Consider the following 115,343-nt stretch of genomic DNA (forward strand, 5'->3'; position numbering starts at 1 on the left):
GAACCCAGCAGTTGGAAAAGCTGGGTCAAGCAATAAGTCTGAGAGTGAGTCAAATGCTTGCTGTCATAAGGACAAGTTGTGATGAGGACCGAAATCAAGTAGGGAAGTTTGTGATGTCACGCTGCCGAGAAAAGCTTCTAGTTAGTGTTTACCTGCCCGTACCGCAAACCGACACAGGTAGTCGAGGAGAGCATCCTAAGGTGAGCGAGTGAACTCTCGTTAAGGAACTCGGCAAAATGACCCCGTAACTTCGGGAGAAGGGGTGCTCAGCGCAAGCTGAGCCGCAGTGAATAGGCCCAGGCGACTGTTTATCAAAAACACAGGTTTCTGCAAAATCGTAAGATGACGTATAGGGGCTGACGCCTGCCCGGTGCTGGAAGGTTAAAAGGAGTGCTTAGCTTCGGCGAAGGTACGAATTGAAGCCCCAGTAAACGGCGGCCGTAACTATAACGGTCCTAAGGTAGCGAAATTCCTTGTCGGGTAAGTTCCGACCCGCACGAAAGGCGTAACGATCTGGGCGCTGTCTCAACGAGAGACTCGGTGAAATTTAAAGACCCGTGAAGATGCGGGTTACCCGCGACAGGACGGAAAGACCCCATGGAGCTTTACTGTAGCTTGATATTGAGTGTTTGTGCAGCTTGTACAGCATAGGTAGGAGCCGTAGAAATCGGGACGCTAGTTTCGATGGAGGCAAACGTGGGATACTACCCTCGTTGTATGAACACTCTAACTCACACCACTAAGCGTGGTGGAAGACAGTGTCTGGCAGGCAGTTTGACTGGGGCGGTCGCCTCCTAAAAGGTAACGGAGGCGCCCAAAGGTTCCCTCAGAATGGTTGGAAATCATTCGCAGAGTGTAAAGGCACAAGGGAGCTTGACTGTGAGACTTACCAGTCGAGCAGGTACGAAAGTAGGGCTTAGTGATCCGGTGGTTCCGCATGGAAGGGCCATCGCTCAACGGACAAAAGCTACCCTGGGGATAACAGGCTTATCTCCCCCAAGAGTCCACATCGACGGGGAGGTTTGGCACCTCGATGTCGGCTCATCGCATCCTGGGGCTGTAGTCGGTCCCAAGGGTTGGGCTGTTCGCCCATTAAAGCGGTACGCGAGCTGGGTTCAGAACGTCGTGAGACAGTTCGGTCCCTATCCGTCGCGGGCGTAGGAAATTTGAGAGGAGCTGCCCTTAGTACGAGAGGACCGGGGTGGACGTACCACTGGTGTATCAGTTGTTCCGCCAGGAGCATCGCTGAGTAGCTATGTACGGATGAGATAAACGCTGAAAGCATCTAAGTGTGAAACTCGCCTCGAGATGAGATTTCCCATTCAGTAATGAAGTAAGACCCCTCAAAGATGATGAGGTAGATAGGCTAGAAGTGGACGTGCGGTGACGCATGGAGCGGACTAGTACTAATGGTTCGAGGACTTAACCAAGTAGCAAGTGGTGTAAGGCAAAAAAGCAATTATGATTCAGTTTTGAGGGAACTAAGTTCACTCAATTAGAAACGTGTCGTGATGATGGCACTGAGGTCACACCTGTTCCCATACCGAACACAGCAGTTAAGCTCAGTTACGCCGAAAGTAGTTGGAGGATCGCCTCCTGCGAGGATAGGACATTGCGATGCATCATTCCGAATTAGCTCAGTTGGTAGAGCACACGACTGTTAATCGTGCTGTCGTCGGTTCGAGCCCGACATTCGGAGTAATTGCCGACTTAGCTCAGTTGGTAGAGCAACGGTATCGTAAACCGTAGGTCGAGGGTTCGAATCCCCCAGTCGGCATGCGTTCACTCTTACAACCCTTGGTATTAAGGTGTTTGTAAGAGTATTTTTTGTTTTGTAGCACTTTTGTGGCACAACTAAAAAAGCAAATATCTAGCCAATAAAAAATTATATATGCTATAGTCTCCAATTAATGGCGGGCAGAAAATTATATTATTTTCTCTGTCCATCAATGGGGGACTTTTTATATACCAAAAAAAATAATATAATCAAATAATAATAAATGATAATGATTTAAAATATTGTGAACCACTTGCATAGCGCTGCCATTAACGATAAAAATTTGTTATTTTTTTATGAAAGATGTAGGATAGTTTATTGTAAAATGCTTTTTGCATAAAATATTTATTTATAATCTATAAAATAATTAGGAAGGATGTTAACTTATGGATACGCAAACCGTTAGTAAACAGGCAAAATGCGCAATCGCTGCTGCTGCCTTACTTTCTTTTTTAGGAATCTTAGTAGAAACGTCATTAAATGTTACTTTTCCGATGCTAACACAAGAATTTTCAGTTTCACTTGGAACGATGCAGTTGGTAACTTCAGGTTACTTATTGATGGTAACAATCATCATGAGTACAACGGGCTTTTTAAACAAACGATTTCATGCACGTACTTTATTTACAACAGCAATTATTTTTAATATTATCGGTACGGCAATGTGCGCTTTAGCAGGAACGTTTACAATGTTGTTTTTAGGCAGACTTTTGCAGGCAGTTTCTACAGGAATTTCAACACCCTTGATGTATCGTTTAGTACTTGCTTTAGTACCGCAAAGTCAGCGAGGGCTTTATATGGGAACGGCAGGAATGATTATTTCTTTAGCACCTGCTTTAGGTCCAGCTTATGGGGGAACATTAGCAGCCTTTTGGTCTTGGCGAGGTATTTTTGTGATTGCTTTAGTCATGCTGATATTTGCTGCTATTTTAGGAGAAAAATATATTCGGCTTGAAGCTGAAAAGACAGATCAAAAATTTGATTGGTTGGGTGTTATCTTATTAACAATCACTTTTGCTAGTTTAAGTACGGCATTTTCTAATGCTGGTAATAAGGGCTTTCATACACCGAGTTTTATCTGGTTATTAGTGTTGTTTATTGTTGCCGCCGTTTTACTAACGCTTCATTTACGACAATCAACACGAAAAATTTTGAATTTTGAGCTATTAAAAAATCCGTTGATTAGCTTACGCTGGCTTAACTTTTTTATTTTACAGTTTATCAATATTGGCATATCATTTGTTATACCAATTTTTGCTGAGGATACGTTACACGTCAGTGCGTTTGTTGCGGGGTTAATTGTGTTACCAGGGGCATTATTTGGTGCAGCTATTTCACCGTTTGCAGGAAAAATGTTTGATAGACAAGGTGCAACTAAACCACTCTTGATTTCAAGTATTTCTTTGCTTTTTGGAACAGGCTTATTTTTCTTAACAACATCATATGCAACAGCAATTTCGATAACATTGATCTATGTGTTGTTACGTGGTGGGTTTAATATGGGCTTTAGTAATTCAATGTCTGATGCAAGTTTGCAAGTGACCAATGCGCAAAATGCTGATTTGAATTCCTTATTTAATACGTTCCAACAATATGCCGGTTCATTTGGGACGAGCGTTTTGTCCGCAATCATTGCGACACAGCAAATGAAAAATGGGCACCTTGCGCAATTAACAATACAAGGAAGTCGTTTGGATTATGGTATTTTATTTGTTTTGGTCCTTGTTAGTTTGGGAACAGTAATTATTGCTTGGTACTATCAGCAAAAAAAAGTTGATAAGATTGGCCAACTATAAAAAATTGTGAGACTGATAATGCAACACATGCTGTGTGATACATTATCAGTTTTTTTATAGCCATAAAATGTTTGGTAGCGATTGATGCCAATAAACAGAGAAAGTAAGTAAATGCTTAATTTAGAGTAATTTAAAAGATGAAGCTTGAGAATTTATTGTATACTAACATATAAGAATGATAGTTAAACAAGAAAAATGAAAAATTGGGGAGATTTTTACATGGCTCAAAAATACTTTGGCGTAATGATAGTCAACGTAACGGGGGTTGAGTTGCTAATCGTTAATTTGAAAACGCATAAATCTCTTGAAAAAGTAAATAAAGAAATTAATTTAGGTGATGATGTGTATCACTATCATCCGGTGCGCTTTGAATCAGTTAATAAAATTGTTGAGGCATTAACTGGATTCATTCAAATTTTACGTGATTATGGTGTTGAAAATTATCAATTATGGGGTAGCCAAGCCTTATCACAAGCGCTAAATGCTGATTTTATGGCTGATCAGTTCTTTCTACATACGGGTATCGAAATAGGTTGGCTTTCAATGAGTGATGAAGCGTATTATCGAAACCAAAATGTTTCATTGGCGTTAGCAAATAATCAGGCAGATAGTCAAGGTATTGTTTATTTGGTGGGAATTACTTCCGGGAATACATCAATTACACGATTTGATGATGGTCATTTTGTGACATCGACGAATTTTGCTTTAGGCCCAATTAAGATCGCAGAAGACTTACAAAGTTTACGGCAATCTGCACCAAGTTCTTTTAGTGTACTTAATGATTATATTGATAGTAAACTCAAAGACTTTGATATTGGTAGTCTGGCAAATTTAATATCAAAAAATCATGAGACAAAAATTATTTTATTAGGCACTTCACCGATTAAAAAAATGGTTAGTCAGTATGAGCATCATCATTTAATTGATGCTTTACCAGTGACGATATTTAATGAAATGATTGATGACATTGTCGATGCATCAGATCAATATTTGATTGATCAATTAAATGTTAACGAAGACGTGATACCACTTATTTTGCCTGAATTATTATTGATTAAGCGCATAACGCAATTGACTGGTGCAAAAGAATTACGGTTCTCTGATGCGGGTGTTGTTGATGGTATTGTCAATGACGAAGAAGTTGCGCTAGGCTTTTCAAAACACGATTTTACACATCAAACAATTACGATGGCAATTAATGTGGCAAATCATTATCATGTGGAACCGATTCATCGTGATTTAGTGACAAAGTTTGCACTGCATCTATTTAATCAATTAAAGCCTTTACATCGTTTTGGAAAAAGAGAACGACTATTATTAGAAGTGGCAGCTATTTTGCATGATGTTGGTAATTATATTGGCGTTCATTCGCATTATGTTCATTCAGAATATATTATCCGGCATTCAGACATTATTGGCCTATCACAAACGGAATTGGAAATTATTGCTGCAATTGCCAGATATCACAGTGCAACGACACCCAGTGAAGATTTAAGTCATTTTAGTCGTATATCTGCAGAAAATAGACGATTAATTTCTAAATTGGCTGCAATTCTTCGATTAGCTGATGCGCTAGATGATGATCGGCAACAAAAAATTAAAAAGATTTCAGTATCGATTAAGAATCAAAGTGTGATCATTTCTGCGTATAGTCACGATAATTTAGCTTATGAGAATTGGATATTTCAATCAAAGAGTCAATTTTTCCAAGAAACCTACGGCCGAAAAGCAATTATAAAGCAAAGGAGGGTCAGTCATGACAAAAATTGATTTTGAAAATTCAAATTTTTATACCAATCGGGAATTAAGTTGGTTAGACTTTAATGATCGCGTGCTAGAAGAAGCACGTAATAAAAATAACCCACTATTAGAGCGATTAAAATTTCTCGGTATTACGCAAAGTAATATGGATGAATTTGTTATGGTTCGTGTGGCTTCACTGACTAAGTTGATTGAAGTAAAATGGGATGGTCGGGATGCATCTGGTTTATCAGCTGAGGAACAACTCAAGGCAGTTAACAATAAAGCTCATGAACAATTAGTAAAGCAATATGTGACATTGAATCGAATTTTATTGCCAGCAATTAAACAAGCAGGAATTAATTTACAACAAGTTAATGATTTAAATGATGAGCAGTTTCAGTTTATTAAGGGGTATTTTCATGATGAGTTGTATCCGGTGCTCACACCAATGGCAGATGACACATCCCATCCTTTTCCATTTATTAGTAATGATACAATTAACTTATCATTACGTTTAAGTAAAAAAGGCAGTGATAAATCATTGTATGCTACGTTACAAATACCTAGCATTTTTCCAAGAGTGGTTAAGTTGCCAGCAGCTGATAATGATTTTATTTTATTAGAGGATATTGTGAAACGTTTTGTTGAACAGTTATTTATCAACTATGAAATTCATGAGATGACGACTTTCCGTGTGATTCGTGATATGGATCTAGATGTTGCTGAAGAAGATACTTCAGATCTGTTGAAGGAAGTACAACAACAATTAAAGTTACGAGCTCATGGGAAAGTGATCCGTTTGGAAGTTGATTCAGATATTAGTAAAAAGCTACGGAAACGTTTAGTTCGCGAACTAAAAACAGATGAAGATTCTGTCTATGAGGTTAATGGCCCTGTGGATCTGAACTTTCTTGGTAAACTGGCAAGTGCAGTTACCGGTCGTGATGAATTAAGATATCCGCCATTTAAAGCTTATCAAGATGAGGCACTCGATCATAATCATAATATTTTTGAAGCAATCCAAAAAGCAGATCGGTTAATGCAACATCCATATGATAAATTTGATTCTGTGGTTGAATTTATTCGTCAAGCCTCGATTGATCAGGATGTGTTGGCGATTAAAATGACACTCTATCGTGTTTCAGGTAATTCACCGATTATTAAATATTTGGGACGGGCTGCTCAGAATGGAAAACAAGTCACTGTGTTAGTTGAGGTAAAGGCACGATTTGATGAGGAAAATAATGTGCATTGGGCGCGGCAACTTGAACGGATGGGATGTCACGTCATTTATGGTCTAGTTGGCTTGAAAACGCATTCTAAGTTATCATTAGTGGTACGTCGCGAGGAAAGTGGCATTCAGCGATACGTGCACTTAGGGACAGGAAACTATAATGATATAACTGCTCATTTTTATACTGATATTGGGTTGTTAACAGCTAATAATAATATTGGTATTGATGTAACAAATATCTTTAACATGTTATCAGGTTATTCAAAACCACCCTATTTTCATAAATTGCATATTTCACCAAAAGGTATTCGTGAATTTATTATTGATAAACTAGATCAAGCGATTCGTTATGCAAAAATTGGGCGACCAGTTCAGATAAAAATGAAGATGAATTCTCTATCTGATCAAGAAATGATTGCCAAAATGTATGAAGCCTCACATGCGGGCGTCACGATTAATCTTATTATTCGCGGTATTTGTTGTTTGAAGCCAGGTATTAAAAATGTGAGTGAAAATATTAGTGTTCATTCCATTGTGGGGCGTTTCCTAGAGCATAGCCGTATTTATATTTTCGAATTTGATGGTGAGAAACAAGTATACTTATCATCTGCTGATTTAATGACTAGAAACTTAAATCGACGTGTTGAACAACTATTTCCAGTCGAACAACCAGTATTAGCAGAGCGCGTTCTAGCAATTTATCAAACAATGTGGGATGATAATGTGAAAACCCGTGTGTTAGATGTAGACGGTCATTATAAACGTGTTGATCGTCGTGGGAAAGCATCACTTGATGCACAGGATTATTTTGCATCACAAGCAACGAAACGAGCTGAACAACAACAAGCAGCGATGAATAAAAAAAATCCAAACCAATTTCAACCCATGATGAGTCCTGAAAAATAATAAAATCTATTCTATGATGAATATAAGAACGCGGAAAGGAAAATGTATGGAAAACTTTGTCGTAATCGATTTAGGATCTAACTCAGTGCGCATGACAATTACCCGTATTAATGCTGATGGCACTCACGAAACAGTCACTCATATGAAAGAATTTGTACGACTTTCTGAAAATATGGGCCAAGAGAAAGTTTTACAACCAGAAGCAATTGAAAGAACACTGACAGCATTGAAATCATACAAAGAAGTCTATAAAAAACTAGATAATGTGCAAATTAAGGCAGTGGCAACAGCAGCTGTTCGACAAGCATCAAATCAGAAGGCTTTTTTGAAAAAGGTGAAGTCAGAGATTGGTATTAATTTAGAGGTTATTTCGGGAACGCAAGAAGCCTATTATGATTATATTGGTGTCAGTGAGACGCTTCCTGTGACGAATGCTATTTTGATTGATACTGGTGGTGCCAGTATTGAAATTGTGCTTGTCCAGAACGGCAAAGTCGCGCACTTGATCAGTATTCCAATAGGGTCAGTAACAATTTCATCAGATTTCGATTTAAATGATAGTATTTCAGCGACTGAACTTTTTAAGGCAACCATTGCAATTAATGAAATTTTCCAAAATATTTGGTGGCTAAAGAATGGGCTGAATTTGCCAATTATTGGGCTAGGTGGCAGTAATCGAACGCTAGCAAAAATTAATCGTCGTCGGGATCATTTATTCAACATGGAAGATGTACATGGCTATCAAATTAAGGATACACAAGTTAATAAAACTTTTGAGGATATTATTAGTTTGGATTGTGCTGCACGTAAAGAAGTACCCGGTATTAGTAAGGACCGTGCCGATATTATTGTTGGTGGTTTAGTACCGGTTATTTTCTTGATGAATTATCTTGATTCTGAAAAAATTACCTTCTCAACCAGTGGACTACGCGTGGGTATTTTATATGAACGCTTACATGATTTATTAAGAGATACGGTGGAAAATCATCCCGTAGATAATCGTGAAATGAGGTAATGATAGGATAATTAAAAATTTTTGTACATATCATTTTCATAAGTGTACAGCGTTTAAATTAGAGAAGGAGTAGGAAGGAATGACCAATTTATTTAAGAAAATTGGACAGGTTGTTCATGATCATGCCAAATTATTTTTAGCATTAATCACAATTGTGACAATCGGTTTGGCTTTTGGGTTAACAAAAATACAATTAAATACCGGTAATGGGATGTTTGTTTCAAGCAGCTCAAAATTATCGAAAGATACCAAAGTTTATCAGAAAAATTTTGGTAGTGACACGTTTATTGTTGATATTTCAGCTAAAAATAAGCAACAGGTGGTGGATGCTAAAACATTCAAAAAGGTTGCTAGTTTTATGGATGATGCAAAAGATATCAAATATATGCAATCAGCAACCAGTGTTGTTAATCTTTTGAATGCGCAATTACATGCCAATACAACAACGAGCACCATGAGTCGTTCAAGTAATACAAGTCAGTTGCAACAAGATATGATGGCTGAATTATCAACCAAGCAACAACAGGTGTTACAAACTGATTTAATGGCTATGCTTAATGATGGGCAGCAACAAAAAGTATCACAGTATACACAATCGATTCTGACTGATGCACAAAAATTGCAAATGGCTCAGGCAATGCAACAGACTGATCAACAGACGAATCAATCACAAATGTTGGCCAAGCTGTTAAATAAAACGCAGCAACAACAAGTCCAAAAATATACCATGTCGTTGTTAACGCAGCAACAACAGACACAATTGTCGCAAAAAGTTATGAGCATGTTGCCCAAAGTGCAGAATATGCATGATGCGTTGATTAAAGATTTGATTTATTCAAATAATGGGAAAATGCCAGCCCAATTGCAACAATTATTGCCACGTAACGGACAGCATTTGTTAATTTCGCTGACGACATCTGCAAAAGCTGATATGAATACCAATCAAACACAAGCTAATGCAATTAACAAGCTATTAAAAGATAATGGCTTGCAAAGTGGACGTTACAAGGCAGCCATCGCAGGTGCGCCTGCGATTGCGGGTACTGTTGGTAGTCAAATGACAAAAAGTATGATGATTATGCTGGTAGCGGCTGTTGTCATTATGATTATTATTTTGTTGCTTGTTTTCCCAGTACGTCGTCGCTTAATGCCATTATTTGTCGTTTTGATTGGTATGATTTGGACCTTTGGTTTCATGGGCTTGGCAGGTATTGATTTAACAATGGCTACTATGGCAACGCTCCCTATCTTAATTGGTTTAGGAACAGACTTCGGTGTCCAATTTGTTAATCGATATGAAGAAGAATTCCGTAAAAATGGTTATAACGCTGAAAAAGCTGTTGTGACAACGTTTGGTCATTCTGGTTCAGCGGTTGCCATTGCAACGACTGTGATGATTCTAAGCTTTTTGACGATGTTGATTTCAAAAGCACCAATGTTGAAAGGCTTTGGTCTAACCTTAGCAATCGGAGTTCTTGTTTGTTATCTTGTTGAATCGTTAACGATTTTCTCATTCTTATCGATTCGCGATGCCCATTTTGATAGCACAACCGTTAAGAATCAAACTTTGGAAAAGTCTTGGTTAAATAAACACTTGGGCCTATTATCAAGTTGGATTATGAAACATGCAACGATTGTCTTAGTCGTTGGGATTGCTTTAGGTGGCATTGGCTTTTACTTTGAGCATCAAGTCAAATTAGAAACTGATATGATGAAGATGATCCCTCAGGACTTGCCAGCGCTTAAGCAAAATAAGAAATTAGAGAAGTTGGTCGGTTCAACCACAAATCTAACTTATTTAGTTAGCGCTGATGATGTTCGTTCAAAGGCCGTTTTGCAAGAAATGACAGACTTTGCAAACAAAGAGGCGACAAAACATAAGGGGGATGTGTTAGACACCACAACGTTGGTTGACAGTTTAGGTAAGCAACAATTACAAAGTTCGCAAAAGACATTGACCCAAAGTATTAATCAAATGCCAACGATTATGAAGAGTACATTGATTAGTGAAAATCATCGTTATGCAACGATTAGTTTTAAGATCAATCCTAATTTGAATACGCAGAAAGCGTTACGATTGATGAATAGTATTACCAAAGATGCGCAACATTTGCCAAATAGTATTAAAGTTGCACCGGCGGGTTCGTCAGCCATGCTTTATGAGGGTATTCATAATATTTCAGCTAGTCGAACAACGATCATGGTCGCTGGGTTAGTGATTATCTTCCTTGTCTTATTAGTAGTTTATCGTCATTTCCATTATGCTATTTACCCATTGTTACCGATTGCGATTGTGCTAGGTCTATCACCACTAACATTGAAGTTATTGGGCATTAGTTATAATCCTGTGACGATTGCGTTAAGTTCGTTGGTACTTGGTATTGGAACTGAGTTTACAATTCTCGTATTAGAGCGTTATATTGAAGAACGGCAGCGAGGAAAAGATAATGAGGCAGCAATTAATACAGCATTAGGTTCGGTTGGACAAGCAATCACAGCTTCTGGTTTGACTGTTGTGGCGGGCTTTTCGACATTGCTGTTTGTTAACTTCCCTGTCCTAAAAGATTTTGGTTTGATCACCGTATTGGATACGGCGTATGCTTTGATTAGCACACTAACGATTTTACCAGCCATAATCTATTTATTCCGTCAACGGAAACATGAATAGTTATTTAAGAGTTTGAAAGTGTCCAGCACTTAATGGTCACTTTTAAGCTCTTTTTATATACAAAAGTATTGACAGAATGGGTATTTCGAGATAATGTAATTTACCGTAAGTTATGTACTTACAACGTCATTTTGTGTCGTGATGATGGCGCTGAGGTCACACCTGTTCCCATACCGAACACAGTAGTTAAGCTCAGTTGCGCCAAAAGTAGTTGGAGGATCGCCTCCTGCGAGAATAGGACGTTGCGATGCATATTATTCCGAATTAGCTCAGTTGGTAGAGCACACGACTGTTAATCGTGCTGTCGTCGGTTCGAGCCCGACATTCGGAGTTTAACGGTCATTCCATTGTGAATGGCTTTTTTGTACTGTAAAAGTGGGAGGGATAACATGGCATTAACGATGGCAGAACAAATTAAGCAATTAACTGTAGCGTTAAATCAAGCGCAACAAGAAGCGGAAAAATGGCAAACAGGTGCTGAAATTTATGAAGCGCAAGTGACTGAATTGCAGGAAACGATGCAATTAATGGCACAAGAAATAAAAAAAGTACGTCATGAGAATGAATTACTACGTCAAAATCAAGGTCAAGTACAAACCATGGTACCAATTAAGCAACAACAGTCTGTATCTGATCAAGAATTAGTACATTATCGTATTATTGAAGATGCCTTGATTAGTAAAATTCAACAATTAGAACAACAATTACGAAAATGACATATGATATTGATCTAAACAAAACAATGAAAGATCAATTCTGGTTTGGGACAAAAGTCGTTAGGACCAGCCCAAAAGGGCGTCAATCTATCAATTTGGTAGACTGACGCCCTTTAAACGTTTTTTCACACTCTTTTATTATGTATTATTCAATCATGCTAACTGATGTTTTTTTGTTGCAGACTTTTTTTGTTAGCTTTCTTGAAAAGCGTCTTTAATAATATCACGCACGATCATTTGATCTTGTGTCATATAGTGTTGCTTTCTAAATGCCATGTAGACATGAAATTTAGGTTGTGGTTGATCAATTAAACTAATTTTTTTCAGACCGTCTTCGTTTTTTTCCATGGCTAGTGATGTTAAAAAGGCTAAACCAACGCCTTCACGAACTAATTTTTTCATAGCGGTAATGTTATTAGTTTGGTAAACCACATGAGGCTGAATACCTGATTGGTTAGAGAAAATACGAAAAGCGTTTGGATGAACAAATTGTTCATTTAAAGAAATGAATGACTCATTGGCAAAATCTGCGAAAGTAGCAAATTTTCGTGGGTCGGTTGTTTTGGTAATAATAACAAACGGGAAATTAGCTAATTCAAAAACTTCTAAGTCAGTCAAATCAAAATTTTCAGTCGCACCGAATAATGCAATGTCAATATTTCCTTGCCGTAAAAGTGTTAATAATTTGGAACTACCAATTTTTTCCGTCTCAATTAAATGTAAAACATTCGCATTTAGTAGTTTTTTTGCGACCTTTGAAAATAAATTAGTCGGTTTACTGCCAACGAAAGTGCAATCCTTGCATGAACAAGTGGCACAAACTTATGCACAATATAACAGTAAAGTTAGTGATATTGAGAAACGATTGTTTTTGAGTCAAATTTTCAATGAAAATCGTACTTTGTTTTATGCCGTCTTGGGTGCACATTTGACTGAAATGATGCCAATTGTTTATTCACCTACTGTTGGTGAGACAATTGAACGTTATTCAGACTTGTTTGTTAATCCACAAGAGGTTGCTTTTTGGATATTCATCATCCAGAAAATATCGGTGCTAGTTTGAAAAATGCCGCTAATGGTCGTGATATCGATATGATAGTTATCACGGATGGCGAAGGTATTTTAGGTATTGGTGATTGGGGGTGTGCAAGGGGCTGACATTGTGGTCGGTAAATTGATGGTTTATACGGCTGCGGCTGGCATTGACCCACGCCGTGTTTTGCCAGTTGTGTTAGATGCTGGGACAAATCGTGAAACGCTTTTGGAAAATGATGGTTATCTTGGTAATCGTCACGAACGCATTCGTGGCAACTAATATTTTGATTTTATTGATCAATTAGTTGATGAAGCGGATCAAATTTTCCCCAACTTTTACTTACACTTTGAAGATTTTGGTCGTTCAACGGCAACTAAGTTGTTAACGCGTTACCAAAATCGTTTAGCAACGTTTAACGATGATATTCAAGGGACTAGTATTGTTGTGACAGCAGCAATATTAAGTGCATTAAAGATTTCTGGTGAAAAGTTAACTGATCAAACGTATATAACATATGGTGCTGGTTCAGCTGGGGTTGGTATTGCTAACCGTGTTTTGCAAGAATTTATTAATGCTGGTTTGACGGCAGAAGAAGCTCGTCAACACTTTTATCTTGTTGATCGTCAAGGCCTATTGTTTGATGATGATGAAAATCTGACACCTGAACAACGACCATTTGCACGTTCACGTGCGGAGTTTGATAATGATGGTGCTTTAACAACTTTGGAAGCAGTTGTTAAAGTAGTCCAACCAACGATTTTGGTTGGTACGTCTGGTCAAGCGGGTCACTTTACTGAAGCAATTGTTCGTGAAATGGCAGCACATGCGGCACATCCAATTATTTTGCCATTATCAAATCCAACCAAGTTTCACGAGGCAGTGCCAGAAGATGTTATCAACTGGTCTGATGGTCGAGCACTAGTTGTCACAGGAATGCTATTTGAACCTGTTAGTTATGAAGATGTTATTTACCATATTGGTCAAGCAAATAACGCGATTGTTTACCCTGGTATTGGATTAGGGGTGATTGCAAGTAAAGCTAGTCGACTAACTGAAAACATGTTGTCAGCTTCAGCTACAGCGTTGGGTGAGTTAGTTGATACTAGTCAGGCTGGTAGTGCCATTTTGCCATCATTTGAGAAGCTATCTGAAATTTCAACGGCGGTTGCACAAGCAGTTGCACAAGCTGCCATTGACGACGGTGTTGCCCAATAACAAGGCGATGCCAAAACATTAGTTGAACAATATCAATGGCACCCAGTTTATGGGGAGGACTAAAGCATGAATGCGATAGCAACCTCGCTAAATAGTATCATTAAAATTATTTTTGTTGTTTTGATTGGTATTTATTTACGTAAGAAAGATCATTTTCACGATGTTTTTAAAAAAGATTTGGAATTTTTAATTGTTAATATTGCTTTGCCAATTTCAGTATTTGTTGGGATTCAAGAAAACTTAACACGTAAATTACTAGGTACTTTTGGTATGAGTGTTTTGTTTGTTGCCTTGGCCTTCTTTGTACTTTACATTCTGAGTTTTATTGCAAATAAAGTATTCAGAATTCGTGTCGGTCGTCGTGGTATTATGATAAATACGTTTACTAACAACAATGTTATTTTTATCGGGTTACCATTAACCTTAGCTATCTTCGGTGAAAAAGCAATGCCTTATTATTTGGTATATTATTTGGTTAATACGGTTTCTACCTGGGCCATTGGTATTTTCTTTATTCAAAATGATACGAAGGAAAAAGCAGCAGAATCTTCGTTCAATTGGAAGAAGCTATTGCCAGCACCCGTGTTGGGTTTCTTAGTTGGTATTATTTGGTTGTTGATTGGCTTACCATTACCAGAATTAGCAGATTCAAGTTTGAATATGATTGGTGGTTTGGTGACACCATTAGCTTTGTTATACTTAGGTATTATTATTGCCGATGCAGGGCTTAGTTCATTAAAAATTGAGCGTGATACAATTATTGCTTTGTTGGCTCGTTTTGTCATTGGACCTGCTGTGATATTTATAATGTTAAAATTAGTACAACAAACGCCCTTCGCTTTGGCTAATTTAGGCGTCAAAGTTATTTTCTTAATGTCAGGTATGCCTGCCTTAACAGCGATGGCATTATTAGTTGGTCAAGCCAAAGGTGATACAAAATATGCAAGTAATGTGATTACTATCTCAACGTTACTGATAATTATTTTAGTACCAATTTATTTGGCGATTGCTAACATGATTTAAGTCATAAAAATGAGCATGCAGTCAAAATAACGCTGTTTAAACAATTAAAAAACAGGAAGTTATCCACATAAAATGGGTAACCTCCTGTTTTTTAAGTTGCGGACGTCAATAAAAGTCCTAACATTATATCATTATCTTGTTGGTTGTAAATTGCGCAAAGTAACACTAGGGTCTAGCATACCAGCATCGCTAGACAAGCTATATCGTAGGTAACGATCAACATCTAGTTTCAGTTCATTGTCCAATTGTTCTGTTGTATAATCTTTAATATAGACAGGACCTAAGTTACTATCAATTGTTTCGTTGAAATCATTAGATAGATCGTTTACTTGGCAAAGTACTAAGTTAAAAGCAACATCAAATGTGCAAGTTGCGGCATTTGAAAAAGGGCCAACACCATCGTCTAAGTCTAGTGCAATGCGGGTGTCTGCTGTTAATAAGGGTGAAATCCGTTGTTTAGCGGTATCTGAAAATGTTAAATACATGATATTGTCCTCCCTGTTTTTGTCATTGTAACATAGGTAGTTAATTATTAAAAGTAAGTAAGGAGAATAAAGCATGTTTCATTTTATTTGGGTATTAATTATTGGTGCAGTAATCGGTGCAATTGCAGGCGCAGTCACAAAGCGTGGTGGCTCAATGGGTTGGATTGCGAATATTGTTGCTGGGTTAGTTGGCTCTTGGTTAGGTGAGAAGGTGTTTGGCGAATGGGGGCCACATCTTGCAGGGATGGCTATTATCCCATCAATTATTGGTGCTGTGATTATTGTGATTATTGTCTCTTGGTTGTTGAATCGATCAGATCGCTAGTTAAAGGGGAAAGTTTTGGTAAAACAAGGACATTATGCGGGCACAAGTACTAATAAAAAACGACGTCAATTTAAACAACGCGCACAACAACAGACAGATGCTAACATGGCGATGGCTGATGTTGGTGATTTCTTGCAGGGACGGTTTGTCTTAACTCAACAATCATCATCTAACTTGGTTAATGAAACGATGCAACGTTTTTTGTCAGAGTGGTGTCAGCAATTAGGCAACGCAACTGAAAATAATTTGGATGTCACGCAACTAACAACGCAGACGATCACAAAAATTGCGACGAAGGTACCTTGGCAGTTTTATGCATTAATTGTTGGTCAGTGGCCAAAATTTTACCATTTTTTGAATAAAGAGGTACCAGCAGTGCCAACGAAGGAACGCTTGTTGTTAACACATCAAGTGGTTGATATTGCAAAGCTTGTTGCACAACAATTGGCTATTAATTGGTATTTGATGCGTTTTGACAATGCCGGTCAATTAGCAACTGTGACGAATGAGAATATTCAGCAGTTGGCAAAATCATTTTTCACTAAAAATCAAATTAATTGGCAAAATGTGATGACCGTTTATTCAACGACACCGTTCAAAGTGCACACAACGGATACAGCAACAGGTAACTGGTTACGATCTCTCAATGAATTAACACCAAAACAATTATAAAAGATTTAAAGGGTTAGGACATCAGTTGTTATAAACAGATGAAAAGGCGTCAATCTATCAATTGGTAGATTGACGCCTTTAAACGTCTTTTGTCACACTATATTTTAAATAAAATTATTCACGACTATCTTCAATCGTTGCACGGATATTATCAACAACAGCTTGCGTTTCATCACCTAATTGCACACCCACCAAGGTAAATAGGCTATCCATAATGGTTAGTTGCGCAATTAATGATGACATTGATTCACTACGAATATTAACTTCCTCTGCAGCACTTGCCAAAGTCAATGAAGCCAATTTTGCTAATTCTGATTTTGGATGGCCGGTGATGGCGATAATCTTAACATTATTCATGCGTAAACGACGTGCAATATTTAGCGTGCCATGATTGCGACCTGAGTGAGAAATAACAATGGCCACATCATTTTCATTCATATGGACGGCTTGCATTAACTGCACATCATAATCAGGATGTTGCTCGATATGTAGGGGTGTTCTTAAAAATTTATGATAGCCATTCAAAGCAACGATAGAAGAGCCACCAATACCAAATAACCCAACATGTTGGGCTTGGATCAACCAGTCAGTTGCGATAGCCCAATCATTGGATTTCACGAGATTTAACGTTGCTTCCAGTGCATTTTCAGCACCACTAAATACTTTGCGGACAATGTTGTCTTGTGTATCTGTTTGATCAATCTCACCAAAAAAACTATTTTCCGTTGTCGGAGCACTTGCTAGACTCAATGAAAATTCACGAAATGAGCTAAAGCCAACACGCTTAACAAAACGCGAAATGGTGGCCGTTGATAGACCAACGGCGTTTGCTAATTCTTGAATAGTTAATGAACGGATTTCATTGGAATTTTTTAATATAAACGTTGCGATTTTATTATCTGAACCAGTCAACTGGTCACGCATCGACCGAATTCGAGCAAAACCTGATTGTGCCATAATATCTCCTTAACAAATTTTAGGGTGTTCCCAAAATGAAACAACCTAAAATAGCTTATGAAAACATTTTACAACAAAAAACTTGCAATGTGAAAAACTTTTGCATTATAATAATGGAGTAGAAAAAAAACACAAGAAATAAAGGGGTACACACATGAAGTTCGCAATGATCGGCCTTGGTAAGATGGGCTTGAACTTGGTAAAGAATGCCGTTGATAACGGTCATGAAGTGGTTGCTTATGATTTGAGTGCAGATTCAGTTAAAGAAGCTGATTCATATTCAGATGCTGTTACTGGTGTTACTGATTTAGATGATATGCTAGCAGCTTTGCCATCACCAAAGGTTGTTTGGGTAATGGTACCAGCTGGTAAGCCAACTAACTCAACGATTGATACGTTGATTGAAAAGATGTCTGCAGGAGATATCATCATTGATGGTGGTAACTCAAACTACAAGGACAATTTGGAGCAAAATAAGCGCACAACTGCTGCCGGTATTAAGTTCTTTGATGCTGGTACTTCAGGTGGTATGTCAGGTGCTCGTAACGGTGGAAACTTCATGATCGGTGGTGATGATGCCGAGGCCTGGAAGACAATCGAGCCATTATTTGAAGGTATTGCTGAAAAAGATGGTTACCTATATACCGGTGAATTAGGTTCAGGTCACTACTTGAAGATGGTTCACAATGGTATCGAATATGGTATGATGCAATCTATCGCTGAAGGTTTTGAAGTTTTGGAAGCTTCTCAATACGATTACGATTACGAGGCTGTTGCTAAGTTATGGAACCATGGTTCAGTTATTCGTTCATGGTTGATGGAATTGGCTGAAGAGCAATTCTCAAAGGATCCTAAGCTTGATAAGATTTCAGGTGTGATGCACTCATCTGGTGAAGGTAAGTGGACAATTGAAGAAGCATTGGACTTGCAAGTACCAGCACCAGTTATCGCTTTGTCATTGATGATGCGTTACCGTTCATTACAAGAAGATACATTTACTGGTAAGGTTGTATCAGCTTTGCGTAATGGTTTTGGTGGTCATGCAATGGATGCTGCTAAGTAATTTTTACTTAGTACGATCAACAAATATTTTAATTGTGAAAGTACACCCAGCGGGAAACTGTTGGGTGTTTTTGTTTGTCTAGCGTATAATAGGTAATATTAACCTAGAGGAGTCATTATGAAATATACACTAAATATTGATGTTTCGATGCTGGCAATTCAGACGACATTGATTGATGAAAATAACACCTGTCAACAAGCCAAGTGGCAAGTACCAGTAGAAACGAATTATGCAACGATCACACCAAAAAAAGTATTTCACCAAGTACTTGAAGTGCTAAAGCAAATTGGGGCAACAGTGCATGCAAATACAAATGATGACATACAAACGATTAATTTTTCTGAAATTGTGGTTGATGGGTTAATACCATTAGATAAAGATTTTGTATCACTAACCCCGGTTATTTATGGTACGGATACAAAAAAATATGTTGATGCATTGACAATGAATGGCGTGACGGGTCAGTTACAACGTAAAATGGGTTTGCCACTTATGGATACGACACCATTAATTTTAATTTTATGGCTAAAAAATGAACGACCTGATATTTATGAACAAGCCATGCACTACATGAGTTTACAAAGTTATTTGATGTATCGTTTATTCAATATTAATGTGACTTCACGGGCATATGCAGCACGCACAGGATTGTATAATTTCGTTGCTGATGAATGGGATGCACAAGCTTTAGCATTGGCGGGATTAAAAACGGACCATTTGCCAGAAGTAACCAAGTTGACGACACATTCATTACGATTATCAGATGAAATAATAAAGCAAACAGGAATTAGCGGTGATACAATATTTCACTTGAAATAAAATATGCTATAATAATATTGTTGTCGGGGATGCAGTTGGTCAAGGAGTGATGTCCTAGGATCGCCTTTGTGGAGGGTGCAATTCCCTGCTGTCCGATAATGGTTTTATTGAGGTTGTGAAGGAACCTCAATAAGGCGGAAGGAGTTCTAAGACGGGATTCTTAGAACAAAAGGGGATTGTTAATGGGGTGGTGCCCGTTAACATGATATGGTGAAAACGTATAAGCAGTACGTGGTGGTCTGCTTATACAAAGAGAGATCTGCACTCATTTAGTGAGAGAGGTCTCTTTTCTTTTGTTCTAAAATAAACCAGTCATGATAAATTGTGCTATAATCGTTTTATCATGTTAGACATTAGTAGATGAATTGGTGGACAATGAGAGAATTAGTGGTTGCTGTGAACTAATCAAACCAATTATTGAATTACAGTCAGAAAACGACATGGTCGTTTATCTTGCGATATAAGATAGTTGAGTGGTCACAATCAGTGACAATTTAGGTGGTACCGCGTTTAATGCGCCCTAATCAAGAAAAATTTTCTTGGTTAGGGCGCTTTTTAATTTTGTAACAAATACATAAATAATTTGGAGGTAGAATAAATGGTAGTAGATATAATCAATGAATTGACTTGGCGTGGTGCGATTAACCAAGTGACAGACGAAGCAGGTTTACGTGAATTAGTTAGTAAAGAATCGATTGGGTTATACGCTGGTATTGATCCAACGGGTGATTCAATGCATATTGGTCATTTAATTCCTTTTATGATTTTGAAACGCTTCCAACTAGTTGGTCATAAGCCAGTTATTGTTGTAGGTGGCGGTACTGGGTCAATTGGTGATCCGTCTGGAAAGAAGTCAGAGCGAAAATTATTATCACAAGCAGATGTGGCAGCGAATGTTGAAAAGATTCGTGCCCAAATGGTGAAACTATTTGGTGAAAATGGCTTTACAATCGTAAACAATTATGACTGGCTTGGTAAGATGTCACTGTTAGAAATGTTACGTGATTATGGTAAACTATTCTCAATTAACACCATGTTAGCAAAGGATGTTGTGGCTTCACGATTAGAAGCTGGTATTTCATTTACTGAATTTACTTACCAAATTTTGCAAGCGATTGATTTCTATGAATTATACAAGCGTGAGCATGTCCGTCTACAAATTGGTGGTTCTGATCAATGGGGTAATATTACTAATGGCGTTGATTTAATTCATAAATTAATTGCAAGTGATGCACCAGCCTTTGGATTAACGGTACCACTGCTATTGAAATCAGATGGTACAAAGTTTGGTAAGACCGAAGGTGGTGCTGTTTGGCTAGATCCTGAAAAGACGACCCCATTTGAATTCTACCAATTCTGGCTAAATACAGCAGATGCTGACGTTGAAAAGATGTTGAAGTTCTTTACGTTCTTAACACAAGAAGAAATTAATGATTTAGTCGCTGAATTGTCAGAAAATGCAGCAGCTCGTCACGCACAGCGGCGTTTGGCCCAAGAAGTGACAACATTTGTGCATGGTGAAGAAGCGATGCATACTGCCGAAGTCATGACGGATGTGTTATTTGGTAATGCGGACGTTGCGACATTATCAACTGATGAAGTCGCTGTACTTGCTGGTAATGTACCAACTTTTGAAATCCAAAATGCTGAGATTGGGCTATTAGATTTGATTGTGGCAGCCGGTCTAGAAAAGTCAAAAACAGCAGCTCGGCGTTCTGTTAAGGATGGAGCTGTGCGCATCAATGGTGTCCAACTGAAGGATGAAGATGCTGTTATCAATCCTGCTGACAAGTATGATGGTAAGTATGTTATTATCAAGCGCGGTAAGAAGAAGTGGGCTGTTGCGGTTGTCAAATAGAACGAATGAGTCGGATTACAATCTTTTGTGATATTTTTAAGGGACCTGCAATGCAACCAATATTAACTTGGTATATTGCAGATCCCTTTTATTATTATCTTGATATTTAAACGATTTGAATTAACATGGTCATCCAAGAAGGCAAGAGTACGTTAATAAAACCAATGACAGATAGGTGACGTATGATAGTACGCCAATTTTGTTGGTGATGTGTCTGGGTAACAACTTTAACGAGTCTTTGCCCAAGTGTTTTCGAAGTTAAAGCCGGCACTATTCCCCAAATGATGATGTTTGCTACAAAATTGATTAGCATCAAGTGATTAGGGAAAACTGCTAAACAAACCAGACAGATGATGAGATTTAATGCGACATCTAGGACAAAAGCAATCACACGGCGAATCAAGGTGAAACTATCTTGTTGACTAATTGTGACACGATTCATACGTTCTTGAGAAGGGAATACCTTTCCAAGAATGGGTGCGCATGCCCAACCGATAATGCCACCAAGTGTATTGAGGATCAAATCGTCTACATCAAATAAACGGTAAGGACGAGCATAAATGTGATAAAGGCCTGTTAATTGCGTCAATTCGAAGAAACTCGTCAATAAGAAAGTAAATAATAATGTTTTTTTGAATGACTGTTTGTAATAGACACGCAGGTAAAGACCAAAAGGAATTGTTAATAAGATATTCAGCAAGACTTGTGTCACAGTAGAATCAAGTAAACCGGCCAGTAAACTGCCACCATTCATCATGGGATTACTTTTGATAAATGATTTAAATATGTTCAAGGGATCAAGATTCATTGTCGGATAATTAATGGCAATGAGATGTTGTATGCGTTGAGCTGTTGGCAAAGGTAAATTGACTACAAAAAATGCGCTGGTTAAGTAGAAGACAAAACTAACGGTCATTAATGTATGCCAAGCAGTGACAACACCGTAACGATGGTATTGTATTAACATAAATGGTAAATAGAGTACTAGGCAAATGATTGGGAATACGATGATGGCATCTAAGATCGGTTCTTCAAAAATACTCATGACAGGAGACCTCCTTGTTTAATTTTTGGTAATTGCTAGTGATTAGTGATTCATTGTAACGATGATTCTTAAAAAATAAATTAAGATGCTCTTGACAAACATCTCATAATATTCTAATAATTGATTACCGAATTGCAAGAGGGGGATTTATTTATAATGAGTAAAACAAAAGTATCCGATCTAGATTGGGATAATCTAGGATTTGTTTATCATGATTTACCTTATCGTTATCGTGCAGAGTATCATGATGGTGCTTGGCAACCAGGTCAGTTAGTGACTGACAGTGATTTAGGTATCAGTGAGGCTGCTGTTGGTCTACATTATGGTCAACAAGTGTTTGAAGGATTGAAGGCTTATCGACGTCAAGATGGTGGGGTTAATATTTTCCGTCCAGATCGTAATGCTGCGCGTATGGCTAATTCAGCAGAACGTTTATTAATGGCTGGTTATCCGGAAGATTTATTTGTACAAGCAATTAAGGATGTTGTGAAAGCAAATCAAGAATTTGTGCCACCTTATGAATCAGGTGGGACATTGTATATTCGACCACTACTAGTTGCATCGACACCGGATATTGGGGTTCATCCAGGTGATGATTATATCTTTAATATTTTTGTGACACCAGTTGGTGCATACTATCCTGGTGGCTTAACACCAACAGCCTATGTGACGAGTGACTTTGACCGTGCTGCTCATGGTGGTACTGGTCAAGCTAAGGTTGGTGGTAATTATGCCGCTTCAATGTTACCAGGTGAGCAAGCTCACAAGGCAGGCTTTTCAGATGTGGTTTACCTAGACCCACGGTTGCATGAGAATATTGAAGAATTAGGATCAGCTAATTTCTTTGGTATTACTAAAGATGGTCGTTTTTTGACGCCAAAATCACCATCCATTTTGCCATCAGTGACAAAATATTCATTGTTACAATTAGCGGAAGAAATGGGTTTGCAGCCTGAGGAAACAACAATTAGTATCAATGATTTGGATCAATTTGCCGAAGCTGGTGCCATGGGGACAGCCGCAGTTATTTCACCGGTTGGTTCAATTACACATCATGGTAAAAAGCATGTTTTTTATTCAGAAACAGCAGTTGGACCAAAGACGCAAGCATTATATGATCGTCTGGTTGCTATTCAATATGGTGACGAAAAGGGCCCTGAAGGTTGGGTTGTTGACGTCCCATTGGACTAATCGCAAGAAACTTTTAAACAGTAGTCTATTGATTTATTGATAGGCTGCTGTTTTTATTAGATTATGAATATAAAATTAAAATTAAATTAAAGAAAAGTGTTGACATTCAAATTTTTAGGTGCATAATAAAAGACATCAAATAAAAACGGAGACAAACATGATGACAAAGACAATGATGAACAACATGAACAATGCGTTATTACGCGGCTTAATTTTAGACTTGATTATTATCAACTAAAATGGTCGTGCAATTTGTGTCGGCCTAAGAAAAAAGGCCGACTAGTTTATCACTGAATTGTTATTCGTGAACCGCTAGTTAGGGATTTTCTAACTAGCGGTTTTTTGTATCTTCAGTCCCAAAAGAAAAAGGAGTAGGTGTTATGACCCAAGAACAAGAGCAGGAAAAGAAGTTGACAGCGAAGGATTATGTATTCCTTGTATCACAAGGTGTTTCAAATACGGTGTTGGTATTTTTAGGCATTGGATTGTTGGTTAATACGGTAGGAACTGCAGTACATTGGGATGCATTGGTTCAAGTTGGTAACATTGCACAAAAGTTGCTGGCCCCTGCTTTGGGAATGGCGATTGCTGTGATGATGCGTACATCAACATTGGTAATTGGTGCAACAATGATTGCTTCAACGGTTGGTGCAAATAGTGTTTACTTTACATCTGGTGTTGCTGCTCATACGATGACAGCAACAGGGTGGGAAGCTGCTCAAGCTGCTGGATCACAGATTATGACGTCTGGTCAACCTGTGTCAGCCGTCTTGGCTGGTCTTGTTGCAGCGTTGCTTGGTAAGTGGATGACGGGTAAAACCCCGTTGGACATGGTTTTGGTACCGTTTGCGGTAACCATGGTTGGTTCAATTGCTGGTCTTGGTTTGGCATCTGTTACAACACCAGCTCTAAACTGGGTGAGTGGTGCACTAGGACACACAATGCAAGTTAATCCAGTTCTTGGTTCATTGGTTGTCTCATTCGCATGGTTCGTTTTCTTGATGACGCCCGCTTCATCAGCTGCCTTGGCAATTGCCGTCCAGCTTGATCCGATGTCTTCAGGAGCCGCTTTGATTGGAACAACTGTTGCATTCGTTTCATTCACTGCGATGTCATTTAATCAAAACACAATTGGTGGAAATATCGCACAAGGTTTGGTGACACCAAAAGTGCAATTTGCTAACTTGTTAAAGCGTCCAATTCTAGCAGTTGGACCAGCAGTTATTGCCATGGTAACAGCTGTTGTCGCTGTTGTTGGTTTCGGATTCAAAGTGCCTTACACGCTTGCTGGTCTGGGACTAAATTCATTGATTGCACCACTTTGGTTGCTTGCTCATAACGTACAAGGCTTGGTTTTGCTAGGTATCTTTGGTGTTGCAATTCCAGCTGTTCTGGCATGGTTCTACTACCGTTTCCTACGTGTCATCGGTCAAACACGTGTACAGGATCTACGTTTGCGTGAAGTTTAATTTATCATTAACTTGTCAAATAAACATGAATCGTTCATACTCAAAGCAAAGAGAGCTATCTTGACGCAACCATTGATAGTTGTTAAACTTACTATAAATAAGTGAAAGAGGGCATGAACATGGAATTTTATCAACCAGAATTAAATGATGATGAAACAATTCGTCAAGAAATTGCAAAACCTGGTAAGCAAATCATGTTTTTACAAGCTGATTGGTGTGGCGATTGCAAGGCAATTAAGCCATTTGTAAAAGAAATTAAGAATGACGCTGTTTCTGCTGGTGCAAACTGGTTTGATGCAGATCGTGATGCCAATCTCGCCATTGCACAAGAACAAGGTTTGATGGGTATTCCAGCATTTGTCTTGTTTAAGGATGGTCAACAAGTTGATCATATTGGTAATGGTGAACGTTTAAATTTAAAGCAAGTCAAAGAATGGTTAGCAGCTTCTTTGTAAAATGATAGATTTCTCATAAAAAGATTGACAAAGATTACGGTCCTTTGTATGATATGATCAATTGAATGTTGAGAGATTCTATGATGAGAATAGTAAGGTTATGGTACTAATTCAGAAAGCACTACGTTGATGAAAATGTGTTTGGTACGTAACTTGAAGATGAGCTCTGAGAATGATACGAGTGCAAGCTGGTGTCACGGCAGGAACCGTTAGCTTCCCTGGTTTTTAATTGAACTGTAGAGATTTATTTGATGACAAATAAATGAATTTGGGTGGTAACACGAGACATCGTCCCTGATAAGAACAATCCGTTCTTATTGGGGACTTTTTTATATACTGGAGGATTTTAAAATGACAACTGAAACACAAACAATCCCTTTATTATCACAATTATTAACATCGTGGATTACAGGTGAAGCATCAGAAAAGTTTCCAATGTCTAATTTAGCAAATGCGGCAGCAATCTTGTATGAAAACTTAGCGACTGTTAATTGGGCGGGTTTTTATTTATATGATGAAACGAGTGATGAATTAATTTTAGGCCCCTTTATGGGTAAAGCAGCTGTTGTACGCATTAAACCAGGTGCTGGTGTGGTTGGGCAGGCCTATGCAAAACAGGAAACGATAGTCGTTGATGATGTGCATCAACATGTTGGCCATATTGCCTGTGATTCAGCATCAAATGCCGAAATTGTTGTCCCTTTAACACGTGAAGATGGCAAACGAATTGGTGTGATTGATATTGATTCTGTGACATTTAGTCGGTTTACTGATCAAGATAAGACGGATTTGGAACATTTTGCGCAGACATTATTACCATACATTTCATAAAAAATTTGCGATAATGGTAGCAGATAATATTTTATGAAGGGATGGTATGAAATCAGTGAGTGAAACAAAACAATATGATGTTGCAATCATTGGCGCGGGTCCAGCAGGACTAGCAGCAGCCCACCAGTTACATGATGCGGGTAAACGAGTTGCCATCATTGAAAAATATCTTTGGGGTGGAACATGCCCAAATTATGGTTGTGATCCAAAGAAAATTTTATTAGGTGCGGTTGAAACAGAAGAATATGCCAATTTTTTAACGGGTTCTGGTATTGATGGGCAATTGACCATTAATTGGCCAGATTTAATGCGCCATAAAAATCAATATACAGAGGGAATTTCATCAGGAACTGAGAAATCTTTAACCGCCAGTGGTATCGATCATTTTGCAGGTCAAGCCCAATTTATTGATGAGCAGACGGCTATTATTAAACAACTTGATCAAAAAGATATAACGTTAACAGCAACGGACTGGATTATTGCAGTTGGCCAACGTCCGGCTGAGTTATCATTTCCAGGTGCAGAGTTGACCATTGATTCAGAAGCGTTTTTGAGTTTGCCAGAATTACCAGATAGCTTGGTTATTATTGGCGGTGGGTTTGTTGCGGTTGAGTTTGCAGCGATTGCGGCAGCCGTTGGGACAAAAGTGAGTTTAGTGATTCGTGGCGATCGTTTATTGCGTTCATTTGATGAAACGATGGTTGATTCCTTGATGGATCAACTAGATGATCGTGGCATTCAAATGTATTTTGATACAGAAGTGACTGACATTAAATCAGTTGATAGTGATCTGGAAGTCACGTTAAGCTTTGGTAATACGATTGTTGCCGGTGCAGTTGTTCGTGCAGCTGGTCGTGTTGGTAATCATGATACATTGACCTTAGATCATGCAAATGTCCAGTATTCAGATAACGGCGTGTTGGTGGATCAACATCTTCGGACAAGTAATCCACATATTTATGCGATAGGAGACGTTGCAAATTCACCGGTGCCTAAAATAACTCCCGTCGCATCGTTTGAAGCACGCCATGCCGTTAATGAAATGTTAGGTCAAACACAACCAATTACTTATCCAGCAATACCAGTTGTTGTTTATGGCACGCCAAAATTAGCGCAAGTCGGTGTGACAACTGAAACAGCTGAGCAACAAGGATATACTGTTAATGATATTGATATGACGAGATGGTATACCGCATATCGTCAAAGTGATCCGGCTTCTCGTATCAGAGTGGCACTTAATGAAACAGGTCAAATAGTTGGTGCAACTGTGATGAATAGTCATGCTGATGAGCTAATTAATTATTTAACCACAGCTATTAATCAAGGTTTAACACAAGCTGATGTTGAACAACAATTATTTGCTTACCCGTCAGTTGCTTCTGATTTACCTTATTTTTTCTAGCATAAAATGCAGTGTTTAATATAGTCCCCTATTGATGGTCAAAGGCATTATTACCAATCAATAGGGGACTTGTTTTTTACTACTTTCGCAAGATTAAGAAAGCGCTTCCAAAACCGACCCAATTAAGTTATAATTTATCTGGTAAGAGATAAATTATTTGTAACTGTAGAACTTTAGTAGAAGAAAGGACTTGTATTATGGGACGTTTGGATAATAAAGTTGCTATTATCACTGGTGCAGCTAGTGGTATGGGATTAGCTGGTGCACAAATTTTTGCTCGTGAAGGTGCTAGCGTTGTTTTAACTGATGTAGCAGAAGAAAAATTAAATAAAGCAGCAGAAGATATTAGACAAAATGGCGGCGAAGCTACTGCGTTAACTTTGGATGTTTCAAGTCCAGAAGAATGGCAAAGAGTTGTTAAGAAAACCGTTGAACTATACGGAAAAATTGATATTTTAATTAATAATGCGGGAATCCACATTGCGAAAGGGATTCTTGATACAGATTTAGATACATGGAATAAAGTGATGGCGATTGATGGAACTTCTGTATTTTTAGGAATGCAAGCCGTTATTCCATATATGCAAAAGATAGGTAAAGGTTCAATTGTTAATACGTCTTCAATTGGGGCTTTAGTTGGTGGGAGTGCGACTGGATTTAGTGCGGCTTATAGTGCTGCCAAGGGAGCTGTGCGTTCATTGACTAAGTACGCTGCGCAAGAGTTTGGTAAGGATCACATTCGTGTTAATTCAGTTCACCCAGGTTCGACATTCACAGGCATGGCGGAAGCAGCCGGTCTTAAGAGTAAAGAAGAAATGGGGCAAGCTTATGAGGGTAAAGCAGCATTACCACCGTATGTTGCAGATGCTTCAGACATTGGTTATGCATATCTATACCTTGCTTCAGATGAATCAAGCTTTGTGACAGGGGAAGAATTGGTTGTTGATGGTGGATGGACAACTAATTCATAATACTTCAATTAGATTTTAGATAAGTAAAACGAGGCTAGAACATTCACGTTCTAGCCTCGTTTTTCGATTATGAAATTGATCCTTTTTGCTTAGCATTAACCCGATTCAACATCATCGTTGAGATCAAGGCAAAGGCAGTGAAAATGGCACCACCGATACCAACATTGTTTAGACCAAAGTTTGAAACAACGATACCACCAACTGCAGAGCCTAATGAAATACCTAAATTTGAAAAAATAGAATTGATTGATGAAGCCAAAACGAGTGCGTGAGGATAATCACGTTCAGCAACACCCATAATATGGAGTTGCAGTGGTGAATTGACAAGGTACATCAAAATACCAACTAACATAATATCAAAGGTACCCGACCAAACATTGCCAAGCAACAGTGGCATAATAATGAGTACGACAAATTCAATGAGATATAATATTGGCATGAGTCGCAGGCCTTTGTTGTCAGCAATACGACCACTCGCTTGATTACTGATTAATGACATCACGCCAAAAATCGTTAATAGAATGGTGATAAAACCAGGATCAAACGACAATGTTTTTGAAAAAATCGGGCGTAAGTATGTATAAAAAACATAGACACCTGCCAAACTACAAGTTTGAATAAAGACACTCAAATAAATTCTGGGATCTTTAAAAATAACAAATTGTTGTAGAATATGACCTTGCTTTTCCTGCATCAAATGATGGGGTAATGTTTTGATAATTAATAGGACAGTAATGATGCTTAGTAAGGTGATTGCAATAAAAGTGAAACGCCAACCAAATGTTGTACTGATCCAGGTACCAAGGGGCACACCAAAAACCGAAGCAACACTAAAGCCAGAAAAAATCCAACTTACTAGCCAGGCACGTTTTGCCATAGGAGCAATTACTGTTGCAAAGGTCATTGATAGCGATACCAGTGCGCCCGAAACAATCGCAACGATGATACGTGAAATAACAAGAACCGCATAATTGGGTGCAAAAATAGTCAAAGCATTACCGAGTGTAAAGACAAGTGCCAAAACAAGCATGGCATGATACAGATTATTCCGCAATGTCGATGTAATGATTGGGGTACATACAGCATAAACTAATGCAAAGATGGTTACCAAATAGCCCGTTGTGGCAACACTCACTGAAAATTCTTTTGCTAAATCATCAAGAATACCGATAATAATAAACTCGCTAAACCCTAATACAAAAGATATTAAAATTAATACAAAACTCTGAATTCTAAATTCTTTCATACGCTACCTCCTAAATAGTGCATATCATCATGACACCAGCCCATTTTTTCTACCACTCCCGCTAAAATATAAAACTTTACCCCCATTTGTCAACAATTTTTACTAATAAAATGTTATTTATTGTATATTTGATTGATGTGATGACATCAACAAAAAGACTTTTAGTCGACTAATTATGATAAGTTTTTGTTGAAATACGAACATGATAGTTTTCAAATGACAAAATGTCTGCTATATTAAATTACATAATACTTAAAACGTAATCACTGTCGGTATAATTGTTGGAGAATGGCCAACGAGTTCCTACCTGCTTCCCAAGAAGCGGACTACCGATAGTGTTTTGATATCTTTGTGCACCCATTCTGCATGCTTTTGCGTGTGTGGGTGCTTTTTTCATGTCGAATATCGATTTGGGATAGTGGTTACGTGTGTGTCTAAATTGGAGGAGAGTTAAATTATGGAGACGAACACACGGACAACAACCGTCCGTTTCGGCAAGTTGCGTAATCTTATTTTAGGATTGCAACACGTTTTGGCAATGTATTCTGGTGGTATTTTAGTACCGTTATTGATTGGGGCAGCTTTACATTTTAATGCCCAACAAATGGCATACTTGATTTCAGCTGATATTTTTATGACAGCGATTGGAACCTTATTTCAAATTAAAGGGACACGCTATACAGGTATTGCTATGCCAGTTGTGATTGGTTCAGCGGTGCAAACTGTATCACCATTGATTAATATTGGGAGTACGTTAGGCATTGGTGCCATGTATGGTGCAACGATTTCAGCAGGTATCTTTGTTTTCCTAATTAGTGGATTATTTGCGCGGTTACGTGAATACTTTCCACCAGTTGTGACAGGATCATTGATTACAGTCATTGGATTCACGCTGATTCCGGTAGGATTTCAAAATTGGGGTGGTGGCGATACGGCTGCCAAGAGTTTTGGTAGTTTAACTAATTTATCAATTGGGCTAGTGACAATCATTATTATTCTATTATTTAACTTATTTGCAAAAGGCTTTATGAAGTCAATTGCGATTTTACTAGGTATTATTTTAGGAACCATTTTTGCGGGTCTCTTAGGGCAAGTTTCGCTACAACCAGTTGCTGAGGCTTCTTGGTTTCATATGCCAACACCATTTTTCTTGGCAACCCCAACTTTTCATTGGTCAGCGATGATTACCATGATGATTGTTGCGCTGACATCAATGATGGAATCAACTGGCGTTTATTTTGCGTTAGCTGATTTAACAGGACGTAAATTAACCAATGAAGATATGGCAAAAGGTTACCGTGCTGAAGGACTTGCTGTCATCTTATCAGGACTATTTAACACTTTCCCTTATTCAACATTTTCACAAAATGTTGGTGTCGTTCGTCTGTCGGGTGTGAAAACAAGAAAGCCAATTTACTACGCTGTTTTGATTTTGTTACTAATTGGTTTGTTACCAAAGTTTGGTGCACTTGCAACAATTATTCCATCATCTGTTTTGGGTGGTGCAATGATTATTTTATTTGGTACAATCGGAGTACAAGGGATCACTATTTTGAAACAGGTCGACTTTGATGCAGAACGTAATCTAATGATTGCAGGTATTTCAATTGGTTCTGCCATCGGTGTGACTGTGTATCCACAAATTTTTCAACATTTACCAGAGCTTGTGAAACTGGTGATTGAAAATTCAGTTGTTGTCACATCAATACTTGCAGTATTGTTGAATGTGTTACTTCCAGGACGTGAGAAAGAGGTTAATTAGGGGACATGAAAGTTTTAGAAGATCGTATTAAACAAGATGGACGTGTTTTAGGGGAAGATGTTTTAAAGGTTGATAACTTTTTGAATCATCAAGTCGATCCTGAACTTATGCAAGCCATGGGGGAAGAATTTGCACGTCTATTTGCGGATGAAAAAATTGACAAAGTATTAACAGTTGAATCTTCAGGAATTGCACCAGCAATTTTTGCTGCCTTGGCCTTACATGTACCGATGGTGTTTGCTCGTAAGAAGAAGTCAATCACATTATCAGCTGAATCATATGTGGCGGACGTGTACTCATTTACGAAGCAAGAAACAAATCATGTTATGATTGACAAGCGCTTCTTACATGCAGGTGAACGTGTTTTGTTAATTGATGATTTCTTAGCAAATGGACAAGCAGTAACCGGTTTAATGGAGATTGCCAAAGCAGCACAAGCTGAAGTTGTAGGTGTTGGCATCGTTATTGAAAAGACATTTCAAAAAGGTCGTTCTTTATTGGATGAACAAGATATTCATGTTGAATCGTTAGCTCGAATTGCTGCGTTTGAAGATGGACAAGTTGTTTTTGCTGATTAATAAAAAATGAGAGCTAAGCTGAGATACTTTAAAATTTAAAGTATTTCAGCTTTTTTTAGATATTTCTATATTATTTTTTAAGTGAGGCAAGGTAAAATAGAACATAATAAATAAATGGGGGCATGGCAAATGAAAATTGGTTTTATTGGTACGGGTGTTATGGGAACAGGCATCATTAACAATTTATTGCAAGCAAATTATGAGGTGTTTGTTTATAATCGCACCAAGGCACATGCACAATCAGTCATTGCGCATGGTGCTGTGTGGCAAGATTCGCCACGTAAAATTGCGGAAGTAGCAGACGTTGTTATGACAATGGTTGGTTATCCTAAAGATGTGGCAAGTCAATATTATGGTGAGAATGGTATTTTTGCAGGTGCCCACGCTGGACAAATTATGGTTGATATGACAACATCAACACCAACGTTGGCAACTGAATTAGCTGAAGCTGGTCAGAAAATAGGGGTTACTGTTTTGGATGCACCAGTTTCTGGTGGTGATACCGGTGCCAAAAATGGGACATTAACGGTGATGGTTGGTGGTGATGAAACCGCCTTTAATCAGTTACAACCGATTTTTCAAGTGATTGCAAAAGCGACCACTTTATTCGGTGCAGCCGGTAAAGGGCAGCATGCAAAAATGGCTAATCAAATTATGGTGGCTGGTACCATGTTGGGCATGGCTGAAACAATGGCATATGCGAAAGCAGCGCAGTTAAATGTTTCTGAAGTTTTGCATACTCTTGGCGGTGGGGCAGCGCAGAACTGGTCATTAGATAATTATGGACCACGTATTTTGGCAGGTGATTACGAGCCTGGTTTCTACGTTAAACACTTCATTAAAGACTTACGAATTGCCCTAGATGAAGCCAAAAAATTAGGCCTTACGCTGCCAATGACAACACTAGCTGAACAACTATATACAAAATTAGCTGATGATAATGGCTTGTCAGATGCTGGGACACAAGCAATTGTGCGCTTATGGTCACAGTTTGCCTAATACAAATAATGAAATAAACTGTAGTGACATTTCGTCTCAGATGCAGTGATGAAAGGCGGAACGAATGAACTTCTTTATTAATGCGACAATGCCAAAACAAAAATCTGGTATTGAACATGCAGAATTAAAGCGTTTAGACTTATTCAATAAAAATAATGAACCGGCACGGGTTGTTTTGCGTGATTGGGATCCAAATGCGCACATCAATGCTAATAATGCCGGAATTCCTGATGAACAACTCATCAATATGTTTGATTATTTTCAAGAAGCGATGCAAGTCACACCAAAGCAAGTGCAAGTACAAGATATTGAATTTGGTGTGTTAAATGCACAAATAACTGATGAATCAGAAAAAAAACGCTATTTGGTGACAACTAATGACCAATTGGTTGCACGGGTGAATTATAATTCTGACGCAGCGCAGCAAGTTCAGTCAGTTGAATGGCTTGATGGCTTTAATAATCTATATTGTGTTGATTATTATGATTCACGTGGCTTTGTGTCATTAAAGCAATGGTATACCCCTGATAATAAAATTGGTACAGAGACTTGGCAAACACCATCTGGTCGAACTGTTATCGAGGCATTTCATAAGCAGACAATGTCTGGTGAGCGTCAAAAAACGGGATGGCGTTTGATTGATCAACAAAATCAGGTGTACCAATTCGATACATTGACAGAATTCACAAAATATTTTTTGGATTGTTTAAATGATGATTTTTGGTCAGTGGATCAACCTAATGTGTTTATTGCCGATCGGACTCATTTAGGCGATTGGGGACTACGCCAGTTGAATAAACCAGCCTATACTGTTTTTCATTTGCATAATGCACATACTGCGGATGCACAGGATCCGGCAGCACCATTGCTCAATAATAATTATGAGTATGCATTAAACGCGATTGATGATTATGATGCAGTTGTGTCAGCAACACACAAACAAACGGCTGATGTCCGTGCCCGTTTCCAACCCAAAACCAAGTTATTTACGATTCCAGTTGGTGTGGTGCCAGATCGTTTATCACAAGCACCACGCATACCACTAGCGAATCGTGAATTTGGAAAGATGGTTGTCTTCTCACGAATTGCCTGGGAAAAACATTTAGATGATTTGGTCCGTGCAATTGGTATTGTTCATCAAGAATTTCCACAGGTGACCTTAGATATTTATGGTTATCCAGATCCAAGTGATAATTATAAAGCGCGACGTGAAGTAGAACAGGTCATTGCGGATTATCAGTTAGAAGATGTTGTGACATTAAAGGGGTATACAACAGACATTGATGCTGTGCAGAATAATGCAATGATGTATGGTTTAACATCGAGAATGGAAGGGTTTAATCTCGCCATTATGGAAGCTATTTCACATGGATTGATTGCTTTTTCATACGATGTTAATTATGGTCCTAATGAAATTGTGGAAGATGGCGTCAATGGTGCGGTGGTCGCATATGGTGATTATCAAGCAATGGCTGAAGCAATTTTACGTGTTTTGCGCGATCCGGATTTAGCGGAAGAGTATATTATTGGGGCTTACCAATCAGCTGAAAGATATTCCGAAGATTCGGTTTGGTCAGCTTGGCAGGCTCTGTTAACTGATGCAAAGCAAAGTTGGCCAATGAAGTTATCGGGTATGCCAGGTTATCGTGGAGGACAACAATAATGTATTATTTTGTGAGTGAAAATATTTTCGCCTATAATTCAGGAACTGAACATGCCCAAGCGAAACGTGTCCAATTTTTTAACCGGCAAAAACAAGCTGGCCAGTTAGATCAAGCAGTTTATGTTACCCGTGATTATAATCGTTTTTTAAATCGTGATGCAACAGCGATGGGATTAAAAGCGTCTGAAGTGCTTAATATGTATGATTTCTTTCAAGGAACGACGAATGTTTTACGCCAAGAACAACACTTACGCTTATTACCACAAATCCCTTTAGATCAATATCATATTGTTAGTCATGGACCAAATTATTCAACGTTAGAGGATGCTGGGCGTGTGGTTGCACGTATTAATGTCATGCCAGCAACAGTAGGATTGGTTAATGATATCATGTATTATGATCGGGCTGATAATCTAACCGTTCGTGAAAACTTTGACTGGCGCGGTTTCAAGTCATCAGTTGATTACTTCCATCCAGATGGTCAATTGGCTGTACGTAAGTTTTTGAACTTAGCAGGTGAAACCGTTCTTGAAATGACTCAAATGAATATTAATGGTCAACTTTTGCCTAGTATGTATAAGTTACGCAACTATCTTGGTCATGATTATCGGTTTAATACCGAAGAACAATTATTTTTGTTCTTTTTAAATGAAATCACACGTCAACAACCAGCTGCAACGTTAATTTCTGATCGACGTAGTTTAGATCATGTTGTTGCAGGGGTACAAGGGGCAACCAGTAAATTTGCTTATCTACATGATGTGCACACAAGCGATACAAAACATCCAGTACGAGGGAAGCTATATCCAGCTTATACCAACGTATTGGAGCGTTATGGGCAAGCATTTACGGCCATTCTTGTACCAACGGCAACACAACAACGTGATTTACAAACACGTTATCCACAATTAACGATCCGAGTTGCACCTGATTTGACCATAAGTGAAGATGCGCTTCAGCAGCCACAAATACCATTAGGAAAACGACAACAGCATCAACTTATTTATGTTGGTCGGTTATCACCTGAAAAGCGACCTGATCAGGCTATGCGTGTACTGGCACGAGTCGTGAATGATGTACCAGATGCAACATTAGTTTATTATGGCTATGCTGCATCACAAGAAATCATGCAGGAGTTACAGGATTTAGCAGCAAAGTTGAATGTTGTTGATCATGTGACTTTTGGTGGCTATGTGACTGGTCAAGCCTTACAAGATGCTTATCAACAAGCACAGATTATTTTGCAACCGTCAGTTGGTGAAGGATTGGGGATGAATCTTGTTGAAGCAATGAGTCACGGTGTGCCAAGTATTAGTTATGATGTGCCATATGGGGCTCATGCATTAATTACTGACGGTGTGAATGGTTACATCGTGCCAGATGGTTCAAATGTGGCAATGGCAAAACAAGCTAGCCAACTACTACGTGATAATGAATTATGGACTAAGATGTCACAGTCAGCGTATGAATCAGCGAAGAATTTTTCTGATGGTAAAGCCGTTGCTATTTGGGAACAAGCACTGAGTGAATTATAAAACAAAAAGGGGTTGAGACATAAGTTGTTATGACCAGCTGCAAAAGGCGCCAATCTATCAATTTGGTAGATTGGCGCTTTTAAACGTGTTCCAAACGATTGAAACCTTTTGGAACATTCTTTTTTTTAGAAGGTAGTGGCGGGAATCGAACCCGTGATGACGGTTTTGCAGACCGTTGCCTTACCACTTGGCTACACTACCAAGATTAATGAATAGTTTATGAAATGTACACGTACACGTGTACGTTACCACCACGATTACATATTATAGGGGAAATATCGCAAAGTTGCAATTACCTAATTCATTTATTATGACTTAATCAAAATAGCATGATGATAAATTCGCGATTCTTAATGTAAGTTTTTATATTGGTAAGGATAAAAATAAAAATCAGAGGACTCTTTATAATAAATGTAATGTTGACATAGTGTTTTTATGAAAAAATATACTAATTCATATATTAATTTAAATATGCCTGTGTTTAGGGTTGCAATGGTTGCAAAATATCGGTATAATAATTTTTGTTGTTGAGTTTGTAACAATAAAAAATGGACGTTTAGCTCAGCTGGGAGAGCACCTGCCTTACAAGCAGGGGGTCACAGGTTCGAACCCTGTAACGTCCATTGGTCGCATGGTCTAGTTGGTTATGACGTTCGCCTGTCACGCGAAAGATCACGGGTTCGAGTCCCGTTGTGACCGTTTATAATGGCGCGGTAGCTCAGTTGGTAGAGCATACGATTGAAGCTCGTAGTGTCGACGGTTCGATTCCGCCCCGCGCCATTTGATGATACAAAGTATTATCAATAGGACCATCTCAAATAGGGGTATAGTTTAATGGTAGAACAACGGTCTCCAAAACCGCCGGTGGGGGTTCGACTCCCTCTACCCCTGTTTATCTGATGATGGCGGTAGTGGTGAAGTGGTTAACACACCGGTTTGTGGTTCCGGCACGCGTGGGTTCGATCCCCATCTACCGCCCTTGAAGTCTTAATGACTTCGTTTTTATAACATAATAATTAAATATGCCGTTGTGGCGGAATTGGCAGACGCGCTGGACTCAAAATCCAGTTCCCGCAAGGGAGTATGGGTTCGACCCCCATCGACGGCATTCGATGACATCGTTTTGTTGTATATATTTAATTATTATATGCCGTTGTGGCGGAATTGGCAGACGCGCTGGACTCAAAATCCAGTTCTCGCAAGAGAGTATGGGTTCGACCCCCATCGACGGCATGCGTAGAGTTCTATAAATCCAAAAATACAGGATTTATAGAACTTTTTTTTAGGATTTATTGGGTAACATTTATTGCGTTTTGGTTAAGAATATTCTTTGAAATCCCTTACTTTTATTTATATAGTACATAATGGTTTTAATTTTTAATGCTTTGTTAGATACTATAAAAGGAAGGTATTAGAGAGTAAGATAGGAGAGCGATCAATGGCAGAGAAACTAACAGCACAAGAACCTGAAGAGCAAAGTCTTGCTGAAATTAATGGTTCAGTTGCTGTACCGAGCACAGGCAGCTTTTTCCGGAAATTAATGGCATGGAGTGGACCGGGGGCACTGGTTGCTGTAGGATACATGGATCCGGGTAATTGGATTACATCTATTGTCGGTGGTGCACGTTACCACTACTTGTTATTGTCAGTTGTTCTAATTTCGAGTTTAATTGCGATGTTGTTACAATACATGGCCGCTAAACTGGGAATTGTCGCACAAAAAGATTTGGCTCAAATGACTCGTGACAGTACGAGTAAAACAATTGGTTGGTTATTATGGATCATGACTGAGTTGGCCATTATGGCAACTGATATGGCTGAAGTTATTGGGGCAGCTATCGCCCTGCATCTACTATTTGGATTACCATTATTATGGGGAGTTTTGATTACAGCTGCTGATGTTTTGTTACTATTATTGTTAATGAAATTAGGATTTCGTAAGATCGAGGCGATTGTTGCGACTTTAATTTTGGTTATTTTGGGCATCTTCTTATACATGGCTATTTTAGCAAAACCGGATATGGGAGCAGCGGCGGTTAATCTAATACCGCATAAAGAAATTATCCATCATAGTCAATTGATGTTAGCGTTGGGAATTGTTGGTGCAACGGTTATGCCCCATAACCTTTATTTACATTCATCAATTTCGCAGACGCGTAAAGTTAAGCGTGATAAAAAAAGCATCAAAGAAGCTTTGAAGTTTACAGCTTGGGATTCTAACATTCAATTAACAGGTGCTTTTATTGTTAATGCTTTGTTGTTGATTGTTGGTGCTGCCTTGTTCTTTGGCCATGGTTCTGATTTAGAAGCGTTTGGTGATTTGTTCAATGCGCTTAATAACCGTCAAATTGTTGGGGCAATTGCAAGTCCATTCTTAAGTATGTTGTTTGCGATCGCCTTATTAGCATCTGGACAAAATTCAACGATCACAGGGACGTTAACAGCACAAATTATCATGGAAGGTTATACGACCTTACGCATGCCGATGTGGCTACAACGTTTGGTAACCCGTGGTTTGGCGCTAGTACCAATTATCATATTTACTATTATTTTTGGTGCAACAGAAGGTGCTTTGGATGAACTACTAGTTTACTCACAAGTCTTTCTATCGGTTGCCTTACCATTCTCGATGTTTCCATTAATATATTTTACTTCATCAGAGAAGTATATGGGAGAATTTAAAAACAATGCCTGGGCAAAGTGGACAGGTTATATTGTGGCTATTTTGTTAACGATATTGAATATTAAATTAATTATTGATACTTTAGCGCCATTATTTTAATGGTTGAGGATAATCGTGAAATCATGCTGATTTCACGATTTTTTATTTGGTTATTTATCATAAGTAGTTGACAAAATAAACGTAAAATAGGTACACTAATGTCAATCAAATTCGTGGAGGGGTATTATGAATCAAACGACGTTTCGCTTAATGGGATGTTTTTGTCGAACACAGCGCTTTTTGCGATGTTCGGCCTGTTAAGAGTGGCATTTTTGAGGCATTATACCCTTAAAAATTGTTCAATGGTAACAGGATTAACATTGAACGAAGAGCGCAAATTCTCTGATGATGATCAGAATTTGTGCTTTTTTTATTAGAAAAAATGAAACTTTAGAAAAGAGTAATAATACGGGAGATTAAGTAATGGAATTTGATACAAAATTAATTCATGGTGGGATTAGCGAAGACGAATTTACGGGAGCAACATCGATACCGATATATATGGCATCGACCTTTCATCAAAAGAAAATTGGTCAAAATAAATATGAATATTCACGGTCAGGGAATCCGACACGTGAAGCAGTTGAGAAACTAATTGCAGATCTTGAAGGTGGCGTGGCGGGTTTTGCATTTGCTTCGGGGTCAGCAGCAATTGATACTGTTTTTTCATTATTTTCACATGGTGATCATTTCATCATTGGGGACGATGTCTATGGGGGAACATTTCGTTTAATCGATACAGTGCTAAAACGTTTTGGGATGACTTTTACAATTGTCGATACACGTGATTTAGTGGCAGTTGAACAAGCAATTACGCCACAAACCAAAGCCATTTATTTGGAAACGCCAACAAATCCACTATTGCGAGTAACAGATATTGCAGCGATTGCGAATATTGCACAACGTCATCATATTATTAGTATTATTGATAACACATTTGCATCGCCCTATATACAACGACCGCTTGAGCTTGGTATTGATATTGTTTTGCATAGTGCAACGAAGTATTTAGGTGGGCATAGTGACGTGGTTGCTGGTTTGGTGGCGACGAAAGATCCTATATTAGGAGAGCAAATTGGTTACCTGCAAAATGCGATGGGAAATATTTTGGCACCACAAGAAAGTTGGCTATTACAACGTGGTATGAAGACATTATCACTTCGTATGCGGGCTCATTTAAATAATGCACAAGTGATATTTGAATATTTAAAGCAACAACCTTTGGTCAGCAAAATATACTATCCTGGTAATCCTGAAAATCCTGATTACGAGATAGCTAAAAAGCAAATGCATGGTTTTGGTGCGATGATTTCATTTGAGTTACAATCAGGTTTAGATCCACAAATCTTTGTTGAACAATTACGGGTCATTACTTTAGCTGAAAGTCTTGGCGCTTTAGAAAGCTTGATTGAAATACCAGCAATAATGACACATGGTGCAATTCCACGCGAGACACGATTAAAAAATGGTATCCAAGATGAATTAATTCGTTTGTCAATTGGTGTTGAAGATAAGCGTGATTTATTAACTGATTTAGCCCGTGGTTTTCAATATTTAAAAAAGTAGTCTTTGTTTAAGGTTCGTTAAAAGTAGCTGATAAATAATAACGATGTTATAAATAATATATTGTAAGTTTATAAATTGTATGTTTTTATAAGGATGACTTAGGAGGATTTTGAATGTCGATCAAGAATGTTACAGTTGCTGGCGGTGGTGTATTAGGTAGCCAAATTGCTTTTCAAACAGCATTTACAGGATTTAATGTCACACTATATGATATTAACGATGATGCTTTAGCACATGCTAAGACATTATTAGCTAGTTATGTACCTGAATATGAAGATTTTTATGATGATGGTGATAAAGCGTCATCAGTTATTGATAATATGTCATTTTCTACCAGTTTAGCAGAAGCTGTTGCTGATGCTGATTTAGTGATTGAAGCAATTCCTGAAAGTGTAAAAATTAAGTCAAGTTATTATAAAGAGTTATCTGAAGTTGCACCAGCTAAGACCATTTTTGCAACAAATTCATCAACATTTGTGCCATCACAGTTTGCAGAATATGTTGATCGACCAGAAAAGTTCTTAGCGATTCATTTTGCTAACCAGATTTGGAAGAATAATAATGCTGAAATTATGGGACATGCCGGTACGGATGACAAGTACATTGACGAACTGGTTGCATTTGCACGAGACATTCGTATGGTTCCATTCCGTTTGAACAAAGAGCAACATGGTTACATTTTGAATTCATTATTAGTACCATTGCTTGATGCTGCCGAAGGACTTTGGATTAAAGGTGTTGCTGATCCAGAAACTATTGATAAGTCATGGATGATTGCAACTGGTGCACCACAAGGACCATTTGCTATTTTGGATGTTGTTGGTTTGAACACACCATATAATCTATCACTTGCTAAAGCAGATTCAGATGAGGAAGCTGCTGCGATTGCTAAAAAGTTGAAGACAATGATTGATGAAGGAAAAACTGGGGCAGCTGCTGGTGAAGGCTTTTACAAGTATCCTAACCCCGCATTCAAGGATGCTGATTTCTTGAAGTAAACATTAATAAATTTGAACTGAGGATCGATTAGCCGATTCTCAGTTTTTTGCATAGTGTTTGATTGGTTTTGTATCATAAATCAGTGTAAAATATACCTTGAAAAGGGAGGTATTCATAAGATGTCACAAATCAACTTAGGCGGTTCTGGCTTAATGGTCCCAACAATTGCGTTGGGAGCAATGCGAATGGGGGACAAGTCAGCAGCCGAAGCACAAGAAGTCGTTGAGACGGTCTTATCAAAGGGTGTCAATTTCTTTGATACGGCTGATATTTATGGGAATGGCCAATCAACAACCAGTTTAGCCAAGGCGCTAAAAGCAGCCGGTGCTAAGCGTGAAGATATCATTTTACAAACGAAAGGTGGTATTCTATCAGATCGTGGCCCAGTTGCGGCTGATGGTTTGACTGGCTCACGTTATGAGTTTTCAAAAAATCATATTATTGCGTCAGTTGATGCTGAGTTATCTCGATTAGGGACAGATTATTTAGATGTGTTCTTGTTACATCGACCAGATGCTTTGATGCAACCCGACGAAATTGCTGCGGCGTTTGATGAATTAGCAGCTAGTGGTAAAGTAAAGCAATTTGGTGTTTCAAATATGAACACATGGCAGGTCGAATTATTACAATCTGCTGTACATCAAAAGTTAGTTGCTAACCAATTACAATTTGGGGTAATGCATACAGGGATGGTTGACGCTGGTATTCATGTGAACATGGCAGATAGTCGCTCAGTTGATCATGATGGTGGAATCTTACCATATTCACAATTAAAGCATATGACGATTCAAGCTTGGTCACCATTCCAATATGGTATGTTTGAAGGGCACTTTATCGATAATGATAAGTTCCCTGAGTTGAATGCGAAGTTGCAAGAAATTGCTGACAAGCACAATTCAACAAAGAATGGTATCGCTGTCGCATTTATTCTTACACATCCAGCGAATATGCAAGTTATTTTAGGATCAATGACGCCAAGTCGTCTGATAGAAATGATTGATGGTCGTGACGTGAAGTTGTCACATCAAGAATGGTATGACATCTACTTAGCAGCAGGTAACGATTTACCATAAAATTCGGATCAAACCGATATGGTGTATAGTAGAAAACTGAATAATTATAAACTAGTCGAATGCTTTTTTAAGAAGCATTCGACTAGTTTTATTTATAGGTCGTTAGTAAGCCGAGAAGAATTTCTTCTTTTTAATTGGTGTTTCATCAAAGCGTATTAATGGCTCCCCGTTAATGAGTGCCTTTGCATTGTCATCAAATATGCGGCTATGACGTTGACCATATTTTGTCTTTAACTTTGTAAATGCATTACTCATTTCGTAAGTTCGACCAGGTAAATGATGGGCATCAGATGCAATGATCTGAGCTAAACCATTATCTAAGATATCCTCTGAAAATTTTTGAATAGCTTTACCAAAGGTACCAACGTACGAACTAGCTGTAACTTGTGAGTAAGCCCCATTATTAATCATGTCGTACAGTAATTCAGGATGGGTCATTAACTCGGTATTACGTTCCGGATGGACGATGACTGGTGTGAGACCACGTTCCTGTAACTTAAATAACATTTCTTTAGTAAACATAGGAACATCATTTGCAGGAAACTCAATGAGAATGTATTGTCCCTGTTCATCTGTCGTTAAAATATCATGGTTATCAAGTAATGATAATAAGTTTCCATTAATGCGTACTTCTTGTGAAGGAAATATAGTAAGGGGGATGTTATTTTTGTTTAATTCAGTCTGGAACCAGGTTGTGAGATTGATAACATCTTCAGCATGGTTAATATAGTGTCCATTCATATGATGAGGTGTCATGAGAGCATGCGTAATGCCATCAGCTACAGCATCACGAGCTAGTTGTAATGAAATATCTAAATTTTCAGATCCGTCATCAATACCAGGTAATAGATGACAATGTATGTCAATCATAGAGCTCCCCTTTTTTTATTATTCTAAAATTATTATACCGTACATTGCATTCTGCCTATAAAAAATAAATGAATAGCTACTTAACGTAAAAGAATTCTGTCAAATAGTTTAAACTTCTTTTAAATGAAATTGGTTTATTTATTCTTAAAAATATCATAAACTGTAACCAGTAGATACAAAAATGATAATAATGGATAGGTGGACATTTTAATGGATAACATAATTGACATCAAACGATTATGGTTGATTTTGCGAGAAAATATAATATTAATGATAGTTTTGGGAATTGTATTAGCTGGTATAGCTTTTGGTGTTTCAAAGTTTGTCATCCAACCGCAATACAGTTCGTCGGTTGCTTTATTGGTTAATCGTAAAGCGGATGAGAATACATCTGCACAATTACAAAATCAACAGGCGGATATTCAAATGATTAATACGTATAAGGATATTATCACCCGCCCTGTCATTTTAAATACGGTTGTTAAAAATTTGACTACAACACAAAAACAATTAATAAGAAAATCCAAACCAGCAACTTATAAAACACTGGCAGATGGTACACGAATTATTGATAAGCAAGAAGAACCTGCTGAATACAAGGTAGTTGATGCGAAATATAATAAATCTGAAATTAGTGTAGAAGGACTATCTAAGAATATTTCAATCACTAATCAGCAAAATTCGCAGATATTTACAGTCAATGTCACTTCAAAAAATAGTCAATTAGCACGTGATGCGGCCAATGAAATTGCGAAAGTGTTCCAACAAAAAGTGTCTTCAATCATGAGTGTTTCTAACGTGTCAATTGTTTCAAAAGCAACAAATAATAAAACACCCGTTTCGCCTAATATCAAATTATTTACGCTAGTTGGGTTAATAGCTGGAATTTTTGTTGGCTTTATGTGGGGAATGATTAAGGAATTAAGCGATCGAACAGTTAAGAATGTTAGTTATCTTACAGATGAATTACAGCTAACTAATTTGGGTCAAATTAATTTTATTGGAAAGATTAAAAGTATCGATAAAGTAGTCAGTACTGTTTCACAATCGGATGAATATTTTAGCCGTTCACGCAGTAAGCGTCGAATTTAATTAAGGAGTTACTATGGGATTATTTAGGAAAAAAGACGCTAATAAAGATACAGAAACGCAAGATAATGGTGCTCGCTTGGTAACGGTAGTTGAACCAAAGAGTGTTATTTCTGAACAATTTCGGACGTTAAGAACGAATATTGAATTTGCTGGTGCTGCTTTAGATAATTTACAAGTCATTATGTTTACATCAGCAGAAATATCTGATGGTAAAACAACTATTTCTACGAATACAGCTGTTACCTGGGCACAGTCTGGTAAAAATGTCTTGTATGTGGATGCTGATATGCGTCGATCAACAGCGCAAGCAACATTCAGGGTGAATAATACACATGGATTAAGTACAATTTTGGGTTCTGCAGAACAGCCTAAGGATATTGTTCAGCCAACTTTTGTACAAAATTTGGAAGTTTTAACGGCAGGTCCGATACCACCAAATCCAGCTGAGTTATTAAATTCAAAGCGAATGATAGCCTTGATTGATTGGATGCGCAATAATTATGACATTGTTGTTTTAGATGTACCACCAATTATGACAGTATCGGATGCACAAGTATTGTTACCATTAATTGATGGCGTAGTAGTGGTAACAATGGTTGGTAAAACAATGAAGAATTCTCTAAAAAGAACGGTTGAAATACTGCGTTTGGGTGAAACTAAAATCTTAGGTGTTGTGGAGCGAGTTAAGGGCTCTGGCAAAGATGCAGGATATGGATACGGGTACGATAGTACTAAGTAATTTAGAGGAAAGTACATATGTATAAGGGCATAAAAATAATCTTAGATAAATTGATGGGCATCTGTCTAATTGTTATTCTTTTGATACCTATGTCGGTTATTGCAATAGTAATTAAATTAACCTCTAATGGGCCAATATTATTTAAACAGGAGAGATACGGCAAACATTCACGTAAATTTATAATATACAAGTTTAGAACTATGTATATAGAAACTCCGGAAATGTCAAATCGAGATTTTAAAGATATTGATAATTTCATTACACCTTTCGGTAAAGTGTTAAGAAAATATTCATTAGACGAATTACCACAGTTATTTAATATTATTATCGGTAATATGAGTTTTATTGGACCGCGTCCTTTATCGGACAGTGATATTGATGTGATTCATTTGAGAGAAAAAAATGGTGCAGATAAGGTTAAACCAGGTATCACAGGGTTAGCACAAGTAAATGGACGAAATAATATTTTAAATAAAGAAAAAGCTTATTTCGACCAGATATATGTTGAAAATTTATCATTATTCAATGATATAAAGATTATCTTTCAAACTATTTTAAATGTAACTTTGGCGAAGAATATTAATCGAGAAAAGTTTTAGAATTTATTTAATACTTAGGAGAATCAATTATGAAAGGTATTATTTTAGCGGGTGGATCAGGATCAAGACTTTATCCGATTACTAAAGCAACGAGTAAGCAATTGGTTCCAATATATGATAAACCTATGATTTATTATCCAATGTCAGTTTTAATGTTGGCAGGTATCAAAGATATTTTATTAATTTCTACCCCTACATATATTCAACAATTTAAAGATTTACTTGGTAACGGTCAAGAACTTGGATTGAATATTCAGTATGCAATCCAAGAGGAACCACGTGGTTTAGCAGATGCTTTCATTGTTGGTGCTGATTTCATTGGTACTGATACTGTTGCTTTGGTGCTGGGTGATAACATTTTTTATGGTGCAGGCTTGTCACAACAATTACAAGAAGCTGCCGCTAAAAAAACAGGGGCAACAATATTTGGTTATCAAGTAAAAGATCCAGAACGTTTTGGTGTTGTGGAATTTGATGACGATGGGAGGGCATTATCCATTGTTGAAAAACCAGCGCATCCAAAATCAAATTATGCAGTAACGGGGCTTTATTTTTATGATAACGATGTTGTAGAAATAGCTGCAAATGTAAAACCTTCAGCTCGTGGTGAAATAGAAATTTCGGATATCAATCAAGCTTATCTGAATCGTGGTGACTTAGACGTACAAGTGATGGGACGTGGGTATGCTTGGCTTGATACGGGGACACATGATTCATTACTGGAAGCTTCTTCATTTATCGCCACTATTCAAAAACAGCAAAATTTGAAGGTAGCCTCATTAGAGGAAGTTGCTTATCGCATGGGATATATTGATGTTAAACAATTAGAAACTTTAGCACAACCATTAAAGAAAAATGATTATGGACAGTATTTGTTAAGAATTGTTGAGGAAGAGGGTTAGAATAAGTATGGATGAAAAATTTTTTGAAAAAGAATTAGCTGCTCGTTCAATCACTGTAATTCCAGGGATGATAGAATTTGATATTCCTGTTCACGGTGATAATCGTGGTTGGTTTAAAGAAAATTTCCAAAAAGAAAAAATGTTGCCTTTAGGTTTTCCAAAAGAGTTCTTCAAAGAGAACAAACTACAAAACAATGTGTCATTATCACGTAAGGGAGTGTTACGTGGTTTACATGCAGAGCCTTGGGATAAGTACATTTCAGTAGCTGATAACGGCCAAGTCCTTGGTGCATGGGTGGATTTACGTGAAGGCGATTCGTTTGGGCATGTTTATCAAACGGTTATTGATGCTAGCAAAGGGATTTATGTGCCTCGTGGTGTGGCCAATGGTTTTCAGGTATTAAGTGAAACAGTTTCGTATACTTATTTAGTTAATGATTATTGGGCCTTAGAGCTAAAGCCAAAGTACGCTTTTGTGAATTATGTTGATTCGACATTGGGAATCAAATGGGATGATCTTAATCATGCAGAAGTGAGTGAAGCTGATAAACAGCATCCATTATTAAAAGATGTTGAACCATTAAAGCGAGATCAATTGAAATAGGAGCTCAATTCATGACGGAATATAAAAATATATTGGTAACCGGTGGTGCTGGGTTTATTGGCGCAAATTTTGTGCGTTATCTTGTTGACGAACATCCTGAAGTTACTGTCACGGTCCTTGATAAGTTGACCTATGCGGGTAATAAAGAAAATTTAGCTGGGTTACCTGAAGACCGTGTGAAACTAGTGGTTGGTGATATTGTAGATGCACCATTAGTTGATAAATTAGTTTCAGAAACTGATGCAGTGATTCACTATGCAGCTGAAAGTCATAATGATAATTCATTAAAAGATCCTTCACCGTTTATTCAAACTAACATTATGGGAACTTACACACTAATTGAAGCAGCTCGTAAATATAATAAGCGTTTCCATCATGTTTCTACAGATGAAGTTTATGGCGATTTACCATTACGTGAGGATTTACCTGGTCATGGTGAAGGAAAGGGTGAAAAATTCACACCTGAATCTCAATATCGACCATCAAGTCCCTACTCATCATCGAAAGCTAGTTCGGATTTGTTAGTGCGTGCTTGGGTACGTTCATTTGGACTTAAGGCAACTATATCTAATACATCTAATAATTATGGACCTTACCAACATATTGAAAAGTTCATTCCTCGTCAGGTGACGAATATTATTTCTGGTATCAAACCAAAATTATACGGTTCTGGTAAAAATGTTCGTGATTGGATTCATACATATGATCATGCAACTGCTGTATGGGCCATTCTAACGAAGGGCAAGATTGGTGAAACTTACTTGGTTGGCGCAGATGGTGAAAAAGATAATATCACAGTGTTACGCACAATTTTAAAAGATATGGGTAAAGATGAAAATGATTTTGACTTTGTGCAAGATCGTTCAGGGCATGATTTACGTTATGCGATCGATGCCACAAAGATTCGTGAAGAATTAGGTTGGCAACCTAAATATACTGACTTTACAACCGGTTTGAAGGATACCATTAAATGGTATGAAGATCATCAATCATGGTGGGAAGCTGAAAAGGCAGCTGTGGAGGCTAAGTATGCACAGAATAATCAATAAACAGTTAGTAAAATATTAGTTGGGGTATATGATGAAGTATTTTGTTGCAGGTGCTAAAGGACAATTGGGCCAAGAAATTGTTAAATTATTAGAAAAACTAGGACAAGAGTACGTTGCATTCGATTCAAAACAGTTAGACATTACAAATCGGAAACAAGTATTTCGAGTATTAGAGAATGAAATGCCTAATGTTGTATTAGATGCAGCAGCTTATACGTCTGTGGATGCAGCAGAGAATGAAGGGAAACAATTAAATTGGCGTGTTAATGTTGATGGTACAAAAAATTTAGCGGATGCCAGCTGTAGAATTAATGCTAAGCTAATCTATATATCAACGGATTATGTTTTTTCTGGGGAGGAGGATAAAGAGTATACAGAAATTGATCCAGTAAACCCTAAGAATGAATATGGGAAAGCAAAGTTAGCTGGAGAAAAAGTTGTCCAAGCTAGTGGCGTAGAATATTATATTATCCGTACTTCGTGGGTGTTTGGTGAGTTTGGAAGAAATTTTGTTTATACAATGCAAGAGTTGGCTTCTAAGCTAGATAAAATTTCAGTCGTTAATGATCAGTATGGTCGTCCAACTTGGACCAGGACACTTGCGGAATTTATGATTTATTTAATTTCAAACGATATTGACTATGGAATATATAATTTAAGTAATGATGAGACAACCACCTGGTATGAATTTGCTACAAAAATATTAGAAGAAAAGTCTGTCAGTATAGAGCCAGTGACAACTGATAGGTTTCCAACTATAGCTCAAAGACCCAAAAATTCAGTATTAAGTTTAGTTAAAACGAAAGGCACGGGATTTAAACCGATAACTTGGAAAGAAGCGCTAAGTAGATTAATGAATAATATGTAACGTTTTAAACAACCTACATATGGATTGAATTCTTAAAAATTTGAAAATTTATTAATCAACAAACACAGGTAGGCTACTTAACCATCTGTGTTTGTCTTTTAGAAGGAGAAAAAATTGGAAGAATTTACAGTTTTAATGTCATTATACTCAAAAGATAATGCTGAAAACTTTTTAAGAGCTGTAGAGAGCAATTTTAATCAAACAATTCAACCGAAGGAAGTGGTATTAGTTGTTGATGGTCCGATAGATAACCAATTAGAGAATGCAATTTTTAAGGTGCAACATAAATATAAAAATAAAGTACGAGTTATCAGATTGAAGGAGAATAAAGGATTAGGGAATGCTTTACGTGTAGGGATGAAATATGTACAAACAAATTTGGTAGCTAGGGCTGATTCTGATGATATTTCTGATTCAAATAGATTCAAAAAGCAATTAATAGAATTTAATAGAGATCAAGAATTATTGATAGTTGGCGGACTAATTAAAGAATTTATTGGAAGCGTAGATAATATAGTAGCTATTAGAAAATTGCCAAATTCCGATTCAGAAATTCGAAAATTTGCTAAATATAGAAGTCCATTCAATCATCCAACGGTAATGTATAAAAAAGCTGCAGTTGAACAGGCAGGAAATTATCAAGATTTTAATTTCTTTGAAGACTATCATTTATGGATACGGATGTTGCAGTTAACTGGGAAAGTTAAAAATATTGATGATGCAGTTGTTTTTATGAGAACAGAAACTGGAATGTATAACAGACGTGGTGGCATTAGATATGCTATTCAAAACTGGAAGTTAAGGTGTTATTTTTGGAATTTAGGTGTCTTAACTTTTCCTCAAATGTTAATGATAGATATACTAGTTTTTATTGTTGCTACTATTCCAACATTTCTACGTGCTTATTTATATAAACTGTTTCTTAGAAAGGGTAAAGAGTAGTGATAGTAACAATATTAAAAAGAATAATAAAAAGTAAGTTTGTTCAATCTTTAAAAATAGCAAAAATAGTTTACTTTCCTTTGTATCGTTCTACAGTAAAAAAATTTAATTTTGAAGTAGCTTCTCCTCTAAGAACAGTCGAAATCATAAAAAAAAATAATTTATCCGTGGGCAGATTTGGAGATGGCGAGATGAGAATTATGTTTCAACATAGGAGTATTGGATTTCAGAAATATGATTCTGATTTAGCTCAAGAATTATTTGAAGCAGCAACGTCATCGAAAGAATATGTAGTAGCATTGCCGCATGGCTTTTTAAGTACAAAGAACGACAATCTTAGAACAGCAGTTTTTTGGTGGAAATATACATTTGAAAATAGACACAATATAAACAAACTGATTGAAAGTAGTTTAACTAGTTTTTTCTTAGATGCAAGTTTTAGTAGGACAGTGACGGAATTAAAAGATGAAGAAAACATTGAGAATGTCATTCATTCTGTAAAGAGTCTATGGGAAAATCGATCAGTTTTGATGGTAGAGGGGGATCAAACGAAATTTGGTGTAGGAAATGACCTCTTTGATAATGCCAAAAAAATCCGTAGAGTAGTTGGACCAGCAGTTAACGCCTATTCAGCTATTGCTGATTTAGAATCAGTAATTATAGAGCTTAATGGAAAAATATCTAATCCACTTGTACTTGTTGCTTTAGGACCAACGGCAACTGTCTTAGTACATAGACTTGCTTTAAAAGGTATACAGGCAATTGATATTGGACATTTTGATTTACAATATGAATATTATTTGCGCGGAGCTTTTCATAGAGTAAATGTCACAAATAAATATGATAATGAACTTGGTACCACAGGAAATGCGAAGTACAAAATAAATCATAATTATGAAGAAGAAATTTACAAACGATTTTTATAAGGGGATGTTTGGATGTTTGGAAATTTAATTTATAAAATAAAGAGAAATACTAGGGTAAAAGATTGGTTAAAAATTTTAATTGCTTTAATGTATTTTCCAAAATTAATTGTGGCATATATTGTTTCAAAATTTTATCTTCATAATAAAAAAAATTTTTGGTTAATAAGCGAGATGGGCGTTGATGCTAAAGATAATGGACGGGATTTTTTTGAATTTCTTCGTTGTCAACATCCAGAGGTCGAAACTGCATATATTTTAAAAAAAGATAGTATGGAATTTACGTCTTTGGATAAGATTGGCCATATCATTGAACCAAATACTTTTGAACACTTTATAACAATTTTTAAATCGCAGTATTTAATAAGTACGCATGATCATTATGTTTTACCAATGAAGTGGGTTAACTGGCGTGAATTTAAGTTATTGTATGGATGGATGGTACCTAACCTTAAATTTGTTTTTTTACAGCATGGTGTAATGCAGTGGGATGCTAAAAAAAATTCTAATTACAAAAGAACAAAATTTGATTATTTTATTACAAGTACTAAAAGTGAGTATCGAGAAATTTCTAAGTATGGATATCCCAAAGGAAACATTATTGAGACTGGGTTACCCAGATTCGATAAGCTTTCTAAAACATCAAGTAATGGCTTTACAAAACGTGTGATTTTGTTTTCTCCTACATGGCGTCAATATTTAGCTAATGTTTCAAAAGAAGAATTTTTAGAATCAAATTATTTTGTAACAATTAATAATGTTCTTAATGATAGACATTTAGTAAATATTTTGGAAAATAACAACGTTGATTTGTATTTTATGCCACCACATCATGAAATACAAAAATTCTTAGATGAATTTTCTGTGGGTTCAAATCATATTAAATTAATTTCTATAGATGAAATATCGTTGAAGAAAGTATTAATGGAGAGTTCATTAATGATTACTGATTATTCAAGTATATCAATGGACTTTGCTTATATGGAGCGGCCTGTTATATATTTTCAATTTGATCAAAAAGAATTTAGTAAAGGACATTATACATATAGCCTAGATTATTTTACACATCAACGTGATGGATTTGGGCCAGTGGTTACAAATGAGGAAGATTTAATAGATGGTCTTATTAAAATTATAAAGAATAATTATAATATGGATTCTTATTATATAAGCAGAGTTAATAAATTTTTTGATTTAAGAGATAATAAGAACTCACAAAGACTTTTTGAAATTTTAAAAGGTGAAAAAAATGATTGAATTTGTCGCATTAATTGTTACATATGGCACGATTCAAAGAAAAGATAATTTGATTAGTACAATTCAGAGTGCACTTACTCAAGGGGCGAATAAGGCTTTTGTTCTAAGTAACGGTGTACAATATGATATTGATTCAGTACTTACGAATAAATTTAATAATAAAATTAAAATTATTAAATATGAGGACAATTTAGGATCTGCCGCAGGATTTACAGGTGGACTTAGAGAAATATTTAATTCGAAAGAAATAAGTGATGATACATTTATTTTAATTCTTGATGATGATGTGAATGTTGAATCCAATTTTTTTAAAAAATTAACAAGTTTGGAAGAAAATCAATGTAACACACATATATGGTCTATGCTAAGATTAGGTCGTGATCGCACTTTTGATGATAGCATGGATAAAAATCTTAATTATTATTTCAATTCTATTGCAGGATTTTCATTGAAAAATAAATTTTTTTCAATGAAAAAAGAGAGAGAAAATCCAGCAATTGCTAAAATGGTTTTTGCACCATGGGCAGGAATTGTTTTGCAAAAGAAATTATTAAAAGATATCGAGTTACCAGTGAGTGATTATTTCATATATGAAGATGATGCGCAATTTTGTTTAAATTTACGGCAAAAGAATATTGAAATCTTGAAGAGTAATAACTTGTTACTGTCAGAGATTTCGAACTCATGGTTTGAAGATAAAAATAAAAATTCAGGATATAAAATTTTTTATGAAAGTAAAGATAATGATGGATTAGGTCGTTTTTTATATATGATTCGTAATAATGTATATTTAATTAGAAATAATAATTTAGTGACAAATAAATGTTTTTACATTTTAAATATATTAATATTTGTTTCTTTTGGATTTATAATATATGGTAAATTTAATTATAAATCTTTTGGACGATTAAAATTAATTATGGGTGCAATCCATGATGGCTGGCGAGGTAAATTGGGGAAAAATGTGAAATGGAAGCTATAGTACTGATGGAGAAAAAGTTATGCTATTTATTTTAACGTTAATGCTATCATTGATAGCTAGTTCATTTTTAAAAAATACTAGAATAATTGGGGCAGTAGGTTTTTCCGTTTTAGCTTGGATTGCAGGTTCTGCAGATGGTAGAACTACAACTGACTATCAGGTATACCAAACACATTATTATGCGTTAGGGAATGAAGTTTCTCCGTTTGAAAAAGGCTACACAGCTATGTCTGCATATTTTAATCATTTAGGATTTAGTTATTCAGATTTTCGGTTAGTATTTGCTTTTTGTGCTTTTGCAATATTGTTTTTTGGCGTTTTGATTTTCACTAAAAATATTGCTATGTTTACTTGGATATATGGAAGTACAGTTTTTTTTAATGATGCTACACAAATCAGAAATTTGATGATGATCTCATTAATTATTTTAGGATGTGGGTTATTCACAAAAAATAATTTAATTGTTAAACTTTTGGGACTTGCCACTATAACGCTTGCAACACAATTTCATGACTTGGGATTCTTATTTATAATGATAATTCCAATCTATTTTGTCCCCGAAAAATATATAAAAAAAGTTTTGAGACTCATGGTTGGAATTTCGTTACTTTTTACGATAATTATAAAGATTTTTGGAAATTCTGGGGTGACTAGTCTAATTATGAGAGGATTAGGTGCATTTTCATCGAGAACAGGCTCAGTTACTAATGTTCAAAGTCATTTTTCCAGAGGCACAAGTTTATCAATTATCTTTCTAATAGGAGTAACGGTATTGTTAGTGTTATATTTATCTACTTCATTCATCACTTATATTCAAGAAAATATGAATATAAATGGTAAAAAATTGAAAATGCTATATAGTGGTGTTCTTGTTTCAACATTTACACTACCATTAATTTTGATGTCGCCAGATTATTCTAGAATTTCAAGAAATGCTTTCTTATTTTTTATAATAATAGTTGTAATATACTACTCAGGTATAGCAAAGAGAAAAATGCTTGTTAAGAGTAGAACCATTTTACTAGTTGTTTTTCTTGTATTATTTACTTATATTCATACAACGATTTGGGGTCCTGAATATCAAAACACGATCCCATATATTGCAAAAATTAAAGATTCTAATGAAATCAGTGGAGATTGAAAAATGAAAATTTATGAAATTGATGCTGTAATAGTGACATATAATCCAGAGAAAAAAATGTTGCTTGAAAATATTAGTGCGGTTCAGAATCAAGTCCACAGAGTTATTATTGTAGACAATGGATCTGATAACTTTAAAATGTGGGGAAATGTGGTTAGCGAACTACATGTTGTAATTAAGCATTTGGATAAGAATATGGGAATCGCGTATGCTCAAAATCTCGGAATAAATTATGCTAAACGTGGAAACGCCAGTTGGGTACTAACTTTAGACCAAGATACGGTATTACCGAAAAATTATGTAGAAGAGTTATTAAAAACTGGATTATCTGATGATATTGGTATTTTATCTGGAAGATTTATCGACAGATCTTTTAAGGGAGAAGAAATTTTTATTGAAAATGTCGAAAAAGTTAAAGATATTATTTCTTCTGGTAATTTGGTCAATATTCAAGCGTGGCAAAATGTTGGTGGCTTTGATAGTCAATTATTTATTGATTATGTTGACTTTGACTTTAATTACAAATTACAAAGAGCAGGGTACAATATTTATAGGGTTAACAATGTTACATACAATCATGAAATTGGAGAAGGTGTTAGTGAATCAAAATATAAAACATTTGTTGGTTTAAAAAATAAATATGTTTTTGATCATTCGTATATCAGACTATACTATATTAATCGAAACAGGATTATAGTACGTTCTAGGTATCCTGAATTTGGTAGTCCTTATAAAATGGTTATAAGAGAACTGATAAACCTGAGGGAAATATTTTTATTTAAGCCATCAAGATTAAAAAAATTTATTTATTCAATTAAAGGGATAAACGAAGGAATCTGTTACCTATTAACTGGGAGATTTAATCATGGGATCAAATAAAAAATCTCGAGTTTCTTCAAGTAAAAAAAATGTTTTTTTAGGAGTGAGCTTTCAATTATTAACACTAATAATGACCTTTGTAGGAAGGTACTTTTTTATACATAAATTAGGGGCGACTTACTTAGGGCTAGATGGCCTTTTTAAAAATATTTTAAATATGCTTTCATTCACGGAATTAGGAATCGGCGTTGCCATAACTTCATCTTTATATAAGCCACTAGCAGAAAATAATTACATACTTGTTAAATCGTTACTAAATCTTTTAAAAAAGATTTATCGAATAATAGTCATTATTATTATTCTTGCAGGAAGTATATTAACAATCTTGTTACCATTATTTATTAAAGGAAATATGCCTGATGGTGCAAGATTTGCATTTATTGTATATTTTATGAATTCAGCAGCTAGCTATTTTTTGGTTGCAAATCGCTCACTGTTGATTGCTGACCAAAATGGATATATAAATGCATGTAATCAATTTATTTTTAGTATGTGTGCTCAAGTATTACAGATTTTCTCATTGTTCATTTTTAATAACTATATAATATATTTATTTATATTATTAGTATCAACAATTTTATCTAATGTTTCTTTAGGTAGAAAAGTTAAAGTAAAATATCCAATGTTGAATAATATTGAAATAAAGGCAGTACCAAGAATCATAAAAAAGCAGTTACTTCAAAATGTCGTTGGTATGGTATCTTCTAAATTAGGTGGAATAGTATTAAATAGTACAGATAATTTGGTGTTGTCCTATTTTGTTGGACTAAGTGTTGTAGGTATTTATTCTAATTACCTAATAGTTGTAAATGGTATAACTACACTTTTGAATACAGGTATTTCCGCTTTGACAGCATCTATTGGTAACTTGGGAACAGAAAATGACCCTTTGAAAGAAGAAAGAACTTTCTATCAATTATTTTTAGGAAATGCATTGTTACTAGAAATAATCAGCTTTGGAATGATTATTTTATTTCCAGACTTTATTGCAATTTGGGTGGGAAATAAGTTTAAACTAAATGTCATTACAACTGCAGGTATCGTTTTGCTATTTTTTTTGAATCAAATAAGACAAATATCTATTTCTTTTCAAATTGCGCATTCCTTATTTTGGGAACAGCGTTATAAATCAGTGTTTGAAGCACTCTCTAATTTAGTTATTTCTATTATGCTAGTTAACCATTTTCATCTTGGTGTTTTAGGAGTTGTTTTAGGAACAATATGTAGTAACGTGTTGATAAATTCTTGGTGGGAACCATTAATTGTCTTTAAACTAGGGTTGAAAACTAGGTTGAAACATTATTTTATATTATTTGGAATTTCATCTATAGTTGAGTGTGTTTTATTATTAACCGGAATATATGTTAATATGGAAATTACATCTATTTATGCAAAATTTTTAATATTAATAATATGCACATTAGTTTTGATATTTGGAACATATATTGTAAGTAATAACTTTAAAATTTTGATAAAAAAAATATTATCATAAAAAAGGTTGAACGTCACATACTAAAAGCAAACACTAAATGGTTGAGTGAATTGAACACCAAAAATTTTAGAAAAGTTTTCTCGACCAGTTTATTTTATAAGATTCATAAAAATTAAAAAGACGTAACAGACTACTTATTTAGGCTGTTTTCATTGCTATTAATCATATCATGAGTATTGAATTTATTTTTTTGTACATCAATAATGAAGTTACGTAATGCAGTCCAATAGGTTCGCAACCCAAATATACTGACTTTACAACCGGTTTGAAGGATACCATTAAATGGTATGAAGATCATCAATCATGGTGGAAATCTGAAAAGGCAGCTGTTGAGGCTGAGTATGCACAGAATAATCAATAATATTGAAGGTGCATAAACTACTTTTGGAGGAATTATGAAGTACTTAATTACAGGTGCTAATGGGCAACTTGGTCAAGAATTGCAAAAATTGTTGTTGGAACGTCAATTGGATTTTGTAGCCTTTAATTCACACCAATTGGATATTCTCAACCGAGAGTATGTGATGTCAGTATTTGAACACGAGAAACCAGATATTGTGCTACATGCAGCTGCTTATACAAAAGTTGTTTTAGCCGAAGATGAAGGGCGTTTTCAAAATTGGCAAGTAAATGTTGAGGGTAAAAAAATATTGCTGATGCAGTAAAAAAATATAATGTGAAATTGGTTGCTATATCAACAGACTACGTTTTTGATGGCATGAATTTGGGAGAATACAAAGAGAATGATCCAGTTAATCCTAAAAATGCTTATGGACGTGCAAAGTTAGCTGGTGAATTAGCTGTTAGTGAAAGTGGAGCTGATGCCTACATTGTTAGAACGAGTTGGGTATTTGGTGAATTTGGCAATAATTTTGTGTATACAATGCAACGACTTGCTCAAAATCATTCTAAATTAACAGTGGTTAACGATCAAATGGGACGCCCTACTTGGACAAGAACCTTAGCAGAATTTATGTTGTATCTGATTAAAACAAGATCTGAATATGGTATTTATCATTTATCTAATGATGATACAGCTACTTGGTATGAATTTGCGCAGGAAATTTTAAAAACAACATCAGTAAAAGTTATGCCAGTAACCAGTACGGAGTTTCCACAAAAAGCCTATAGAACTAAACATGCTGTAATGAGTTTGGAAAAGGCTAAATCAACAGGTTTTGAAATTCCTACTTGGCAGGATGCTTTGAAAAAATTTTTATCATCGATGGTTTGATGTATATGGTGAGTGTATGTCCTATTTTTCAAAACAAAATGGACATTACAATGCATTATAAAGTTAACATCGGGAAAATTTTATCTTATTTGTTAGTCAACTGAATTTATGATAAAACCACTTAAGGACATCAATAAATACCTTGTTTTCTTTTTTAGATAACAACATTTTATGGGTGTCTTTTTATTTTTGTCTTAATTCCAATATGTTGGAAGTTAGTAGTATTAGACGATTGATTTCTTCATAAATATAGTAGTCTTTTGTTATACTATTTATTAGTAATAAATTTTCAAATGAATTCGAGTGCTGCAACTTAATTGGAATAGACAGAAAGTTCATCAAAAATGAAATTAGCAAAAAGATTTTTTCAAACCATTTTGACAGTTATTATTTTATGTAGTGTTGGTTACATTTGTTATCAGCAAAATTGGTTTGATATTCATAATAAAACAATTCAAACAATTCGAACGCATAAAGTGACAGTTGATCGTCATCAGAAAATTCGATTGCAAGAGCGGAATAAAATTAGACAACGATTAATGCGTGAAACGCAACCTGGTTTGAAAAAACAGGGCTTTGTCAGCATACCAACTGTGGGTATTCTTGAACCGATTTTCAATGATGCCTATTCAGAAAAGGGACTCCAAGCAGGTGCAGATTATGCAAATCGTAATAATGTTGATCCGACGGGGAAGCAAGTGCCTGTAATGGGACAAGGTAACTATGGCTTAGCGAGCCACAATTTTGATGATGGATTAACTGGCTTTAGTGGGTTACAGCAGAATTATAAAAATGATGCGCCATACTTGGTAGATGGGCAACGACAAACAAACAATTGGTTGAATCATAAAGCGGTTTATTTGGCTAATAATGACGGTATTTATGAATATCGTATTAAGCAACAGCGACTAGTTAAGGCTGATGATGTCAATGTCCTTGATCCCACACAACAGGCACAAGTGACAATTATTACGTGTCTATTTCCAAGTACCTCATATCGAATTATTACGACTGGTTACTTGAAAAAAGATTACACGTGGTCAAAGGCGCCCAGTCGAATTGTGTCTTATTTTGATTTAACGAAACAAAAAACTAATGCACATGTTGATTGGTATAATCCAGGTATCGAAGAAGGCGTTAATGGTGATGCGGGTGGCACAAAAACTGTGAAATAGTGAAATAAAGAGGTCGTTAGAGACAGGAATTCGTTTGAAGCAATGATAAGCTTCAGACGAATTTTTATTTTTTATTTTTTGCAAGTAAGCACTTGCTTTATTATTTTATTCTGTTATTATTATCAGTGGAAATAAAAGAAAGAGGAGTATGAAGACATGCGAATCAAAGAATTTTTAAGCAGTAAAGGTCCAAAATTGGCTACACTGGTTACCTTATTATTCGGTATTTTAATTTTTACAATTTATTTTACAGGTTATCATGCTGTCCCCAATCATATTGATCGATTACCAGTCACGCTGGTCAATCAAGATCCTAAGAGTAAACATTTGGCAACGCAATTAAAGCAGAAATTACCATTTCATGATGTGAAACAGACTAGCAATTTAAACACAGCAAAAAAAGAACTCGATAATCGTAAGAGTTATTTCGTCATTGCAATTCCAAAGAATTTTTCAGCGGATGTAAAAGCAAATCATAAAACGAATTTAGAGATGTACACGAATGATGCTAATCCTAGTTTAGTGAACTCATCTGTTAAATTGGCTGCTCAAAAAATAGGCCAGACAGTTACACAAAATATCACGATGCAAAAAGCAACTTTCGCTTTTGCTAAACCACAACTCGGTGAGCTGCAACAAGACGTGCAAAAGAAAAAAGCAGCATCAGCAGACAAGCTAAAACAAGCACAACAAAAAATTGCGAGTGCGCCAGCAGCACAACAACAAACGTTAACTGATCAATTAAATCAACAAATAACTGATCAAAAAAAGCAAGCAACACAACAAGCTAATCAACAAAAACAAACAATTATTGCCTCTGCCAAAAAGCAAGCAACCAATCTATCAAACAGCGTTCAAGTGAAATTACACCGTGAAAATGTGCTTCACGAAGGATTGAATTATGCTATGGCACCATTCTTCTTTGCATTAGCATTGTATCTAGGAACGATGATTGCGTCATTAGTTCTCTATGGCACATATGCTAAGTTTGCAGCTCAGATAGGCCGATTTCATGCATTTGCTGATTTAGAAATCACGTTTGTTATCGTTTCAGCAATTAGTAGTTTGGTTAATTCATTGATTTTAATGAGTTATATTGGGTTTGATGGTACGAAGTTCTTACCAATGTTTGTTAGCCATTGGTTGTATATTTGGACAGCGTTTAATATCACAGCAATGATGTACTTATTGCTTGGACAAATGGGTGCAACAGTGAATATTTTTGTTACCATGATTCAAATTGTCGCCAGTGGTGGTTTGTTCCCGGCAATTTTAATGAACGGTTTCTTTAAACTCATGCATGCTATTTTGCCAATGTCTTACATTGTTGGTGCTGATTTTGACACTTTCTACACAAACAACAGCATCACAAACAACATGTTCATGTTAATATTAATATTATTGGGCGCAATAATAATTAATTTAATTATTGTCACATTGAGAAAAAAGCAGACGATGATTGATTTTCATGATCTGAGTTAAAGGAGTTACAACAAGTTATGACAAGTGATGTTGATCAAAAAATATTGACAGCTTTTGCGAAGTTGGTAAATCAATTTGGGTACAGGGGTTCAACAACGCGTAAAATTGCTGCAACAGCTGGTATTAATGAGAGCACACTGTTTCGACATTTTTCTGATAAACAGAGTATTCTCAGACGATTGATCGATGACTATTCAAAAGAAGTTTCTCAGGTTGGAGAAACCTTTCAGTTATCAGGAGATGCGAAACATGATTTGACTCGTGCAGTCAGCATTTATCAATATTTTATTGAAAATCATCAACCTGTCTTTCAATTAGTATTAAGAGAAAATTATGAATTTCCAGAGTTGTCAGATATATTAAATCAGTTATTTATACTGCAAAGTAATTTAATGACAACGTTACTTCAAAAGATGATTGCAGCTAATGAAATTAAAGCTGATATCAACATTGAAATAGAAGTACAAAACTTAATGTTAATGAATTTTGGCCATTCCGTCTTTAAATATGTTTATACAGAAAACCCACAAAAGGTAGATAATCAAAAATATTTGAATGATAATATTCGGGTGTTTATTGAGCATTTATTGAGTTGATGTGGCATTAGGATAAATAATATCAATAAAACGAGTGGTAATCGCCATGCTTAATAGCGATTACCACTCGTTTTTTGTCTAAAATTTTATTGTTGAAAACTGTCTCGGTAAATCAAAGAAGGTGTGATGAAAGTAACGGCTTGCATATCACGATTAAAAGTAATCATTTCATCGAGCCTATCAAAACTTGCTGTAACCAGTTGATCAATATCGATATGAAAAGTTGTCAGGGCAGGTTGTGTATATGCAGCACTTGCACTGTCGTTGATACTGATGATTGCAAGATGCTGTGCCAACCTTGTATCAATACTATTGAGAGCATTTAATACGCCAATTGCTAGACTGTTATATTGGCTAAACTAATTTTTTATTTTTAGTATATTTTTCCGTCATGAAAAATATTGTTTTATAAATAAAAACAAAGTAATATTTGATTATATTTATTTGACGGAAGGTATTTGAATGAAAGTCAAGAAACGACGGACCCCAGTAATCAATGATAAAAGTAAGCAATTAATTGCTGAATTACAACCTTTTGCAAGATTAATTAAAAAAAGTTATATCGTTGATAGTATTTTATCTCGGCAACAATTAAATGTACTGACACAAGCCAGTAAAAGAATATTACAACCAGTGCAATCATTGCTTGATAACAAGTTAATTCAGCAGCCACTGCAATTGACCACATTGACTTATCAAAATGATTTACGACATAGGCAGTTACAAGTTGTTTTTTCAGATGGACAACAGTATGATGTGCATCGATTTCTACAGGAGCTAAACAGATTACTATCACAAGCGATAACAGAAGAAGAATTTTATCACAGATTAATTAAAGTATCGAGTCAACCAATGAGCGTGAAGCAATCACTTGAAACACGTGATAAAAATCAACGAGCTAATCAAGTACTGAAGCAACGTATTCGCCAGTTAACGATTGCAAAAAGCCAGCTAGCAAAGCAGCATGACCAAGCGTTAGCAGGTATGACTGCAGCCAGAGAGACACTACACATTAAGGATATGCAATATCAGCAATTGCAAGAACAATATCGACAATTAGAAAAGAAAAATGACGATTATCAATTTAAATTAAATAAACAGACACAAACAATTAGTGATATTCGTGAGCAGATCAGAATCCAGCAAACACAAAATAAACACAAGCAATTAACTCATAAAATAAATGAACGGATTTGGCTAAAACACGTTTGTCCAAAAGTTGATGATCGCCAATTCAAAGAAAAAATAAAAAAATTACAAGACGAATTAGGGGAGGTTCAGCAACAATTACGACAAGTACAATCACCGGTGATATTGCAACCAACGCTCAGTCGTTCAGAACAACTCCGACACTTGACAAGTGACCTACATTTAGATTGTATTGATGAATATCATCCTCTGTTACGTTTGGTACAAAAGTATAATGAATTGATCGCTGAAGATTTGGTTTTATGGCATCAAATCCAAGGATATTTTGAACAGGACGGTGATCAATGGTTATTTATTGATCGTCGAGGTCAACAATATAACATGACTCATGTTTCATTAAATGGGCTGGCGTTATCTGAGATTACCTTGGATTACTATTATTCAGCTAGACAGCGGATCGATACAGGTCATATTATGTTGATTCGACAATTAAATGAACCAATTGTCCAGGTGAAAACAACGATTTCTAAAAACAAGTGTGTCGCAACAAATGTACAGTCAGACAAACAAGTATTAATTATTTCTTGGTGGGGTGAAACAGTAAAAAATGCTGCCAAAAAATTAAAACAGTTTGGTGTAACAGTCATTTGGTTAGATCCATCTGATCTGAACAATGATAAAATCATCCATGAAATGCAGAAATCACAATATGATTTTCAATTAGTTGTTATGCGTGGTGCGCATCATGAGATAGTTACTGCTGCACATCGGTTACGTCGATTGGGTTATTTAATAAAGGTTGCCAATAATCCAGGGGCAAGTGCTATGGTGCAATATGTCAGCGAAGCGTTAGCATTAAATACTAAAAAATAAGTTATGAAATGATTTTGATTACTAAAAAAACGACTTGCACAAAAATAAAAAAATCAGTATGATAGATACCGTATTAAAAAGTAAATAACTCGACATCCTATCGAGAGTCAGGGAGGGACTAGACCTTATGATCTGACACCAACTACCATTTATTGGTGATGTGGTAATTTCTAGTAGATAGGCGCATATCGATTAAACCCCGACATGCCGCCTATGTGTGGTAGTCGGGGTTATTTATTTTGAATTTTAGATGAAATTTAAAGGAGATATTGATAATTATGTCAGAAAAGCGTTTATTTACGTCAGAGTCAGTTTCAGAAGGACATCCTGATAAAGTATCTGATCAAATTTCAGATGCCATTTTGGATGCGGTCTTAAAGGAAGATCCTCAGGCGCGAACAGCGGTAGAAACATCAGTGACAACCGGATACGTTAATGTGTTTGGTGAGATGTCAACAACAGCCTATGTCAACATTAATGATATTGTACGTCAGACATTAAAGCGAATTGGTTATGATGATCCTGATGCTGGGTTCTTGGCAGATGACATTCATGTTGGTGTGACTTTGGATGAACAGTCACCTGATATTGCACAAGGTGTTGATTCAGCAATCGAACAACGTGAAGACGGTGGTGTTGATCCACTTGATCAAATTGGTGCAGGGGATCAAGGTTTGATGTTCGGTTTTGCAACAAACGAGACAGATGAATATCTACCTTTGTCAGTTGTTCTGTCACACAAATTAGTTAAAAAGCAAGCTGACGTGCGTCGTGCAGGTATTTTAGATTACCTATTACCTGATGCAAAAGCACAAGTTACAGTAGAATTGGATGAAAATGATAAGCCAATTCGTATTGATACAGTTGTCTTATCAACACAACACCGTGCATCTGTCACATTGGAACAATTACGCAAAGATGTTCGGGAGTACATTATTAAGCCAATTTTGCCAGCCGAAATGGTCGATGAGAATACGCGTTACTTGATCAACCCAACAGGTCGTTTCGTTATCGGTGGTCCAAAAGGGGATGCTGGTATGACCGGACGAAAGGTCATTGTTGATACGTATGGTGGTTATGCTCGCCATGGTGGTGGTGCCTTTTCTGGAAAGGACGCTACGAAGGTCGATCGTAGTGCGGCTTATGCAACTCGCCACATTGCCAAGAATATTGTGGCAGCTGGTTTGGCTGAAAAGGTTGAAATACAAGTTGCGTATGCTATTGGTGTGGCAGCCCCAGTCTCAGTAAATGTGAATACGTTTGGTACAGGTAAGGTATCTGATGACGACTTGGTCGCAGCTATTCGTGATTTGTTTGAATTACGTCCAGCCGGCATTATTGAAGATTTGGATTTGCGTAAGCCACGTTATGAGGCAACGGCTGCTTATGGTCACTTTGGTCGTCCAGAACTGGACTTACCTTGGGAGCGTTTGGACAAGGTTGATGAATTGAAAGCATATTTTAATAAGTAAGCAATGGATATTGTTAAGAATGAGATGATCGTTTTCATCTCATTCTTTTTATTTTTGGCGGTTAGATAAGTCGTATGATCATTGATTTTCTGAAATGATGAATCACACCAAAATAGACTGATTTACTTTATATAAGTACTTGACATGAATACACTGTTCCGATACAATCAAGAGCAGTGGAAAGAAAACGTTTACAGCGCGTTTATTTTATAGGAGATATGTTAGATGTCAGATAAGAAGATCTCAGCTGGGTTAGCAGCTTTGAAGGTTATGGAAGGATGGGGCGTTACCACAATGTATGGTGTCCCTTCTGGAACGTTGAGCGGTATGATGGATTCCATGGGTAATCCTGAGAACAACATCAAATTCTTGCAAGTAAAGCATGAAGAAGTTGGTGCAATGGCTGCCGTTATGCAATGGAAGTTCGGCGGTAAGTTAGGCGTTACTGTCGGTTCTGGTGGTCCTGGTGCAACTCACTTGATTAATGGTTTGTACGATGCTGCAATGGATAACGTACCAGTTTTGGCAATTTTAGGATCAAAGCCAGTTCGTGAATTGAACATGGACTCATTCCAAGAATTAAACCAAAATCCAATGTACGAAAACATTGCCGTATATAACCGCCGTGTCGCAACTGCTGAGCAATTACCTCACTTGGTTGATGATGCCATTCGTACAGCGATTGCTAAGCGTGGTGTTGCCGTTCTTGAAGTACCTGCAGACTTTGGTTTTGCAGAAATTAATGAAAACTCAATTTACTCAACACCATTGTATTCTTCAGGTTTAAAGTACAAAGAATACAAGTCAGCACCTGTTGATGAATCAGATATCGATGAAGCTGTTTCGTTGCTAAACCAAGCAAAGCGTCCAGTTATCTATGCTGGTGTTGGTACCATTGGTCATGGACCTGCTGTACAAGAATTGGCACGTAAGATCAAGGCACCAATTATTACAACTGGTAAGAACTTTGAGACTTTTGACTGGGATTTTGAAGCATTGACTGGATCAACATTCCGTGTTGGTTGGAAACCAGCTAATGAAGCTGTTCTTGAGGCAGATACGGTTTTGTTCGTCGGAACAAACTTCCCATTCTCAGAAGTTGAGGGAACTTTCCGTAACGTTGACAAGTTCATCCAAATCGATAACAATCCTGCAATGCTAGGAAAGCGTCACCAAACCGATGTTGCAATTCTAGGTGATGCTGGTGAAGCAATCGATGAAATCTTGGCTAAGGTTTCTCCTGTTTCAGAGTCATCATGGTGGAATGCAAACATTAAGAACGTTCAAAACTGGCGTGACTACATGAACAAACTTGAGCAAAAGACTGAAGGTGATCTTCAAGCTTACCAAGTTTACAATGCTATTAACAAGTATGCTGCAGAAGATGCTATCTTCTCAACTGATGTTGGTAACGTCACACAAATGTCAATTCGTCATTTGCACATGACACCTAAGAATATGTGGCGTACGTCACCATTATTTGCAACAATGGGAATTGGTTTGCCAGGTGGTATCGGTGCCAAAAACACATACCCAGATCGTCAAGTTTGGAATTTGATGGGTGATGGTGCTTTCTCAATGACTTACCCTGATGTTGTTACTAACGTTCGTTACAACTTGCCAGTTATCAATGTTGTCTTTACAAACACGGAATATGGTTTCATCAAGAATAAGTATGAGGATACAAATACTTATAACTTTGGTGTTGACTTTACTGATGTTGACTACGCTAAGATTGCCGAAGCACAAGGTGCTGTTGGTTTGACTGTTAGCCGTATTGAAGACATTGATCGTGTGATGAAGGAAGCTGTTGACTACTATAACCAAGGTCGTGTGGTTGTGGTTGATGCAAAAATCACTAAGGATCGTCCAATTCCAGTTGAAACATTGAAGCTTGATACTAATTTGTACAGTGAAGATGTTGTTAATGACTACAAGGAAAAGTACGAAGCACAAGAGTTGGTACCATTCCGTGAGTTCCTTGAAGCTGAAGGTTTGACTTCAAAGTACATTAAGGAAGAAAACAGTAACAAATTTAGTTTTTAATTTTAAAAAGAGTGAATCCAAAAGTTTAAAAGAAATTTTTGACCTTTTGTGATACATTTAAGACCATCAATTTACCACAGTTAAGTGGTTAAAATTGATGGTCTTTTTAATTTAACGATTAATAATCATGATGTCGAACAAAAAAATTTGCTGATCGTCTATCAGAAATGAATTTTTTAATACAAAAAGTACTTAAATATCTATATTTTTGTATAATTTAAGTATTTATAATGCTGTTTTTATTGATCATCTCAATGCAATTATTACTTATTTTATTTGATAAATAAAAGGTTGATAGTAATATTGTCTTTTTATTGACTATAATCAAACATTGACAAAAGAAACATAATTTATATCTGAATTTTTCATATAAAATTCATAAATTGGAGCATTGAGATGAGTAAAAAAGTACAAGTTATGGCGTTATTATCATCACTATTAGTGGGTACAGTGATCGAACCAGCAACCGTTGATTTAGTGTTTTCTGATAGTATGACTAGTGGTAGCAACCAGAATAGCACACAAACACAAGATCAAGATACAAACGATAATTTAACGACTGGTGTGTGGGGAACTGCTACTTGGACGTTTAATAAAAGTACGGGTGAATTAAGCGTTAATGGCGGTGGGCAACTTAGCAATCCAGATACTGATTTAGCATCAATTAAAAGTCAAGTAAGCAAGATTGTTTTCCTTGGTCCAGTAACTGCGCCACAGGACAGTACAGGACTGCTTTCGTTTGGCAATAATTTAAAACAAATTCAAGGATTGCACAATCTTGATACATCACATGTTAATAGTATGCAAAATATGTTTCTATTTGATAGTAGTTTAACTTATCTGGATTTGAGTTCTTGGCATACAGATAATGTCACAAATATGAATGGCATGTTTGCTTATACGAGTGCGTTAGTAACTTCAGATTTGAGTAAATTAAATACTGCAAGTGTAGTGAGTATGAAAGATATGTTTAGTAATTCTGGTATTCGGCAGGTTGACTTATCGTCATTTGATACAAGTCAAGTGACAACTATGGGGAATATGTTTATTGACACACCAAACTTAATTATGCTTGATTTGACGAGTTTTAATACACAAAATGTGACTGATTTTGGTGGCATGCTCTATCGGACATCAGTCGCAAAATTAAAGTTGGGACCAAGTGCAAAATTAGTCGATCCTTGGTTAGTTAATCCACAAGCAGGCGTTGTAAACCCAATTACAGGGAATGAAACAAATGGTCAATGGCAAGAAGATAATACTGGAAAGGTGCTAGTTGATTTAGCACATCCTCAAGTGAATAAAACATACATCTGGGGAGATATCGATTCGTCAAATGGTCACAGTGGGGCAACAAGTTCAAGCACAGCAGATAGTAGTGATTCAACGAGTTCAAGTACCACAGATAGTAGCAGTGCATCAACGAGTTCAAGTGCCACAGATAGCAGTAGTGCATCAACGAGTTCAAGTGCCGTAGATAGCAGTAGTGCATCAACGAGTTCAAGTGCCGTAGATAGCAGTAGTGCATCAACGAGTTCAAGTGCTGTAGATAGTAGCAGTGCATTAACGAGCTCAAGTGCCATAGATAGCAGTAGTGCATCAATGAGTTCAAGTGCTGTAGATAGTAGCAGTGCATCAACGAGCTCAAGTGCCGTAGATAGCAGTAGTGCATCAACGAGTTCAAGTGCTGTAGATAGTAGTAGTGATTCAACGAGTTCAAGTGCTGTAGATAGTAGCAGTGCATCAACGAGTTCAAGTGCTGTAGATAGTAGCAGTGCATCAACGAGTTCAAGTGCTGTAGATAGTAGCAGTGCATCAACGAGTTCAAGTGCCGTAGATAGCAGTAGTGATTCAACGAGCTCAAGTGCCGTAGATAGTAGCAGTGCATCAGCAAGTTCAAGCACAGCGAATAGTAGCGGTACATCAACAGGTGCAAGTCATCACTCAAGTATGAATAGTTCATCAGCTAATTCAGTTACTGTTCCAAATAATGATTTTGTATCATCACATGATCATACAAACGCTACAATCGGGTCAGCAACTGTCGCTAGCCAACCACTTGTTGATTCTACAATGAGTAATCAACAGGGATTGCAACAACAAATGGCTTCCAATAAATCAAAATTACCACAAACGAATGTGATGGATAAAAGGGATAATATTATCCTTACTAGTGTTGTTATCGGCATAGTAGCTTTCATTGGTCTATTGAGTACACGACGTAAGCGACAGCGTTAATTATCTTAAATAATAATGAACCACTTAATCATTTTTTGATATGATTAGGTGGTTCTTTTTTGATTTTAGAAAGTCAACATCGAATGACTGATTACGAGAAAATTTTTGTATATACGACGTTCAAGAATTTGTGTTAGTACATTGTTATTGTTAGTCAAGGGTATTTGAATAACCACGATTAAGTATCATAAGCATCTTATTTCTAAGATATTGAATTTTTTCATATATAATGACTATAAGGTTAGATTATTAAAAAGGGTGGGGGTAAGCATATGGATAGCCAAAGGGGGCATCGGCAATTAAAAAAATCAGTGAAATTTTTCTTGATTTTAATACTTGCTTTTATAGGTATTATTTTTATTATGCAGCAACATCATCATACACAACAGCAATTACTAGCGGACAAATTATCTGTCACAAAACGCAATTTAAAGAAAGAACGGCATCAAGTGGATGCTTTACAAGAAGCTATGAAAAATCCGATGAAAAGTTATGAGTTTAAAACACGAAAACAATTGGCATCAAAAGGACTAAATAATAACTTAATTCTGCAAACAGATGAAAGATGGGCAAACAAACCTTATGGCTGGGGCATCTATACGACAGTTGATAAGAATGCCTGTGCGATTGCTTCGTTATCAATGATAAATGCATATTGGAAACACACACCATTAACAGTTGATAATGTGTTGCAATGGGCGAAAAATGATTACTTTACAGATGCAGGTACATCATGGACAATTTTTCCAGCATTTGCGAAAAAATATGGCTATCACTATAAGGACTTGGGCACGGATATTAGTCATGCGACAATGTATTTGAAACAAGGCATACCAGTTGTTATTTCTGTCAAGCCGGGAAAGTTCACGACAGTTGGGCATATTATGGTACTCTCTCATTCTGATGGGGAAAATATTCGTTTGCTAGATCCTAACGATGATGCAAAGAAAAAACATTCATTGACAAGTTTTTCGAATAGTGAAATACAACAAAATTTAACACACATTTGGGTGTTTACGAATAAATAAAAATAGAAAACCAGGAGATTATTGTCATAAATTAGACGATAATTTCCTGGTTCTTTAATGAAATTTTGCCAGTTATGCTTTATTTTCACTGCCAAAGACATCAATCCGTTCTGCTAAGCTACTTTCAATCGCCTTGACACCAGGCACCAATAACTTTCGCGGATCATAGTTTTTACCTTTTAAGTCATGATCAGCTAAGATAAAGTCACGTAATGCTTGGTGGAAAGCAAGCTGGGCTTCAGTATTAACATTCACCTTAGAAACGCCCATTGAAATGGCAGTACGAATTTGCTCATCGGGGACTCCAGAACCACCATGTAGAACGACTGGTACTTTCTCGTCGGCAATAGCATTGATTGCAGTTGTTAATTTTTGTAGGTGATCAAGATGTAGTCCTTGCCAATTTTTTGGATAAGGACCATGGATATTACCAATACCAGCAGCTAAGAAATCAATGCCAGTTTTGACCATTGCAACGGCATCATCAATCGGCGCAATTTCACCATTAGCAATAACACCATCTTCTTCACCACCAATACTACCTACTTCAGCTTCGACCGAGATACCTTTAGAGTGGGCAAGAGTAACGATTTCACGTGTCTTGGCTAGGTTTTCCGCTAGTGGCAGGTGAGAACCATCAAACATGACTGAGGTAAAACCGGCTGCAATCGCAGACTTAGCCGCCTCAAAGTCACCATGGTCAAGGTGAATCACAACTGGAACGGTGATATTTAATTCATGATCTAGGTTGCGAATTAAATCAGCGACTGTTTTGAAACCACCCATATACTTGATAGCGCCCATTGAAGCAGCAACCATAGTTGGTGCTTTTTTTGCTTGGGCAGTTCTTAAAATGGCTTCAGTCCACTCTAAATTATTGGTATTAAATGCACCAACAGCATAGCCGTCAAGACGTGCTTTGTTAACAACTTCTTTTCCTGAAACAATGGTCATTTTTATTCCCAACTTTCTTTTTTTAATGTTGTCGTTGCTTGGCGCAGTATGTAATGATGCTGTGCGTTTGCAACGTTTAAATCTTGCTTTAAAGAACTAGTGTCAATTTGTGATAATGCTATCAAAAATGTGACAAGTTCTTTGGTCCATACGAGACGATCATCATAACCGTATTGTAACCAAAAACTATTCATTTGGTCGTCATCCCAATCACTAGCACCGTGATAAGGACGGTCATCCAACAACAAACTATTTGGCATTTTAACTAAATTCTTCTGATGCGTTAGGACGACTTTTTTATAGAATGGACTATTAGGCCCATTGCCAAAGTAGTCAGTCAGCCACTTAATCTTATCTTGCCATGAAGTGGGATTTTCCCAAGGCGCTGTGGACAGAATGTATAAGTCATAGTAATTTGCTAATTGGTTAACACCATCAATAGCACCTGGTAAGGGATCAAGATGGCGAAAAATGCCAGGAATTTGATCTGGCTTTTTAACATGGTATTTTTGGATATTTTTATTTTCAGCATTTAATACAGGCAATGTATTGACAAGTGTATTGTCCATATCAATAAATAATTTTTTAATAATATAGTTCCCCCTTTTCTGCGTCATATTTCAGAACTTGACGCAAAATGAGTATACAGCGAAATGAAATAGCTGACAAGGGAAAATCTTTAAATGGTATATAAATCTGGTTGGCGGTGACAAAAAATAAAATAGAATAACTTAACTTTTGATAATTACCCATATTAAAGCTTTTGTTGCCGTATTAACGATGGAAACGTTTGTGCATATAATTATTTTACAGACTGAAAAGTAAAATGAATTTATAATTGGTATAGTGTATTTTATTTTTGCTGAATTATTAAAAATTTAAATGCTACATGATAAAAAAACGGCTTTTTGATGAAGTGATATGAGCATATGAAATGATTGTTATCGCATAATAATTGAAAAAATAATCAGTATCATGCAAGTTACTATCGGTGTCAGAGCAGTCAAAGATGAGATAAAAAATCACACGAAAATTGATTTATATGGGATAATGGTCAGATAAACTTAACGTTATTAGGTTATTAAGGAGTTAGTCAATGACCGATGAAGAAAGATTACACCAATATCAAGATTTATTAGATGCTGGTGTTATTACACAAGCAGAATTTGATGAAATGACGATACATTTAAGGGAAAGAGTGCGGACGGATTTGGCGCAAACGTCTGCTGATGAGACACCCACGGTAGAATCAAAGACAGCAGTAACTAAAAATTCGTCTACAAATGAAACAGACGGTGACCTTGAATCATCAATAATGCCCACTGCTAGTGAGACGACAATCAATACACCAGATAATAAAGTTGATGATATAGAAGAAGATGTTGTGACGGAGGCGGTCAACAAAGAGCAGACAACTTTGGTAGCTGGGCAAGAACAACAAACACCAGAACATCAGCAACAAAAACATCGTTATGATATGGTCATTGCAGTGGCAGTGGTATTAATTGTTTTAATTGGTGGTGGCTTTATTGTTGTTCGTCATAATCAGCAAAACGCTCAAATTGGCAACGAAAAAACGAAACGTTCGTCAACAAAAGCGGTTGCTTCATCAAAAAAAACAACAAGTAAAAAAGATCATCAGAAACCAGCAAGTCGTCACAAGAAAAAGACGACGGCAAAGGTTGCCGCTCAGTGGTCAACTAATCAGACAAAAGAATTGGCTGCTTATATGGATATTTGGCAAAATGCCGTTGGTCAAACATATGTTGGTACATATAATGGGAATACGCCACAACATTTAGCTTATAAATTCCCAGCAGCATTGCAAAAAGGTCAGTTAGATGGCCATTTGAAGTTGGATAATCATGACGTAAAATTTACTTGGTCACCAAAAGCTGACAAAAAGGCGGACTATCAGGTTGTTGCAGTTGCAACCGGTTCACGTCAGGGTTCAAGTGGACCAACAACTTATTTCTTTGTCATTCATGATGGTCAAGGTATTGTTTATGGCACAGAGACAGCTAGTGGTGATGATTTAGAATTGGCACAAACACAAAATGCTGACCTACAGAACAATTTTGCTAGTATTGTGAACGAATCATCTTCATCATCAGCTGATTCTGAATCACAAACTGACATTACACTTAATGATGGGACGACGGTTTCTGAATCGTAGTTATTAACAGTCGGCACATCATGAAAAGAGAGTGTTACAGTAAGGCTTCAGTCTTTTGGAACACGTTTAAAGACGTTAATCTACCAATCAAAATTGATAGATTAGCGCCTTTTTCAGTTGATCATAACGACTTATGTCTCAGCCCCTTTTTAATTTTAGGTTGCTGTTTAAAACCTTTACGAGCCATTGAAAAACACATATACTTACTTTTAGTTAATTAAAAACAGGAGCAGGAGAACGTTAAATATGAAAACAGAAAAATATGATATTGAACATTTAACGATACGGGTAGTTGACGAACAACGGACACGCGTATTTTATGAAAAGGTACTCGGACTAGTTGATGTGGATTCTGATGAAAAACATATTGACTATGCATTTCGCCAAGGAGAAACGCCATTCCTGACGACATTATTACAAGGGACACCTCAAACCGTTGCACAAACAGGTCTATATCATATGGCGTTACTGTTTCCGAATGCGGCTGAATTGGCTTCAATATTAGAACGGTTGTTAACCTTACAAATTCCGGTGGGTGCTGGTGATCATGGTGTTAGTGAAGCACTTTATATTAATGATTTAGAAGGCAATGGTATTGAATTATATCATGACCGTGATTTTCGGACTTGGCAATGGCATGATGGCCAAGTGACAATGGGGACGGATGAAGTTGATGGTGATGCACTTTTGGCGAAAAAAACACATGCATGGACAGGATTCCCTGCAGGAATGAAAATTGGTCATTTACATTTTATGGGGCGTGATTTAGCAACAGCAGATCAGTTTTTCCTAAACTTTTTACAGATGGATTTAGTGACTGACATGGATTCAAGTGCGCATTTTTACTCAAATAATCATTACCACCATCATCATGCAGTTAATTTATGGCAAAGTCATAACAGTGATTTACGACATATCACAGAGGCAGGTTTAGTGAGTTGGGACGTACTTGTAGATCAACAATATTTTGAACAATTAATGCAACGGGCTAAATCCTTGCCGCAAGTAAAACAATTAAATCAACAACAAATTATCGTTAATGATCCAATGGGTACAACATTGACGATAAACCATCTATAAAAATAAAACAGAAGGGCTGAGACATCAGTCGTTACAATCGGCTTCAAAACGTTTTTTGTCATACCCTCTTTTTTGTCGAATAAAAAATAATTGTCTTATATCAAGGTATGAGCATGAAGGTATTAAAAAAGTATAAATGAGGATATAATGAGGCTTATTAATTTGGATTTGAAGGTGGTGAGTGTGTGAGTATTTTTAAAAAACTAAGTTGGTATTTTAAACAAGAATGGCGCATTTATACTGTGGGTATCATAGGACTGTTATTGACAGCACTGTTTGGCATACTACCACCTTGGATTATTGGTCATTTAGTGGATTTAATTCGGATGGATCGGTTAACGGGACGTTATCTAGGATTGCTTTTGAGTGGCCTGGTAATTGTTGCAGTTGTCCAGTACATCGCTCGTTATATTTGGCGTAATGCCATTTGGGGTGAAGCAGCAAAACTGGAATCATTATTACGCCATCGTATTTTTTGGCATTATATGAAGATGGATACGTCATTTTTTCAACGTTATCGAACGGGTGATTTGATGGCGCATGCAACAAATGATTTATCAGCAATCCAACGTGTTGCTGGTGGTGGTATTTTACAATTTGCTGATTCAGCTATTACTGGAGGTACAACGTTAATTGCGATGATGGTGGTTGTTGATTGGCGTTTAACGCTAATTGCTATTTTGCCATTACCATTATTAGCAATCATGGCCCGTGTACTGGGAAGTAAAATGCACGCTGCATTTAAAAAATCACAAGCAGCTTTTTCACGATTAAATAACAAAGCACAAGAAAGTATTAGCGGCGTAAAGGTGATTAAAAGTTTTGGGCAAGAAGCAGAAGATATAGCAGACTTTAATCAGCAAATTGATGATACCATTGTCATTAATCGGCGGGTAAACAAATTAGATGCATTATTTGACCCGATTACGACAATGATTATGGCAATTTCATATGTTGTGACGATTGTTTATGGTGGTCATTTGGTTAATGCTCAAATAATTACAATTGGTTCTTTGGTATCGTTTGTGTCATATTTATCAATGTTAGTTTGGCCGATGTTTGCGTTAGGCATGTTATTTAATACCTTGGAACGAGGAAATGCTAGTTATGATCGGATAGCAACCATTTTGGCAGAACAAAGTAGTATTCAAGAACCCAAAGATGCGATTACGCAAGAACCCAAAGGGAGTATTGATTATCAAGTAACGAATTTTACATTTCCACAAGCGAACGCTCCGGCACTGACTGATATTGATTTTCATATTGATGCCGGTGGCACATTAGGGCTGGTTGGTTCAGTTGGTTCTGGTAAGAGTACAATTATTCGATTGTTATTACGTGAATTTGATCATTATCAAGGTGTCATTAAATTCAATCAGACTGATATTAGGCAATATCAGTTAGATGCTTATATGCCAGCGATTGGTTATGTACCACAAGAAACATTTCTTTTCTCAAATACAATACGTGAGAATATTCGTTTTGCACGACCTCAGGCAACGCAAGATGAAGTTGAAAAGTCAGCCTTAAAAAGTGATTTAGCAGAACAAATTGCTTTGATGCCTGACGGTTACGATACACAAGTTGGTGAAGAAGGTATTTCATTGTCAGGCGGTCAACGACAACGATTAGCGATTGCACGCGCCTTATTGATTAATCCAGAATTATTGATTTTAGATGATGCTTTATCTGCAGTTGATGCGGAAACCGAGACCGCGATACTGCAAACCTTACGGCGTGAACGCGCAGACAAAACAACGATTATTGCTTCTCATCGATTAAGTTCTGTCATGAATGCTGATGAAATACTTGTATTACAAAACGGCCGAATTATCGAACGTGGTTCACACGAACAGTTATTAGCACAAGATGGTTGGTATGCGCAAACATTTGATTTACAGGCATTAGCTGTAGAAGGAGAGGTGTAAAGTGGCAAAAAAAACAGAGTCTATTTGGGCACACAGCATTCCCTTTAAACAGCAGTTACGTATTATTAAACGATTATTCCGTTTTGCAAAACCATTTAAATGGTACTTTTATTGGTCAATTTTTTTTGCAGCGATCGTTAGTGTTGTGAATATTTTACTACCTAAAATTATTCAAATTTACTTAGATCACTATCTTGCCAAAGAAAATGCAACAGTTGTGATCATTTGGTTTTTTGCAGGCTTATATTTATTTGGCATGATCATTAAAGCCATTACGCAATTTGCACAAACGTACTTATATAGTATGGGATCAGAGTACATGTTGGAGGATACACGGCGCATTTTATTTAAAAAACTTCATCAGTTGGGGATGCGTTACTTTGATCAAGTACCTAGTGGTTCAATCCTTTCGCGTTTGACTAATGATACAATGGCTTTTCAGAATTTTTGGCAATTGTTTAGTAGTTTGATCATCGCTGGGTTTGCGATGGTAACAGCATTTATTGCAATGTACACCACTGATAAAACAATTGCATTATGGTTAATGATTTTTTGGCCAATTTTGGCGTTGATTATTTGGTATTATCAGAAATACAGTTCCCGAGTTTATCGTCGTATGCGTGAAAAATTAAGTGCATTAAATAATAAATTAGCGGAGTCAATCAATGGGATTGGTGTTATTCAAGAGTTTAGACAAGAACGGCGTGTCGACAGCGAATTTCAAGACGTTAATCACGAGTATTTAGATACTCGTCGTGCTATGATACGAGTCAATGCGTTACTACTAGGTCCGGTGATTAATTTATTCTACGCACTAGGAACAGTGGTTGTGTTAGGCATGTTTGGCGTACAAGGACTTCATACCTTTGTCGCGGCAGGTGTTGTATATGCATTTGTCACGTATCTTGAGAATTTTTATAATCCGTTAACACAAGTGATGGAATATTTTAGTGATTTTCAAGATGGAATTGTGGCAGGTGCGCGTGTATTACGCATCATGGATGATCAAACACTCGTTCCCCAACAGCATACAGATGCTGATGCGCAATTACTACAAGGGAAAATTGAATTTCGACACGTCACTTTTGCATATGATGGTCAACATCCGATTTTAAAAGATGTTTCATTTACTGCGGAACCGGGACAAACAGTCGCATTAGTTGGTCAAACAGGTAGTGGTAAAACTTCAATTATTAACTTACTGATGCGCTTTTATGAATTTGGATCAGGGGAAATTTTGTTGGATGGTCGTGATATTCGTGACTATTCGATGAGCGAATTACGTAAGAAGATGGGGCTAGTTTTGCAAGAACCATTTATGTTTTATGGCACGATTAATTCTAATATTCGATTATATAATGAAAACATCACAGATGATCAAATTGTTGCGGCAGCAGAATTTGTTAATGCAGCTAGTTTCATTAATAAATTACCCGACCAATATCAGACAAAAGTGATTGAACGAGGTGCGAGTTATTCGACGGGTGAAAAACAACTCATTGCCTTTGCACGAACAATTGCTACGAATCCTAAAATTTTAATTTTGGACGAAGCAACTGCGAACATCGATACTGAGACAGAACAATTGATTCAACGTAGTTTGACCAAAATGCAGGCTGGACGAACAACGATTGCCATTGCTCACCGATTATCAACGATTCAACATGCTGATATGATATTAGTATTGCATCAGGGAAAAATTATTGAGCGTGGTACAAACGATGAACTAATGGCAAAACAAGGTGTCTATTACGGTATGATTCAAAAACAAAATATTGCGTATGATTAGCAAAAAATGAGTAATAGTGGTTTACTATGACGTATAGACTTTAGTTTATGTAGGCAAGATGTCTTTTAAAAACGGTTTAATTTTGAAAAGAGGGAAAATAATGACAACAGTTTATGATTTTACAGAGACGGAAATGAACGGAGCAACAATCGATTTGAAAGATTTTGCGGGCAAAGTCATCATTATTGTGAACACTGCTAGTAAATGTGGATTAGCGCCCCAACTTGAAGGTTTGGAAAAATTGTATCAAGAGCACCAAGATGAAGGATTGGTTGTGCTGGGCTTACCTTCAAATCAGTTTAAGCAAGAACTGGCAACAGATGAAGAAACCAATGATTATTGCCAAGTACATTATGGGGTGACTTTTCCAATGACCAAACGAGTAATGGTCAATGGCAAAAATGAAGATGCATTATTTACGTATTTAAAAGATAAATCTGGTAATGGGTCGATCAAATGGAACTATACGAAATTTTTAATTGGACGTGATGGACAATTGCTTCATCGTTATGCCCCAATTACGACACCAGATAAAATGACTGATGATGTATTAGAGGCATTAAAAACAACAGTTTAATGGCTTAAATGTGATTTTAAGAACAACCCAATACATTAATTTAAAAATAATTTTCTATTGTGTAAACGTTTGCTTGTTAAAATAATCACTTTTGTGGTTGCTACATTAGGCTTTCCTGAAAACGGGATTTATATTGTTCCGTCTCAGGGGGTTCGTATGAGTTGTCACCCGTAAAATTAGGGGATAAAATGTAGGTATTCACAAGATGTTTTTTTGCGAATTGATGATGATAGTATTTATTTTAAACATTTATATGTTATTGGGGGTATTAACATGAAGGCAGCAGTATGGCATGGTGTAAAGGACATTCGTGTTGAAGATGTTGATTTAAAGCCTGCAAAGGATGATGAAGTTGTCATTCGCGTGGCTTATGCAGGAATCTGTGGTAGTGACTTGCACGAATACTTAGAAGGACCAGTCTTTATCCCGGTTGATAAAGTTGATGAATTGACTGGTGGTGAGGCACCATTGACAATGGGTCACGAGTTCTCAGGAGTGATCGAATCTGTTGGTAAGGATGTTAAGCATTATAAAGTTGGTGACCATGTTTCTGTAAATCCAACGGTTACGCATGGTGAATTGCCAGATGATATTGATGTTTATGGTGGTTATAGCTTCATTGGTTTAAGTTGTGATGGTGGTTTTGCTGCGCATGTTAATGTACCAGAGAGTAACTTATATGCATTACCAGCTGACTTTTCACTAAAGTTAGCAGCAACGATCGAACCAACAGCAGTTGCTGTACAAGCCGTTAAAGAAGGTGGCTTGAAGTTTGGTGAAAAGGTTGCCATTTTTGGTGCTGGACCAATCGGTGTGTTAGTTGCCGCAGCTGCTAAGGCTGCTGGTGCAACGAAGATTGTTGCTGTTGATTTGTCAGCTGTTCGTTTGGAGAAAGCATTGACAATGGGCGCAACTGATGTTGTTAATCCTGGCGAGGTTGATGATGCTGTTGCCGCTGTCCGTGATATTTTGGGTGGTGGTGCTGATGTATCATTCGAAGTTGCCGGTGTACAACCAACCTTTGAACAAGCGATTGCGGTCACTAAGGCACGTGGTACAGCAGTTATTGTCTCAATCTTTGCTCATCCAATTTCATTTGACCCAATGCAGTTGATGAATGCGGGTGTTAAGTTGACCTCAACGATTGCTTACTCACGTGAGACATTCCAACAAACGGTTGACCTTGTTAGTTCAGGTCAAATTAATGTTGAGCCAGTTATCACCGATATTATTGGACTGGATGATGTTGTTGAGAAGGGATTTGATCGTCTATCATCAGATAAGTCACAAGCGAAAATCTTGATTGACTTAACAAAGGAAGATTAATTAAATCAAACAATGATGTAGGAGAGACTAAGGCTTTGAGTTAGCTTTGGTCTCTTTTATGTTTATTAAGCTTATTAAAAATAAGTGTTTACAACTTTGTAAAAGTAAGTTAAACTGGTACCAACGGCATGAATTGTTGTACATAATAAACAAATTTAAGGAGAATTAAACATGAAATACGGTATCATTGTTGGGTCACTTCGTAAGAACTCATACTCATTGGGTGTTGCTGAGGCATTGGTTGCTGGTTTGCCAGCAGATGCTGAAGTGACTTATTTGGACATTGCAAAGTTGCCATTGTATAACCAAGATTATGATGAAGCTTCACCTGCCGAATATACAGCATTCCGTGAAGCTGTTAAAGCACAAGATGCATTTATCATGGTAACGCCAGAGCACAATCGTAGTGTGCCTGCCGCATTGAAGAATGCCTTGGATGTTGCTTCACGTCCTTGGGGACAAAGCGTTTGGGGTGGTAAGCCAGTTTTGCCTGCATCACAATCAATTTCAGGTATTTCAGGTGTTGCTGCTCATCACGTTTTGCGTAACTCATTAGATTTCTTGGATATGGCTATTATGCACCAACCAGAATTATATATTGGTAACACAGCTGATATTTCTGATGAAAATGGTAAGATTACAAATGAAGGTACGAAAGAATTTTTGGCAGGCGTTGCTGGTCAATTTGCTGACTTTGCAGCAAAGCACAATGCTTAATTAGGTAAAGTGCCAAATCTAAACAGACCTAGGCAGGAGGATTAACTGCTTAGGTCTGTTTTGTTATTTATCAATCATGTTGGTACTTGTATATTTTTAGTAAATTTTCTATATTAATATGAGTGATTAAAAATGACAATGGAGGCACTATATGAAAAAGAAGTGGTTATTTACATTAAGTATTATTTTGCTGGGTGTTGTTATGCGAGCAACTTTCACGACAATTCCAGTTGTGATTAGTAATGTGGCGCATACATTCGGACTACCAGTCAGTCAACTAGGTATATTAACGACTTTACCATTATTAACATTTGCAATTATTTCACCAACCACGAGTTATTTTACGAGACGATTTGGTATTGAAAAGACGTTGTTGGTAGCCTTATGCTTGGTATTTATCGGTTCGTTTTTGCGTATTTTAAGCGCACCAATGCTATTTATTGGAACAATTTTAGTCGGGGTAGGGATTGCTTTTATTAATGTATTGCTACCAGCAACACTGGTAAAATTTACACCGAATAAAATTGGTACATATACATCATTGTATAGCACAACAATGACTTTGATGACAGCAATTTTTCAAATTATTGCTGTGCCCATTACGAAAACATATAGTTGGCAGACACTAATTCTATTTCTTTCTGTCATCGTTCTGTTAGTTGTGATCACTTGGTTGCTACATATGCGGGTTAATGTTGACCGAACGAATAAACAAAGTGCAAAACATGTGACGCAAGCAGAAGAGTCAGTACATCCTTGGCAAAATAAATATGCTTGGGCAATGTTAGTGATGGCAGGTATTCAATCAGCCGTCTTTTATACATGTATTGCTTGGGTACCAACCGTTGCCCAACAAACAGGTCTATCAGCAACGCAATCTGGCTGGGTAATTGGTGTCATGTCGTTGATTGGTATACCAGCCTCAATATTGGTTCCCAATTTTTTAGAACGAGCTGGTTATCAACAACGCTTACGATTTACGACTGGGGCAACGATGCTTTGGTTGATTGCCATTTTGATGATGTATAACCGTCATGCTGGTTTGATTTGGTGGTTTGTTGTCACTAGTTTTATCGGTATTGGTGGCACGGCGGTATTCGTCTATATGGTAACTTCTTATGCCATTAGGACACGTAATCCATTGGAAAGTTCGGCATTGTCAGGAATGGCACAAACGGGTGGGTATCTCATTGCTGCCGGTGGTCCATGGGCATACGGTGTACTGTATGCGAAATTAGATCATTGGTTTTTACAGAATACCGTGATGGCAGTGGCTATTGTTATCTTTATTGGTTTAATGTGGTTTGTTGAACGTGATGAAACAATTTTTGAGTAAATAGGTATGTTCCGTTGATGTTGGCAGCTGGTTAACGTTAACGGAACATTTTTAGTTTGGTTAAAACTTCGCTGATCGTCACCAGTTAGTTTTGATAAAATAATGGTCACTAATAGGAACGAGGATATTCAGATGGCAGCAAATTTAGAAGTACTGACTATAGATGATTTTATGGCTTTTAAAGATGATGACTTTAAACATTTACAACATGATGTTGCTGCTCTAAAACATGATAGTACACATTATAATCATGAAATTACTGAATTAAAAAGTGATGTGCAAGTTTTGAAAAGTAGTGTGACTGAGTTACAAATTGATGTTCGCTATTTAAAACAAGATGTGACCGAATTAAAGCAAAATGTTCAGGAATTAAAATTAGATATGACGGAGGTAAAAGTTGGTTTAAAGACAATTGTGGCAGATATGCGGTTTTTTAAATGGTTAATTGGTATGAGTGTCGCCTTACCAAGCATGATTTGGATGATTCAACAACTCTGTCGTTTGATTGGTTGTTCAATTGATTAATTGAGATGATCAGAAAACTACTGACTGAGATTAATTGCCTGCTGATAAGAAACTAGTATAATAAAAGACAGTAATGCTAAAGATAATGAGAGAGAAGATATGAGTCATACAATCATGCCTGTTCGATTAGGGCAAAAACTGACAGGGCAAGTAGTAGAAGTCCTTTATAATGGATTCGGAGTTGTCATGTTAGGTGACTATCCGATTCATATGGCGAATGCTTTTCCAGATGAAATAGTGCAATTTGAAATTACACAGGTTAATAGAAAATTTGCTCGTGGTGAGGTAATTAAGGTAATGAAGCCATCACCAGATCGCGTTGAAATTGGTAAGGATTATTTACTAGATGTTGGGATAGCACCTTACATTAATCTACGTTATGAAGCGCAATTGCGTTTAAAACAAAATCAAGTTAGAAAATTTTATGAGTCAAGGGGAATTGATGCAACAATCGCACCAACGATTGGTATGGCGAATCCCAAACATTACCGTAATAAGACAGTTGTGCCAATCAAACGCGTGGGTAATCGATTGGTAACAGGCTTTATTAAACGCCGAACACCAGGTGAAATTTTGCCATTACACGATTATTATGTGAATGATCCGATTATTGATCAGACAATTGGCACTGTGCGCGATATATTGAATAACCATCAAATTTCTGTGTTTGATGACGCAACACAACAAGGTGAAATGCGTTATATTATGGTACGCCGTGGCTATTACAGCCACGAGTTGATGGTCGTGTTGGTTTCACAAACAGCAACGATTAAAGATGAAACTGCAATTGCAGCAGAAATAGCAGCAGTTGTACCAGGTATTTGTAGTGTTGTATTAAATTATAATCCACGAGCGCAACATTTATTGATGTCAGGTGATAATCGCACATTATGGGGAACAGATGCAATTCATGATACGTTGTTAGGTATTACGTTTGAAATTGGACCAAATTCATTTTATCAAGTGAATCCACAGACAACAGAAGTGTTATATGCTTTGGCTGCTGAAAAAGCTGAACTACAATCGACCGACGTTGTCATTGATGCTTATTCAGGAATCGGAACAATTGGATTAACAGTAGCCAACAAGGTTAAGCAAGTTCTTGGTGTAGAAGTTATTGAACGAGCAGTTATTGATGCACAGAAAAATGTTGAAAATAATCATGTGACAAATGCAACTTTTGTGACAGCGGATGCACCTGAACAAATGCGTCGGTGGCAAAAAGCAGGATTACATGCCGATGTTGTTTTTGTTGACCCACCCCGCCGTGGGTTAACGAATGAATTGTTAGATGCCGTGACAACAATGCAACCAAATCGTTTTGTTTATGTGTCTTGCAATCCGGCAACAATGGCATGCGATGCAAAATATTTGATTGATAAGGGGTTCCATATTAAAGGCGATGTACAACCATTAGATCAATTTCCACAAACAGCACATGTCGAGGTTGTGACAGTGTTTGAACCTAATAATAAATAAGCAATAGCGTTTTTAGATGAATTTAGGAGCTACTAATCTGACAAGTTTAGATTGGTAGTTTTTTCTTATATTTTTAACGTTTTTTTTATAAATATTATTTTAAAGCAAGTTAATAAAAGCGAATCATTAACAGCTTTGATACAATGATTATAGTGGGGAAATATATCAGGGAGAATGGTAGGAAAGTGAGTCAGAATAAATTTTGAAGGGGATACATGGTTATCAGATATGAAACCAAAATTAGAAGATGTTGCAAAATTAGCTGGTGTATCGAAAACAACGGCATCACGTGTGCTGAATAATCGGGGTTATTTAAGTGAAAAAACGTTGAAAAAAGTCCATGATGCAATGGAAACATTGAATTATCAACCTAACGCAGCAGCAAGACAGTTATTTAAGCAAAAAACAGGATTGATTGGGCTAATTTTTCCGACTGTTGCCAATCCCTTTTTTGGTGAATTGGTTGATTATTTGGAGTATGAATTATACCAACGCCATTTTAAAGTTATTATTGGTAATTCGATGCAAGATGTGAATAAAGAAATCGATTATTTAAATCAATTGTTGGCTGGTCAGGTTGACGGTTTAATTGTGGGAACACATAATCAAGGGATTGCAGAATATAAATATAGTCATTTACCAGTCGTCGCAATTGATCGCGTCATGAATAGTGATATTCCAATTGTTGAATCTGATAATTACAGTGGGGGTGTTCTGGCAACAGAACAGTTAATTAATTCTGGCGTGACACGTATTATTCATACAAATGGGCCCACATCGTTAGAAACGCCAGCAAATCGACGACGAGTTGCCTATGAAGCTGTGATGACGGCACATGGATTAGAGCCGCATACCTTTACAATTGACTTTAGATTGTCATTTGATGAAAAACGCCAATGCTATCAACGGTTGTTTGATATGTATCCAGATGTTGAAGCGTTATTTGTCTCAAATGATGTGGATGCTAGGATTATTATAACGATTGCAAAGGAACGTGGGCGAAAAATACCAGAAGATCTACTTGTTGTTGGCTATGATGGGACTGAATTGATGCGAAATATGATGCCAGAGTTAACAACAGTTGTACAACCTATTGAGAAAATGGCAAAAACGGCGGTGGATGTTTTGTTAAAGCGTATTGCGGGGAATGAAACGAAAACAGAATATATCTTACCAGTAACCTTATGGGATGGGGAAACGGGTATCAGATAGTCAATTAAAAGAACCAGGTGACTGGTCTTTTTTTATTTTACTTATATCAACCGGTTGACATATATGAAAAAGTGAGTTTATAATACACCATGTGAAAGCGATTACATCTTATTTTTACTGAATGGCACAGTTTATCTATATGTTAGGGGGTTGTCTTGTGTCAAAATATATGAAATCTTTTAAAAATGAATCCTATCTTCAGAGTTCAGTTACTATGTTTTTGTACTTCGCGTCGTGGGGAATTTGGTGGTCATTTTTCCAACTATGGTTAACTTCTAAAAGTGGTTTGAATTTGAATGGTAGTACTGTTGGTACCATTTATTCAGCTAACTCGTTAGTGACATTAATACTGATGTTCTTCTATGGTACTTTACAAGATAAGTTGGGTATCAAAAGACATTTGTTAATATTTAGTGGTATTTGTGCAGCGTTAGTAGGGCCATTCTTTATTTACGCTTATGAACCAATGTTGCACAGCAATTTTACTGTTGGGTTGGTGATTGGCTCAATCTTCCTTTCAGCTGGATTTTTGGCAACAACTGGTATTTATGAAGCATTAGTTGAACGTTTTAGTCGCATTTTCAAATTTGAATATGGTCAAGCACGTGCATGGGGTTCGTTTGGTTACGCTGTTGTGGCGCTATTGGCTGGTCATTTATTTGTTATTAACCCTGACTTGAATTTCTGGGTTGGATCAATTTTTGGTATTTTGCTACTGCTTAATGTTTGCCTTTGGGTACCCAAAGCTGAACGACAGGAAAGAGCGCGCAGTGCCCAAGAAACTGAAAAATCAGTGCCAAGCGTGAAAGAAATGTTGTCTTTGCTGAAGATGCGTGATCTTTGGAGTGTTATTGTTCTCATCTTTTTCACATGGACTTTCTATACTGTCTTTGATCAGCAAATGTTCCCAAGTTTTTACGCTGGACTATTTGGATCAGTTGCACAGGGACAACAAATGTATGGTAACTTAAACTCGATCCAAGTTTTTGTTGAAGCAATTATGATGGGTGTTGTGCCAATTATTATGAATAAGATCGGTGTTCGTAATACATTATTATTAGGAATCACAATTATGGCCATAAGAATCGGATTATGTGGATTTATTGATAATCCAGTCGCTATTTCTTGTGTTAAAATGTTGCATTCATTTGAAACACCGCTCTTTACCTTGTCAATTTTGAGATATTTCACACTTCATTTTGACACAAAGTTATCAGCAACACTGTATATGATTGGATTCCAAGTTGCCGCACAATTAGGTCAGGTGTTCCTTTCAACACCTCTGGGTATGTTGCGTGATAACTCAGGTTATGCGATGACTTTCCACATTATTACGATTATCGTTATTATTGCAGGTATCTATGCATTCTTTATCATTAAGAAAGACAGTCAAGATGTTAATGGCGAACCACTAGTAAGAAAAACAGCTTAAGTAAGAGAGGAATTTTTAACGATGAATGACACATTTATACAAGTAACAAATCCGCGATATCGACCACATTTTCATGTGACAGCACCAGCAGGTTGGATCAATGATCCCAATGGTTTTGTTTATTTTAAAGGGTATTATCACATCTTTTATCAATACCATCCATATAGTGCAGAATGGGGACCAATGCATTGGGGACATGCACGTAGTTTGGACCTGATTCATTGGGAATCACTACCAATTGCTTTAACCCCAACCAAGCCAATTTCAAAAAATGGTGTTTTCTCAGGTAGTGCCATTGTTAAAGATGATAAGTTATATTTGATGTATACAGGTCATCATTTTGGTGACAGCGGTGACGACGATGACTTCTATGAGGATCAAAATATTGCGATTAGCCAAGATGGTATTCATTTTGAAAAGTATGAAAACAATCCAGTGATTTCGATGCCACCAAGTGACAATACAGCAAATTTCCGTGATCCAAAAGTTTGGCAACATGGAGACACATATTATGTCATTTTAGGGGGGCAAACGAAGTCGACAAAAGTTGGACGTGTGTTGTTATATGCATCAAAGGATTTATTAAATTGGACATACGAAGGTGCGATTGCGCAAGCTAGTGCGTCAGATAAAGAAGGTTACATGTGGGAATGCCCTGATATTTTTTCAATTGCAGGGCAAGATATATTGTTGATGTCGCCACAAGGCATTCAGCCAGATCATGAAAAATATCTGAACTTACATCAGACAGGTTATATGATTGGTAAATTAGATTTAGATACAGCTCATTTTGATAGAAATGAATTTATCGAGATAGATCATGGTCATGATTTTTATGCTAGTCAAACAATGCTTGCACCAGATGGTCGTCGGTTGATGTTTGGTTGGATGGCGATGTGGGAAAGTGATATGCCAGAACAGGCAGATGGTTGGGCAGGTGCATTAACTTTTCCAAGAGAGTTAACGATTAAAGACAATCATATTTATATGAATCCAGTTGCTGAACTTGCCCAGTTACGGATCAATGGCTCAGAAAAGGCCATCACATTTACAGAAAATGATACGGAACAACTTGTTGTATCGGGTGCTGATAGTCATGAAATCCAATTGCAATTAAAGACAGATGAAGATTATACATTGAAATTTATGGCAGCAAATGACATTGTCCTTGCTTTGCACTATGATCATCAAGAAAATAAACTAACGATTGCAAGATCAGATCGTCCTGACCAACGTGTTGGGTATGTGAAGCCAACAGTAACGATGACATTGCAACTATTGATTGATCGTAGTTCGGTAGAGTTCTTTGTTAATGATGGTGAAACAGTGTTTACAGAACGTTATTATAGTGAAATTCATCCAGATGTTGTGTTAAATAAAACAAATTTTTCAGATGTTCAAGCAACGACATATGAATTAGAGAAAAATGCGATTAAATATTAAAAAATAAATTGATAAAATAGGAGAAATGAAATGACACTTTTAGGAGCAATTGAAGCAGGTGGCACAAAATTTGTTGTTGCGGTAGCTGATGTGGATGATCCAGATACAGTCATCGCCCGAGAGAGTTTTCCAACGTTGGATGGTCCGGCAACAATCAAACAAGTGATTACTTTTTTTGATCAGTTTCCAGATATTGCTGCTATTGGGATAGCTGCTTTTGGACCAATTGATATTAATCCACAAAGTCGAACATATGGCTATGTTTTGGATACACCTAAGAGGGGTTGGTCAGGTTATGACTTTTTAGGTGCAATGAAGGCATGGCGTGATATACCTTATTATTGGACAACTGATGTCAACGGTGCTGGTTGGTCAGAATATGTTTCAGGGGCAGCTAAGGATGCTGAAAATGTCGTTTATTTAACAGTTGGTACCGGCATTGGTGCAGGCATTATTCAACATGGTCATTTATTGAGTGGTAATTCACATCCTGAAGCAGGGCATATTATGATGCGTAAACATCCTAAAGACCAATATGCTGGTCATTGCCCATTTCATGGTGATCGATGCTTGGAAGGATTAGCGTCAGGACCAGCTATTGAAGAACGTTGGCATGAGTCAGCCAAGTCATTGCCTGATGACCATCTCGCTTGGGAAATTGAAGCTGATTATCTTGCTCAGGCACTGGTAACTTATACGACGATTTTACGGCCAGATAAAATTGTTTTTGGTGGTGGTGTACCACATCGTGAGATTTTGTTGCCAATGGTACGTAAGTCATTTGCAGAACAGTTAGCTGATTATTTACCAGTTGGTCAGCTAGATCAGTATATTGTGCATGTTGAACATGGTGATGATGCTGGTATCTTGGGATGTTTCTACTTAGCAAAATCATTGCTATCTTAAAAAAAGAGAATGAGATAAAAGTTGCTATGACCAGCTAAAAAAGGCGTCAATCTATCAATTTTGATAGATTGGCGTCTTTTATCGCACTCCTATTAAACGTGTTCCAAAAGACTGAAGCCTTACTGTAACAACAATTAGGCACTTCCGATTCTTCGTTATATTGCGAACCAAAATCACCTAATCATTGTTACAATCGGCTTCAAAGCGTCTTTTATCACACTCTCATTAAACGTGTTCCAAAAGACTGAAGCCTTACTGTAACAATAATTAGGCACTTCCGGTTCTTCGTTATACTGCGAACCAAAATTACCTAATCATCGTTACAATCGACTTCAAAGCGTCTTTTATCGCACTCTTTTTAATGACGTTGAATCACTAAAGCACTTTCTTGAGTCAGCACATCTTGATAGTAAGAAATGCTATACGAGTTTTCAGGTAATTTTGCAAAGTAATCTTTGAAAGAATCAAGTGAGACGTGATTTTCACCAAGAAGGCACAATAGGCCATCAGGCTTCAAAAACATCAGGATCGTTTTTGCAATCGTTTGTACATCGGTCAAATTAGTTTGTCTGCTTAATTGAAAGATAGCAGCACCAACAGGTTGCGTAGGGTCTAAATAGGGTGACATAGCTGTAAAATGTTTACTAATTAAGTCAACACGTTCATTTAAACCACTCAAGAAAAGTGATGTGGCAACATCGTCAATTTCAGACTTGACGTCTGAAAAAGACATGACTTTACCTTGATCACCGACACGACTTGCTAAAAATCGGGTAATATCACCATGTCGTATCGTCGCATCAATGGCGAGATCACCAGGATTGAGATACTCATTCAATGATATTTGAACTAGATTTTGGATTGAGCGCATTTTCGAAAACCTCTCGTGTACGATATTTAAAAATAATTTCTTTAGACATAATTAATAAGAAGGTCCCTAAACCAAAACCGGCGAGGACATCCGATAAGTAGTGTACACCTAAATAAACGCGACTAATAGGGATGGCGATGATTAAACCGGCGAAAAGTGTCATAAAGGCATATCTGAGATTATCTTCAGATTTTAGATAGTAATGTACTAAGACGATAAGTGAACCGTATAATAAAACAGCGTTTAGGGCATGACCTGATGGAAATGAATAACCAGATTGTTCGATGACATGATAAATGGCTGGTCGTGGACGGTGAAAAATATGCTTAAATAATGACATCATACCTAAACCAAAGACGCCAACATTAACAACCATGAATACGGCCACATCTAGTTTGCGAATCAACAGTGCAATAATTGCCGTAACAATCATCACTAATGCGGTCCATTTTGTATTGCCAGCACGTGTTACATTACGAAAAAACCATGATCTTTCAGGTGTTAACGGTTCTCTTAAGTGTCGGAATCCAAATTGATCTAACCAAGTAATGTAACTTAGATGATACACATAGCCAATAGCCATTGTTAAAAAAATGATCAAACCAATAAATGCAACAATTAATTGTAGATAATCAAATTTACGTAGGTGTCTCATTTGAATTCCTCCCTCTTATTTCTTTCTCATTTTATTAGTTTAGCACAAAATGTTTCAAAAATATGGATAATAATTAGTTCTCTTAATCCTTGATGAATATTGAAAGCTCGGACTTTTTTTGATAAAGTAAGATTATTAAAGTGAGGTTATCAATCATGGCATATCAACACAAATTAGTAGAGAAAAAATGGCAACATTTTTGGGATGAACATCAGACATTTAAAACACCAAATGTTTCTGACAAAGAAAAGTTTTTTGCAATGGACATGTTTCCATTTCCATCTGGTCAAGGTCTGCACGTTGGGCACCCAGAGGGATACACGGCAACAGACATTGTGTCACGTATGAAGCGAATGCAAGGCTACAACGTCTTACATCCAATGGGGTTTGATGCGTTTGGTTTGCCAACTGAGGAATACGCCATTAAAACTGGTGAAGATCCAAGGACAGTGACCGCAAAAAATGTCAAAACTTTCCGTCATCAAATGAAGTCACTTGGCTTATCATATGATTGGTCACGTGAAGTTAATACAACTGATCCAAAATATTATAAGTGGACACAATGGATTTTTGAGCAATTATATAAAAAAGGCTTAGCTTACGAAGATGAAATCATGGTTAACTGGGCACCAGATTATAATGGTGGTACAGTGGTAGCTAATGAAGAAATTATCGATGGTAAAACTGAACGTGGTGGCTATCCAGTTTATCGTGTGCCAATGCGCCAATGGGCGTTGAAGATTACAGCATATGCCGATCGTTTGCTTGATGACTTGGATGACTTAGATTGGCCAGATGCGATTAAAGAACAACAACGTCATTGGATTGGGCGTTCGATTGGGGCTTCAGCAACGTTTAAAGTACAAGATTTTGATGCAGAGATCGAAGTCTTCACAACACGTGCAGATACATTGTTTGGGGCTACTTATCTTGTCCTTGCACCAGAACATAAATTAGTTGATCAAATTGTCACAGCTGAGCAACAAGCAGCTGTTGATGCATTTAAGCAAGAAATCGCTTCAAAGTCAGATTTGGAACGGACGGATTTGAATAAAGATAAGGCTGGTGTCTTCACTGGTGCTTATGCAATTAATCCAGTTAATGGGGAAGCATTACCAATTTGGATTGGTGATTATGTTTTGGCCTCATATGGTACGGGAGCTATTATGGCTGTGGCGGCTCATGATACACGTGACTATGATTTCGCTAAGAAATATAATTTGCCAATTCGCCCAGTAATTGCAGGTGGAGATGTTACCAAGGAAGCCTATACGGGTGATGGGAAGCATATCAATTCTGGTTTCTTAGATGGCTTAGATAAAGAAGAGGCGATCACAAAGGTAATTGATTGGCTTGAAGCGCACCATGCTGGTCATAAGAAAGTCAATTATCGTTTGCGGGATTGGATTTTCTCACGTCAACGTTACTGGGGCGAGCCAATTCCAGTGATTCATTGGGAAGATGGTGAACAAACACTTGTTCCTGAGTCAGAATTACCACTTCGTTTGCCAGAAGTCGATAATATTATGCCTTCTGGTACTGGTGAATCACCATTGGTTAATGTTGATGACTGGGTAAATGTCGTTGATGAAAATGGGCGCAAAGGTAAGCGTGAAACAAACACAATGCCTCAATGGGCTGGTTCATCATGGTATTATTTACGTTACATGGACCCACACAATGATCATGAAATTGTGTCACCAGAGGCAGAGGCTTACTGGAAGAATGTTGACTTATATATTGGTGGTGCCGAACACGCAGTGCTACATTTATTATATGCACGTTTCTGGCATAAAGTACTGTACGATCTTGGTATTGTACATACTAAAGAACCTTTCCAAAGATTAGCCAATCAAGGTATGATTCTTGGTGAAAACCACGAAAAAATGTCTAAGTCAAAGGGTAATGTTGTTAACCCCGACGATGTGGTTGAAGAGTATGGGGCTGATACATTACGTTTGTACGAAATGTTTATGGGACCATTGGATCAATCAATTGCGTGGTCAGAAGAAGGCTTGGCTGGTTCGCGTCGTTGGTTAGATCGTGTTTGGCGTTTGTTTATTGATGATAATGACAAGCTACGCGATCACATTACGAAGATTAATGATCATCAGTTGGATCAGATTTATAATGAAACAGTTAAAAAGGTCACTGAAGATTATGAGAATTTACATTTTAACACGGCCATTTCTCAAATGATGATTTTTGTTAATGAAGCTTATAAGCAAGATAGTTTGGCTGTCCAATATGTTGAAGGCTTTATTAAGTTGCTTAATCCAATTGCACCACATTTGACTGAAGAATTGTGGAGCTTCTTGCATGCAGGTGAATCAATTGCCTATGCTGAGTGGCCAACGTATGATGAAGCAGCATTGGTTGCTGATGAAGTTGAAATGATTGTACAAGTCAATGGTAAGCTACGTGGTCATGTGACAGTTGCCGCTGATGCTGAACGTGAAACAATTATTGCGGTAGCACAGCAAGATGATAATGTGCAAAAGCAATTAGGCGGTTCAGAACCAAAGAAGGTGATTGTCGTACCTGGTAAATTAGTTAACTTTGTTGTATAAGTAGTATAAAAATTAAGATTTAAAAACCATCAATAAACCAATAAAAATGGTTAAATTGATGGTTTTTATTATATAATGGGTATCTAAATAACATCATTTATTGACATGATCGTTATTTTTTATGTCAAGTTTGAGGGGGCGGTTGGTATGACGAAAAAAGTATTAATGACAGTTGAAAATTTGAGTATGGGTGGTTTAAAACGTGCAGCAACAGTAGTTGGAAATGCAATGACTACGTTTGCCGATGTTGCCTATTATCAATTAGCAGATGTCCCAAGTTATTACGATCTCGCTGGTAAGTTGATTCCTGCAAAGCATCCGGTCATGCCAGTAAACGGTGCAAAACCATTAGAAAAATATGCACAACAAATGACAGATTTGGCGGATGTCATCTTAGAAAATGATATTGATGTCTTAATTTTGAATGCGGGTATTTTGACAAGCTTTATTCCGTATTTGAAAGAACGGGCGCCGAAAGTTAAAATGATTGCTTGGATGCATAACAATATTGAAACCTACTTTAACCAATATTATCGTGAGATGCGCCCTGAATTTGTGGCTGGTGTTAAGGCGGCCGATGCAGTTGTTGCGCTCACTGAATCAGATCTTAATGGATTTCAGACGGTGACTGATCGGGCAATTAAGATTTGGAATCCGGTAACGATGCCGATTCATGGCAGTGCTGACTTGACCAAAAAAGTAATCGCTTTTACCGGACGCATTGCAATTCAACACAAGGGTATTGATATTTTATTGCATTTGGCCAAAAAGTTACCAGCAGATTGGCAACTGGCAATTGCTGGTGAAGGGTTACCCAAGGATATGGCAGCCTTTGAACGATTAATAAAGGTTAATGGTGTAGCTGATAAAATTATTTATCGTGGTGGTTTAAAGGACGAGGCATTATCAGAACATTATCGGCAAGCATCTATTTTTTTGGCAACATCACGCTGGGAAGGATTGCCGCTGGTACTAGTGGAAGCAATGTCGTTTGGGTTACCAATCGTTTCGACTGATAACACAGGTGCTATCGAAATTTTAGAAGGTGGTATATATGGTGAATTAGCACATCAAGATGTGGATTCGTTATGGTACCGATTAGAACCAGTCATGCAAAGCATTGAAATGCGAGACATGTTGGCAGCCAAGTCACTAGAAAGAGCCAAAAGCTTTGCAATCAAGCCTATTTTAAATCAATGGGCAAATTTGATTAATTAAAAAGTAGCTCATTGTTTGTAAATAGAAGGTGAAATATGTCTACAAACAATGAGCTTTCTTGTGTATAATAGTGTATTGGGTTGTCATTGGCGCTATAGTTCAACAGGATAGAACAAGGACCTCCTAAGTCTTAGATCACAGTTCGAGTCTGTGTAGCGTCATCGAAATATTAGGAAGGGGAAATAACATGGCTGATGAGAAATCACCCCAATCAAAAAATAAAGCATCAACATCGCCTTTTCGGCGTGATATTACTTTTGATGAATTAAACCAATTACTAAATGGTAAAAAAGTTGATGAAATTTTTGAAGATCGTCATGATGATGCTTTGTCTCTAGAAGATGCATCATCAGCTGAAGTTCCCACGGATCAAAAGGTGACAGAGGTAAAGGTTAGACCAAATGGCGTCGCAACGTTTAAAGTACATGAAGTACCAGATACAGTTGGCCATTTAACAACGCCAACTGCAGAAGTTGAAAAGACGGTTACCAAGTCAGTACCAGTGTTTGAATCAGAAGAATCAGCGACAGCAGAAGATTCAACCCAATTAGCGGACACTGATAAAGCTGCGAAGTCACGTATGTTACGAGGCTCTGCTTGGATGACGATTGGTAGTTTAGCATCACGTTTGTTGGGTGCTTTGTATATCATTCCATGGATCGCCATGATTGGTAATGTTTACTATAATTTTGCGAATTCTCTGTTTTCACAAGGATATCAGATCTATAGTGTGGCATTATTGATTGCAACGGCGGGGTTGCCGAATGTATTAGCACGTTTAGTTGCTGAATACAGTGCGTCTAACCAATTTATGGCTGTCAAACATATTTTCCGACAAGCTTTAAACTTAGGTGCCTTACTGGGCTTGGTTGCAGGTGGTGTATTATTCTTATCAGCAGGGTTACTATCACAAGGTGATCCAAATGTTGTTCGTGTTATTCATGCACTGTCAGCAGCTGTTGTGATTATTCCAACGCTATCCATGTTACGTGGCTACGTACAAGGATTTGAGTTTATGGGTCTTTCTGCTTGGTCGCAATTTATTGAGCAATTAGTGCGTGTGGCGTATATGTTAGCCATGACCTATTGGATTATGATCGGGCACCATGGTAATTGGGTTGATGCAACAGTCCAATCAACATTCGCTGCATTTTGGGGTGCTTTAGCAGGTATTTTTGTCTTAATATTAGGTATTGTCGCGCGACATCGCTTCTTTGCCGAACGGACGAAGCATTCAGTGCAAGTACGTCATTTTGATGGTCGAGCAATTTTATTAAGAATGGCTCGGCAGTCTATTCCAGTCATTTTTGCTGGTTCGGCAATTTCATTAGTTCAAGTGTTTGACCAATATACTTTCTTTAAAATTATTCGAGCATTTACAAGTGTTTCTCATGAAGCAATGCAAGCAATGTATGCTCAGTTTGCATTTAATTCCAATAAACTAGTGATGTTAGTCATTTCATTAGCAGTTGGGATGGCAGAGACAGCATTGCCAATGCTAGCACGAGCACGTGAAATTGGGGATCGCGTGAATATCGGTAATCAAATTCAATTTGCATTAAAGTTACTATCATTTGTCATGGTACCAGCCGTGTTGGGAATGGTCGCAACAGCACGACCATTATATATTTTGTTTTATCGTACGTCTGACTTAACGAATGGTACTTTAATCCTACAGTTTGCGAGTTACTCAGCCATTTTCTTGAGTCTTTATATGGTAGTATTGGCGATTTATCAAGGCCTTGGTCGTTTACGTTATACGGTTAGATTGTTGGTATTTATTTTCCTGATTAAGATTATTTTACAAGTACCATTAACCATTTGGTTGCAGGGGATGGGTCCTCTGGTTGCGACAACGATTGCTTTCATGTTGGGAATGATCATTGCTATCCGTCACCTATCAAGCTTATATGGTATTGATTGGGCTTCATTTAACGAAACATTTGTTATCATTTTATTCTGGAGCTTGGTTATGTTTGCAATTGTTACACCAATAACTTACACTTTAGGTTTATTTACACCAGATACAAAGTTGTATCAATTATTGATTTTATTTATCAGTGGTCTAATTGGTGCAATCATTTATGGCATTGCCGTTTTGAAAACGCACGTTGGTGAAACGATTTTAGGTTCACGAGCAGTTTGGTTAGCTCATAAATTACATCTAAAATAATATTTTTTCAAACTATTTATTGGCAAAAATTAATGTTAGGATAAAGTTGACCTCAAATTTTGAGGGCAGCTTTTTTAATGTAAACATGTGGAAAAGTCTGTGTAAAACACTGCTTTAATGTGGATAACTGGGGAAAAAAGGTGGAAATCTTTTGTGTTTTTCCACTGGTACGGTCTAATTAAACATAAAATAGGTAGAAAATACTTTTAAAAATCTTGAAAATTCACTAATAAAGGCACTTTTTTAAAAAAACGTCATCGTGTGAAATGTGGAAAACTTTAAGTATTGATTATTTTGCCAAATTTTAAGTCTGATAGCGTATAATTCAGAGTAATAGATATTGAAGATAAGGATATGAGTAAAATATGACACGTTCATTTAAAGAGTTAACAACAGAACAATTTGAGTCATTTGCGCAAACCCATCCAGCGGGTAGTTATTTACAAACCGCAGCACAAGCTCGGCTACTCGCACGTCGTGGGTGGCAAACGAGCTTAGTTGGCTTAATATCAGATAATCAAGTTGAAGCAGCAGCAGTATTAGCTTGGATACCAGTTCGAATGGGTAACCTTTTTCAAATCGATGGTGGGATGTTAATTGATTTTCAAGATAATGAGCTAGTGCAAGCGTTTATTGAAGGCGTTATGAATTTTGCAAAAGCACGCCATGGACTCTTTTTGCGGATCGTGCCAAATGCGATTTATCGGCGGTATGATGATGAAGGAAAACAAATTGGCGCGACAGAAAATGTGGTGATTGATGCGCTAACTCGTATTGGCTTTGAACACACACCTGCGTCAAAAGGCTGGACAACTAATTCTTCACCATCGTGGCAATATGTTAAATCATTACAGCCTATCCTAGATTCTGATGAACCAGAAAAAGCTTTACGTGCGTCATTTGGGAAAGATGGTAAATATTATTTAAAGAAGACGGACCAGTTTGGCATTAAAGTACGTCGTTTGGGTAAACAAGATCTGCCAGATTTCAAAGCACTAACACAAGATACAGCAAATCGTCTGAACTATCATGATAAAGATTTAGATTTCTATGAAACAGTTTTTGATGAGTACGGTGATGATGCCTTTTTTGTTTTTGCAGAAATGGACTTTCCTGCTTACATTAAGGGACAGCAACAAGCACGAGATCACTTGACTGAAGTTGTGACAAATCTTGATGCACGAATCCTTGAAAAACCTAATTATAAGAAGTTGAAGCGTCAACGTGCGGAATATGCCGATCAACGTAAACAACATGAAAAACGAATTTCACAAGCAAAAATGGCGCGTGAACAAGCAGGTAAGGATGTCGTGACTATTGCGGGGGCATTGTTTTTAGCAACAGCCAATGAGATGATTTATTTGTATTCAGGCACATATGATGAGTATAAGAATTTCTATGGTCCTTATGCCGTGCAAGAATATGCTTTTGAACAAGCCTTGAAACGACAAATTCCACATTATAATTTCTATGGCATTTCTGGTGTTTTTGATGGTTCTGATGGTGTGTTGGGATTCAAACAAGGTTTTTCTGGGCATGCTGAAGAAAAGGTGGGTTCATTTACGAGACCAATTAATGGACCAAAATATGCGATATATCACTTCTTGAAAAAAATATTAGCAAGGAATTGATCATTAATATAATAAAAGCCAAAGTAAATGCTGTGAATTCACAGTACACTTTGGCTTTTTATGATGCGTTATTTTTTAAAGAAGCCATAATGCCATAGTATGACCGTAATAATAATCATGAAAATGATCGTAATAAGAATGGTGTATACCCAACCATCAGCTGCATGCGTTAAGGGCAGAATCACGTTTTGACCAAAAAATCCGGAAACGATCGTTGGCACGGTTAGGACAATTGAAGATACTGTTAATAGCTTCATCGTCCAATTTAAATTAGCGTTAGCCACATTATCAAAGGCGTTAGCCACGCTGCTGGTAACTTCTTGTGATAGTTTTCCGGTGTCAAGTGCTTGTTGTAATTCTACTGCAACATCTTCAATACGTTCAACTTGTTGGGTCGTCAAATGATGACGTTCATGGCTTTTTAAGACGTTTAAAAGAGTGTGGTTTGTTTGCAAAGAATTAATTAAATAGATGAGATCCGTTTGTAGTGACATTAGTTGATTGATGGCTGGTTGAGTTGGTTTAGTGGATTTAATATTACTTTGAATAGTTAATCGCTTGCGATTAATCGTTAAAATGGCTTTCATAAACTCACCAGATAATGATTCAGTCGCACTTAAAATAACATCTATAGGAAATTCAGGTTGTGTTTGTGATAATTCAAGCAAATGATTAATGACATAGGTTGTTTCTTTACGAGTAAAAACATAAAGCATGGTTTGCTCAGTATTATATAAAAAACCAACCGGTTCAGTTGTTGCTCGTGTTGATGTTGGCGTAACGATGTCAAAAATCATTAAATTATATCGCTGTGCATCATCAAATTCCATCCGGGCACTTTCGTAGGGATCAATGGCATAGTCAATTAATTCATTGGAAATTTCATGTGTTTTAACGAGTTGTTGACGGTCATCAACTGTCATTTCGTCAACTTGATATAATGTAAAATTATCAAAAAGTTTCAGCTTTTTTATCATCAGAGGGTCCTTTTTATAAAGTTTATGTATGGTTAGTATACCTTATTAATGGGTCGTTATCGTACTCATTTTAGATAGATAATACAAGATAACGATAAGACGATCTAGAAAAACATGAGCCGAAATTTTGTGATATATCGCTGAAAACCGACAAATTAACAGTGAAAATCGTTAGCTTGTCGGTTTTTTTTAGTTGATTTTAATGTGTGCCGTTTATCAAATACTAGTCATATTATTCAGGTCATTAAGCTAATTGCGTACCAGCTTCTAGCGTATTGTCTAATTTAAAGATATGTTCAACATCAATAATGACAATGGCTGCGCGTGGGAAACGGTCAAAAATTTCTTTTGGTAATAACGCTTGTGCTATATCATCATCTTCATGAATATGAGCTTGTCCTTCGAAACGGAATCCTTTTTGAGCATCCCTATCAGCAACTGCGACAGCAGCGTGTCCGTTCACTGTTAAATTATGAAAGGCATGTCGGAATGTATGTTCGAAGTATACTAAATGTTCATCGTCTAAAACATGTAACGACCCTTTGGGACCAACTTTGGGCATGCCATTTTCGTCTGCAGTTGCTAAGAATGGAAATTGTTCTTTAATCATTTGTTTCATATCAGTTGTTAATTTTGCCATAGGATCTCCCCTCTGTTTATTCACTTACTTATTATAAGGGATAACGACTGGAAAATCAAATCAAGGCGCTTTTTGAGTGATTAAATCGGTGTATGAATAGTCGTTGTTTTAAGGGGCTTATTAAGTGGCAATCAGCAAAGTCACCAGCAGGATTTTGTTGACTAATAACGGAAATGTCGGTATACTTGTAAAGTTATTGATAACAAAAATGGAGGAAATAATTATGGCAGTTAGATCACCATATAACTCATGGGCCCGTCGTCGTCCAGTATCACACGACTACTCAAAGAAAGTTCGTAACGATGAAGTTGTTAACATTCAACAATGGGCTAAGGGTAAAGCTGAATTAGAATCAAAGTAATTTGATTTAAAATTAGTGAATAAGATAAGACCGTACCGATGTAGATATACATGGGTACGGTCTTTTTGAATTATCAGTAAATAATTATCATTGGTATAATGAAATAACCTAGTATGAAAATAATTAGTTGCTTAACATTTGGAAAAATGATCGATTTATTTCATACGAATAATCTTGTCATATAAAAAGATAAGCAAACATTAATATAACGATAAACTGCAAAATAAACGTATTATACGATTAGCATAATAACGATATCAGTTACGACAATTAGAAAGGTGCATTTATGGCAAGTAAATATCCAACAGCCGAATTAGTTGGTATTGTGATGACACAAACAAATAGTGGTCAATATGAGCAAAAAGAAAGTCCAGTTAGTCAGCATGATTTTCATAGTTGGCGAATTGGTAAACATACCAAAGGAAAGTTACAACAGCCAGGTCAATTATTTTTAACTGAAAATAATTTAATTGTGATGCTTGTTGCAATAAAACCATTGGCTTTTAAAAATCGGCATACAATAACACCAATGGCACGGTTTTTAACAACAACAGTCTCTGATGAAGTAAAAGTACAACTATTAACAAAGTATCAGGATAATCAATCGCTTAAAGATTAGCGGGTGCTATTTTAAGGAACTCGCGTTAAACTTAACTATACAGAATATTTTTAATGTAGCTAATTAATTGCTGGTAGGGGGAAATATTAATATGGTAACAGCAGAATTTGGCGTTGTCGGCTTGGCTGTCATGGGACGTAACTTAGCATTGAATGTTGCGTCACGTGGGTACAAAGTCGCTGTTTATAATCGTACGTCTGGACGGACTGACGATTTAGTTGCAAAGCATCCAGATAAAGGCTTTGTTCCTGGCTATACCATTGAAGAATTTGTCGCATCGATTCAAAAGCCGCGACGTATTTTGTTAATGGTTAAAGCAGGTGCAGGGACAGATGCAGTGATTGAAGAATTACTACCGCATTTGGATAAAGGTGATATTTTAATTGATGGTGGTAATACTTTCTTTGAAGATACAATTCGTCGTTCTAAGAAATTAGAGCAATCAGGAATCAATTTTATTGGTATGGGCGTTTCAGGTGGTGAGCTAGGGGCTCTTCAGGGGCCTTCAATGATGCCAGGGGGCCAACGTGAAGCCTATGATTTGGTTGAGCCAATTTTAAAAGAAATTGCCGCAAAAGCACCCGAAGATGGTAAGCCAACCGTTACCTATATTGGACCAGATGGTGCGGGACACTATGTCAAGATGGTTCATAATGGTATTGAATATGGTGATATGCAGTTGATTGCTGAATCATATGATATTTTAAAGCGAGTGTTGCAATTAGATAAGAATGCGTTAGCAAAGACATTTGCTGATTGGAACCAAGGCGAGTTGAACTCATACTTAATTGAAATTACAGCAGATATATTAACGCGTGATGATGATCTTGGCTCAGGAAAACCAATGGTTGATATGATCTTAGACCGTGCTGGTAACAAGGGGACTGGTAAATGGTCATCACAATCAGCTTTGGCTGTTGGTGCACCACAATCTTTGATTACAGAATCAGTATATGCACGTTATATTTCAGCATTAAAGACTGATCGTATCGCTGCTTCCGGCGTGTTATCAGGACCTGATTATCATTTCGATGGTGATAAGGCGGCAACAATTGAAGATATCCGTAAGGCATTATACTTTGGTAAAGTTATGTCATATGCACAAGGATTTGATCAATTACGGATGGCGTCAGATTATTATGATTGGTCGTTGCCATTTGGTGAATTAGCACAACTATGGCGTGCGGGGGCCATTATCCGTGCCCAATTCTTGCAACGTATCACAGATGCTTATGAAGAGAAACCAGCATTACATAATTTGTTGCTAGATTCATACTTTAAACAAATTGCTGAATCTTATCAAGCGTCTGCTCGCCGTGTGATTGCGTTAGCAACGGCAGCTGGTGTGCCAGTACCATCATTATCAGCAGCGGTCGCTTACTATGATTCATATCGTTCAGCTATTTTGCCTGCAAACTTGATTCAAGCACAACGGGATTACTTTGGCGCCCACACTTATGAGCGTGTTGATAAACCAGCTGGTGAAATGTACCATTATTCATGGTATGATGAAGCTTAAAATTATGATTGATATGAAATTAAGTTGTTATGCAGTTTAAAGTATGCTAACATTTATCTAGTGGAAGCAAAAAACGTACATTAATTAAGGAGAGTTGAGCGAATGTTTGATTTTAATAATAATAATCGTCGTTTGAACTCAACACAATTAGTGATTGGGCGTTTTGGCGACGCTTAAACTGTGAGAACTTACGAAGCAGTCACCCAATTACGAAATTGGATGACTGCTTTTTTTGTTGAATTTTTACATTAGGGAGATTACTTATGTCGCAGACGGTTGAATTGAAACGATCGATGGGAATTTGGTCAGGGTTGTCGTTAGTTGTTGGAACAGTTATCGGATCAGGAATATTTTTTAAACAAGCAGGTGTTTTGCAAACGGCTGGTTCATCAACCCTAGGCTTATTAGCTTGGGTAACAGGAGGCGTGATTACACTAGCTGCTGGACTAACCATTGCTGAAATCGGTGCAAGATTACCCAAAACGGGTGGGCTATATAGCTATATTGAATCACTATATGGTCCTGTTGCTGGCTTTTTGACAGGATGGATGCAAGTCGTCATTTACGCACCAGCGGTGATTGCGTCAATTGCCGGGTATGCCGCATTTCTAACAGCTAATTTTCTGGGTTTGCCAACCAGCGCTGCAACATGGATTTCTGTGATATATGTTGCCTTTATTGCTGGTATTAATCTATTTGAAAATCGTGTTGCCGCAAGTTTTCAAGTTATAACGACATCAATTAAATTGATTCCGATTGCTATTTTAATTATTTATGGATTATTCTTTGGAAAAGTTGATGCGTTAGGTCAAACAGTGTCACAAACTGTTGCGCATGGTGGTGGCTTTGGTATGGCCATCTTAGCAACTTTATTTGCCTATGATGGTTGGATTTTGCTAGCAAATATTGCTGGTGAACTAAAGAACCCACGACGCGATTTACCACGGTCAATAGTTGGGGGTGTTAGTTTAGTTGTGGTGGCATATGTTGGTGTATCATTTGGTGTTTACCATGCCTTACCATCTGATCGGATTGTTGCTTTACAAAATAATGCGACGTTTGCAGTCGTACGAGCAGCATTTGGTGATTTTGGTGGCCGTGCACTAAGTATCGCCATCATTATTTCAATGTTAGGGACATTAAATGGGAAAATGATTTCGTTTCCACGAATGGCTTATGCCATGTCATTAGATGGCTTATTTCCAAAATATTTATCAAAATTAACGAAAAAAACGCAGGAACCAACGAATGCAATATTGACAGTTGCTTTTATGACAATTTTCTTGGCAATCGTCTATACAAATGGGGTTGATCGTCTGTCAGATATTGCAATTTTTACAATCTGGATATTCTATACAGCTGCCTTTTTCGGGGTGTTCATTTTACGTCGTCAGAAATTGTCTGACCATGTTGATCCTAAAACACTATTTAAGACACCTTTGTATCCAGTGACACCTTTAGTTGCCATTGTTGGCGCTTTGTTTGTGATTGGGTCAACAATCATTAACGATTTTTCAGGAGCAGTCATTTCAATTGCATTAGTTGCAATAGGGTTGCCGGTATTTTACTATTACAATTATAAACGGCAGCAACAATAGTCAGTTGTTGTCACTCGTTAAAAAACACGATACACTAGCTTTATTAGAATTTAATTAGAGGTAGTGATATGACGTGGGTAACAGAAGCAAAACGATATGAGACAAATCTGATTGATGATTTGAATCAAATTGTGCGCATTCCTTCAGTTTTAGACCCTAAAACGCAAACACCACAAACACCATTTGGCATCGATATGGTGCGTGCGTTATCAAAGATGGAGGAGCTTGCCAGTCGCGATGGGTTTCGATATGGTCGTGTGGCAAATATGGTGACATGGATAGAATTTGGCCCTGCAGATGCAGCTGAAACCGTGGGTATTTTAACACATATTGATGTTGTTCCTGCTGGTGATGGTTGGTTACGGCAGCCATTTAATCCAGAAATTTTAGATGGCTTATATTTTGGTCGAGGTGCAGCTGATATGAAAGCTGATTTAATGTCGGCTTATTATGCAATGAAGATGTTAGCTGATCAACATTGTCATCTGAAGAGAAAAATTCGTTTAATTATTGGGACTGATGAAGAAAATGGTTGGCGTGATTTACCACAGTATATTGCGCAAGAGGGTGAACCCACGCTTGGCTTTTCACCCGATGGCGCTTTCCCTGTTGTTAATGGTGAAAAAGCTTTTCAAACAGTGCAGTTACGGTTTCCAAGTGTTTCTGAAGGACCTTATATTTTAGAACGTTTTATGGCCGGTAATCGTGCAAATGTGGTACCAGGAGATGCAAAAGCAAGAATCGATGTACCCAAAGGAATATTAATTGCCAATGATTTCGAGCAATTTCTTAAGCAACACCCATTTTTAAAGGGAAATGTGCAACAAGTCGGTCAGACCGTTAGACTAACCTTGTTTGGTGTGCAAGCACACGGGGCTTATCCTGCTGATGGAAAAAATGCTGGGACGTATCTAGCGGCATTTTTAAATCAATATTCATTTGGTGGGGATGCCCAGGCATTTTTGACGTTTCTAGGTGATATTGTTCATCAGGATATCTATGCGAAGCGGTTAGGATTAGCTTACCGTGATCAAGAGATGGGTGATTTAACAATGAATGTCGGAGTGATGCGTTACAGTCATCGTGGTCAAGGCACTATTTTACTCAATTTCCGCTACCCAAAGGGGGTGTCGCTTCAAGCAATTGTTACCCAAGTGCAGCGACATCTTGCGGACTTAATGGCTGAGATTACCGTTGTACAAGCTGGTATGCCACCACATTTAGTACCTGTCGATGATGAATTAGTAACGGTCTTATCGGCCGTTTATGCGGAACAAACTGGTCATTATTTACCACCAAGAACGTCCAATGGTGGTTCTTATGCACGTTTATTAAAGCGTGGTGTCGCTTTTGGCGGTCAATTTCCCGATGTTAAAGTAACTAGTCACCAAGCAAATGAATATACGCCGGTTGCTAATTTAACGCGATCAATGGCAATTTTTGCTGAATCATTGTGGCGTTTGTGTCAGTAATTGTTTGATAATTGGGGTTTGGTAATCAAAGTAGTAAACATATGAGGCTGACTAACTGTCCATTTTAAAGTGATAGTTAGTTAGCCTTTAATTATATGGCAAAATATCTTAAAAGTTGAACAGAATATATTAAAGGATAACTGGTAGAATAATAAGAAGAATACATGGTAATGGAGGCGACACATGTCATTAGAATTACTATTTGGTCGTGCAAGTGCAGATCATGAACTGGCATTATTGCAACGCGTGCAACATGTTTTAGCAACTGATGATCAAGCAAAAATTTTTTATATTGTCCCCAATCATATTAAATTTGAAACTGAAATTAATGTGTTGACTAGATTAGCTGACTTAGAAGATCGTCATGGTGCTGCAATTGCTGTGCCTAATGTGTCAGTCTTTTCTTTAAGTCGGCTGGCATGGTATTACATGCAAAATGATGTTATTTATCAACAAGCCAATCTATCACAAAATGGGTTAACAATGTTGGTACAAACGTTGCTACAACAAAATAAAGATCATTTAGTGTTATACAGTAATTTATTGAATAAGCAAGGTTTTATCGGACAGTTTACGACGCAATTATTAGAGCTTAAACAGGCTGGTTTAGCATGGCAAGATGTTAATGAAATTGCTAATCAATTGGTCAATCAAGAAACATTACAGATGAAACTACATGATTTAGCGCTTATTGGTGAGGCATTAGAAGATGAATTAAGGCAGCGTAATCAGTATTTAAGTAGTGATTTACTGTTGGCGTTGAAAGTCTTTTTAGCGACTGAAAAAACAGATATATCGCATCATTATTTTTTTATTAATGATTATTCACAGATGACATCCCCAGAAAGAGGATTGGTTGAAGCCTTGATTCATTATGCTGCCGGAGTGACAATAACCTTGCCAGCTGATGATGGTTCAGCAAGCCTAACAGAGATGGCACTTTCTGAAAATGATTTATTTTATCGCCCCAAAAAATTAGGTCAACAATTACGAGATTTTGCTGTACAACACCATGTAACTGTTACCGCAAATACAATTGCACCACAACGTCATTTGAGTATGAGTATGTCCGAAATGGAAAATTTTTGGATTACGTATGAACAACAGGGAATGCCCCACCATCAGGTACCAACTGAAGTACCAGCAATTAACATTTGGCAAGCCCATACACGTTATCAAGAAGTGGAACAAATGGCACGCTTCATTCGACAAGAAGTGGCAGCTGGCAAACATCGTTATCGTGATTATTTATTGTTAACACGTGACTTAGGGCAATACGAAAATATCATACCAGCAGTTTTTGCACGATATGATATACCGATGTTTATGGATTTAGATCGACCAATGTCAGCACATCCTCTCGTTGCTTTTCTGGATAAATTATTGCATCTTGCACCAAGTTTTACGATTACTGATGTGATGAGCTTTTTAAAAACAGAATTGTTAATACCAGCTGATGTGACTTTGGATGATTATCGTGAAGCACTGGCGGAAACAGAAAATTACGTTCTTGCGAAAAATATTGCAGGTTGGCAGTGGACTAGTACAACACCATGGCAATATGATCGCCAAGCGTTAACAAGTGATGATGAGGTGACTCGTGAACGAGTTGCTGGTAAAGATGCACAATTAGCGATGATTCATGATCAAATTAGCCAGGTGGTAGGACCATTTTTAAAGCAGTTGGCACAAGAGAATACGGCGCGTGATATGGCACGTGAGTTATATGAATTTATGACGCAAATTGGTATTCAGAAACGGTTAATAAAGTGGCGTGATGACGCAATTGCTAAGGGTGATTTATGGGCTGCACAACAGCCAGAACAAGTTTGGCGTGTATTCATTGGCATTCTAGATGATTTTGTCCAAGTTTTTGATACTAAAAAAATGACACTTGAATCATTACAGGATGTTTTAAAAGCAGCTTTTGAGAATGCGAAATATGCGGGTGTCCCAGCAACAGTGGACCAAGTGCATATTTCAGAAAGTGGGATTGTGCAGCGAACTGGTTATGATACGGTCATTGTTTTTGGCGCAACCAACCATAATTTACCAGCAATAACGCGTACCAAAGCCATTTTGCATGACACTGATCGTGTTGCCTTACAAGGTGTCTTACCAGCAGACGTTTACTTAAAAGAAACGGCTGAACAGCAAATGGCACAAGAATCATTGTTAATGTACCGTGCGATGATGGTCGCAGACAACCGATTAATTTGGGCGTACGCAACCAGTGACGGAGATAGCACACAACAACCATCAACCTATGTGACCCGGGTGCAAAAGCGATTTGGCATAATCCCACATCAGTTTGATGCACTACCAGATCCCACCAGTAATCAAATTGCGAATTATGTTGGGACACCAACTAGTACAATGGCACAGTTGTTAATTGCTAACCGTCAGGCTAAGTTACAGGGCACAAAAGAGCCGTTTCTTAGTGCGGCATGGCAACATCTTGGACGACAATTACAAAAAATTGCACCACAGCGACTGGCACACTTATTTGGTAGTTTATGTTATAAAAATGAACCAGAAAAATTACAACCAGCATTGGTGACAGCGTTGTTTGGTCATGATTTAAAAGCATCAATTTCACGCTTGGAAAGTTATTCACGAAATCCTTACGAGTTTTTCTTGCAATATGGTTTGAAATTACAAGAACGTCAAGTCCTACAGTTAACGCCAGCAGAAAAAGGAACGCTAATGCATGCGATGTTGGAGCATCTTTTCCAATTTTTGATTGAAAAACAACAGGTTTTAGGTGCCTTAACAGATGAACAGTTACGTCAGTTGGAGCAAGATATTTTACAAGGTATTTTATCAAGTGATGATCCGACCTATGATATTTTTAGCAGTTCGTATCGCATGAAGTTTTTAACAAAGCGCTTAGCGATGCAAGTGCATGACACGATTACTAGTATGAAACGTGGTCAATTAGTGAATGGGGGTGTGCATACGATTGGTGTTGAAGCAGGCTTTGGTTTACCGCAAAGCCAATTAAAACCAGTTGCCTATGAAATACCGTTTGGCCATATTAAAATTCGTGGTAAAGTTGATCGATATGATTTGGTTGAAACACCAACTGGGAATTTTTTAACAATCGTTGATTATAAATCAAGTAAGCGTGTGTTTGATTATGAAAAAGCTTACGCCGGTTTGGAGTTACAATTGATGACCTATTGGACAGCGATGTTGATGAACAAAGATGTGTTGCCAACGGGTGAAATGGGGGGTGCATTATTTTGGACATTACAAACACCGTGGGTCAATTTAAATGAGTTATCTGGTGATCATTTAGAGCAAATACAACAACAAGCTGATGAATTAATCACTAATCAAGGTCGTTATCGTGGTGTGTTACGTGATGATGAAAATTATATTGATCAATTAGCGGGTAATGCGGATATTGTTGTACCTTACGCCATTGATCGGAAAAAAGATGGGACGTTTAAAAAGACAGCTGATGTTGTCACGGCTGATCATTTAGAAACATTGCTAACATTCAATGAATATAAGATTAAAGAGATTGGTGAACAAATCTTGGCTGGTGATTTTCCATTATATCCATTCCGAGATGGTCCATCAAATACGGGCTTAATGTATACACCGTATAAGCCTATTATGATGTTTGATGCTATGATGGGAAATCAATATCATAATATTGAAAAACTAACGATGACAGGCGCCTTAGCGGCGATGACACGGTTTATTGAAAAGCATCACTCAGAGCCAGAGGAGGGACAAAAATAATGAACTTCACCGATTCACAGTCAGCTGCAATTACGGAAAAAGATCATAACATTTTAGTGTCTGCATCAGCTGGTTCAGGAAAAACACGTGTACTGATCGAGCGCGTGATGCGTCGTTTATTAGCAGGTGAGAACGTTAATGAATTTTTGATTGTCACATTTACCGAAGCAGCGGCCACTGAAATGAAAGAGCGTTTGGAAGTGGCCATTCGTTCTGAACTTGGGAAAACAACTGGCACGCAACGACAGCATTTATTAAAACAACTACGTTTATTGAATATTGCCAATATTTCAACTTTACATGCCTTTGCATTACGTTTGATCGAACAATACCATTACACGATCGATCTTGATCCACAATTTCGTTTAATGGATGATGCAGAACGCACGTTGGTGATGCTTGAGGTTTATCAAACTTTATTAGAAGAACGATATGCAAATGATGAGCAGGGCACATTTGCTATGTTTGCGACACAATTTACTAATAGTACAACTGATGATCAAGCGTTACAAACGGCAACTTTTTCGTTATATGATTTTGCCACGGCCCGGCCAGATACAACAAACTGGTTGGATCATTTACCAGATTTGTATGATGTTGGTGATGCTGATTTTACCAAAAGCCAGTTTTATTTAACACAATTACGACCATTAATCTTAGATGAATTACAAGGAATTTATGATAAAGCGGGACGGCTAGTCAAGCAAGCACCGGATACAATGGATGAGGCACCAGCGATTAACCGTTTACTTAACTTACAATCGGATGTTGCAAATTATCAAGTAGCATTGGCAAGTGTGCAACAGGATACTAATGATTGGCAAACGATTCGTGAAGTAATAAATAATGTGACATTGTCTGGTTGGGGTGTCGATGATCAAGGTAAACGGAAAAATTTCACAAAAAAGCATGATCCTGAACTCAAACGAGCTTGGGAAAAATATAAGGATGAACGTGAAAATTTGAAAAAGCGATTTACAAAATTGCGAGAGACGTACTTTTTATTGGATCAAGCTGGACTATCATTAGCCATTCAAGGTGCTAGCCGAGTGATGCAACAACTTGTCACGTTAACCAAGCAATTTAGTCAATCATTTTTAAAAGAAAAATTACGTCGTAAAGTCCTAGATTTTAATGATTTGGAACATTTTGCACTTCAGATTGTCAGTCAGCCTAAAGTAAAAGCAGAATTACAGGCGCGTTATGTTGAAATCATGGTTGATGAGTATCAAGATACGAACCAGTTACAGGAAGCAATTTTACAAGAAATTGCAAAAACTGATAATTTATTCCAAGTGGGTGATATTAAACAATCAATTTATAAATTTAGACAGGCTGATCCAACTTTATTTGCGCATAAACTGACAACATACTCCCAAACGAATCATAATGAAGTGATTACGTTGCAAGAAAACTTTCGTTCACAGCCAAACGTAACGAATTTTATTAACTATATTTTTGCACAATCAATGAGTCGATCATTAGGGGACATTGATTATACCGGCGATGCTGAGTTGGTTGCGGGGGCTGATTATTATCCTGCAGATTTACCACAAAAAGCAGAATTACTCGTATATTTGGATGATCATCAAATAGATGAGTCAGCAATAGAAGCTGATCATGACAGATTGTCTGTGAATATGCCATATACGAAAGCAACTGGTCAAATTCGGATGATTGCATTGAAAATTCAAGAATTGATTCAGACAAAATTTGAAATTTTTGATCGTAAAGCACAAATAAAGCGTCCGATTAATTATGGCGATATCACTATTTTGGTACCGACAAAAGGTCAAAATTTAGACGTGTTAGATGTTTTTCGAGAAATGGCGATACCTATCATGATTGATGGGACAGAAAATTATTTTCAGACAACAGAAATATCAGTCGTGATGAGTCTCTTGCAAGTCATTGATAATCCGCATCAAGATATTCCATTGGTCGCTGTTTTACGCTCGCCATTATATGGTATTGGTGAAAATGGACTAGCCATTATTCGCGCACAAGCACCTAACGATGATTTTTACACAGCTGTTAAAGTGATGGCCCAAACTAATGTCGTTGATAATTTGCCCGATGTTGATGTCGCATTACTGAAAAAAACACAAACACAAGTTAATCAATTTTTGACTGACTTAGACGTTTTTCGTGATTTAGCTGTACAAAATCAAATTGTGACCTTGCTCTGGGCAATCTATAATCGCACAAATTGGCTAGATTATGTTGGTGGGTTACCTTCCGGAGCACAACGTCAGGCAAATTTGCATGCGTTATATGAGCGGGCTGCAGCGTATCAAAAGAGTAGTTTTGTTGGCCTATATCAATTTATCAACTATGTGACACAGCTTCAAAATCAAGATAAGGATTTAGGTGAAGCAGATGCTAATGTTGCCCAAGACAGTGTGTCATTGATGACGATTCATCATGCGAAAGGTTTGGAGTTCCCAGTTGTCTTTTTGTTGAATGCATCACGAACGATGATTAGTCAACGTGAGACACAAGGTAGTGTTATTCTAGATGCACAGGCTGGTGCTGGCATGAATTATATTGATATTGCGCATCATTTGAAACTCATTACACCACAGCATGAATATATTGTTCAAATCAAACGGCGAAATGCCTATGCGGAACAGTTACGTGTGCTTTATGTTGCATTAACACGTGCAGAACAACAATTATTTATTGTTGGTTCGTATGATAATGTGGCGCAATTGTGGCAAACTTGGCAACAAAGTGCTGGTGTGACCGAATGGATGTTGCCTGAAACAGTTAGATTGACGGGCAAATCATACATGGATTTGATAGGAATGACCTTAATTCGCCATCCTCAAGCGAGTCAACGCATGGCATCATTACAGAAATATGATGAACATAACATCATGCAATTTGATGACATACGAGCTAAAGCACCAAAACAGTCATTTAATTTCAGTCTGGAGATTTTGAATGGACAAGATTTGGCACAAGCAATGTTAGCTTATCAACCAGCAATGACAACAGTAAAAAACTCATTGCCAGAAATGGATACACAGGATGTCACAAATGATTGGCAACAAGTATTGCAATTTCAATATCCTTATGCAACGGCAACACGAGCAACGGCTTATCAATCTGTTTCTGAAATCAAACATTTATTTGAAGATCCTGATTTAACAGCTGGCCGACAACTTGTTGATCGTCGGTTAGTAACAGATGATTTGGCAGGGTTGCGAGTGACTGATGATACATTACCAGAGCCAGCATTTATGCAAGATTCGGCTACTCGACTATCATCAGCAGCAATTGGTACAGCAACACATCTAGTGATGCAACGTATTGATTTAACAATGGGGACACCGACAATTTCAGATATTAAAGATCTCATTGCGCAGTTAACGATAGCTGGATTAATTGATACGAATATTGCACCATTGATTATCGTCGATAAAATTGCCCGTTTTTTCACGGACTCACCATTAGGTCGTCAAATGGTCAAACATGCAGATTCGTTGCAACGTGAGGTGCCATTTTCACTACTATTAGATGCAAAACATCTCTATCGTGCTTTTGTTGGGGATGATAAAGTGCTTGTTCACGGTATTATCGATGGTTATTTTCAAGTCGATAACGAAGTTTGGTTATTTGATTACAAAACAGATCATGTTGCAAGTTCGGATGCAACGCGTATATTAACAAAAAGATATGCAGGTCAATTAAATATCTATGCACAAGCATTGGTAGCAATGGGCTTGACGACACCTAAGCGCTTTATTTATGCAATCAATGCTGAAAAACTAATTCGTTTATCATAAAAAATAAAACGACAGATTACGATGAGACAGGGGAATAACCGTCTGGCAAGTAATGTGTCGTTTTTATTTATGATTGTTTTTTGATACGAGAAAAGCTCAAGAACATGATTAATATGATGAAAAATAACATAATACCAAATACAGAGGCAAACAAAATTTTATAAGAACCACTGTCAATCAATAAGCCACCATATAAAGGACCAATTGCCCGACCAAGTGAGACGATCATGGTTAATAAACCTTGGGCATGTCCTTTCGCATAGGGGTCGCTTAGTTTATCTACCCATGCTGGTATTTGAGGACTTGCAAAAATTTCACCAATTGTCAAAATCATAAAACTTAAAATAAACATGGGATAGGTTCGTGCTTGAATAAGAACTAAAAATGAGAGAGCGAATAAAGTTGAGCCACCAAGAACTGTGAAACGTAAGGGCAAACGAACGATAATACGATCAAGCATGCCTTGACCAAATATGATGACGATGCCATTTAATGTCCATAGGAATGAATAATCTTTGGTAGTCATCCCTAAGTCAGTCATATGGGTTGCAATGACTGTTTCCCATAATATATAAGACATATAGAAGGAAAAAGCTAATCCTAAGATGGCATAAATCACAATTGGCGTTTTGAAAGTACTTTTAGCTGCTCGGTCGGCTGCTCGAGCACTTTGTTTGTCTAATCCTTTGATATTAAAATATTTGATGACTAAAACAAAGAATACAAAGTACATCATCGATGCGCCACCAAAAACATATTGCACACCATAATCGAATAGAAAACCAACAATTGCCGTACCAGCGACCACACCAACATTCATAAATAAATATTGGAGATTAAACACTTTTCTAGCATCGACAGATTGAATGGTTGCAGCGTAGGCATTTAATAAAGTATAAATGAGGCCATCAGCAAATCCAAGTATGAGCATCAATAAAGCGAAAGTTGGCCAACTATGCCAAAAAGTGAGCAAGAGTAGGACACTTAAAGCGAGACTAACGGCCATTGTCATTGCACGATATGGATGCCAGCGATCAAATAAATGACCACCTAACCAATTACCGAACATCATGGTAACTGATAAGCCCATGACAACCAAACCTGATATGGTCATGTTTTGATGTAACATATTATGCATATAAAGTGTAGTGATAGGCCAAATGAGCGATGCACCAGTAGACTGAAAAAAAGTGGTGATGTATAAAATAATTGCTTTAATTTCGACGTGCTGCGATCTGAGCACATCGCCGTCGGCTGACGACTGAGTTAACATAAATCCTCCATGAATTGTGTGCATTGGCACAAATGAAACTTTTGACACGCTGATACAATCAGAGTTATTTTTATACTATGATAACATGTGTGGTAAAGCATGCTTATCCGTTTTTACTATGAGAAAAGTTTAGCATAAATTTGGGGAATTGGTATACTTAATAGAGATGGGATTTAAATCTAGATAGAATTATTGGGGAACAAAAAATGGCCATAAAAAAACCAGAATATATCTTAGCAATCGATCAGGGGACAACAGGTACGCGCGCCATCGTGTTTAACCACAATGCGCGACGTGTTACATCTGTTGCCGTACCGATGACACCAGTGGTACCACAGACAGGTTGGTTGGAACAACGACCAATGGATATTTGGCATGCGACACAAACAGCTGTTGCTGATGCATTAATTAATGCAGGTATTCGTGGAGATGAAATTAAGGCATTAGGGATTGCCAATCAACGAGAAACAACCATTATTTGGCATCGTCAAACTGGCCAACCAATTTATAATGCCATTAGTTGGTCATCCACGCAATCACAGGCTATTGCACAAGAAATTGCAGACAATCAGCAACAAACAGAACTCATTCGACAAAAAACGGGGTTGCCAATTAGTGCTTACTTTTCAGCAACAAAGATTCGGTGGATTTTAGATCATGTACCGGGTGCACAAGCAGCTGCGGAAAAAGGTGACTTAGTATTTGGAACAATCGATACATGGCTAACGTGGCAATTAACAGATGGTGCCATTCATGCAACTGATGCAACGAACGCAGCTCGAACCATGCTATATAATATTCATACGCAAGAGTGGGATCAAGAATTATTAGATTTGTTCAATATTCCAGCTAGTATGCTACCACGCGTCTATAAGAGTAGTGAAATTATTGGTAA

88 protein-coding genes, 12 tRNA genes, 3 rRNA genes, 3 pseudogenes and 2 riboswitches (2 of these 108 running past the window's edge) are annotated in these 115,343 nt (G+C 37.1%); of the genes and pseudogenes, 91 read left to right on the top strand and 15 right to left on the bottom strand.

Translation table 11 applies throughout. The annotated features are described in order from the left end of the window. From ACSKY2_RS07970 to ACSKY2_RS08025, 12 genes are all read left to right on the top strand, one after another. Positions 1–1,430, top strand: a 23S ribosomal RNA gene (locus tag ACSKY2_RS07970) (it extends 1,486 nt beyond the left edge of the window). A 74-nt stretch (positions 1,431–1,504) separates the two neighbouring features. Continuing rightward, positions 1,505–1,621: ribosomal RNA gene (gene rrf, locus ACSKY2_RS07975) — 5S ribosomal RNA — on the top strand. Positions 1,622–1,626: 5 nt separating this feature from the next. Then, positions 1,627–1,699, top strand: a tRNA-Asn gene (locus ACSKY2_RS07980). A gap of 5 nt (positions 1,700–1,704) precedes the next feature. Then, a tRNA-Thr gene (locus tag ACSKY2_RS07985) sits at positions 1,705–1,777 on the top strand. 386 nt (positions 1,778–2,163) lie between these two features. Further along, positions 2,164–3,573, top strand: a complete 1,410-nt coding sequence (locus ACSKY2_RS07990) for an MFS transporter (RefSeq protein ID WP_489877384.1) — start codon at positions 2,164–2,166, stop codon at positions 3,571–3,573. Between the two features lie 219 nt (positions 3,574–3,792). Then, positions 3,793–5,343, top strand: coding sequence for a Ppx/GppA phosphatase family protein (locus ACSKY2_RS07995; RefSeq protein ID WP_489877385.1), 1,551 nt, complete (start codon positions 3,793–3,795; stop codon positions 5,341–5,343). Continuing rightward, entirely contained in the window at positions 5,330–7,456 is a 2,127-nt protein-coding gene (locus tag ACSKY2_RS08000) for an RNA degradosome polyphosphate kinase (RefSeq protein WP_489877386.1), read from the top strand. Before ACSKY2_RS07995 ends, ACSKY2_RS08000 begins: the two co-directional genes overlap by 14 nt. Before the next feature lie 46 nt (positions 7,457–7,502). Continuing rightward, positions 7,503–8,471, top strand: coding sequence for an exopolyphosphatase (gene ppx / locus ACSKY2_RS08005; protein ID WP_489840335.1), 969 nt, complete (start codon positions 7,503–7,505; stop codon positions 8,469–8,471). A gap of 79 nt (positions 8,472–8,550) precedes the next feature. Next, positions 8,551–11,139, top strand: a complete 2,589-nt coding sequence (locus ACSKY2_RS08010; protein ID WP_489877387.1) for an efflux RND transporter permease subunit — start codon at positions 8,551–8,553, stop codon at positions 11,137–11,139. A gap of 134 nt (positions 11,140–11,273) precedes the next feature. Further along, positions 11,274–11,390 (top strand): 5S ribosomal RNA (gene rrf, locus ACSKY2_RS08015). 7 nt (positions 11,391–11,397) lie between these two features. Next, a tRNA-Asn gene (locus tag ACSKY2_RS08020) sits at positions 11,398–11,470 on the top strand. A 58-nt stretch (positions 11,471–11,528) separates the two neighbouring features. Next, positions 11,529–11,855 (top strand): hypothetical protein, encoded by a 327-nt coding sequence (locus ACSKY2_RS08025; protein ID WP_489840333.1) that lies wholly within the window; start codon positions 11,529–11,531, stop codon positions 11,853–11,855. 192 nt (positions 11,856–12,047) lie between these two features. Here ACSKY2_RS08025 and ACSKY2_RS08030 read toward each other — a convergent pair whose 3' ends face one another. Beyond that, positions 12,048–12,569, bottom strand: a complete 522-nt coding sequence (locus ACSKY2_RS08030) for a LysR substrate-binding domain-containing protein (RefSeq protein ID WP_489878245.1) — start codon at positions 12,567–12,569, stop codon at positions 12,048–12,050. On the opposite strand from ACSKY2_RS08030, the pseudogene maeA reads away from it, so the two are divergent. Together maeA and ACSKY2_RS08040 are read left to right on the top strand one after the other, a co-directional pair. After that, a pseudogene (maeA, locus tag ACSKY2_RS08035) lies at positions 12,568–14,106 on the top strand (oxaloacetate-decarboxylating malate dehydrogenase). The gene ACSKY2_RS08030 and the pseudogene maeA sit on opposite strands and share 2 nt — an antisense overlap. Before the next feature lie 66 nt (positions 14,107–14,172). Then, complete coding sequence (locus ACSKY2_RS08040; protein ID WP_489877388.1) at positions 14,173–15,129, top strand: AEC family transporter; 957 nt, start codon at positions 14,173–14,175, stop codon at positions 15,127–15,129. Between the two features lie 131 nt (positions 15,130–15,260). Here the strand turns inward: ACSKY2_RS08040 and ACSKY2_RS08045 are convergent, their stop codons facing one another. Continuing rightward, entirely contained in the window at positions 15,261–15,614 is a 354-nt protein-coding gene (locus ACSKY2_RS08045) for an iron-sulfur cluster biosynthesis family protein (protein WP_489840329.1), read from the bottom strand. A gap of 73 nt (positions 15,615–15,687) precedes the next feature. Here ACSKY2_RS08045 and ACSKY2_RS08050 point away from each other — a divergent pair, with 73 nt between their 5' ends. Further along, the gene (locus tag ACSKY2_RS08050; protein ID WP_489840328.1) at positions 15,688–15,939 is read left to right on the top strand and encodes a GlsB/YeaQ/YmgE family stress response membrane protein; all 252 of its coding nucleotides are present in this window, start codon (positions 15,688–15,690) and stop codon (positions 15,937–15,939) included. 15 nt (positions 15,940–15,954) lie between these two features. Beyond that, positions 15,955–16,611, top strand: a complete 657-nt coding sequence (locus ACSKY2_RS08055; RefSeq protein WP_489877389.1) for a hypothetical protein — start codon at positions 15,955–15,957, stop codon at positions 16,609–16,611. Positions 16,612–16,725: 114 nt separating this feature from the next. Here ACSKY2_RS08055 and ACSKY2_RS08060 read toward each other — a convergent pair whose 3' ends face one another. Continuing rightward, positions 16,726–17,568 (bottom strand): MurR/RpiR family transcriptional regulator, encoded by an 843-nt coding sequence (locus ACSKY2_RS08060; protein WP_489877390.1) that lies wholly within the window; start codon positions 17,566–17,568, stop codon positions 16,726–16,728. 154 nt (positions 17,569–17,722) lie between these two features. Here ACSKY2_RS08060 and gnd (ACSKY2_RS08065) point away from each other — a divergent pair, with 154 nt between their 5' ends. The 3 genes from gnd (ACSKY2_RS08065) to tyrS all read left to right on the top strand — a co-directional run bounded on the left by gnd (ACSKY2_RS08065) (position 17,723) and on the right by tyrS (position 21,308). Beyond that, complete coding sequence (gene gnd, locus ACSKY2_RS08065; RefSeq protein WP_489840325.1) at positions 17,723–18,631, top strand: phosphogluconate dehydrogenase (NAD(+)-dependent, decarboxylating); 909 nt, start codon at positions 17,723–17,725, stop codon at positions 18,629–18,631. Between the two features lie 117 nt (positions 18,632–18,748). After that, positions 18,749–19,450 (top strand): FGGY family carbohydrate kinase, encoded by a 702-nt coding sequence (locus tag ACSKY2_RS08070; protein ID WP_489877391.1) that lies wholly within the window; start codon positions 18,749–18,751, stop codon positions 19,448–19,450. Positions 19,451–20,048: 598 nt separating this feature from the next. Then, entirely contained in the window at positions 20,049–21,308 is a 1,260-nt protein-coding gene (tyrS, locus tag ACSKY2_RS08075; protein ID WP_489877392.1) for a tyrosine--tRNA ligase, read from the top strand. A 106-nt stretch (positions 21,309–21,414) separates the two neighbouring features. Here the strand turns inward: tyrS and ACSKY2_RS08080 are convergent, their stop codons facing one another. Then, a complete protein-coding gene (locus ACSKY2_RS08080; RefSeq protein WP_489877393.1) occupies positions 21,415–22,353 on the bottom strand; it encodes a VanZ family protein in 939 nt (312 codons plus the stop codon). Positions 22,354–22,509: 156 nt separating this feature from the next. Here ACSKY2_RS08080 and ACSKY2_RS08085 point away from each other — a divergent pair, with 156 nt between their 5' ends. From ACSKY2_RS08085 to ACSKY2_RS08110, 6 genes are all read left to right on the top strand, one after another. Beyond that, positions 22,510–23,544, top strand: a complete 1,035-nt coding sequence (locus tag ACSKY2_RS08085) for a branched-chain amino acid aminotransferase (protein WP_489840318.1) — start codon at positions 22,510–22,512, stop codon at positions 23,542–23,544. Between the two features lie 380 nt (positions 23,545–23,924). Next, positions 23,925–25,013 carry a PTS sugar transporter subunit IIC gene (locus ACSKY2_RS08090; protein ID WP_489877394.1) on the top strand — a complete coding sequence of 363 codons (1,089 nt, stop codon included), beginning with the start codon at positions 23,925–23,927 and terminating at the stop codon, positions 25,011–25,013. A 119-nt stretch (positions 25,014–25,132) separates the two neighbouring features. Further along, positions 25,133–25,468, top strand: a complete 336-nt coding sequence (locus ACSKY2_RS08095) for a thioredoxin family protein (protein ID WP_489877395.1) — start codon at positions 25,133–25,135, stop codon at positions 25,466–25,468. A 351-nt stretch (positions 25,469–25,819) separates the two neighbouring features. Further along, positions 25,820–26,299 carry a GAF domain-containing protein gene (locus tag ACSKY2_RS08100; RefSeq protein WP_489877396.1) on the top strand — a complete coding sequence of 160 codons (480 nt, stop codon included), beginning with the start codon at positions 25,820–25,822 and terminating at the stop codon, positions 26,297–26,299. A 46-nt stretch (positions 26,300–26,345) separates the two neighbouring features. After that, positions 26,346–27,701 (top strand): dihydrolipoyl dehydrogenase family protein, encoded by a 1,356-nt coding sequence (locus tag ACSKY2_RS08105; RefSeq protein ID WP_489877397.1) that lies wholly within the window; start codon positions 26,346–26,348, stop codon positions 27,699–27,701. A 197-nt stretch (positions 27,702–27,898) separates the two neighbouring features. Then, on the top strand, positions 27,899–28,672 hold the full coding sequence (locus ACSKY2_RS08110; protein WP_489877398.1) for an SDR family NAD(P)-dependent oxidoreductase: 774 nt from the start codon (positions 27,899–27,901) through the stop codon (positions 28,670–28,672). Between the two features lie 67 nt (positions 28,673–28,739). Here ACSKY2_RS08110 and ACSKY2_RS08115 read toward each other — a convergent pair whose 3' ends face one another. After that, positions 28,740–29,918, bottom strand: coding sequence for an MFS transporter (locus ACSKY2_RS08115; RefSeq protein ID WP_489840312.1), 1,179 nt, complete (start codon positions 29,916–29,918; stop codon positions 28,740–28,742). A 250-nt stretch (positions 29,919–30,168) separates the two neighbouring features. Beyond that, positions 30,169–30,267: riboswitch (purine riboswitch) on the top strand. A gap of 108 nt (positions 30,268–30,375) precedes the next feature. Between ACSKY2_RS08115 and ACSKY2_RS08120 the strand changes: the two genes are divergently transcribed. From ACSKY2_RS08120 to ACSKY2_RS08140, 5 genes are all read left to right on the top strand, one after another. Further along, complete coding sequence (locus ACSKY2_RS08120) at positions 30,376–31,680, top strand: nucleobase:cation symporter-2 family protein (RefSeq protein ID WP_489877399.1); 1,305 nt, start codon at positions 30,376–30,378, stop codon at positions 31,678–31,680. Positions 31,681–31,685: 5 nt separating this feature from the next. Further along, positions 31,686–32,258, top strand: a complete 573-nt coding sequence (locus tag ACSKY2_RS08125) for a xanthine phosphoribosyltransferase (protein ID WP_489840310.1) — start codon at positions 31,686–31,688, stop codon at positions 32,256–32,258. Between the two features lie 129 nt (positions 32,259–32,387). After that, a complete protein-coding gene (locus ACSKY2_RS08130) occupies positions 32,388–33,257 on the top strand; it encodes an NAD(P)-dependent oxidoreductase (RefSeq protein WP_489877400.1) in 870 nt (289 codons plus the stop codon). Positions 33,258–33,321: 64 nt separating this feature from the next. Then, positions 33,322–34,920 carry a glycosyltransferase gene (locus ACSKY2_RS08135; RefSeq protein WP_489877401.1) on the top strand — a complete coding sequence of 533 codons (1,599 nt, stop codon included), beginning with the start codon at positions 33,322–33,324 and terminating at the stop codon, positions 34,918–34,920. Then, a complete protein-coding gene (locus ACSKY2_RS08140; RefSeq protein WP_489877402.1) occupies positions 34,920–36,455 on the top strand; it encodes a glycosyltransferase in 1,536 nt (511 codons plus the stop codon). The genes ACSKY2_RS08135 and ACSKY2_RS08140 overlap by 1 nt, the downstream gene beginning before the upstream one ends. A 130-nt stretch (positions 36,456–36,585) precedes the next feature. On the opposite strand, the gene ACSKY2_RS08145 is transcribed toward ACSKY2_RS08140, so the two are convergent. Beyond that, positions 36,586–36,656 (bottom strand) — tRNA-Cys (locus ACSKY2_RS08145). Positions 36,657–37,005: 349 nt separating this feature from the next. Between ACSKY2_RS08145 and ACSKY2_RS08150 the strand changes: the two genes are divergently transcribed. The 11 genes from ACSKY2_RS08150 to ACSKY2_RS08200 all read left to right on the top strand — a co-directional run bounded on the left by ACSKY2_RS08150 (position 37,006) and on the right by ACSKY2_RS08200 (position 42,815). After that, positions 37,006–37,078: transfer RNA gene (locus ACSKY2_RS08150), tRNA-Val, on the top strand. A 2-nt stretch (positions 37,079–37,080) separates the two neighbouring features. After that, positions 37,081–37,154 (top strand) — tRNA-Asp (locus ACSKY2_RS08155). A gap of 8 nt (positions 37,155–37,162) precedes the next feature. After that, a tRNA-Phe gene (locus ACSKY2_RS08160) sits at positions 37,163–37,235 on the top strand. Positions 37,236–37,275: 40 nt separating this feature from the next. After that, positions 37,276–37,346: transfer RNA gene (locus ACSKY2_RS08165), tRNA-Trp, on the top strand. Positions 37,347–37,360: 14 nt separating this feature from the next. Further along, positions 37,361–37,433 (top strand) — tRNA-His (locus tag ACSKY2_RS08170). 46 nt (positions 37,434–37,479) lie between these two features. Further along, positions 37,480–37,563, top strand: a tRNA-Leu gene (locus ACSKY2_RS08175). A 41-nt stretch (positions 37,564–37,604) separates the two neighbouring features. Further along, positions 37,605–37,688: transfer RNA gene (locus tag ACSKY2_RS08180), tRNA-Leu, on the top strand. A 205-nt stretch (positions 37,689–37,893) separates the two neighbouring features. Then, positions 37,894–39,237 carry an Nramp family divalent metal transporter gene (locus ACSKY2_RS08185; RefSeq protein WP_489877403.1) on the top strand — a complete coding sequence of 448 codons (1,344 nt, stop codon included), beginning with the start codon at positions 37,894–37,896 and terminating at the stop codon, positions 39,235–39,237. Between the two features lie 363 nt (positions 39,238–39,600). Then, a complete protein-coding gene (locus ACSKY2_RS08190; RefSeq protein ID WP_489877404.1) occupies positions 39,601–40,743 on the top strand; it encodes a trans-sulfuration enzyme family protein in 1,143 nt (380 codons plus the stop codon). Positions 40,744–40,856: 113 nt separating this feature from the next. Next, a complete protein-coding gene (locus ACSKY2_RS08195) occupies positions 40,857–41,741 on the top strand; it encodes a 3-hydroxyacyl-CoA dehydrogenase (protein ID WP_489840295.1) in 885 nt (294 codons plus the stop codon). A 120-nt stretch (positions 41,742–41,861) separates the two neighbouring features. Then, a complete protein-coding gene (locus tag ACSKY2_RS08200; protein WP_489877405.1) occupies positions 41,862–42,815 on the top strand; it encodes an aldo/keto reductase in 954 nt (317 codons plus the stop codon). A gap of 102 nt (positions 42,816–42,917) precedes the next feature. On the opposite strand, the gene ACSKY2_RS08205 is transcribed toward ACSKY2_RS08200, so the two are convergent. Continuing rightward, complete coding sequence (locus ACSKY2_RS08205) at positions 42,918–43,685, bottom strand: tyrosine-protein phosphatase (protein WP_489877406.1); 768 nt, start codon at positions 43,683–43,685, stop codon at positions 42,918–42,920. 210 nt (positions 43,686–43,895) lie between these two features. On the opposite strand from ACSKY2_RS08205, the gene ACSKY2_RS08210 reads away from it, so the two are divergent. The 18 genes and pseudogenes from ACSKY2_RS08210 (at position 43,896) to ACSKY2_RS08295 (ending at position 61,641) form a co-directional block, all read left to right on the top strand. Continuing rightward, positions 43,896–44,777 (top strand): YveK family protein, encoded by an 882-nt coding sequence (locus ACSKY2_RS08210; RefSeq protein ID WP_489877407.1) that lies wholly within the window; start codon positions 43,896–43,898, stop codon positions 44,775–44,777. A 13-nt stretch (positions 44,778–44,790) separates the two neighbouring features. Further along, entirely contained in the window at positions 44,791–45,516 is a 726-nt protein-coding gene (locus ACSKY2_RS08215; protein WP_489877408.1) for a CpsD/CapB family tyrosine-protein kinase, read from the top strand. A 17-nt stretch (positions 45,517–45,533) separates the two neighbouring features. After that, on the top strand, positions 45,534–46,115 hold the full coding sequence (locus ACSKY2_RS08220; protein WP_489877409.1) for a sugar transferase: 582 nt from the start codon (positions 45,534–45,536) through the stop codon (positions 46,113–46,115). 29 nt (positions 46,116–46,144) lie between these two features. Then, complete coding sequence (gene rfbA / locus ACSKY2_RS08225; RefSeq protein ID WP_489877410.1) at positions 46,145–47,017, top strand: glucose-1-phosphate thymidylyltransferase RfbA; 873 nt, start codon at positions 46,145–46,147, stop codon at positions 47,015–47,017. 7 nt (positions 47,018–47,024) lie between these two features. Continuing rightward, positions 47,025–47,621, top strand: coding sequence for a dTDP-4-dehydrorhamnose 3,5-epimerase family protein (locus ACSKY2_RS08230; RefSeq protein ID WP_489877411.1), 597 nt, complete (start codon positions 47,025–47,027; stop codon positions 47,619–47,621). An 11-nt stretch (positions 47,622–47,632) separates the two neighbouring features. Beyond that, entirely contained in the window at positions 47,633–48,670 is a 1,038-nt protein-coding gene (rfbB, locus tag ACSKY2_RS08235; protein ID WP_489877412.1) for a dTDP-glucose 4,6-dehydratase, read from the top strand. Positions 48,671–48,701: 31 nt separating this feature from the next. Next, on the top strand, positions 48,702–49,538 hold the full coding sequence (rfbD, locus tag ACSKY2_RS08240; protein WP_489878246.1) for a dTDP-4-dehydrorhamnose reductase: 837 nt from the start codon (positions 48,702–48,704) through the stop codon (positions 49,536–49,538). 114 nt (positions 49,539–49,652) lie between these two features. Beyond that, positions 49,653–50,480 (top strand): glycosyltransferase, encoded by an 828-nt coding sequence (locus ACSKY2_RS08245; RefSeq protein WP_489877413.1) that lies wholly within the window; start codon positions 49,653–49,655, stop codon positions 50,478–50,480. Then, positions 50,480–51,406 carry a GT-D fold domain-containing glycosyltransferase gene (locus ACSKY2_RS08250; protein ID WP_489877414.1) on the top strand — a complete coding sequence of 309 codons (927 nt, stop codon included), beginning with the start codon at positions 50,480–50,482 and terminating at the stop codon, positions 51,404–51,406. Before ACSKY2_RS08245 ends, ACSKY2_RS08250 begins: the two co-directional genes overlap by 1 nt. 12 nt (positions 51,407–51,418) lie before the next feature. Next, positions 51,419–52,660, top strand: coding sequence for a CDP-glycerol glycerophosphotransferase family protein (locus tag ACSKY2_RS08255; RefSeq protein ID WP_489877415.1), 1,242 nt, complete (start codon positions 51,419–51,421; stop codon positions 52,658–52,660). Beyond that, on the top strand, positions 52,653–53,642 hold the full coding sequence (locus ACSKY2_RS08260; protein ID WP_489877416.1) for a glycosyltransferase family protein: 990 nt from the start codon (positions 52,653–52,655) through the stop codon (positions 53,640–53,642). The genes ACSKY2_RS08255 and ACSKY2_RS08260 overlap by 8 nt, the downstream gene beginning before the upstream one ends. A 19-nt stretch (positions 53,643–53,661) precedes the next feature. Next, positions 53,662–54,783: an EpsG family protein gene (locus ACSKY2_RS08265; RefSeq protein ID WP_489877417.1), complete on the top strand. Its 1,122-nt coding sequence runs from the start codon at positions 53,662–53,664 to the stop codon at positions 54,781–54,783. Positions 54,784–54,786: 3 nt separating this feature from the next. Then, on the top strand, positions 54,787–55,662 hold the full coding sequence (locus ACSKY2_RS08270; RefSeq protein ID WP_489877418.1) for a glycosyltransferase family 2 protein: 876 nt from the start codon (positions 54,787–54,789) through the stop codon (positions 55,660–55,662). After that, positions 55,649–57,154: an MATE family efflux transporter gene (locus tag ACSKY2_RS08275; RefSeq protein WP_489877419.1), complete on the top strand. Its 1,506-nt coding sequence runs from the start codon at positions 55,649–55,651 to the stop codon at positions 57,152–57,154. The genes ACSKY2_RS08270 and ACSKY2_RS08275 overlap by 14 nt, the downstream gene beginning before the upstream one ends. A 395-nt stretch (positions 57,155–57,549) precedes the next feature. Further along, positions 57,550–58,388, top strand: a pseudogene (gene rfbD / locus ACSKY2_RS08280) (dTDP-4-dehydrorhamnose reductase). Positions 58,389–58,732: 344 nt separating this feature from the next. Next, positions 58,733–59,563 (top strand): class A sortase, encoded by an 831-nt coding sequence (locus ACSKY2_RS08285; RefSeq protein WP_489877420.1) that lies wholly within the window; start codon positions 58,733–58,735, stop codon positions 59,561–59,563. Between the two features lie 156 nt (positions 59,564–59,719). Beyond that, positions 59,720–61,045 carry a YhgE/Pip domain-containing protein gene (locus ACSKY2_RS08290; RefSeq protein ID WP_489877421.1) on the top strand — a complete coding sequence of 442 codons (1,326 nt, stop codon included), beginning with the start codon at positions 59,720–59,722 and terminating at the stop codon, positions 61,043–61,045. 17 nt (positions 61,046–61,062) lie between these two features. Then, complete coding sequence (locus ACSKY2_RS08295; protein WP_489877422.1) at positions 61,063–61,641, top strand: TetR/AcrR family transcriptional regulator; 579 nt, start codon at positions 61,063–61,065, stop codon at positions 61,639–61,641. Between the two features lie 86 nt (positions 61,642–61,727). On the opposite strand, the pseudogene ACSKY2_RS08300 reads toward ACSKY2_RS08295, so the two are convergent. Further along, positions 61,728–61,982, bottom strand: a pseudogene (locus ACSKY2_RS08300) (substrate-binding domain-containing protein); the annotation flags it as partial. 121 nt (positions 61,983–62,103) lie between these two features. Here ACSKY2_RS08300 and ACSKY2_RS08305 point away from each other — a divergent pair. The 5 genes from ACSKY2_RS08305 to ACSKY2_RS08325 all read left to right on the top strand — a co-directional run bounded on the left by ACSKY2_RS08305 (position 62,104) and on the right by ACSKY2_RS08325 (position 70,447). Then, positions 62,104–63,663 carry a hypothetical protein gene (locus tag ACSKY2_RS08305; protein WP_489877423.1) on the top strand — a complete coding sequence of 520 codons (1,560 nt, stop codon included), beginning with the start codon at positions 62,104–62,106 and terminating at the stop codon, positions 63,661–63,663. A gap of 94 nt (positions 63,664–63,757) precedes the next feature. Beyond that, positions 63,758–63,847, top strand: a riboswitch (SAM riboswitch). 94 nt (positions 63,848–63,941) lie between these two features. Then, positions 63,942–65,135 (top strand): methionine adenosyltransferase, encoded by a 1,194-nt coding sequence (gene metK / locus ACSKY2_RS08310; protein ID WP_489840276.1) that lies wholly within the window; start codon positions 63,942–63,944, stop codon positions 65,133–65,135. A gap of 225 nt (positions 65,136–65,360) precedes the next feature. Continuing rightward, positions 65,361–67,181 (top strand): pyruvate oxidase, encoded by a 1,821-nt coding sequence (gene spxB, locus ACSKY2_RS08315; protein WP_489877424.1) that lies wholly within the window; start codon positions 65,361–65,363, stop codon positions 67,179–67,181. Positions 67,182–67,577: 396 nt separating this feature from the next. Further along, the gene (locus ACSKY2_RS08320) at positions 67,578–69,419 is read left to right on the top strand and encodes a BspA family leucine-rich repeat surface protein (protein WP_489877425.1); all 1,842 of its coding nucleotides are present in this window, start codon (positions 67,578–67,580) and stop codon (positions 69,417–69,419) included. A gap of 272 nt (positions 69,420–69,691) precedes the next feature. After that, positions 69,692–70,447: a C39 family peptidase gene (locus ACSKY2_RS08325; RefSeq protein ID WP_489877426.1), complete on the top strand. Its 756-nt coding sequence runs from the start codon at positions 69,692–69,694 to the stop codon at positions 70,445–70,447. Between the two features lie 72 nt (positions 70,448–70,519). Here ACSKY2_RS08325 and ACSKY2_RS08330 read toward each other — a convergent pair whose 3' ends face one another. Together ACSKY2_RS08330 and ACSKY2_RS08335 are read right to left on the bottom strand one after the other, a co-directional pair. After that, complete coding sequence (locus ACSKY2_RS08330; protein WP_489877427.1) at positions 70,520–71,401, bottom strand: class II fructose-bisphosphate aldolase; 882 nt, start codon at positions 71,399–71,401, stop codon at positions 70,520–70,522. 2 nt (positions 71,402–71,403) lie between these two features. After that, positions 71,404–72,018, bottom strand: a complete 615-nt coding sequence (locus ACSKY2_RS08335) for a 5' nucleotidase, NT5C type (RefSeq protein WP_489877428.1) — start codon at positions 72,016–72,018, stop codon at positions 71,404–71,406. A gap of 479 nt (positions 72,019–72,497) precedes the next feature. Here ACSKY2_RS08335 and ACSKY2_RS08340 point away from each other — a divergent pair, with 479 nt between their 5' ends. The 14 genes from ACSKY2_RS08340 (at position 72,498) to ACSKY2_RS08405 (ending at position 89,327) form a co-directional block, all read left to right on the top strand. Further along, a complete protein-coding gene (locus ACSKY2_RS08340) occupies positions 72,498–73,577 on the top strand; it encodes a DUF4767 domain-containing protein (RefSeq protein ID WP_489877429.1) in 1,080 nt (359 codons plus the stop codon). Between the two features lie 246 nt (positions 73,578–73,823). Next, positions 73,824–74,657, top strand: coding sequence for a VOC family protein (locus tag ACSKY2_RS08345; RefSeq protein WP_489877430.1), 834 nt, complete (start codon positions 73,824–73,826; stop codon positions 74,655–74,657). A gap of 185 nt (positions 74,658–74,842) precedes the next feature. After that, positions 74,843–76,585 (top strand): ABC transporter ATP-binding protein, encoded by a 1,743-nt coding sequence (locus ACSKY2_RS08350; RefSeq protein ID WP_489877431.1) that lies wholly within the window; start codon positions 74,843–74,845, stop codon positions 76,583–76,585. 1 nt (position 76,586) lies between these two features. After that, the gene (locus ACSKY2_RS08355; protein WP_489877432.1) at positions 76,587–78,374 is read left to right on the top strand and encodes an ABC transporter ATP-binding protein; all 1,788 of its coding nucleotides are present in this window, start codon (positions 76,587–76,589) and stop codon (positions 78,372–78,374) included. A 100-nt stretch (positions 78,375–78,474) separates the two neighbouring features. Next, the gene (locus ACSKY2_RS08360) at positions 78,475–78,951 is read left to right on the top strand and encodes a glutathione peroxidase (protein ID WP_489840204.1); all 477 of its coding nucleotides are present in this window, start codon (positions 78,475–78,477) and stop codon (positions 78,949–78,951) included. A 273-nt stretch (positions 78,952–79,224) separates the two neighbouring features. Further along, the gene (locus ACSKY2_RS08365; RefSeq protein WP_489877433.1) at positions 79,225–80,277 is read left to right on the top strand and encodes a 2,3-butanediol dehydrogenase; all 1,053 of its coding nucleotides are present in this window, start codon (positions 79,225–79,227) and stop codon (positions 80,275–80,277) included. Positions 80,278–80,448: 171 nt separating this feature from the next. After that, positions 80,449–80,994 carry an NADPH-dependent FMN reductase gene (locus ACSKY2_RS08370; RefSeq protein ID WP_489877434.1) on the top strand — a complete coding sequence of 182 codons (546 nt, stop codon included), beginning with the start codon at positions 80,449–80,451 and terminating at the stop codon, positions 80,992–80,994. 151 nt (positions 80,995–81,145) lie between these two features. Then, entirely contained in the window at positions 81,146–82,330 is a 1,185-nt protein-coding gene (locus tag ACSKY2_RS08375) for an MFS transporter (protein ID WP_489877435.1), read from the top strand. A 132-nt stretch (positions 82,331–82,462) separates the two neighbouring features. After that, positions 82,463–82,855 (top strand): hypothetical protein, encoded by a 393-nt coding sequence (locus tag ACSKY2_RS08380; protein WP_489877436.1) that lies wholly within the window; start codon positions 82,463–82,465, stop codon positions 82,853–82,855. Between the two features lie 99 nt (positions 82,856–82,954). Then, entirely contained in the window at positions 82,955–84,334 is a 1,380-nt protein-coding gene (gene rlmD / locus ACSKY2_RS08385) for a 23S rRNA (uracil(1939)-C(5))-methyltransferase RlmD (protein WP_489877437.1), read from the top strand. Between the two features lie 228 nt (positions 84,335–84,562). Continuing rightward, on the top strand, positions 84,563–85,546 hold the full coding sequence (locus ACSKY2_RS08390) for a LacI family DNA-binding transcriptional regulator (RefSeq protein ID WP_489877438.1): 984 nt from the start codon (positions 84,563–84,565) through the stop codon (positions 85,544–85,546). Positions 85,547–85,685: 139 nt separating this feature from the next. Then, positions 85,686–86,978 (top strand): MFS transporter, encoded by a 1,293-nt coding sequence (locus tag ACSKY2_RS08395; RefSeq protein WP_489840197.1) that lies wholly within the window; start codon positions 85,686–85,688, stop codon positions 86,976–86,978. A 21-nt stretch (positions 86,979–86,999) separates the two neighbouring features. After that, complete coding sequence (locus tag ACSKY2_RS08400; RefSeq protein WP_489877439.1) at positions 87,000–88,421, top strand: glycoside hydrolase family 32 protein; 1,422 nt, start codon at positions 87,000–87,002, stop codon at positions 88,419–88,421. Between the two features lie 30 nt (positions 88,422–88,451). Next, entirely contained in the window at positions 88,452–89,327 is an 876-nt protein-coding gene (locus ACSKY2_RS08405; RefSeq protein ID WP_489877440.1) for an ROK family protein, read from the top strand. Positions 89,328–89,685: 358 nt separating this feature from the next. On the opposite strand, the gene ACSKY2_RS08410 is transcribed toward ACSKY2_RS08405, so the two are convergent. Both ACSKY2_RS08410 and ACSKY2_RS08415 read right to left on the bottom strand, forming a co-directional pair. After that, positions 89,686–90,198 carry an rRNA methyltransferase gene (locus ACSKY2_RS08410; RefSeq protein WP_489840194.1) on the bottom strand — a complete coding sequence of 171 codons (513 nt, stop codon included), beginning with the start codon at positions 90,196–90,198 and terminating at the stop codon, positions 89,686–89,688. Then, complete coding sequence (locus ACSKY2_RS08415; protein WP_489877441.1) at positions 90,158–90,853, bottom strand: phosphatase PAP2 family protein; 696 nt, start codon at positions 90,851–90,853, stop codon at positions 90,158–90,160. Before ACSKY2_RS08415 ends, ACSKY2_RS08410 begins: the two co-directional genes overlap by 41 nt. 155 nt (positions 90,854–91,008) lie before the next feature. On the opposite strand from ACSKY2_RS08415, the gene leuS reads away from it, so the two are divergent. The 5 genes from leuS (at position 91,009) to ACSKY2_RS08440 (ending at position 98,445) form a co-directional block, all read left to right on the top strand. Next, a complete protein-coding gene (leuS, locus tag ACSKY2_RS08420) occupies positions 91,009–93,423 on the top strand; it encodes a leucine--tRNA ligase (protein WP_489877442.1) in 2,415 nt (804 codons plus the stop codon). A gap of 147 nt (positions 93,424–93,570) precedes the next feature. Beyond that, entirely contained in the window at positions 93,571–94,641 is a 1,071-nt protein-coding gene (locus ACSKY2_RS08425; protein WP_489877443.1) for a glycosyltransferase, read from the top strand. 88 nt (positions 94,642–94,729) lie between these two features. Continuing rightward, positions 94,730–94,802 (top strand) — tRNA-Arg (locus tag ACSKY2_RS08430). Between the two features lie 26 nt (positions 94,803–94,828). After that, entirely contained in the window at positions 94,829–96,814 is a 1,986-nt protein-coding gene (locus tag ACSKY2_RS08435; RefSeq protein ID WP_489877444.1) for a putative polysaccharide biosynthesis protein, read from the top strand. Between the two features lie 365 nt (positions 96,815–97,179). Continuing rightward, the gene (locus ACSKY2_RS08440; protein WP_489840189.1) at positions 97,180–98,445 is read left to right on the top strand and encodes an aminoacyltransferase; all 1,266 of its coding nucleotides are present in this window, start codon (positions 97,180–97,182) and stop codon (positions 98,443–98,445) included. 68 nt (positions 98,446–98,513) lie between these two features. Here ACSKY2_RS08440 and ACSKY2_RS08445 read toward each other — a convergent pair whose 3' ends face one another. Together ACSKY2_RS08445 and ACSKY2_RS08450 are read right to left on the bottom strand one after the other, a co-directional pair. Then, positions 98,514–99,422 carry a magnesium transporter CorA family protein gene (locus ACSKY2_RS08445; protein WP_489877445.1) on the bottom strand — a complete coding sequence of 303 codons (909 nt, stop codon included), beginning with the start codon at positions 99,420–99,422 and terminating at the stop codon, positions 98,514–98,516. Positions 99,423–99,666: 244 nt separating this feature from the next. After that, positions 99,667–100,062, bottom strand: coding sequence for a pyridoxamine 5'-phosphate oxidase family protein (locus ACSKY2_RS08450; RefSeq protein ID WP_489877446.1), 396 nt, complete (start codon positions 100,060–100,062; stop codon positions 99,667–99,669). A 223-nt stretch (positions 100,063–100,285) separates the two neighbouring features. On the opposite strand from ACSKY2_RS08450, the gene ACSKY2_RS08455 reads away from it, so the two are divergent. The 7 genes from ACSKY2_RS08455 (at position 100,286) to addA (ending at position 113,175) form a co-directional block, all read left to right on the top strand. After that, positions 100,286–100,423: a hypothetical protein gene (locus ACSKY2_RS08455; protein WP_489840186.1), complete on the top strand. Its 138-nt coding sequence runs from the start codon at positions 100,286–100,288 to the stop codon at positions 100,421–100,423. Between the two features lie 286 nt (positions 100,424–100,709). Further along, positions 100,710–101,042 (top strand): DUF7671 family protein, encoded by a 333-nt coding sequence (locus ACSKY2_RS08460; protein WP_489877447.1) that lies wholly within the window; start codon positions 100,710–100,712, stop codon positions 101,040–101,042. A gap of 91 nt (positions 101,043–101,133) precedes the next feature. Then, positions 101,134–102,561, top strand: coding sequence for an NADP-dependent phosphogluconate dehydrogenase (gene gnd / locus ACSKY2_RS08465; RefSeq protein ID WP_489840184.1), 1,428 nt, complete (start codon positions 101,134–101,136; stop codon positions 102,559–102,561). Positions 102,562–102,824: 263 nt separating this feature from the next. Continuing rightward, positions 102,825–104,159: an APC family permease gene (locus tag ACSKY2_RS08470; RefSeq protein ID WP_489877448.1), complete on the top strand. Its 1,335-nt coding sequence runs from the start codon at positions 102,825–102,827 to the stop codon at positions 104,157–104,159. Between the two features lie 68 nt (positions 104,160–104,227). Then, entirely contained in the window at positions 104,228–105,631 is a 1,404-nt protein-coding gene (gene pepV / locus ACSKY2_RS08475) for a dipeptidase PepV (RefSeq protein WP_489877449.1), read from the top strand. A gap of 183 nt (positions 105,632–105,814) precedes the next feature. Then, positions 105,815–109,384, top strand: a complete 3,570-nt coding sequence (locus ACSKY2_RS08480) for a PD-(D/E)XK nuclease family protein (RefSeq protein WP_489877450.1) — start codon at positions 105,815–105,817, stop codon at positions 109,382–109,384. Further along, positions 109,384–113,175, top strand: coding sequence for a helicase-exonuclease AddAB subunit AddA (gene addA, locus ACSKY2_RS08485; protein WP_489877451.1), 3,792 nt, complete (start codon positions 109,384–109,386; stop codon positions 113,173–113,175). Before ACSKY2_RS08480 ends, addA begins: the two co-directional genes overlap by 1 nt. Positions 113,176–113,242: 67 nt before the next feature. Here addA and ACSKY2_RS08490 read toward each other — a convergent pair whose 3' ends face one another. Further along, the gene (locus tag ACSKY2_RS08490) at positions 113,243–114,448 is read right to left on the bottom strand and encodes an MFS transporter (RefSeq protein ID WP_489877452.1); all 1,206 of its coding nucleotides are present in this window, start codon (positions 114,446–114,448) and stop codon (positions 113,243–113,245) included. 206 nt (positions 114,449–114,654) lie between these two features. Here ACSKY2_RS08490 and glpK point away from each other — a divergent pair, with 206 nt between their 5' ends. Then, positions 114,655–115,343, top strand: partial view of a glycerol kinase GlpK gene (glpK, locus tag ACSKY2_RS08495; RefSeq protein WP_489877453.1) — the start only. It continues 823 nt past the right edge of the window; 689 of the gene's 1,512 nt are visible here — the first part of the coding sequence; its start codon is at positions 114,655–114,657; the stop codon falls past the right edge of the window.

The sequence above is a fragment of the Weissella sp. ESL1156 genome, from assembly GCF_058505625.1.

Excerpts from the sequence above, each read along its gene's own strand:
- ACSKY2_RS07990 (WP_489877384.1), top strand. The coding sequence starts at position 2,164 with ATGGATACGCAAACCGTTAGTAAACAGGCAAAATGCGCAATCGCTGCT.
- ACSKY2_RS07995 (WP_489877385.1), top strand. The coding sequence starts at position 3,793 with ATGGCTCAAAAATACTTTGGCGTAATGATAGTCAACGTAACGGGGGTT.
- ACSKY2_RS08000 (WP_489877386.1), top strand. The coding sequence starts at position 5,330 with ATGACAAAAATTGATTTTGAAAATTCAAATTTTTATACCAATCGGGAA.
- ppx (WP_489840335.1), top strand. The coding sequence starts at position 7,503 with ATGGAAAACTTTGTCGTAATCGATTTAGGATCTAACTCAGTGCGCATG.
- ACSKY2_RS08010 (WP_489877387.1), top strand. The coding sequence starts at position 8,551 with ATGACCAATTTATTTAAGAAAATTGGACAGGTTGTTCATGATCATGCC.
- ACSKY2_RS08025 (WP_489840333.1), top strand. The coding sequence starts at position 11,529 with ATGGCATTAACGATGGCAGAACAAATTAAGCAATTAACTGTAGCGTTA.
- ACSKY2_RS08040 (WP_489877388.1), top strand. The coding sequence starts at position 14,173 with ATGAATGCGATAGCAACCTCGCTAAATAGTATCATTAAAATTATTTTT.
- ACSKY2_RS08045 (WP_489840329.1), bottom strand. The coding sequence starts at position 15,614 with ATGTATTTAACATTTTCAGATACCGCTAAACAACGGATTTCACCCTTA.
- ACSKY2_RS08050 (WP_489840328.1), top strand. The coding sequence starts at position 15,688 with ATGTTTCATTTTATTTGGGTATTAATTATTGGTGCAGTAATCGGTGCA.
- ACSKY2_RS08060 (WP_489877390.1), bottom strand. The coding sequence starts at position 17,568 with ATGGCACAATCAGGTTTTGCTCGAATTCGGTCGATGCGTGACCAGTTG.
- gnd (WP_489840325.1), top strand. The coding sequence starts at position 17,723 with ATGAAGTTCGCAATGATCGGCCTTGGTAAGATGGGCTTGAACTTGGTA.
- ACSKY2_RS08070 (WP_489877391.1), top strand. The coding sequence starts at position 18,749 with ATGAAATATACACTAAATATTGATGTTTCGATGCTGGCAATTCAGACG.
- tyrS (WP_489877392.1), top strand. The coding sequence starts at position 20,049 with ATGGTAGTAGATATAATCAATGAATTGACTTGGCGTGGTGCGATTAAC.
- ACSKY2_RS08080 (WP_489877393.1), bottom strand. The coding sequence starts at position 22,353 with ATGAGTATTTTTGAAGAACCGATCTTAGATGCCATCATCGTATTCCCA.
- ACSKY2_RS08085 (WP_489840318.1), top strand. The coding sequence starts at position 22,510 with ATGAGTAAAACAAAAGTATCCGATCTAGATTGGGATAATCTAGGATTT.
- ACSKY2_RS08090 (WP_489877394.1), top strand. The coding sequence starts at position 23,925 with ATGACCCAAGAACAAGAGCAGGAAAAGAAGTTGACAGCGAAGGATTAT.
- ACSKY2_RS08095 (WP_489877395.1), top strand. The coding sequence starts at position 25,133 with ATGGAATTTTATCAACCAGAATTAAATGATGATGAAACAATTCGTCAA.
- ACSKY2_RS08100 (WP_489877396.1), top strand. The coding sequence starts at position 25,820 with ATGACAACTGAAACACAAACAATCCCTTTATTATCACAATTATTAACA.
- ACSKY2_RS08105 (WP_489877397.1), top strand. The coding sequence starts at position 26,346 with ATGAAATCAGTGAGTGAAACAAAACAATATGATGTTGCAATCATTGGC.
- ACSKY2_RS08110 (WP_489877398.1), top strand. The coding sequence starts at position 27,899 with ATGGGACGTTTGGATAATAAAGTTGCTATTATCACTGGTGCAGCTAGT.
- ACSKY2_RS08115 (WP_489840312.1), bottom strand. The coding sequence starts at position 29,918 with ATGAAAGAATTTAGAATTCAGAGTTTTGTATTAATTTTAATATCTTTT.
- ACSKY2_RS08120 (WP_489877399.1), top strand. The coding sequence starts at position 30,376 with ATGGAGACGAACACACGGACAACAACCGTCCGTTTCGGCAAGTTGCGT.
- ACSKY2_RS08125 (WP_489840310.1), top strand. The coding sequence starts at position 31,686 with ATGAAAGTTTTAGAAGATCGTATTAAACAAGATGGACGTGTTTTAGGG.
- ACSKY2_RS08130 (WP_489877400.1), top strand. The coding sequence starts at position 32,388 with ATGAAAATTGGTTTTATTGGTACGGGTGTTATGGGAACAGGCATCATT.
- ACSKY2_RS08135 (WP_489877401.1), top strand. The coding sequence starts at position 33,322 with ATGAACTTCTTTATTAATGCGACAATGCCAAAACAAAAATCTGGTATT.
- ACSKY2_RS08140 (WP_489877402.1), top strand. The coding sequence starts at position 34,920 with ATGTATTATTTTGTGAGTGAAAATATTTTCGCCTATAATTCAGGAACT.
- ACSKY2_RS08185 (WP_489877403.1), top strand. The coding sequence starts at position 37,894 with ATGGCAGAGAAACTAACAGCACAAGAACCTGAAGAGCAAAGTCTTGCT.
- ACSKY2_RS08190 (WP_489877404.1), top strand. The coding sequence starts at position 39,601 with ATGGAATTTGATACAAAATTAATTCATGGTGGGATTAGCGAAGACGAA.
- ACSKY2_RS08195 (WP_489840295.1), top strand. The coding sequence starts at position 40,857 with ATGTCGATCAAGAATGTTACAGTTGCTGGCGGTGGTGTATTAGGTAGC.
- ACSKY2_RS08200 (WP_489877405.1), top strand. The coding sequence starts at position 41,862 with ATGTCACAAATCAACTTAGGCGGTTCTGGCTTAATGGTCCCAACAATT.
- ACSKY2_RS08205 (WP_489877406.1), bottom strand. The coding sequence starts at position 43,685 with ATGATTGACATACATTGTCATCTATTACCTGGTATTGATGACGGATCT.
- ACSKY2_RS08210 (WP_489877407.1), top strand. The coding sequence starts at position 43,896 with ATGGATAACATAATTGACATCAAACGATTATGGTTGATTTTGCGAGAA.
- ACSKY2_RS08215 (WP_489877408.1), top strand. The coding sequence starts at position 44,791 with ATGGGATTATTTAGGAAAAAAGACGCTAATAAAGATACAGAAACGCAA.
- ACSKY2_RS08220 (WP_489877409.1), top strand. The coding sequence starts at position 45,534 with ATGTATAAGGGCATAAAAATAATCTTAGATAAATTGATGGGCATCTGT.
- rfbA (WP_489877410.1), top strand. The coding sequence starts at position 46,145 with ATGAAAGGTATTATTTTAGCGGGTGGATCAGGATCAAGACTTTATCCG.
- ACSKY2_RS08230 (WP_489877411.1), top strand. The coding sequence starts at position 47,025 with ATGGATGAAAAATTTTTTGAAAAAGAATTAGCTGCTCGTTCAATCACT.
- rfbB (WP_489877412.1), top strand. The coding sequence starts at position 47,633 with ATGACGGAATATAAAAATATATTGGTAACCGGTGGTGCTGGGTTTATT.
- rfbD (WP_489878246.1), top strand. The coding sequence starts at position 48,702 with ATGAAGTATTTTGTTGCAGGTGCTAAAGGACAATTGGGCCAAGAAATT.
- ACSKY2_RS08255 (WP_489877415.1), top strand. The coding sequence starts at position 51,419 with ATGTTTGGAAATTTAATTTATAAAATAAAGAGAAATACTAGGGTAAAA.
- ACSKY2_RS08260 (WP_489877416.1), top strand. The coding sequence starts at position 52,653 with ATGATTGAATTTGTCGCATTAATTGTTACATATGGCACGATTCAAAGA.
- ACSKY2_RS08265 (WP_489877417.1), top strand. The coding sequence starts at position 53,662 with ATGCTATTTATTTTAACGTTAATGCTATCATTGATAGCTAGTTCATTT.
- ACSKY2_RS08270 (WP_489877418.1), top strand. The coding sequence starts at position 54,787 with ATGAAAATTTATGAAATTGATGCTGTAATAGTGACATATAATCCAGAG.
- ACSKY2_RS08275 (WP_489877419.1), top strand. The coding sequence starts at position 55,649 with ATGGGATCAAATAAAAAATCTCGAGTTTCTTCAAGTAAAAAAAATGTT.
- ACSKY2_RS08285 (WP_489877420.1), top strand. The coding sequence starts at position 58,733 with ATGAAATTAGCAAAAAGATTTTTTCAAACCATTTTGACAGTTATTATT.
- ACSKY2_RS08290 (WP_489877421.1), top strand. The coding sequence starts at position 59,720 with ATGCGAATCAAAGAATTTTTAAGCAGTAAAGGTCCAAAATTGGCTACA.
- ACSKY2_RS08295 (WP_489877422.1), top strand. The coding sequence starts at position 61,063 with ATGACAAGTGATGTTGATCAAAAAATATTGACAGCTTTTGCGAAGTTG.
- ACSKY2_RS08305 (WP_489877423.1), top strand. The coding sequence starts at position 62,104 with ATGAAAGTCAAGAAACGACGGACCCCAGTAATCAATGATAAAAGTAAG.
- metK (WP_489840276.1), top strand. The coding sequence starts at position 63,942 with ATGTCAGAAAAGCGTTTATTTACGTCAGAGTCAGTTTCAGAAGGACAT.
- spxB (WP_489877424.1), top strand. The coding sequence starts at position 65,361 with ATGTCAGATAAGAAGATCTCAGCTGGGTTAGCAGCTTTGAAGGTTATG.
- ACSKY2_RS08320 (WP_489877425.1), top strand. The coding sequence starts at position 67,578 with ATGAGTAAAAAAGTACAAGTTATGGCGTTATTATCATCACTATTAGTG.
- ACSKY2_RS08325 (WP_489877426.1), top strand. The coding sequence starts at position 69,692 with ATGGATAGCCAAAGGGGGCATCGGCAATTAAAAAAATCAGTGAAATTT.
- ACSKY2_RS08330 (WP_489877427.1), bottom strand. The coding sequence starts at position 71,401 with ATGACCATTGTTTCAGGAAAAGAAGTTGTTAACAAAGCACGTCTTGAC.
- ACSKY2_RS08335 (WP_489877428.1), bottom strand. The coding sequence starts at position 72,018 with ATGACGCAGAAAAGGGGGAACTATATTATTAAAAAATTATTTATTGAT.
- ACSKY2_RS08340 (WP_489877429.1), top strand. The coding sequence starts at position 72,498 with ATGACCGATGAAGAAAGATTACACCAATATCAAGATTTATTAGATGCT.
- ACSKY2_RS08345 (WP_489877430.1), top strand. The coding sequence starts at position 73,824 with ATGAAAACAGAAAAATATGATATTGAACATTTAACGATACGGGTAGTT.
- ACSKY2_RS08360 (WP_489840204.1), top strand. The coding sequence starts at position 78,475 with ATGACAACAGTTTATGATTTTACAGAGACGGAAATGAACGGAGCAACA.
- ACSKY2_RS08365 (WP_489877433.1), top strand. The coding sequence starts at position 79,225 with ATGAAGGCAGCAGTATGGCATGGTGTAAAGGACATTCGTGTTGAAGAT.
- ACSKY2_RS08370 (WP_489877434.1), top strand. The coding sequence starts at position 80,449 with ATGAAATACGGTATCATTGTTGGGTCACTTCGTAAGAACTCATACTCA.
- ACSKY2_RS08375 (WP_489877435.1), top strand. The coding sequence starts at position 81,146 with ATGAAAAAGAAGTGGTTATTTACATTAAGTATTATTTTGCTGGGTGTT.
- ACSKY2_RS08380 (WP_489877436.1), top strand. The coding sequence starts at position 82,463 with ATGGCAGCAAATTTAGAAGTACTGACTATAGATGATTTTATGGCTTTT.
- rlmD (WP_489877437.1), top strand. The coding sequence starts at position 82,955 with ATGAGTCATACAATCATGCCTGTTCGATTAGGGCAAAAACTGACAGGG.
- ACSKY2_RS08390 (WP_489877438.1), top strand. The coding sequence starts at position 84,563 with ATGAAACCAAAATTAGAAGATGTTGCAAAATTAGCTGGTGTATCGAAA.
- ACSKY2_RS08395 (WP_489840197.1), top strand. The coding sequence starts at position 85,686 with ATGTTAGGGGGTTGTCTTGTGTCAAAATATATGAAATCTTTTAAAAAT.
- ACSKY2_RS08400 (WP_489877439.1), top strand. The coding sequence starts at position 87,000 with ATGAATGACACATTTATACAAGTAACAAATCCGCGATATCGACCACAT.
- ACSKY2_RS08405 (WP_489877440.1), top strand. The coding sequence starts at position 88,452 with ATGACACTTTTAGGAGCAATTGAAGCAGGTGGCACAAAATTTGTTGTT.
- ACSKY2_RS08410 (WP_489840194.1), bottom strand. The coding sequence starts at position 90,198 with ATGCGCTCAATCCAAAATCTAGTTCAAATATCATTGAATGAGTATCTC.
- ACSKY2_RS08415 (WP_489877441.1), bottom strand. The coding sequence starts at position 90,853 with ATGAGACACCTACGTAAATTTGATTATCTACAATTAATTGTTGCATTT.
- leuS (WP_489877442.1), top strand. The coding sequence starts at position 91,009 with ATGGCATATCAACACAAATTAGTAGAGAAAAAATGGCAACATTTTTGG.
- ACSKY2_RS08425 (WP_489877443.1), top strand. The coding sequence starts at position 93,571 with ATGACGAAAAAAGTATTAATGACAGTTGAAAATTTGAGTATGGGTGGT.
- ACSKY2_RS08435 (WP_489877444.1), top strand. The coding sequence starts at position 94,829 with ATGGCTGATGAGAAATCACCCCAATCAAAAAATAAAGCATCAACATCG.
- ACSKY2_RS08440 (WP_489840189.1), top strand. The coding sequence starts at position 97,180 with ATGACACGTTCATTTAAAGAGTTAACAACAGAACAATTTGAGTCATTT.
- ACSKY2_RS08445 (WP_489877445.1), bottom strand. The coding sequence starts at position 99,422 with ATGATAAAAAAGCTGAAACTTTTTGATAATTTTACATTATATCAAGTT.
- ACSKY2_RS08450 (WP_489877446.1), bottom strand. The coding sequence starts at position 100,062 with ATGGCAAAATTAACAACTGATATGAAACAAATGATTAAAGAACAATTT.
- ACSKY2_RS08455 (WP_489840186.1), top strand. The coding sequence starts at position 100,286 with ATGGCAGTTAGATCACCATATAACTCATGGGCCCGTCGTCGTCCAGTA.
- ACSKY2_RS08460 (WP_489877447.1), top strand. The coding sequence starts at position 100,710 with ATGGCAAGTAAATATCCAACAGCCGAATTAGTTGGTATTGTGATGACA.
- gnd (WP_489840184.1), top strand. The coding sequence starts at position 101,134 with ATGGTAACAGCAGAATTTGGCGTTGTCGGCTTGGCTGTCATGGGACGT.
- ACSKY2_RS08470 (WP_489877448.1), top strand. The coding sequence starts at position 102,825 with ATGTCGCAGACGGTTGAATTGAAACGATCGATGGGAATTTGGTCAGGG.
- pepV (WP_489877449.1), top strand. The coding sequence starts at position 104,228 with ATGACGTGGGTAACAGAAGCAAAACGATATGAGACAAATCTGATTGAT.
- ACSKY2_RS08480 (WP_489877450.1), top strand. The coding sequence starts at position 105,815 with ATGTCATTAGAATTACTATTTGGTCGTGCAAGTGCAGATCATGAACTG.
- addA (WP_489877451.1), top strand. The coding sequence starts at position 109,384 with ATGAACTTCACCGATTCACAGTCAGCTGCAATTACGGAAAAAGATCAT.
- ACSKY2_RS08490 (WP_489877452.1), bottom strand. The coding sequence starts at position 114,448 with ATGTTAACTCAGTCGTCAGCCGACGGCGATGTGCTCAGATCGCAGCAC.